The following is a 115,343-nucleotide window of genomic DNA, read 5'->3' on the forward strand; positions in this document are numbered from 1 at the left end:
GATCGGCGCCCCCGAGAACTACCACCAGAAGACCGCGCTGGCGCAGATCAGCGAGGCGGTGTTCAGCGACTTCAAGCCGGGCTTCTTCTTTGTCGCCGCCGTCACCGGGCTGATCCTGGTGCTGGCCGCCAACACCGCCTTCAACGGCTTCCCGGTGCTCGGCTCGATCCTCGCCCAGGACCGCTATCTGCCCCGCCAGTTGCACACCCGGGGCGACCGGCTGGCCTTCTCCAACGGCATCATCGTGCTGGCCGGCATCGCCATGGTCTTCATCGTCGCCTACGGCGCCGACCCCACCCGGCTGATCCAGCTCTATATCGTCGGCGTCTTCGTCTCCTTCAACATGAGCCAGAGCGGCATGATCCGGCACTGGACCAGACTGCTCAGAACCGAGACCGACCCCAAGAAGCGCTCCCATATGATCCGCAGCCGGGCGATCAACACCTTCGGGCTGGTGATGACCGCGCTGGTGCTGATCGTGGTGCTGGTCACCAAGTTCACCCACGCCTGGGTGGCGATCATGCTGATGGTGGTGCTCTTCGTGATGATGAAGGCCATCCGCCGCCACTACGACGGTGTCGCCGAGGAGCTGGTCTCCGCCGAGGAGCCGGGCGAGGACGCCGTACTGCCCTCCCGGGTGCACTCCATCGTGCTGGTCTCCAAGCTGCACAAGCCCACCCTGCGCGCCCTCGCCTATGCCCGGCTGGCCCGCTCCAGCGTCCTGGAGGCGGTCACCGTCAATGTCGACCCGCCGGACACCAAGGCCCTCCAGGCCGAGTGGCACGAGCGCGGCATCGAGGTGCCGCTCAAGGTGCTGGACTCCCCGTACCGGGAGATCACCCGGCCGATCCTGGAGTATGTGAAGAACCTCCGCCGCAGCAGCCCCCGCGATGTGGTCACCGTCTACATCCCGGAGTATGTGGTCGGCCACTGGTACGAGCAGCTGCTGCACAACCAGAGCGCGCTGCGGCTCAAGGGACGGCTGCTGTTCACCCCCGGGGTGATGGTGGTTTCCGTACCCTGGCAGCTGGAGTCCTCCGAGCGGCGCAAGCAGCAGCGCGAGTGGTCCGCGCCCGGATCGGTCCGGCGCGGCGAACCGCGGCGACAGCGCAAGCCGGAGGCCACCGTCACCGGCCCCGACAAGGGGGCCGGGACCAACGACGCCAAGGACAGCTCTTCGTGACCAGCACAGCCACCCCATCCGCCGACGCCCCTTCGCTCGTCGGCGAGCGCTACGAGGTCGAGGTCGGCCCGGTCGCCCACGGCGGCCACTGCGTCGCCCGACACGAGGGGCGGGTGCTCTTCGTCCGGCACGCGCTCCCCGGTGAGCGGGTGGTGGCCGAGGTGACCGAGGGCACCGACCGCTCCCGCTTCCTGCGCGCCGACGCCGTGGAGGTGCTCCAGTCCTCCAAGGACCGCGTCGACGCCCCCTGCCCGTTCGCCGGACCGGGCAGGTGCGGCGGCTGCGACTGGCAGCACGCCACCCCCGGCGCGCAGCGCAAGCTCAAGGTGCAGGTGCTCACCGAGCAGCTGGAACGGCTCGCCGGGCTCACCCCCGCCGAGGCCGGCTGGGACGGCTCCGTCGAGCCCGCCCCCGGTGACAAGGTCCCGGCCGGGCAGGTCCCCGCGTGGCGCACCCGGGTGCAGTTCGCCGTGGACCGCGCCAGCGGCCGGGTCGGGCTGCGCCGCCACCGCTCCCACGAGGTGCAGCCGGTCGACCGCTGCCTGATCGCCGCCCCCGGCATCGAGGAGCTCGGCATCGAGGCCCGGGAGTGGCCGCAGATCGCCACCGTCGAGGCGGTGGCGGCCACCGGCTCCTCCGACCGGCAGGTGATCCTCACCCCCGTGCCCGGCGGCCGGCTGCCGCTGGTGGAGCTGGACCGGCCGGTCTCGGTCGCCCGGATCGACGAGCGCGAGCTCTTCCACCGCGTGCACGGCCGCACCTTCGTCCGCGAGCGGGCGGCCGGCCGCACCTGGCGGGTCACCGGCGGCGGCTTCTGGCAGATCCACCCCGCCGCGGCCGACACCCTGGTCGACGCGGTCCTGGACGGCCTCGCCCCGCGCCCCGGCGAGAATGCGCTCGACCTCTACTGCGGTGTCGGCCTCTTCGCCGGAGCGCTGGCGGAGCGGCTGGGCGAGCAGGGCGCGGTGCTGGGCATCGAGTCCGACAAGCAGGCGGTGGCGGACGCCCGGCACAACCTGGCCGGACTGGAGAACATCCGGATCGAGTGCGACAGGGTCGAGCGGCTGCTGCCGCGCACCGGCATCACCTCCACCGACCTGATCGTGCTCGACCCGCCGCGCTCCGGCGCGGGCCGGGACACCGTGCGCCACCTGGCCGGACTGGGCGCCCGCCGGATCGCCTATGTCGCCTGCGACCCGGCCGCCCTCGCCCGCGACCTCTCCTTCTTCCGCGACTCCGGCTACCGGCCGGTGTCGCTGCGGGCCTTCGACCTCTTCCCGATGACCCACCACATGGAGTGCGTGGCGATCCTTGAGCCTGCTCAGAAGGGCTGACCCGCGTCAAATCCGTCAGGTGGTACCGGCTTCGACTTTTTCCGGATCACCATGGGGCTGATCTACGACATTGCCAAGCGAACAATGAGGCGTTTCCAACCCGCCTACGGGGTTGAGCAGTTGGAGTGACAGAGCGACGGAGCTCCTGGTAGATGGGTTGTCCCATAGCAACCTTCTCCGCCAGGAGCTTCGCGTGCTTGTCCACCGTCCGGCCCGGATCTGTCCACTTCAGCGCTCGAATTGCTGCGGCGAGAGCTCATCGCGGCGAGGCGGATCGGGAGGCGGTGGCGGAGGCTGACCGGCGGGCGGCAAGCCCTGCTCGTTCCGGCCCGCCTTCGCTTCGGCCGCACCTTGGCCTAGCCGGCAGCGGGGTTCGGCACCTGATTGGCCACTGCCCACCGCCACGTCAGCGAAGCCATCGAAGCCCTGGCCGCGCTCGCGCCCACCCTTGAGGAGGCGGTGGCTGTCTCCGCACCAAGACGGTCGTGATCCTGGACGGCACCCTGCTGCCGATCGACCCGATCGCCGCCGACCGGTCGTACTCGGCGCCCTGCACGACATCAAGGCGGCCCGCGCCCACGGCCTCCTCGACGCGCCCAACGCCGGCCACATACGGTGCTGGGCGGACAAGGCGTACCAGGCACCGGCCCAGCCGTCCGCGTTCCCTACTGCGGTCGCTGGAGCAAGCTCTCCGCAGGCCCGAAGGCCGTCAACCGCGCGCACCCAAAGGTCCGCACCATCAGCGAGCAGGCCATGGCCGCCCCACTCATATCCGAGGTGCGTGGTGGCCTTCTGATTGCGCCGTCTGCTCCCGTCGCGCGGGTGAAAGCGCACGGCGCGTGTTCGGCCGAGCTGCTGCCGACGGATCGCAAAGTGGCAAAGGCGCTGCCGGAATGCCATGCGTAGGCATAGTCTGCGGGACTACCGCGTGCCGGGCTTGGGCGTCCTGTGGTGCGGCGGAGGTGTCATGGGTGGAGACCCGTATGTATCAGCAGCAATCGGCGAACGTGGGGGGTCGGCAGCGCCATCAGCGCGTTGCGACGGGTCGGGGGTGCCTGACCCGTATGGCGACCGGGCCCTGTTGACCTCTGTCATGACCAGGGGCTACGACGCCGTACCCCACCAGGACCGGGAGCGGCTGCGGAGGTATCTCGAAGCAGTTGTCGCGGCCCGCCAGGCACCAGTGCACACCACCGTTGCCTTCAACACCGTGTACTTCGGTTACGACCTCGGCGGCGACGGCTATGGCGGCAGCCCGCTGCGCCTTGACGACTTTCCGGTGGTCACCTTCGGTGAGTACGCTCCCGTGCTCCCGGTTGGTGCCATGGTGTGCGTCGCTACCGGGTCGGACCCGCTCTACGCCGAGATTGTCTACAGGGAGGGTGCCCACTCAGAGGTGGGCTCCTTCGGTGATGTACCGGCGTGGGTGTCGGGGGCGCCTGCGGGTGCCGAGGGGCCGGGCAGACGGGGGAACAGCGCCGCTCCACTGCGCAGGGAACTCCTGGTCCCGGATCTCGATGCCTTCGGCCCGGCCCTGAGCCTGTCACCGGCCCAGCTCCACCGCCTACGCATGCGCCGACGCTGGATCAACGGGGATGGCCATGTCGTCGTCGACGTCTGCTACCCGTCCCGGGACGCGGCCCGGTGCGACGACCTGACCTCCTATGCGAACCATCTCCTGACGACCGCTCGGGCACAGCTCCTCAGCCCCTTTGTTCCAGTCTCGCTCGCCGAACTGGTGGGTGAAACCCACGACGAGGACCTGAGGGTAGGTCTGCTGGGTCTCCTCGACACGGTACGAGGTGTCCTCGACTCCAGTGATGCGCTGCGTACATGGGGTCACTACGCCATGACCCGGACCTACCTGGCGGCCTGCTGGCGCGACGCCGGACCGCTGGGTGGCGATGACCTCAGGTCCCTTGCGGCAGCGGTGGAACACGCGGCCATCCCGGTGAGGCGGCGCTACGGCCTGACCTCACCGGTCACCGTGTACACAGCGGTCGGACCGCGCCTTCGCGGCTTCCCTGGGGCAACGGAAGCGCTCAGGGGAGTGGACTACGCAGCAGCGGTGTGCCGGGCGAACGTGGCGCTGGCCGATGTCGTCCAGCGAGACAGCGATCAGGGCCTGTTCGAGAACGGTTCCCGGATCGCGCTCGACGATGCCTTCGAGGGGGGAGGCGTATGGCGGTCACATCATCCCGGTGACACGGAAATCCCCGGGGACCCTCTGATCCCAGTCGGACGCGGTTGGATGTCCACGACAACTGCGCCGCCGGAGCCGGAGCCGGCAGCGGAGTTGGATCCGGTCGACCTGCCCCTCGCCGACGATGCGGCCCTCGGCCCCAGCGAGCTGCTGCGGTCCGACGAGGACGGGATCGTCTGGCGGTCACCGCTGAGGCTGGCCCATCTCATCGGCGGCTGGTTCCCGCTGCACCCGTACGTCGCGCGGGAACTTCGCCGGTCTCACGGCCGATGCCCCACGACCTGCCTCGAACTCGCGCACTCCGGCGAGGTGTCGGACAGGAACGAGGTGGTTCAGAACGTCACCGCCGAACTTGGGGACGAGACCGGTCGGCTGACCGGAGTTGGCTGGCCTCACGACTTCTTCCCCGGCCTGATGCTTGAACTGCGCTGGCTCAGCGGCGGCACGGTGATCCATGTGGCCACGGCGCGGCTCGATGAACCGGTGCAGGTCGGCGACCGCGTGATCGGGCACTGCTTCGACCCCTCTGTTCTCACCAGAGAGGATGCTCCGGGCAGTGACCGCCATGGTGACACCGCAGCGGGGCTCGGTCCCCGGAAGCTGGTCATGCGCACGGTGCGCCGCTGCGGGTTGCTCACCCTGGACGGCCACGCCCTGCTGGACCGTTCGGGCCTGCCGCGTGCGGTCTACGGCCGGAGGCCAGTGCGGTCACAGGCCGCTGCCCTGGAGTCGGCAGTCGTGGAACTGCTCGCGGAACGGCTCCTGGAACCGGCCTTTGGCAGCCGCGATGCCTGGGGCCAGCCGCACTTTCCGGCACGTAGCGGGGAGACGACGATCCCCCTCATCGGTTACCGTCCCGCCCGACAGCGGGTGATACGCCCATGGGGCGGAACGGGACTGGACGACGGGAGGTTGCGCGGCGTCCAGTTCGTCCCCGGCCATCTACGCCGCCTGCTGCCCGGCTGCTCGCCAAGTGAAGTTCAGCGAGCGGCCTTCCGTGAGCATTGCCGCCGACTCGGCAAGGCGGACGGCTGGGAACTGCCCGACGGGTACACCTTTGTCACCGATTACACGCGCGGCTGCTGATCCGTTCACGGTCCTTCGCGCACTTCTCGACTTCGGCGTTTCTCCGCTTGTCGCCTTCTTTGACTCTCTCCTCAAGACTCCTCGGCGTCGAGTGGGCCGATCCCCCGGAACCAACCACAGAACAGCTACGGAAACGGAGCACGCACATATGCAGGACCGCTACTGCGTCGTCACGGGGCCACCGCTGTCCCCGCCGGGCGTGTCGGCCGAGGCCCTTGGAGGCATGGCCGCCGCTCTCAACGCCTTGGAACACCCGGCCGCCGCCCTGAACGACCTCACGGTCGGTATGGTGGAACTCGCCTTCAACTCCCTGCCGCCCAAGCACCGGCAGGAGCTGCTCGGCAGCCTGGGAATCCGCATGGCGGCGCCTCGACGGGCGGGCAGCGCCCTGTGCCGGGACATTCTCACCAGGCTGCGGCGCGAGTCACGGCAGCACATGTGCACCTGCGGAGTCAGGGAACTCACCCGCACTGTGATAGGTCAGGTGGGTAGGTTCGTCTTTGAGCAGGACGACGAGACAGTCACCGACCCCGTTTCCCGGTGGGGTGCGACGCTGGTCCGGGCCGCAATGTTCGCATGGTGCAACGCCTCTGTCGCCGATGCGTACGTCCTCGCCTGGGCGGCGGACCAGGACTGGTTCGCCTCGACGGCCGACGAGAAGGAGACCGCACGACTCGTCGCTGTCGGTGGCGCGGCGCGGTCCATCATGGCGGCGAACCCGGACTTCGCTCCCGGCGCACCGGAAGGCCAGGAGCCGCCACTCTCGGGCGACGGTAAGCGTGAGCGTGCTGCCATTCCCGACCGGCCGGGCACGGAGGCCTCCACACCGGACCCCGTCATCTCGAACGACCTGCCCACGACAGCGCCTGAAGGTGTCCGGGTCGGGAAGATGACAGATCCGGAAGAAGTCTGCCGGCAGCTGGAATCGGCTCTCTCGGACGCCCGGCAGGCCGCCGAGAGAGTGGCCGACGCGGTCGTGGACGGCCGTCCTCCGCAGGACGATGACCTGACTTCGCTGGCAGCACTGCACGGTGTCTTCGACGGAGCCGACGCGGTGTTCCGTGCGGCGGGCATCGGGGGGGTGCCCCATCGCCTGGAAGACATGGCCTGTGCCGCACGCTCGTACCGGGCGGCACACGACCGTGACCTCCAATCGCGGGAGACGTTGCGCGAACTGCTGGATGTCGAGTGCCGCCCGGACAGCCCGGCCGTCTTTGCCGCCGAGGCCGTGCGCAGCGCGGCCCGCCGCCTGCTGGACGCAACGGTGTGGGAGCAGACGCAACGCCAGGAGAGCGCCGCCCTCGCCGCCCTGGAACGTCTTATTCGGCTGGGGCGGCAGGCGGACGCCGCAACGGAGATCCTTGCTCTTCAGGAACAGGTCGTCCGGGTGCTGCCCGGATGTGCGATGGCGGCGGTCATGGCTCCTGAATTGACGTTGCCGCAAGCGGAGGACGCCTGCCGCGGGGCCGAGTCCGGCGGACCCGCCGGGCCGGAGACGGAGGCCGCCGAGCCCGCGAGCGCTACGGTGACCGATGAACGCCGTGCGGTTGGGCATACCCGGCATGGAGAGCCCGTCGAGGAAACGGCCGGGAACCCGGCAGGGGAGACTGCCGAGCACTTTGCCGAGGAGCCCGCGTCCGACTCCGCCTTGGACTCCGAAGCCGCCGCACCTGCCCGGACCACCCCCCCAGGGCCGCGCCACATTGACGACGCACCGACAGCGATACCCTCCGACCGTGACCCGGCACCGCCCCTGAACTCGGACCCCGACACCCCGGCACCGGCACCGGCACCGGCGCCCGCACCCGCGCTCGCTACCGCCGCACCGCGCGACGAGGACACACCGGCCGAGGAAACGGCCAGGGCTGCGCCCGAGGACCAGGACTCCGACGAGGCCGTGGCAGAGCGGGCCCTGGCACGGCTTGTCGTGGAGCGGCGCTTCGGACTCGCCCACCATGTGGCGAGCGCCACTGGCCGCCCCGAGCCGCAGGTGGCCGCGCTCCGCCTAGCCGGTGCCACTGCGCTTCTCACCTCCGGTGACAGCCAGGGCGCCCGACTGACCGCGGACCTGCTCCAGCAGTACGGTGGATACGCGGGCCGTGATTCCGAGGGCAGCGAACTCGTCCTGCTGCCAGCCCTGCTGCGTACGGCGCTGATAACCGGCGACCATCTGGCGGGTGCTCAGCTCAAAGCCCTGGTGCCTCGGCTGCCGGACCGGCTTGGAGAGGCGGCGACCGCCGTCGCCGACCGTGCCCTCAGCGGTGCCCTGATGACCGCTTCCCCGCTGGCAGTCATCGCCGACGTCTCCGAGACGGAGGCCCGACTGCGGGAGTTGCGCGAGCAGTGCCGCGCCCTGCTCGCACCGCAGAGGCTGCGGTTCGCGCGGGCGACTGAGATCGCCAAGCACTGGCTGGCTGCCGATGACGGGATGCTCGGATCGCTCCTCATGACCGTGGTCCGCGACAACCGCGACGCGATGCCACAGGTGCGGGAGCAGGCCGAACGCCTGTCGAAACTGACCGAGATCAACAACGAGATCGACCGCATGGACCGCAAGCACCGCTCGTCCAGCGGCAAACCGCTCCAGGGCTCCGGAAGGCACGACCTGGTGCAGGTCGTTGAGCGGGCAGCCGGCCTGACCAGGGAATGGTGCCTGGCGGTCGACGGCATCCGGCGCGGCGACCGGTCCGACGGCAACCGGGCGGTCAAGGAGATCTCCTCCCTGCGCCAGTCCTTGCTGGACGGCAAGGAGGCGGTGCTGGGGGAACTGGAGCAGTTGGCGCGTCGCTCGGGTACCGTCGCCGCCGCGACGGCGTGGGCGGCACGCACCTCCATGGAGGAGCTGTTCGCTCTCCTGGGTGGTGACACCGCGACCACGCATCCCGGTGGTTCGGTCGCCCCTGAACTCGTGCTGGACGTGGAACTGCTGAAAGTGTGCGACACCCGTGACGAGCGGCCGCCGCTCGACCGGCTTCTCATGGCGGTCGACCGGAGCTGGGACGACGCCCTCGCCGAGCGGCTCGCCCACGACGCCTTCGCCGCGGCCCGCACCATCGTCGAACTGGCCGGTCGTGCGGTGCTGCCCACCATGTCGGCCAGGGAGTTCACCCCTCCCACCGTCGCCGAGATCGCCGAGCGGGAAGCCGCCAGGCGCGCGAAACTGCGGCGGGCGCACGACGAACTCGTCGCCGAGCTGCACCGCGCGCAGGCCGACGGTGCCGTCACCGACGACCAGGACCTGCGCCTTCAGGAGTTGCTGGCCGGCGCCCGCATCCGACTCGACGACACCGACACGCACGACCTGATGGACGTACGTCGGGCGCTCGACACCGTGACGAGCGACCTGCCGACCTTCCGGCAGCAGGCGGCCGACCGGATCCGGGCCCGGCTCGACGCCTTGGACCTCGCCACGGAGGAACGGGCCCAGGTCCTGCGGCACCTGGACACCGGCGGCTTGGCCACCGCCGCCGACCTCGTCTACTTCCTGGAGATCGGCGAACCCGTCCCGGAGATCGAGACCGGAGAGTCCCACCTGATCGAGTTCTTTCCGGGCGTGCCCGACGGCCTGCGCAAGGGCATCGACCGCGAGCTCGTCGACCTCGTCCGCTCTGGCGGCAAGCACTCCACAGTCCCCCTTCTGGACTACGGCGCCCTCTCCACCGACGAGGCGGCACTGGCGGCCGATGCCCTCGACGATTGGCGAGAGCTGGGCGCCACCGAGCCGAAGGACCGGCTCGTAGTCTCCGCGCGGCGGCAACTGCTGCCCGCCCTCAAACTCCTCGGCTACGACGCCAAGAGCGCCAGGCCACTCGACGAGCGGTCCCCGCACCGGCGCGAGTATCGCCTCTTCGAGGTGACCGAGGTGGAGATCAACGGCAGGGCGAAGGCGCCCGCGTTCGGCTCGCAGATCAGAGAGCAGGGCGGCAGCCTGCGCGTGCTGATGGTCTGGGGCCGACCGCCCGCCAAGGTCGTCATGAGCCTGGCGGAGCGCGACACCAGCGGAGCGAGTCTCCTCGTCGTCTACTTTGGCACGCTGAGTCGCGAAGCCAGGGTCGAACTTGCCGTCGGCTCCGCCCGCTTGCAGCCGCTGATGGTCGTGGACGACGCCGCCCTCGCCTACCTTGCGGCCCGAGGCAACCGCCAGGTCAGCACCGCCACGCAGACACTGCTGCCGTTCTCCGGCGTCAACCCCTACATCAGGGAGAAGCGCGGCCGGATCGGCGGCGAAATGTTCTACGGCCGCGACGCCGAACGTAAGAGCATCCTCGACCCGCGCGGCACTCAGGTCATCTTTGGCGGCCGGGGCCTGGGCAAGTCGGCGCTGCTCAGCGACGCCGGCGAACGGTTCGCGGAGCAACGCCCCGGCTACCACCAGGCGGTGTACGTGAATCTCGACCAGGAGAACATCGGCAAGGGCAGCTCGCTGGGGCCGGAGGCGCTGTGGAGCGTCCTGGACCGGGAGCTGGCTGAGGCGCAGGTACTGGGTCGGCCTCAGGGCCGCAGGTCGCGTCAGGACATCTCCGAACGGGTGCGAGCCGCCATTCGGGCCTGGCTCGACGGGGACTCACGCCGCCGTCTGCTGATCCTGCTCGACGAGTGCGACCAGTTCTTCGAGGCGGACGCCCCCCGTTTCGACCAGACCAAGAAGCTCAAGGGCCTCGGTTCCGACACCAAGGACCGTGCCAAGGTCGTCTTCGCCGGGCTGCACTCCGTACAGCGGTTCTCCAAGCTGGCCAGCAACGGGCCGTTCGGCCACCTCGCGCAGACCCCGAAGGTGATCGGCCCGCTCGCCCCCCAGTTTGCCGCCGAACTGCTGGTCGAGCCGATGCGGGCGCTCGGGTTCGAGTTCCACGACATGGATCTCGTCAACCGGGTGCTCGGCTACTGCTCTTACCAGCCTTTCCTGCTCCAGATGTTCGGTCACCGGCTGGTCGAGCTGATGCACCGCAAGCGGGCGCGGCGCGGCGCGGAGGGACCCCCGTACGCGGTGGACGTCGCCGACATCGAGGTCGTGGAGTCGGACACCGGGCTCAGGGACGGCATCTCGGCGGCCTTCAAGGACACGCTCAGCCTGGACCACCGCTACGACGTGATCGCCAACGTGCTGGCGTACCAAGCCCGCCACCACGGCCTGGAGGTGCGGCTGAGCGACGCCGAACTGCGTGAGGAGTGCGAGACGTTCTGGCGCAAGGGCTTCGAACAACTCGACACCGAGGGCTTCCGCGCCTATCTCTCCGAAATGGTGGGCCTCGGCATCCTCGCTCCCAACCACGACGGCCAGGGCTGGCATCTGCGCGGCCCGAACGCCCTGCGCATGATCGGCACCTCCCACGAGGTGGACGCCCGCCTGCTGAGGGCCGAGCAGGACTGCGAACTCCAGGAGAGCATCGTGCAGGAGGGCCGTCCCGAGCTGCCCGACGGCCGGCCGGCCCCGCTCACCATCACCCAGCTGGACGATCTTCTCGGCGAGCGGTCCAACCAGACGAGGGTCGTCCTCGGAACCTCAGCCACCGGCATCGCCGACGTCGGCGACACCCTGCGCACAGTCGCCGGGCGCATCGCCGACTGGAAGCTGCCACCCGTCGGCAGGCCTAGCGTCTACAAGCAGGAGCTCACCGGCGGACTCCCGCGTGAACGGCGGGTCGTCATCAGCGACTTTCCCCACTACAAGGACCCGGTCCGGCCAGAGACCTGCCGGGAGGCCGTCGACCTGGCCGAGACGCTGCTGCCCGCCACACCGGGGGTGACCCGCGCGGTCGTCATCGTCACTGACCCCGACCAGCTGGGCCTGTGGCGCACGTTGCTGACCGGCGCCGAACCCACCTCGGCCGCCCCCGTGGTGCTGCGCCGCCACGACCGCCGCAGCCTGCGCGGCTGGGCCCAGCGCGTCGAGATGTTCCACACGGAGGACCGCCTGGACCGTCTCCACGAGTTGACCAGCGGCTGGCCGTGCCTGGTCGGCCGCGCACACCGCCTGCACAGCGGACTCGGCGACCCCGACGAGGCGTTGCGCCGCCTCGCTGGCCTGCGTACGGACCGCGCCGAGGTCCGCGACTTCGTCGAGAAGACCGGCGTGTACGCGGACCCGCTGCTCGCGACCGGATACCGGGCACTCGACGACGAGTTCAAGGAGGACTCGTTCGACCTGGAGAGCGCGGTGACCGCCGTGGCTGTCCAGATCGGGGACGAGGACGAGGCCCAGTGGATCGTCAGCTGTCTCGACGCCCTCCAGGTGTTCGACCGTGAGGACACCCAGTTGCGTCTGGAACCGCTGCTCCGCCAGTGCGTAGCGCTCGACACGTGACAATGCGTGACACTGGACCGGCCACCCGCATACCCGGGCGGCCGGCCTGGTTCACGGTCCGGATGCCGGTGGCCGGACACGACTGCGTGCCCAACGGTAGGCGCGGGCGGCGACGAGGAGGAGTGACGCGTTGCGAGGCGCTGCGTCGGTGACGGGGCGCGACGAGCTGGCCGGAGTACGCCTGTATGCGCGGGTGGTGGTGTGGTCCGCCCACTCGTTGTCGGGTAGTCCCCTCACTCGGGACTTACCCCTCGATGTCAGTGCCGCCCTCTACGGTGGAGATTCGGATGCCGCCGAGGCGGTGGGGGAGGAGGGCACCAGGCGTGCACAGGGTTCCACCGGAGATGTTCCGGTTCACGACCGTGGAGAGATCCGATCTGTACTGGGCGGTGTTGGACGCCTTCGGCGTGGCCGGCGAGCACCTGGAGACGGCGCTGGGGCTCGACGCGGTGCGCGCGCGGCTGCGCGGGGTGGGTCGAGAGCGTGGCCGTGCTGGCGCCGGTCGCGGGGTAGCGGCAGGCGGCGGCCGGGGCGGGGGCCGGGGGAGCCGTCCCCCGGCCGCCTCCGGCCTGCCGGTCGGGGGATGATGGCCCCATGACGACCCTTCCCTCCGCCCCGGCCCGCATCGCGCCGCTGCGTGTCTGCTTCGTCTGCACGGGCAACATCTGCCGCTCGCCGATGGCGGAGCAGGTGTTCCGCACCCGGGTGGCCGAGGCGGGGCTGGAGGGACTGGTCGAGACGGACAGCGCCGGCACCGACGGCTGGCACGAGGGGGACGGCGCCGACCACCGCACGGTGTCGGTGCTGGAGGCGGGCGGCTATCCGAGCGTCCACACCGCACGGCAGTTCCGGGCCGCCTGGTTCGCCTCCCGCGACCTGGTGATCGCGCTGGACGCGGGCCATCTTCGGCGGCTGCGCCGCCTCGCCCCCACGCCGCAGGACGCCGCCAAGGTCCGGCTGCTGCGCTCCTACGACCCGGCGCTGCCGACCGGCGCCGACCTCGATGTGCCCGACCCGTACTACGGCGGGCCGGAGGGGTTCGAGGAGTGCCTGGCGATGTGCGAGGCGGCCTGCGACGGGCTGCTGGACGCCGTACGGCAGGAACTCGCCGTACGCGGCTGACCCGGTCAGCCGTCCACGTCCGGTCAGCCGGTCAGCCGGTCAGTCGGTCAGTCGGTCAGTCGTTCTCGGAGCGGATCCAGACCATGATGCGCCCGGTCTCCGCCGGGGCGGCGATCACCTCGTCCCTGATCCGGTCCAGCCGGTAGCCGAGCCGGCGGGGAATGGCGGCGCTGGCGGTGTTGGCCTCGTCGCAGTGGATCTCCACCCGCGCGATGCCGGGCAGGGCCAGGGCGGCGGCGGTGAGGGACGAGACGGCGTGCCGGGCGTGGCCCCGGCCGGTGTGGGCGGCGTCCAGCCAGTAGCCGATCTCCAGCGCCCCCGGCCCGATCCGGCCGTGCAGGCCGAACGCCCCGATCACGCTGCCCGGCCGGGCGTCCAGCCCGAGCAGATAGCGGAAGTCCGTACCGGCCAGCCAGGACTCCTCGGCGGCGCGCGACTGCTCCTCGGTCTGCGCCGCTTCGGGTGCCTCTGCGGCCCAGGGCATCCAGGGCCGGAGGTGGTCGAGGTTGGCGAGGACGGCGGCGTTGAGGGCTGCGGAGTCCGCCAACGTACGGCGGCGCAGTGACACCCCGCCCGGCAGCGGGAGCACGGCGGGCGGGCGGCCGGAGGTGAGGGAGTTCTCGGCTGTCTGGCTCATGGCGGCATTGTTCCGGTTGCGGCACCTCCGCGCCGCCGCGTTATCAGGGACCAGTCAAACGCAGGAAAACCCGCAAACTCACCGTGCCCGGCCCGGCACTCACCCTCTCACCTGCGCATATGGGGTCGCTCAAACGGGCAGAACCGGGCAGATCCCGATGCGGCCCGGGGCCTGGCTCCGGCGCGTGGCAGGGGTATAAATCTCAGGCGGGCAGAAACGGGCAGCCGGTGCCCGAACGGTCCCTGAGCGGAGGTGCGCCCCATGCGCGGCGAGGAGCGCCAGCATCGAATCCTGGCCCTGGTGCGCCAGTCCGGGCAGATGGAGGTCACCGCGCTGGCGGCGGACTTCCAGGTGGCACCGGAGACCATCCGCCGCGACCTCAACGCACTGGAACGGCGCGGCCTGGTCCGCCGCACCCACGGAGGCGCCTACCCGGTGGAGAGCGCGGGGTTCGAGACCGACCTGGCCCGCCGCGAGACCCACCAGGTGGAGGGCAAGCGCCGGATCGCGGCGGCGACGGTCCGGCTGCTCGGCGAGGCGGAGACGGTCTTCGTCGACGAGGGCTACACCCAGCAGCTGCTGGCCGCGCTGCTGCCCAGCGACCGGCCGCTGACCGTGGTGACCGCCTCGCTGCCGACCGCCGCAGCGGTCGCCAAGTCCTCCGAGACCACCGTGCTGCTGCTGGGCGGCCGGGTCCGGGGCCGCACCCTGGCGACCGTCGGGGCGTGGGCGACCCGGATGCTGTCGTCCTTTGTCATCGACCTGGCGATCATGGGCGCCAATGGCATCTCCCGCGACTTCGGCCTCACCACACCCGACCCCGTGGTCGCCGACGTCAAGGCCCAGGCGGTGCGCTCCGCCCGGCGCCGCGTCCTGGTGGGCATCCACACCAAGTTCGGCGCCGCCAGCTTCTGCCGCTTCGCCGAGATCGGCGACTTCGAGACCATCGTCACCGACACCGGCCTGCCGGCCGCCGAGGCCCACCGCTACTCCCTGCTCGGACCCAACGTCATCCGCGTCTGACCGGCACCCCTACTCCCTCCCCCTGCGTGCGAGCCGCCGCAGGGCCATCCCGGCACGCCCCGCTGCGCAGTGCCGGCCCCACCCGCAGAAAGGCAACCCCTGATGAACCGTACCGAGCCGCACCGCACCGACAGCAGAGAGACCCGGCGCCGCCCCGCCGCCCCGCTGACCGCCCTCGCCGCCTGCACGGCCCTGCTGGCCGCCGGCTGCGCCGGGGCCGGCGGTTCCGGCAGCAGCGCGGACGGCGCCTCGGTGAACGTCCTGATGGTCAACAACCCGCAGATGGTGGACCTCCAGAAGCTGACCGCCGCCGACTTCACCAAGCGGACCGGCATCAAGGTCAACTTCACGGTGCTGCCGGAGAACGACGTCCGCGACAAGATCAGCCAGGAGTTCTCCAGCCAGGCGGGCACCTATGACGTCGCCTCCATCAGCAACTACGAGGCACCGATCTACGGGAAGAACGGCTGGCTGGCCCCGCTGGACGACACCGTCGCCAAGGACCCGGACTTCGACCAGGCCGACATCCTGCCGTCGATCCGCAAGAGCCTCACCGGGGCGGACGGCAAGCTCTACGCCGAGCCGTTCTACGGCGAGTCGTCCTTTCTGATGTACCGCAAGGACGTCTTCGAGGCCAAGGGCCTGACCATGCCCGACCGCCCCACCTGGCAGCAGGTCGCCGACCTGGCCGCCAAGGCGGACGGCGCGCAGCCCGGGATGAAGGGCATCTGCCTGCGCGGACTGCCCGGCTGGGGCGAGGTGATGGCGCCGCTCACCACCGTGGTCAACACCTTCGGCGGCACCTGGTTCACCAAGGACTGGCAGGCCCAGGTGAACGGCGAGGGGTTCAAGCAGGCGGCGACGTTCTATGTCGACCTGGTGCGGGCGCACGGCCAGCCGGGCGCGGCGCAGTCCGGGTACGCGGAGTGCCTCAACAGCCTCCAGCAGGGCAAGACCGCGATGTGGTACGACGCGACCGCCGCCGCCGGGTCGCTGGAGAGCAAGGAGTCGCCGGTGGCGGGCAAGATCGGCTATGTCGCGGCGCCGGTCGTCAGGACCAAGAGCTCCGGCTGGCTGTACACCTGGGCCTGGGGCATCCAGAAGGCCGGCAAGCACCAGAAGGAGGCCGCCGCCTTCATCGCCTGGGCATCGGGCAGGCAGTACGAGGAACTGGTCGGCAAGGAACTCGGCTGGACCAGGGTCCCGGCGGGCAAGCGCACCTCGACCTATCAGAACGCCGAGTACCGGAAGGTGGCGGGCGCCTTCTACCAGGCCACCCAGGAGGCCATCGCCGGCGCCGACCCGCTCGACCCCGGCGTGCAGCCCCGGCCGGTCGGCGGCATCCAGTTCGTCGACATCCCGGAGTTCCCGGACCTGGGCACCAAGGTCTCCCAGGAGATCGCCTCCGCCATCGCCGGCCGCAGCTCGGTCGACGCCGCCCTGGACAAGGGCCAGCAGCTCGCGGAGCAGGTCGCCGCGAAGTACCGGAACGGATGAGGCCCCGATGAGCACGACCTTCACCGACAGGATCCGCAGCCGGGCGCCGGTCGGCCCACCCGCCCCGGCCGCCCGCAGCTCCGCCCGGGCCGTGGCCTGGGCCAGGCGGGCGCCGCTGATGCCGGCGCTGGTCTTCATGGTGGTGGTCACCCAGCTGCCGTTCGTGGCCACGCTGGTGATCTCCTTCATGGACTGGAACGCCCTCTACCCGGACCAGCGGGCCTTCACCGGATTCGGCAACTACGCCCAGGTCTTCGGCGACGCCGATCTGCGCTCCTCGGTGGTGACCACCATCTGGCTCACCGCCGGTGTCGTACTGCTCAGCCTGCTGCTGGGGCTGGGCCTGGCGCTGCTGCTGGACCGGCGCTTCCGGGGGCGGGGGGTGGTACGCACCCTGCTGATCGCCCCGTTCCTGCTGGTGCCCGTCGCCTCGGCGCTGCTCTGGAAGCACGCGCTCTACAACCCCGAGTACGGGCTGCTCAACGGCACGCTGACGGCGGTGTGGCGGTTCTTCGGCAGCGACCACCCGCCGCAGCCGGACTGGATCACCTCCATGCCGCTGGGCGCGGTCGCGGCCTCGCTGATCTGGCAGTGGACGCCGTTCATGATGCTGATCCTGCTGGCCGGACTCCAGAGCCGCCCCACCGAGGCGGTCGAGGCCGCGCGGGTGGACGGCGCCGACGCCTGGCAGGTCTTCCGCTACCTCACCCTGCCGCACCTGCGCCGCTACCTGGAGCTGGCCGCCCTGCTGGGTTCGATCTATGTGGTGCAGAACTTCGACGCGGTCTTCACCCTCACCTCGGGCGGCCTGGGCACCGCCAATCTGCCGTACACCATCTACGAGAGCTTCTACCAGGCCCATGACTACGGGCGGGCCTCGGCAGCCGGCGTGGTGGTGGTCGCCGGGACCATCGTCGTGGCGACGCTGGCCCTGCGCCTGGTGTCCAGCCTGCTCAGGGAGGAGAGCTCATGAGCACCGCCGCCGTCAGCCCGCCCCGCCGACGCCGGGCCGGTCCGCTGTGGGGGCTGGTCGCCTGGGCCGCCGGACTGCTCTTTGTGCTGCCGATCGGCTGGATGGTCCTCACCTCGCTGCACAGCGAGCCGGACGCCGCCACCAATCCGCCCTCGCTCGGGGCCAGGCTCACCCTGGACGGCTACCGGGAGTTCTTCGGGGCCTCCACCGGCACCAGCCCCTGGCCCCCGCTGGTCAACTCCCTCACCGCCAGCGTCGCTTCCACCCTGCTGGTGCTGGCGCTGGCGATCCCCGCCGCATACGCGCTCTCGGTGAAGCCGGTGCGCAAGTGGTCGGATGTGCTCTTCTTCTTCCTCTCCACCAAGATGCTGCCCGCCGTCGCCGGTCTGCTGCCGATCTACCTGGTCGCCCAGAACCTGGGCCTGCTGGACAACATCTGGCTGATGGTCGTCCTCTACACCTCCATGAACCTGCCGATCGCGGTCTGGATGATGCGCTCCTTCCTGGCCGAGATCCCGGTGGCCATCCTGGAGGCCGCCGCGATCGACGGCGCCGGGCTGCCCACCGTCTTCCGCCGGATCGTCATCCCCATCTCCGCGCCGGGCATCGCCGCCACCTCGCTGATCTGCTTCATCTTCAGCTGGAACGAGATGCTCTTCGCCCGGGTGCTGACCGGCGTCCGCTCCGTGACCGCGCCGGTCTTCCTCACCAGCTTCGTCACCAGCCAGGGACTCTTCCTCGCCAAGGTCTGCGCCGCGGCCGTGGTGGTCTCCCTGCCCGTTCTCATCGCCGGATTCGCCGCCCAGGACCGACTCGTCCAGGGCCTCTCGCTGGGAGCCGTCAAATGAAGGCCGTCGTCATCACCGAGCCCGGCAGTGTCGAGCTCACCACCGTCGAGGACCCGACCCCCGGCCCCCGCGAGGTGGTGGTCGCCGTCGCGGCGTGCGGCCTCTGCGGCACCGATCTGCACATCCTCCAGGGCGAGTTCGCCCCGACGCTGCCGATCGTGCCGGGACACGAGTTCGCCGGGGAGGTGGTGGCCGTCGGCTCCGCCGTCACCGAGGTGGCCGTGGGCGCCCGGGTCGCCGTCGACCCCTCGCTGCACTGCGGGGAGTGCCACTACTGCCGGATGGGCCGGGGCAACCTCTGCGAGCGGTGGGCCGCCATCGGCGTCACCGAGCCGGGCGGCGCCGCCGAGTTCGCCGTCGCGCCGGTCGCCAACTGCGTGGTGCTGCCCGACCATGTGGCGACCGCCGACGCCGCCCTCATCGAACCGCTCTCCTGCGCGGTACGCGGCTATGACGTGCTGCGCAGCAAGCTGGCCGACCATGTGCTGATCTACGGCTCCGGCACCATGGGGCTGATGATGCTGGAACTCGCCAAGCGCACCGGCGCCGCGACCGTCGACATGGTCGACCTCAACCCGGACCGGCTCGCCACCGCCCGGCTGCTGGGATGCAGCAACGCCACCGCCTCGGCGGACGAGATCGCGCGGCCGCGCGGCTGGGATGTGGTGATCGACGCCACCGGCAACGCCGCCGCGATCCAGGACGGCCTGGGCAGGGTCGGCCGCGGTGGTACCTTCCTCCAGTTCGGCGTCGCGGACTACGCCACCCGGGCCGTCATCGAGCCCTACCGGATCTACAACCAGGAGATCACCATCACCGGCTCCATGGCCGTGCTGCACAGCTACGAGCGGGCCGCCGAACTCTTCGCGGCGGGCGTCCTGGACCCGGGTGTCTTCATCAGCGACCGGATGCCGCTCGCCGACTACGCCCACGCCCTGGAGCGCTTCCAGGCCGGAGTGGGACGCAAGATCCAGGTGGTGCCGTGACCCGGCCCGCCGTCCTGGTCGTGGGGGAGGCCCTGACCGATGTGGTCGCCGGACCGGACGGGCAGCGGCGGGCCCACCCCGGAGGCAGCCCCGCCAATGTCGCGCTCGGCCTGGCCCGCCTGGGCCACCCCGTCGAACTGGCCACCCGCATCGGCCGCGACCGGTACGGGCAGGTGCTGCGCGACCACCTGACCGGCGCCGGGGTCCGGCTCACCCCCGGCTCGATCGTCGACGCGCCCACCTCCACGGCCACCGCCGAACTCGACGGGCAGGGCAGCGCCAGCTACCGGTTCGACATCAGCTGGGACCTGCCGGACCTGGCCCTGCCCCCCTGCCACCACCTGCACACCGGGTCCATCGCCACCGCGCTGGAACCCGGAGCGACCCGGGTGGAACGGCTGCTGGCCGAGGCCCGGCCCGGCCGCACCATCTCGTACGACCCCAATCTGCGGCCCGCGCTGCTGGGGCCGCCGGCCGGTGAACGCCCCCGGGTGGAGCGGCTGGTTGCCGCCGCCGACCTGGTGAAGGCCAGCGAGGAGGACCTGGCCTGGCTGCACCCGGACGCCGACCCGGACGCGGTCGCCGCCCGCTGGGCCCGCTCCGGCCCGGCGCTGGTCGTGCTCACCCGGGGTGCGGGGGGCGCCTGCGCCTACTGGGGTGCGGCGGGCCGGCAGCCGCTCCCGGCCCAGCCGGTCACGGTCGCGGACACCATCGGGGCGGGGGACGCCTTTATGGCCGGGCTGCTGGCGGGCCTGCTCACGGCCGACCTGTTGGGCGGCGGCGGGGCCGCGCTGCGGGAGGCGGCGGGCGGTGGCACCCTCCACCCGGGTGTGGCGGCCGCGCTGCGGCTGGCTGGGCGTGCGGCTGCTGTGGCCTGCTCCCGGGCGGGTGCCGACCTGCCGACTCTGGCGGAGGTGGGGGGCTGACGGGTCGGCTGGGCGTGGCCGGGCTGCGGCTTGGTTTCGTCCAGCTGACTTGGCCGGGCCGGGTTCAGTCGGGTTCAGTCGGGGGTGTTGAGGGCGGCGGCGAGGGCGGCGGCCGGGTCGCGGTCGGGCGGTCCGGCGGGCCACCAGATGTTCCGCTCGCGGCGGTAGGGGTGCCAGCGGCCGTCCGGGTCGAGGCGGAGTTGGACGCCGAGGCCCGGCGCGGTCCAGTGGTTGCGCCGGTTGCGCAGCTCCGGGAGCGCTTCCCCGGTACGGGCGGGGGACAGCTCGTCGCGGGCGCGGGCCAGCGCCGCCGGAGCCGGGGTCCACGCCTCGTCCAGCACCGCCAGCCCGGCCGGGCCGCCGTACCGCCAGGCACTCACCGCGCGGGCCAGTGCGGCGGGCCCGGCGGGCGTGGCGTCGGCCGCGAGGCGGGCCAGGACGTGCGGCGGCGGTTCGGCGGCGGCCAGCCGAACGGTATCCTGGCGCACCGTCAACTCCACCGGGAGCGGACTCTCCGGGTGCCCCTCGGCCAGCGCGTCGGCGAGGAGCCGTGCCGCACGGGCGGCGGCGTCGGCGGCCAGGAACTCCAGCGCCGCCGGATCGATCCCCGCGCCCGGCTCGGCGGAGCCGCTCAGCACCGGCACCGGCCCCGGGCGGTCCACCGGAGGCGGTGGCGGCGGCAGCGGGGGCAGCCCGGACCGGGCGGCGGCGAACGCCGTACGGGCGGGCACCCCGGCCGGGGCGGCGGCGGGCACCGGCGGAGCCTCGGCCGCCTCCGCCGCCGCGTACTCCGCATTGCGCCGCTGGAGGTCGTCGACGATCTCCTGCTCGGTCCGGCCCCGGATCAGCAGCAGCACAAACGGGTCCTCGTCCAGCAGCCGGGCCACCTGGTAGAAGACCGCCGCCGCGTGCTTGCACGGATGGCCCCAGTCGGGGCAGCTACAGGATGGCTCCAGCTGCTCCCGGCGGGGGAAGAGCGGCACACCGGCCGCCAGGGCGTCCTCGGCCAGCTCCGGTGGCATCGCCCGGTCGAGCAGCGCCGCGATATGCCCGGAGTGCGCGGCGACGGCCTCCAGCAGCCGGTCCCAGTCGGCGTCGCCGAACTGCGGGAGGGCCACCGAGGTCCGGTACGGGGTCCGGCGGCTGCCCTGCACCCGCGCGTCGACCCGGCCCGTCGAGACCGTGATCTCGCCCACCGCCCCACCCCGGGCGTAGGTGCGCCCCCGGCTGAGCCGCCCCTCGGCGCCCTGGCCGCCCTCCAGCGCCGCCACCCACGCATTGCCCCACCAGGAGGCGGCGAACGGCCCACGGCTGCCCGGGCGCGGCGGCAGCGGCGGGAAGGTCCGCGACCGGGCGCCCCCGGCACTACCCGTACGACGGGCCGGGGTCACCGCCCGGCCTCCCTCAGCTCCACCAGGTCCGCCAGCTCGGCGTCGCTGAGCTCGGTCAGCGCCGCCTCACCGGCGCCCAGGACCGCGTCGGCCAGCTGCCGTTTGCGCCGCAGCAGCTCCGCGATGCGGTCCTCCACCGTGCCCTCGGTGACCAGCCGGTGCACCTGCACCGGCTGGGTCTGGCCGATCCGGTACGCCCGGTCGGTGGCCTGGTCCTCCACGGCCGGGTTCCACCAGCGGTCGTAGTGGACGACATGCTCGGCGCGGGTGAGGTTGAGGCCGGTGCCCGCCGCCTTGAGCGAGAGCAGGAAGACCGGCGCGGCGCCCTCCTGGAAGCGGCGGACCATCTCCTCGCGGCGCTTCACCGGCGTACCCCCGTGCAGGAACTGCGCCGGCACGCCGCGTGCGGCCAGATGCGCCTCGATCAGCCGGGCCATCCGCACGTACTGGGTGAAGACCAGCACGGCCGCGTCCTCGGCGAGCACGGTGTCCAGCAGTTCGTCGAGCAGTTCCAGCTTCCCGGACCGGTCGGCGATCCTGGGCCGCTGCTCCTTGAGGAACTGCGCCGGGTGGTTGCAGATCTGCTTGAGCGCGGTGAGCAGCTTGACCACCAGACCGCGCCGGGCGATGCCCTCGGCGGCCCGGATCTCGCCCATGGCCTCGCGCACCACCGCCTCGTACAGCGCCGCCTGTTCACGGGTGAGCGCCACCACGCGGTCGGTCTCGGTCTTCGGCGGGAGTTCCGGGGCGATGCCCGGGTCGGACTTGCGGCGCCGCAGCAGGAACGGCCGCACCAGCCGGGCCAGCCGGTCGGCGGTGGCCCGGTCCAACTCGCCCTCCACCGCGCGGGCGTAGCGCTCGCGGAAGGACTTCAGCGGTCCCAGCAGGCCGGGCGTCGTCCAGTCGAGCAGCGCCCACAGCTCGGAGAGGTTGTTCTCCACCGGGGTGCCGGTGAGCGCCACCCGGGCCCGGCCGCCGATGGTGCGCAGCGCCCGGGCGGTGGCCGAGCGCGGGTTCTTGACGTGTTGGGCCTCGTCGGCGACCACCATGCCCCAGGGCCCGGCGGCGGCCAGCCGTTCGGCGTCCAGCCGCATGGTGCCGTAGGTGGTGAGGACGAACTCGCCCTCGGCCAGCTCGTCCAGGTCGCGTCCGGCGCCGTGGAAGCGGCGTACCGGGGTGCCGGGGGCGAACCGCTCGATCTCGCGCTGCCAGTTGCCCAGCAGCGAGGTGGGGCAGACCACCAGGGTGGGCCCCGCTGCGGACGGCTCCTGCTGCCGGTGCAGATGGAGGGCGATCAGGGTGACGGTCTTGCCCAGGCCCATGTCGTCGGCGAGGCAGCAGCCCAGCCCCAGGGAGGTCATCCGGTGCAGCCAGGCCAGGCCGCGCAGCTGGTAGTCGCGCAGGGTGGCGGCGAGGGCGGCGGGCGGGCCGACCGGTTCGCGGCGGGCGGCGGCCTCCGGGTCGGCGATGCGGTCGCGCAGCTCGGCCAGCCAGCCCGAGGCGTCCACGGCGACGGTCTCCCCGCCGACCTCGGCGGTGCCGGTCAGGGCGGCGCCGAGCGCGTCCAGGGTGGTGAGCGGCCGGCGTTGCCGCTCACGGGCCCGCCGGACCAGCTCGGGGTCGACCAGCACCCACTGGTCGCGCAGCCGTACCACCGGGCGGTGTGCCTCGGCGAGCCGGTCCAGCTCCTCCTCGGTGAGTTCCCGGTCGCCGACGGCCAGCCGCCAGCGGAAGGTCAGCAGCTCCTCGGCGGAGAGGAATCCGGGCAGGTCGGAGGCGGCCTGCGGGGTCGGTTCCACGATGCCGTGGGCGGTGAGTTCGCGGGCCAGCTCCCGGGGCCAGTGGACCTCTACCCCGGCGGCGGCCAGCCGGGCGGCGGCCTCGCCCAGCAGTTCCTGTGCCTCGGCGTCGGACAGCTCCAGGCCGCCGGGCACCGCCGCGCCGAGCAGCCGGGTGAGCGGTTGCCAGGCCCGGGCGGCCCGGCGCAGCGTCAGCAGGGTGTCCACCCGGGTACGGGGGCCGAAGGCGTCCTCGACGGCGGGTGCGGCCCCGGCCCACAGGGCGGCCGCGTCCACCACCAGGGTGGGGTCGGCGAGACTGTGCAGCTGGACGACGGCGCGGAACGGGGCGTCGTCGTCACCCAAGTCCATTGCCGGACCTGCGCCTTGGGCTGCGGCTTCGGTCAGGCCGGGCAGCTCCAGCCGCAGCGACACTCGCACCCCGGCGTCCTGGCCGGCCGCGACCTCCGCCGCCCAGCCGCGCTGCTCGGGCAGCCGGACGGGTTCGGGTGCGGCGTAGGGGGCCGCCCCGGCGGCGATCCGGGCTGTGGGGCTGCGCGGCAGGCCGTCCGCGACGGCGTCCAGGAAGGACCGCAGCAGCGCCTCGGGCTCGGGGAGGTGAAGGGGCGTCAGCCCCGGCAGCGGTACGGCGTGCGCCTCCGGGGGCATCGCCGCCGCCAGCTCGCGCAGCCTCCGTACGTCGTCCGCCCCAAGCGGGCCGACCCGCCAGGCGTCGGCATCGGCGGCGGAGAGGCCGGGCAGCAGTCGGCCACGGGCGGCCAGTTGGAGTGCGAGCACCGCTCCCGCGCCCCAGAAGGCCGCCGAGGGCGTGGCCCCGGCGCGGGCCCGGGCCCGGCTCAGCACCGGCACCGCCTGCTGCACGGGCAGCACGGCCGCCCGTACCGTGTGCCGCCGCGCGCCGCCCGCGCCGTGCGGCCGTACGACGGTGACCTCCTCGGCCTCGCCGACCCCGTCGGGCGGCGCGGCGCCGTCGGGGTGCCAGAACGCCACCCGCCCGGCCCGGGGCGGATCGGCGGGCAGGAACACGGCGGCGCACCCGGCCAGTTCGGCGACGGTCTGCGCCCGGTGTCCGATGGCTGGTCCCACGATGCGGCGGTCCTCTCCGCGTTCACTGCCTCTGCTGTTGCCCCTGCTGTGGTGCTTGTCATGCTAGCGCATTGGCGCTAGCTTCGTGGGATGGGGAAGAAGCAGCTGAATGTGCGGGTGGACGAGTCCACGGCGGAGATGGCCCGGGAGCGGGCGGAGGCGCAGGGGATCAGCATGAACCAGTACATCGAGCGGCTGGTCCAGCAGGACATGGGCGAGACCGGCCGGGCCTTTGTCGACGCCGCCGCGCAGTTCATGAAGGAGTACGAGACGGCGTTTGTCGCCGAGTTCGGCGATGCGGACGAGGCGGCGAGGGGCGCGCGACGTTGAACGTACGGGTCGATCTGGCGTGGCTGCTGATGATGGCGGAGCAGTACACCCCCGGGGATCCGCAGGTCACCGACTACGGATCGCTGCTCGCCGCAGTGGCGCGGCACCAGGCGGAGGTGTTCGACATCCCCGTCTACCCGGAACCCCAGGACCGGGCCGCCGCACTGCTCCACCAGCTGATGCGCGCGCCCGCCCTGGAGCGCTCCAACGAGCTGTTCGCCACCGCCGCCGCCTATGCCTACCTGGTGGCCGGCGGCGCCACCGTGGCCACCACCACCCGGGAGGTCCGCAGCCTCGCCCGGGCCGTCCGCGAGGGGCGGATCGGCGTGGTGGGCATCGCCGAGCGGCTGGCCGCCTGGACCGTCGCCGACCCCGAGTCCGAATCCGACGACGACGAGGACGCGGATGAGGACGAGGACGACGATGAGGAGGGTGGTCCGGACGGCGACGGCGAGGGCTGAGCCCCCGGTCCGTTTCCCCGCCCACCGGAGACCCCCGTACCCTGGGCCGTCGGACTGGATGGCGAGGAACCGGAACGTTGCAGCACATCGCGGAGTACCTGGCCTGCCCCCACTGCGGGGCGGCCCTCGCGCCGGACGGGCGGACGCTGCGCTGCGCCGCCGGGCACTCCTTCGACATCGCCCGTCAGGGCTACGTCAGCCTGCTCCCCGGTGACGCCCACACCGGCACCGGCGACACCGCCGCGATGGTCGCCGCCCGGGACGCCTTTCTCAGCGCCGGCCACTACGCCCCCATCGCCGAGGCCCTGGCGGACGCCGCTGCGGACGCGCTCGCCGACGGCCCGGCCGGCGGCTGCGTCGCCGACCTGGGCGCCGGCACCGGGCACTATCTGGCGGCGGTGCTCGACCGGGTGCCGGACCGGCCCGGCGCCGCCCTGGACATCTCCAAGTACGCCGTGCGCCGGGCCGCCCGCGCCCACCCCGGGATCGGCGCCGTCGTCTGCGACGCCTGGCGGACGCTGCCGCTGCGGGACGGCTCGGCCGCCCTGGTGGTCAATGTCTTCGCGCCGCGCAACGGCCCCGAGATCCGGCGGGTGCTGCGGCCCGGCGGCACCCTGCTGGTGGTCTCCCCGACCGCCCGCCACCTGCGGGAGCTGGTCGGCCCGCTGGGGCTGCTCTCGGTGGACGAGGAGAAGGAGCGTCGGATCGCCGAGAAGCTCGGTCCGTATCTGGTGCCGGGGGAGCGGCGCGAGGTGCGGTGGACGCTGGCCCTCGCACGGGCCGGGGTCGAGGCGGTGGTGGCGATGGGTCCCAGTGCCTGGCACACCGATCCCGAGCGGCTGGCGGCGCGGCTGGCGGAGCTGCCCGACCCGGTCGAGGTGACGGCGGCGGTGACGGTGGCGGCGTACCACAGGCCGTGACGCGGGCCGTGACGCGGGTGGTGGCGCGGGCCGTGACGCGGGCCGTGACGGCGGTGCCGCCCCTCACCCGGTGCGGTGGAGTCCGCGACACGCGGGGATGAAGTCGCAGCGGCGGGACGTTTCGCCGGGCGGCGGCCTCGCTACGGTCCTCGGATGAGCAGCGACGTCGTCCGCCCGTTCCTCGCGGAGCTGCGGCTCGGCGCCTTCAAGTCCTACCGTCGCGCCGCACTGCCGCTCGGCCCGCTCACCGTGCTGCACGGCCCCTCGGGCGCCGGGAAGTCCAATGCGCTGGACGCGCTGGCGGTGCTCTCCCGGCTGGCGGTCGGCGAGCCGATCGGCCCGGCGCTGGACGGCGGCGGCCCCGGCCCGCTCGCCGAGCCGGTGCGCGGCGGGGCGGCGGGCTGCGTCCCGTACGGGGAGCGCGGGTTCGTCCTCGGCTGCACGGTGCGGACCGGTGGCGGACCGGTGCGGCTGGACGTGGCGGTGGACCTCGGCGACGGCGGGCCGCGCATCGTCCGGGAACGGCTGCTGGCGGGCGCGGAGCCGCTGCTGGAGACCGGGGAGCAGAGCGCGGCGCGCGGCCGGATCAATGTCACCTGGCACAACGACGGCAGGCAGGGCGACATCCGGGCGCCCTTTGCCAGCGACACGCTGATCACCGCTCAGGTGCCGCTGCGGGTCGCCGGGTCGTCGGCGGGCGAGCGCCGGGTGCTGGCCGCCGCCGAGCAGTTGCTGACCGCGCTGCGGGAGGTGTTCACGGCCGATCCGGTGCCCCGGCTGATGCGGGGGTGGGCCGTCGCCGATCCGCGCGCCCGGCTGGTCGGGTCGGCGGCCAACATCTCGGCGGTGCTGGCCCGGATGCAGGGCGAGTGCCGCCACCGCTACGGCCGGCTGGTCAGGGCGGTCCGGGCGGCGGCTCCGCATCCGCTCTCCGGGATCGGCGTGGAGTGGCGTGGCGTGCGCGGCGGGAGTGGCGGGCGCGGTCGGATTCCCGAGGTGCTGGCGGCGTTCGAGGAGGGGGAGTCGGGACGGACCACCGCCGACCTGGCGGCGGACGGGATGCTGCGCTACCTCGCCTTCGCCACGGTGTTGCTGACCGGTGCGGATGTGCTGGATGTCGACCCGGCGGAGGAGGTGCCGTGGGAGCGGCGGCTGCTCACCGTCGCGGTCGAGGACATGGCGGCGGGGCTGGCACACGACCAGGCGGCCCGGCTGCTGCGGCTGGCCCGGGAGACGGCCGACGCGGGCCACGCCCGGGTGATCGCCGTGCTCCAGGACGCCACGTGCGCCCGGAAGGAGGCAGGGGCGGAGCTGGTGGCCTGCGGCCGTGATCCACGGACCGGCCGCACTCTGCTGCGGCCGGAGGCCGCCGGCCGGGTACCCGTGCAGCTGCCGCGCGGCGGGGATGCGGTAGACCTGGTGCGATGAACGAGAGCGTGAACGAGAGCGTGAACCGCAGTGTCGAGGAACTTCAGCGCCGCCTGGTGGAGTTCGCGGCAGCGCGCCGCTGGCAGCCGTACCACACGCCCAAGAACCTGGCGGCGGCGCTGAGCGTGGAGGCGGGGGAGCTGCTGGAGATCTTCCAGTGGCTGACCCCGGAGCAGGCGGCCCGGGTGATGGACGACCCGGAGGGGGCGCACCGGGTGCGGGACGAGGTGGCCGATGTGCTGGCCTATCTGCTCCAGTTCTGCGCGGTGCTCGGGGTGGATCCGCTGGAGGCGCTGGCGGCCAAGATCGACCGCAATGAGCTGCGCTTCCCGGTGCCGGATGGGCCCGTCGGGCCGCCTGCCCGGAGTCGCTGATACGTCGTACGCGTGTTCGATATCGCCCGGATGGGACGTTCTGCGTCACCCGTCCGGGCGATGCGGTTATCCACACCCCGGGGTCTGTCCACAGGCTCCGGCGCCCCCGCTGCGCGGTCCCGCCGGGACGGGCACCGTAGCGCCCGACGGATCGTCCGATCGCGGAGGGAGCGGCGGGGATGGAAGCGCTGCGGTTGATCAGGTCCACCAGGCATGCGCTCACCCAGGCGCGGAGTGTGCCGGAGGTGCTGGTGGAGGCATGGCAGGCGTGTGCGCTCACCGAGGCGGTGGGCGGGCATCTGGCCCTGCACGGGGAGGAGGCGCTGCGGGCGGGGGCGCAGTTGCTGGCCGAGGCCGGCGGCCATGCCGGGGGCTGTCTGGACCGGCCGCCGGACGACTGGACGGGGTTCGGCAGGGCGGCCCGGCTCACCGAGCTGGCCGAGCCGGGCGCCGTACTGCGTGAGCTGCGGGGGCTGATCCACGAGGTGGCCGAGGCGCTGATCATCGTGGCCTGCGGCGCCGACACCGAGGCCCTGTACTGGCAGTGCATCGATGCGGTCGACGCGGCGGCGGAGTGCAAGGACGCCGTCACCGAGCTGCTGCGCACCCTCCACGAGGAACCCGACCGCGACCGCGACCCCGACCCCGACCTCGTGCCGGACCCCGACCCCGACCCTGCCGAGCCACCGGAGCGGGCCGCCCCGGTCACGGTCACCCTTCAACCGCCCTGCCCCGGCTGACGGGGGCTGCTCAGACGGCGGGCTTGCGTCCGGCGCCTGCCGCGATGAGGTTGCTCGGGCCGTCCGTGGCCTGGGGGAGAGGCCCGTCGGGGCGCCACCTCGGCAGCTCGACCACACCGGGCTCCACCATCTCCAGCCCCTCGAACAGCGCCTCGATCTCCGTCTGAGTCCGGAACCGGCCGCTGCCCAGCATGGAGAGGAAGACCTGTTCCAGCGCGTCGGTGGTGGGCGGCTGCGACCGGAAGTGGGTGAGGAAGAGGAAGCTGCCGGGCGCGGCGGCGTCGAGGTACTGCTTCACCACGCCGGCCGGGTCCTCCGTGTCGGCGAGGTGGTGCACCACGCCGACCAGCAGCAGCCCGAGTGGCCGGTCGAGGTCGATCAGCTCCCGCACCTCGGGGCGGGAGAGCACGTCGGCCGGGTCGCGCAGGTCGGCGGTGACCACCTTGGTCCGGGCGTCCCCGGCCAGCAGCGCGCGGCCGTGCGTGAGGACGATGGGGTCGTTGTCGACGTAGACCACGCGCGCCTTGGGGTTGGCGGCCTGTGCGACCTGGTGGGTGTTCTGCACGGTGGGCAGCCCCGACCCCAGGTCCAGGAACTGGTCGATGCCCTGCGAGGTCAGGTACCGCACGCCGCGCGCCAGCACCTCGCGGTGCTCCCAGGCGCTCTCCTTGCTGATCGGCAGGACGCCCCGGACCTTCTCGGCGACCGCTCGGTCCACCGCGAAGTTGTCCTTGCCACCGAGCATTGCGTCATAGACCCGGGCGATGCTCGGCACGGAGGTGTCGATCCCGGTCGGCGCCCAGCCCTCCGTCGCACTATGACCAGCCATATGTGCTCCCCCATGCTCATGTGATTGTCAGTCAGGAGGGAGCGTACCTGCCGCCCAGCGACTCGGGAGGCGTCTCTGTCGGATGTTGCCCCGTGGGCGTTGCAGGATAGGGGGTATGGATCTTCGTATTTTCACCGAACCCCAGCAGGGCGCCTCCTACGACACCCTGCTGCGGATCGCCAAGGCTGCGGAGGAGCTGGGCTACGACGCCTTCTTCCGCTCCGACCACTACCTCAAGATGGGCGACGTGGACGGCCTGCCCGGCCCCACCGACGCCTGGATCACCCTCGCCGGGCTCGCCCGGGAGACCAGCCGCATCAGACTGGGCACGCTGATGACGGCGGCGACGTTCCGGCTGCCCGGTGTCCTCGCCATCCAGGTGGCTCAGGTGGACGCGATGAGCGGCGGACGCGTCGAGCTGGGCCTGGGCGCGGGTTGGTACGAGGCGGAGCACACCGCCTACGGCATTCCGTTCCCCAAGGCGAAGTTCGGGCGGCTGGAGGAGCAACTGGCCATCGTCACCGGGCTCTGGCAGACCAAGGTCGGCGAGACCTTCGACTTCGAGGGCACCTACTACCAGCTGAAGGACTCCCCAGCGCTGCCCAAGCCCGTCCAGGAGCGGGTGCCGGTACTGATCGGCGGCACCGGAGCCAAGCGGACCCCGGCGCTGGCGGCTCGCTACGCCGACGAGTTCAACCTGCCGTTCGCCTCGGTCGAGGACACCCGGGCGCAGTTCGGCCGGGTGCGGGAGGCTGCCCGCGAGTACGGGCGGAACCCCGATGAGCTGGTGTACTCCAGCGCCCTGGTGGCCTGCGTCGGCACCAACGACGCCGAGGTGGCCCGCCGAGCCGCCGCCATCGGCCGCGAGCCCGCCGAACTCCGGGAGAACGGCCTGGCCGGTACCCCGGACGAGGTCGTCGACAAGATCGGCCGCTACGCCGAGGCAGGCACCCAGCGGTTCTACTTCCAGATCCTCGACCTGGACGACCTGGACCACCTGGAGCTGATCGCCTCCCGCGTGGCATCCCAACTGGGCTGACCGCCGGCCACCCGGCCCCCGGCCCTTGGGCCCGCCTCACTCGGCGGGCCCGAGGACCGGAGGCGGGGCCCAGCACCCACATCCGCGACCGGCTCACCGCGACCATCGCTTGCCGGTGGCGAACCGGGCGAGCACGGTCTTGCCCCCGCTCTCCCGGGGCTGCCACCACACGTCGTCCGCCAGCTCCCGCACAATGCCCAGGCCCCGCCTGCGGGTGGCGAGCAGCGCCTCCGGGTCGTCCTCCACGTCCGGGGTGGGCAGTACCGGCGGACGCGGGTCGTCGTCCGACACTTCCAGCACCAGCCACGCGGGCCACGCCCGCAACGCCACCCCCACCTGCCAGCGGCCATACAGCCGCGCGTGCTTGACGCAGTTGCCCAGTAGCTCCGACGCACACAGCTGCACCGAGTCCAGCAGCCCGCCCAGCCCCCACCCCGCCAGCGTCAGCGCCGCAAACGTCCGCACCCTTCGCCCCGCATCCGGATCGTCCACCGACAGCCCCAACCACCGCAGATGCATCGTCGGACGCCGCAGGATCAACTCCGCCATGAACGGGGGCGCCGAGGGCATCGCCGTTCGGTGTGGGCTCAGCTCATCGCCAACGCTCGCACCGATCTGGTGTTCGCGGGATACACGAACTACTTCCTATGGCTGGAGCAGCCGGCGTTCCACGCAACCGTTCGCAGCAAGGCCGAGGCGGGGTGTCGTATCCGGTTCCTTCTGGGCGAGCCTGACGGGGACGTCACCCAGCAGCGCGAGCGGATCGAGGATGTGGCCCTCACCGTTTCCACCCGCATCAGGATCACCCTGGAGAACGTGGCCAAACTCAAAGGGGTACCTGGCGTCGAGGCCCGTTTCTGCTCCCCCGAGGACGCCGTGAACTTCGTCTCCCTGTCGGTCTTCAGGTTCGACAACGACGCCCTGGTGACTCCTCACCTTTCCCGGGGAGCCGGACATGACTCGCCGCTGATGCACCTCCGCAGGAACCAGGCAGGCGGACTCTTCGACCGCTTCTCCACTCATGCCGAGGAACTGTGGGAGAGCGCGCGCCCCATCGAAGGTGATTGAGGCCGACGAGGCAGAGTGCGGCAGCCCTGAAGTGGCCCTGGGGAGGAGAGCGCTGCGGAGAGCGCTCGGCCCCCGGGCCCGCGTGGGGGCGGCCGGGGGCCGGGGTGGGGTGGGGGTCAGTTGTGGGCGTGGAGTTCGGCGTTGAGGCCGCCCCAGGAGCCGGAGCGGGCGATGACCTCGACCGTGCCGGTCTGGGAGTTGCGGCGGAAGAGCAGGTTGCTCTGGCCGGAGAGCTCCAGGGCCTTGGCGACCTTGCCGTCGGGCAGGGTGACCCGGGTGCCTGCGGTGACGTAGAGGCCGGCCTCGACCACGCAGTCGTCGCCGAGCGAGATCCCGATCCCGGCGTTGGCGCCCAGCAGGCAGCGCTCGCCCACCGAGACGATCTGCTTGCCGCCGCCGGAGAGGGTGCCCATGATCGAGGAGCCGCCGCCGATGTCGCTGTGGTCGCCGACGACCACGCCCGCGCTGATCCGGCCCTCGACCATGGAGGTGCCCAGCGTGCCGGCGTTGAAGTTGACGAACCCCTCGTGCATCACGGTGGTACCCACCGCCAGGTGGGCGCCGAGCCGCACCCGGTCGGCGTGTGCGATGCGCACCCCGGTGGGGGTGACGAAGTCGGTCATCCGGGGGAACTTGTCGATCCCGTACACCGCCAGCTGGCCGCCCTCGGCGCGGACCGCCAGGCGGGCCTGCTCGACCCGCTCCACCTGGACCGCGCCGATGCTGGTCCAGGCGATGTTGGGCAGCAGGCCGAAGATGCCGTCCAGGTTCTGGCCGTGCGGCCTGACCAGGCGGTGGCTCAGCAGGTGCAGTCGCAGATAGGCGTCGTGCGCGTCCAGCGGCTTGTCGTCCAGCGAGGAGATGGCGGTACGCACCGCGACCACCTCGACACCGCGCCGCGAGTCCTTCCGCAGCGCCTGCGCGGCGCCCTCGCCCAGCTCGGCGACGGCCTCCTCGGCGGACAGCCGTACGGTGCCGGCCGGACCGGGCTCGTCGGCCAGTCGCGGCGCGGGGAACCAGGTGTCCAGCACGGTGCCGTCGTCGGCGATGGTGGCGAGACCGGCGGCGACAGCGCCGCCCCGGGGGGATGCAGATTCAGTCGTCACACCGTGCACGCTAACCAATCCCGCCCCCCGATGCCGAACCGGACCACCGGCTGGACTGCGGTGACGCGCGTGAAATACCGGTGCGCTCGGCCGATCCCGACGGGAATACTCGTACAGGTGTTCCTGACGATCGGTACCACCGGCACCGCGGAGCGACCCGCCACCGACCTGGGCTATCTGCTGCACAAGCACCCCGGCCGGGCGCAGTGCTTCGCCACCTCCTACGGCGACGCCCATGTCTTCTACCCCGAGGCGAGCGACGCGGCTTGCACGGCGGCGCTGCTGCTGGACGTGGACCCCATCGCGCTGGTCCGGCGCGGCAAGGGCAAGGGCCGTGGCGGCTCGCCCGACTTCGCGCTCGCCCAGTACGTCAACGACCGCCCGTATGCGGCATCCTCGCTGCTGGCGGTCGCGCTGCGGACGGCCTTCGCCAGCGCCCTCAGGGGCCGCTGCGAGGCCCGCCCCGAGCTGGCGGCGACCCCGCTGCCGCTGCGGATCGCCGTCCCCGCGCTGCCCGCCAAGGCGGGTGGCGAGCGGAGCGGCCCGGAGCTGGTGCACGCCCTCTTCGCACCGCTCGGCTGGCAGGTCGAGGCCGAGCCGCTGCCGCTGGACACGTCCTTCCCGGAGTGGGGGGACTCCCGCTATGTACGGGCCGAGCTGACCGGCACCGTGCGGCTCGCCGACGCGCTTCAGCAGCTCTATGTCCTGCTGCCGGTGCTGGACGACGCCAAGCACTACTGGGTGGCGCCGGACGAGGTCGACAAGCTGCTGCGGGCCGGGGAGGGGTGGCTCGCGGACCACCCCGAGCGGGTCCTGATCACCCGCCGCTACCTCTCCCGCCGCTGGTCGCTGGCGCGTGATGCCATGGAGCGGCTGGAGCTGGCCCGGTTGGCCGAGGCCGACGACCGTGAGGCCGAGGAGATCGACAACGCGGTGGCGGACGAGGAGCCGCAGCCGCAGACCGACGCCGCAACGCCGCCAGAGACGGAGACCGAGCCCGAGGCCCCCGAGGGCAGCCCGCTGCGGCTGGCCGTGCAGCGCCGCGACGCCATCCTCCAGGCGCTCCGGGAGCGCGGCGCCGCCCGGGTGCTGGACCTCGGCTGCGGGCAGGGCCAGCTGGTCGCGGCGCTGCTCAAGGACGCCCGGGTCACCGAGGTGGTGGGCCTGGACGTCTCCGCCCGCGCCCTCACGATCGCCGCCCGCCGACTGCGCCTGGACCGGATGTCCGAGCGGCAGGCCGCCCGGGTGAGGCTGGTCCAGGGCGCGCTCACCTACACCGACGCCCGGCTGACCGGCTATGACGCCGCCGTGCTCTGCGAGGTGGTCGAGCATGTCGACCCGGACCGGCTGCCCGCCCTGGAGTACGCGGTCTTCGGCGCGGCCCGCCCCGGCGCCGTCGTGGTCACCACGCCCAATGCGGAGTACAACGTCCGCTGGGAGTCGCTGCCCGCCGGGCAGGTCCGCCACGCCGACCACCGCTTCGAGTGGGACCGGGTGCAGTTCCGGGCCTGGGCCGGGCGGGTCGCCGACCGCCATGGCTATGCGGTGGAGTTCCGTCCGGTCGGCCCGGACGACCCCGAGGTCGGCCCGCCGACCCAGCTGGCGCTCTTCACCCTCACCGAGACCACGCTCACCGAGACCACGCTCACCGAGACCACCGCCGCAGCAACCACCATCGCCACCGACGTCTCGGAAGGGGGCGACCGCCGATGACCACCGCCGCCCGCCGCATCGCCGTGCCCGACCTCTCCCTGGTGGTCCTGGTCGGGTCCACCGGCGCGGGCAAGTCCAGCTTCGCCCGCAAGCACTTCCTGCCCACCCAGGTGGTCTCCTCCGACGCCTGCCGGGGCCTGGTCTCCGACGACGAGAATGACCAGTCGGCCACCCCGGACGCCTTCGACCTGCTGCACTACATCGCGGGCAAGCGCCTCGCCGCCGGCCGGCTCACCGTCGTGGACGCCACCAACGTCCAGCCGGAGTCCCGCCGGCAGCTGGTCCGACTGGCCCGCGAGCACGATGTGCTGCCGGTCGCGATCGTGCTGGATGTGCCGCAGCACCTCTGCGCCGAGCGCAACGCCGCCCGCCCCGACCGCCGCGACCTGGGCGCCCATGTGATCCCCCGGCAGCAGCGCGAGCTGCGCCGCTCGCTCAAGTCGCTGGAGCGGGAGGGGTTCCGCAAGGTCCACATCCTGCGCGGACCGGACGAGATCGAGGCCGCCGAGATCGTCTACGAGAAGCGCTACAACGACCTGCGCCACCTCACCGGCCCCTTCGACGTGGTCGGCGACATCCATGGCTGCCGGGCCGAGCTGGAGACCCTGCTCACCCGCCTCGGCTACGTCCTGGAGTGGGACGCCGAGGGCCGCCCGGTCGACGCCGCCCACCCGCAGGGCCGCACCGCCGTCTTCGTCGGCGACCTGGTCGACCGGGGTCCGGACACCCCCGGGGTGCTGCGCCTGGTCATGGGGATGGTCGGTGCGGGCACCGCCCTCTGCGTCCCCGGCAACCACGAGAACAAGCTCGGCCGCGCCCTGGACGGCAAGCAGGTCAAGGTCGCGCACGGCCTCCAGGAGTCGCTGGACCAGCTGGCCGCCGAGCCGGAGGAGTTCCGCACCCGGGTGCGGGCCTTCATCCGCGACCTGGTCAGCCACTACCTGCTGGACGGCGGAAAGCTGGTGGTCTGCCACGCCGGGCTGCCCGAGAAGTACCACGGCCGCACCTCCGGCCGGGTCCGCTCCTTCGCGCTGTACGGCGACACCACCGGCGAGACCGACGAGTACGGCCTGCCGGTCCGCTACCCGTGGGCGGAGGAGTACCGGGGCCGCGCCCTGGTGGTCTACGGCCACACGCCCGTCCCCACCGCGTCCTTTGTCAACAACACCGTCTGCCTGGACACCGGCTGCGTCTTCGGCGGCACCCTCACCGCGCTGCGCTACCCGGAGCGGGAGCTGGTCTCGGTCGACGCCGAGCAGCAGTGGTACGCGCCCGTCCGCCCGTCGGTCGCCGACACCGGCGTCCCCGGCGCGCGCGAGGGCCGCCCGCTGGACCTCGCCGACGTGGCCGGCCGCCGGGTGGTGGAGACCGCCCACCACGGCCGGCTCGCGGTCCGGGAGGAGAACGCCGCCGCCGCACTGGAGGTGATGAGCCGCTTCGCGATCGACCCGAGGCTGCTGGCGTACCTCCCGCCCACCATGGCGCCGACCCCGGCCTCCCACCGCGACGGCTATCTGGAGCGCCCGGAGGAGGCTTTCGCCGGCTACCTCGCCGACGGGGTGCGCCAGGTGGTCTGCGAGGAGAAGCACATGGGCTCCCGCGCCGTGGTGCTGCTCTGCCGGGACGCGGGAGCCGCCGAGAAGCGGTTCGGCGTCGCCGACGCGGCTGCCGGTGCGATCTGGACCCGTACCGGCCGCGCCTTCCTCGACGACCCGGAGGTCACCGGCCGCATCCTGGACCGGCTGCGCCACGCCGCCGAGGAGAGCGGCCTCTTCACCGAGCTGGACAGCGACTGGCTGCTGCTGGACGCCGAGTTGATGCCCTGGTCGCTCAAGGCGTCGGGGCTGCTGCGCCGCCAGTACGCGGCGGTGGGCGCCGCCGCCGGTGCCGCGCTGCCCGCCGCGCTGGCCGCGCTGGAGCAGGCGACCGCCCGGGGGGTGGCCGACCTCGGCGGGCTGACCGCCCACCAGCGGGCCAGGGCCGCCGACGCCACCGCCTTCACCGAGGCGTACCGCCGCTACTGCTGGGCCACCGACGGCCTGGACGGCATCCGGCTGGCGCCCTTCCAGCTGCTGGCCGCGGAGGGCGCCAACCTCGCGGTGCGTCCGCACGACCGGCACCTGGAGTGGATCGACCGGCTGGTCACCGCCGACGCCGCCCGCCCCGGCACCCCGCTGCTGCATCCCACCGGCCGGCTGCTGGTGGACACCGCCGACGAGGCGTCGGTCGCGGCCGGCGCCGCCTGGTGGGAGGAGCTGACCGGGGCCGGTGGCGAGGGCATGGTGGTCAAGCCGCTGGCGTCGCTGGTGCGCGGCGAGGGCGGCCGACTGGTGCAGCCGGGCATCAAGGTCCGGGGCCGCGAGTATCTGCGGATCATCTACGGCCCCGACTACACCCGCCCCGAGCACCTGGAGCGGCTGCGTGGCCGCGCCCTGGGCCACAAGCGCTCGCTGGCCCTGCGCGAGTATGCGCTCGGCCTGGAGGCGCTGGACCGGCTCGCCGCCGGGGAGCCGCTGTGGCGGGTGCACGAGGCGGTCTTCGCGGTGCTGGCCCTGGAGTCGGAGCCGGTCGACCCCCGGCTGTGACGGTCCGGCTGCGACGGTCAGGCCGCAACGGTCAGGCCGCGACGGTCAGGCCGCGACGGTAAGGCCGCGACGGTAAGGCCGCCATGCACGGCTGCGATGCCCGGATGTGGCCCCTGGCCGCGACGGCCCGGCATCCATGATCACCGCCATGGGTACAGGTGGGGTGCGGCCATCGCCGCACCCCGCCCCTCCCCGGGAGGACCCATGCGCTACCACGTCGCCTCCGAGGCCGGCCGGCTCCGGCAGGTCATCCTGCACCGGCCCGACCTGGAGCTGAAGCGGCTCACCCCGACCAACAAGGACGAGCTGCTCTTCGATGACGTCCTCTGGGTGCGCCGCGCCCAGGAGGAGCACGATGGATTCGCCGCGGTGCTGCGCCGGCGCGGTGTGCGGGTGCACCTCTTCGGCGACCTGCTGCGCGACACCCTGGCGGTGCCGGAGGCCAAGCGGCTGGTGCTGGACCGGGTCTTCGACGAGAAGGAGTACGGCCCGCTCGCCACCGGGCACCTGCGGGAGTTCTTCGAGGAGCTGCCCGCCGCCGAGCTGACCTCGCTGCTGATCGGCGGGGTGACCAAGCGGGAGTTCCTGGACCGGGCGAAGGAGCCCACCTCGGTCCGGTTCCACGTCATGGACCTGGACGACTTCCTGCTGGCGCCGCTGCCCAACCACCTCTTCACCCGCGACACCTCCTGCTGGGTCTACGACGGGGTCTCCATCAACGCCATGCGCAAGCGCGCCCGGCACCGCGAGACCGTCCACTTCGAGGCGATCTACCGCTACCACCCGGCCTTCGCCCCGGGCTATGACACCCCCGGCGGCTTCCGGGTCTGGTCGCATGGCGAGGGCGACTACCCCTCCACCATCGAGGGCGGCGACGTACTGGTCCTCGGCAACGGAGCGGTGCTGATCGGGATGAGCGAGCGCACCACCCCGCAGGCCGTGGAACTCCTCGCCCATGAACTCTTCCGGGCCGGTTCGGCCCGCCGCATCGTGGCGCTGGACATGCCCAAGACCCGGGCCTTCATGCACCTCGACACCGTGATGACCATGGTGGACGGCGACACCTTCACCAAGTACGCGGGCCTGGGCATGCTGCGCTCGTACACCATCGAGCCCGGCGACAGCCCGGAGGACCTGCGGGTCACCGACCATGCGCCCGAGCAGATGCACACCGCCATCGCCGCAGCCCTGGACCTGGACTCGATCCGGGTGCTCAGCGCCGTCCAGGATGTGCACGCCGCCGAACGGGAGCAGTGGGACGACGGCTGCAATGTGCTGGCCGTCGAACCCGGCGTGGTGATCGCCTATGAGCGCAACGCCACCACCAACACCCATCTGCGCCGCAACGGCCTGGAGGTGATCACCATCCGGGGCAGCGAACTGGGACGCGGCCGGGGCGGTCCGCGCTGCATGAGCTGCCCGGTGGAGCGCGACGCCGTGGCATGAGTGCGGTTTCCTGCATAGTCATGCCGACATTCGTATAGACTTCCTGGCTTACCGCCCCCCTCACCCAGGAGCACCCGGCATGGCCTTCAACCTCAGAAACCGGCACTTCCTCAAGGAGCTGGACTTCACCCCCCAGGAGTTCCGCTTTCTGATCGACCTGTCGGCGCAGCTGAAGGCCGCCAAGTACGCCGGGACCGAGCAGCCCCGGCTGCGCGGCCGGAACATCGCCCTGATCTTCGAGAAGACCTCCACCCGCACCCGCTGCGCCTTCGAGGTCGCCGCCCACGACCAGGGCGCCACCACCACCTACCTGGACCCGTCCGGCTCCCAGATCGGCCACAAGGAGTCGATCAAGGACACCGCGCGGGTGCTCGGCCGGATGTTCGACGGCATCGAGTACCGGGGCTACGGCCAGGAGATCGTCGAGGAGCTCGCCGCCCATGCCGGGGTGCCGGTCTGGAACGGCCTCACCGACGAGTGGCACCCCACCCAGATGCTCGCCGACATGCTCACCGTCCGGGAGCACTCCGGCAAGCCGCTGGAGCGGACGGCCCTCGCCTACCTCGGCGACGCCCGCAGCAACATGGGCAACTCGCTGCTGGTCACCGGCGCCCTGCTGGGGCTGGACATCCGCATTGTGGCGCCCCGGCAGGTGTGGCCGTCGGAGGAGGTGCAGGCCGAGGCCCGGAAGCTGGCCGACCGCTCCGGCGCCCGGATCACCCTCACCGAGGACGTCGCCGAGGGGGTGCGCGGTGCCGACTTCCTCTACACCGACGTCTGGGTCTCGATGGGCGAGCCCAAGGAGGTCTGGGCGGAGCGGATCGCGCTGCTCCGGCCGTACCAGGTCTCCATGGAGACCATCCGCGCCACCGGCAACCCCGGGGTGAGGTTCCTGCACTGCCTGCCGGCCTTCCACGACCTGGAGACCGAGGTCGCCCGGCAACTGCACGCCACCACCGGCATGGCGGAGCTGGAGGTCACCGACGAGGTCTTCGAGTCGGAGTACTCCGTCGTCTTCGACCAGGCCGAGAACCGGCTGCACACCATCAAGGCGGTGCTGGTCGCCACCCTGGGCGGCTGACCGCGCGCCCGGTCAGACCGCGCGCCCGGTCAGGCGGGTTCCAGCAGGCACCACACCGCCTTGCCGTGCGAGGTGGTGCGGATGCCCGCCCGGTCGGCGACCGAGCGGATGATCAGCAGGCCCCGGCCGTCCTCCGCGGGCTCGCTGGGTTCGCCGGGTTCGCCGGGCTCGCCGACGAGGGCGGCGGGTTCGGCGGAGTCGGCGGAGTCGCCGGGTCCGCCATGCAGCCGGTCCGCCAGGTCCAGCTCCAGCGGCTCCTCGTCGCAGACCTCGATCCGGAAGCCCTGCGGCGGCTCCCAGTCCAGCACCAGCTCCACCTCGCCGTCGCCCGGCGTGTGCTCCAGGGCGTTGGCCACCAGCTCGGTCGCGGCCAGCGACGCGGCGAAGGAGTCCACCGGATCGCCGAGCCCGTGCAGCACCTGCTGCACAATGGCCCGCGCCAGCGGCACCGAGTCCGCCTTGTGGGGGAGCGGCAGCGTCCAGGACCGCTCGTGCGGTGTCCCGATGTGCGATGTCCCGAGGTCCGGTGCTTCCTCCGCGCTGCTCGACTGGTCGGTCATGGCGGTGGACCACCTCTCCGCTACCGCGGACCTCTCACTACCTAGCGCGTACCCGCCGGGCACCGGGGTCACGCCCGCCGTGGCGCCCTGCCGATGCGGCGGCGGGGCACTTATCCGTCGGCGACCGGCACCGCGCCGATGCCGTGGATGGGGCAGCGCGGGCCGGTCGCCCGCATCAGCCGCAGATCGGCGGTGACCAGGGGGGCGTCCAGCAGCTCGGCGACGGCCACATAGGCGGCGTCGTCCGGGGTGAGGTTGTCCTTCAGCTGCCAGATGCGGTCCAGCAGCGGCTCCACCGCGACCTTGCGCACCGCCAGTCCGCCCAGCCGCCCGGCGACCTCCGCCACCTCCGCCGAGGTCAGCCGTCCGGCGAGGTGGAGTCCGCGCAGCGACTGCATCACCTCCACCGTGAGGTGCTCGGGCGCCGCCCACTCGGGGTCGGCGGCCAGCTCCGCGCGGGCCTCGTCGCCCCGCGCCCCCGGGTCGGCCAGCGCGAGTACCAGCGCCGATGCGTCCACAACGATCACGGGGGCGGCCTCCTGGACCCGGTGCTTCGGTTGACAGCCGTGCAACCCTGCTGCCCCGATTATCGCGGGGCGGGCGGCCTGTCCGCCGAGGCGGTCCGCGTCCGGGCATGCCTCTCGTCGCCCTCGGCGCGGTCATGCACTATGGTTTATCTCGACATCGAGATATCCGCCGAGAGGCGCACTCCGGCCCGGATCTGGCGCGGGTGCCTGACTTAGGTACACCTTACCAACAGGTCGGTCGGCCGGGTCGGTCAGGATTGCGTGGCCCCACGCACCAAGAAGGAGACAGTCGTGTCCGCGAACAGCTTCGACGCCCGCAGCTCGCTGCGAGTCGGTGACGAGTCGTATGAGATCTTCAAGCTGTCCGCCGTCGAGGGTTCCGAGCGGCTTCCGTACAGCCTGAAGATCCTGCTGGAGAACCTGCTCCGCACGGAGGACGGCGCGAACATCACCGCCGACCACATCCGCGCCCTCGGCGGCTGGGACGCCGAGGCCGAGCCGAGCCAGGAGATCCAGTTCACGCCCGCCCGCGTGATCATGCAGGACTTCACCGGCGTGCCGTGCGTCGTCGACCTCGCCACCATGCGCGAGGCCGTCAAGGAGCTCGGCGGCGACCCCTCCCGGATCAACCCCCTGGCGCCGGCCGAGCTGGTCATCGACCACTCGGTGATCGCGGACAAGTTCGGCACCCGGGACGCCTTCACCCAGAACGTCGAGATCGAGTACGGCCGCAACCGCGAGCGCTACCAGTTCCTGCGCTGGGGCCAGACCGCCTTCGACGAGTTCAAGGTCGTCCCGCCCGGCACCGGCATCGTCCACCAGGTGAACATCGAGCACCTGGCCCGCACCGTGATGGTCCGGAACGGCCAGGCGTACCCCGACACCTGCGTCGGCACCGACTCGCACACCACCATGGTCAACGGCCTGGGCGTGCTCGGCTGGGGCGTCGGCGGCATCGAGGCCGAGGCCGCCATGCTCGGCCAGCCGGTCTCCATGCTGATCCCGCGCGTGGTCGGCTTCAAGCTCAACGGCCAGCTCCCGGCCGGCGCCACCGCCACCGACCTGGTGCTCACCATCACCGAGATGCTGCGCAAGCACGGTGTGGTCGGCAAGTTCGTGGAGTTCTACGGCGAGGGCGTCACCGCCGTGCCGCTGGCCAACCGCGCCACCATCGGCAACATGTCGCCGGAGTTCGGCTCCACCTGTGCGATCTTCCCGATCGACCAGGAGACCGTCGCCTACCTGCGGCTGACCGGCCGTTCCGAGCAGCAGCTGGCGCTGGTCGAGGCGTACGCCAAGGAGCAGGGCCTCTGGCACGACCCCGCCGCCGAGCCGGTCTACTCCGAGTACATCGAGCTGGACCTGGCCACCGTGGTGCCCTCCATCGCCGGTCCCAAGCGCCCGCAGGACCGCGTGGTGCTGGCCGAGGCCGCCGAGAAGTTCCGCACCGCCGTGCGCGACTACATCAACACCGACGACGAGGCCGGCAAGGAGTCCTTCCCCGCCTCCGACTCCCCGGCCGCCGCCAACGGCATCTCCAAGCCGGCCCAGGTGACCGCCCCCGACGGCACGGTCTACGAGATCGACAACGGCGCCGTGGTGATCGCCTCGATCACCTCCTGCACCAACACCTCCAACCCGTCGGTGATGCTGGGCGCCGCCCTCCTGGCCAAGAAGGCCGTGGAGAAGGGCCTGCACGCCAAGCCGTGGGTCAAGACCACCCTCGCCCCCGGGTCGAAGGTCGTCATGGACTACTACGAGAAGGCCGGGCTGCTCCCCTACATGGAGAAGCTGGGCTTCAACCTGGTCGGCTACGGCTGTGTCACCTGCATCGGCAACTCCGGCCCGCTGCCGGAGGAGGTCTCCCAGGCGGTCAACGAGCACGACCTGGCGGTCGTCTCGGTGCTCTCCGGCAACCGCAACTTCGAGGGCCGGATCAACCCCGACGTCAAGATGAACTACCTGGCGTCCCCGCCGCTGGTGGTCGCCTACGCCATCGCCGGTTCGATGAACGTCGACATCACCCGGGACGCGCTGGGCACCGACGCCGACGGCAACCCGGTCTACCTGGCGGACATCTGGCCGACCGACCAGGAGATCACCGAGGCCATCGCCGCCTCCATCGACCAGGACATGTTCGCCAAGGACTACGCGGACGTCTTCGCCGGCGACCACCGCTGGCAGTCGCTGCCGGTCCCCACCGGTGACACCTTCGAGTGGGACGCCGAGTCCACCTATGTCCGCAAGCCCCCGTACTTCGAGGGCATGGCCATGGAGACCACCCCGGTCACCGACATCTCCGGCGCCCGGGTGCTGGCCAAGCTGGGCGACTCGGTCACCACCGACCACATCTCCCCGGCCGGCAACATCAAGCCGGGCACCCCGGCCGCGCAGTACCTCACCGAGCACGGCGTGGAGAAGCGCGACTTCAACTCGTACGGCTCCCGCCGTGGCAACCACGAGGTGATGATCCGCGGCACCTTCGCCAACATCCGGCTGCGCAACCAGATCGCGCCGGGCACCGAGGGCGGCTACACCCGGGACTTCACCCAGCCGGACGCGCCGGTCTCCTTCATCTACGACGCCGCGCAGAACTACCAGGCCGCCGGCGTCCCGCTGGTGATCCTGGCGGGCAAGGAGTACGGCTCCGGTTCGTCCCGCGACTGGGCGGCCAAGGGCACCGCGCTGCTGGGCGTCAAGGCCGTCATCGCCGAGTCGTACGAGCGCATCCACCGCTCCAACCTGATCGGCATGGGCGTGCTGCCGCTCCAGTTCCCGGCCGGCGCCTCGGCGCTGTCGCTCGGCCTGACCGGCGAGGAGACCTTCGAGATCACCGGCGTCACCGTGCTCAACGACGGCGGCATCCCGGAGACGGTGCACGTCAAGGCGGGTGACGTCGAGTTCGACGCCAAGGTGCGCATCGACACCCCCGGCGAGGCGGACTACTACCGCAACGGCGGCATCCTCCAGTACGTGCTGCGCTCGCTGATCCGCAAGTAGGCGAGTAGGCGCTGCGCGCATCGGCAGCAGCCGCGGAACGGCCGGGCCGCAACCCCAACGGGGTTGCGGCCCGGCCGCGTTCGCGCCCCGGACCCTTGTGCGGGCGGCGCCCGGTGGACTATACCTGTGCCTCACTTGGTCCAGACCAATCGTCGTCCTCGCAGAAGGTCGCAGGTCCCGTATGCGCCGTCCCACCCCCGTGCCCGGAGCCCGCCGCGCCGCCGCGCTGCTCGCCGCCCTCGCCGTCGCCTCGGGCACCCTGCTCGCCGCCGGTCCCGCCGCCCAGGCCCACGGCCTCCCGCAGCCCAAGCTCACCGGCGAGCGGGTCGGCTATGTCACCCAGTGGGGCGTCTACAGCGGCTTCTCCGCCAAGAGCATCGACACCTCCGGCCAGGCCGGGAAGCTCACCGTCCTCAACTACGCCTTCGGCAATGTCTCCGCCGACGGCACCTGCTTCGAGGCCAATGAGGCCGGCGTCGGCGACGCCTGGGCCGACTACCAGCGCCCGGTCGACGCCGGGGAGGCCGTGGACGGCGTCGCCGACACCGCCGGGCAGCCCCTCAAGGGCAGCTTCAACCAGCTGCGCAAGCTCAAGGCCAAGCACCCGCAGCTGCGGACGGTGATCTCGCTCGGCGGCTGGACCTGGTCGAAGTACTTCTCCGACGCGGCCCTGACCGACGCCTCCCGCAGGAAGCTGGTCTCCTCCTGCATCGACCTCTACCTCAAGGGCAACCTGCCGCAGCTGGGCTCCACCGAGGGCGGCAAGGGGGCCGGTGCCGGGGTCTTCGACGGCATCGACATCGACTGGGAGTACCCGGGCGGCGGCGGCGACGACGGCAATGTGGTGCGCCCCCAGGACGGCCGCAACTACACCCTGCTGATGCAGGAGTTCCGCCGCCAGCTGGACGACCTCGGCGCCCGCAACCGCACCCACTACCTGCTCACCGCCGCCGTCCCGGCCGGCAAGCCCAAGGCCGACCAGCTGGAGCTGAAGCAGGTCTCCCGGTCCGTGGACTGGCTCAACCTGATGACCTACGACTTCCACGGCCCCTGGGAGGCGCAGGGCCCCACCAACCACCTCGCCAACCTCTACACCGACCGCGCCGACCCCTCCCCGGCCGGGCAGGGCTACAGCGCCGACCAGGTGGTCCGCTACTACCGCTCCCGGGGCGTGCCCGCCGACCGCCTGGTGCTGGGCGTGCCCTTCTACGGCTACGGCTGGACCGGTGTGCCCGCCGGCCGCCGCCACGGCCTGTACCAGCCGGCCACCGGGTTGGCGGCGGGCGGCACCGCGCCGTACAAGCAGATCAAGGACCTGCCCGGCACCGTGTACAGCGACCCGGCGAGCGGCACCACCTGGAAGTACGACGGCACCGACTTCTGGACCTTCGACACGCCCGAGGTGCTGACCAGCAAGGCCCGGTACACCCGGACCCAGGGGCTGCGCGGCGTGATGGCCTGGTCCCTGGACAACGACGACGCCCGGGGCACCCTGGTCTCCGCGCTCGACGCCGGACTGGGCTGCCGCCTCCGCTGACGGCTCATCAACCCTGATCCCCGCACGCCCCCGCCGCCGCCCGTGAACCCGGTTCACCCGTCCGGTGGACACCTGGTCCCGGGTCGGCGAGCGGCGGGCCGGACCGGCCCCCTCCCGCAGTAGCATCCACCACCGCCGGCCAGGACGTCCGCACCGGCTCCGGGACAGCGGGAGGAAGGGCCAGGTCGCCAGATGGGGTCGGCAGCGGGATGCAACCGGCGGGGGCTGCTCAAGCGGGCGGCGGCCCTTGGCCTGGCCGCCGTACCGGCCGCCCCCCTGCTCTCCGCCTGCGCGCTGGGCGGCGCCCCGGCGGCCGGCCCCGCCCGCAGGGCGCCGGTCACCCCGGACAACCCGCTGGGCGTCGACCGCGCCGCCCCGCTGGAGGTGGTCCTCTTCGACGGCGGCTTCGGCGACGGGTACGCCAGGGACGCCGAGGCGCTCTACCGGACGGCCAACCCCGGCGCGGCCGTCCGGCACACCGCCACCCAGGACATCCAGCCGCAGCTCCAGCCGCGCTTCGTCGGCGGCAACCCGCCGGACCTGATCGACAACTCCGGCGCCCGGCAGCTGGACCTCGCCACCCTCGCGGCCCAGGGCCAACTGCTGGACCTCACCCCGCTGCTGGACGCGCCGTCGCTGGACGACCCGGCGGTCCGGGTCCGCGACACCCTGGTCGCCGGGACCGCCGAGAAGGGGCGGCTGGGCGGCAGCGCGCTGTACGCCCTCAACTACGCCTTCACCGTCTACGGCGTCTACCACTCGCGGACGGTGCTGCACCGCCACGGCTGGCAGTACCCGGCGACCTGGGACGGGATGCTGCGGATCTGCGCGGCGGCGAGGCGCAAGGGACTGGCCGGCTGGACCTACCCCGGCAAGCACCCCCACTACCTCACCTTCACCCTCTACCCCCTGATCGCCGGGATCGGCGGCCCGCAGGTGCTCAGGGCGATGGACAACCTGGAGCCCAACGCCTTCCGCCACCCCGCCGTCAGAGCCGCCGTGGAGGCGTACCACGAGCTGGCCGCCAAGGGGTACGTCCTCCGGGGCAGCCCGGGCCTGGACCACATCCAGGCGCAGACCGCCTGGACCGAGGGCAGGGCGCTCTTCCTGCCCGTCGGCTCCTGGGTGGAGAACGAGGCCAGGGCCACCACCCCGGCGGACTTCGCGATGGCCGTCGCCCCCAACCCCGGCTCCCGGACCGTCTGGGCCGAGGCCGGAGAGCCCTTTGTCGTCCCCGCCCGGGGGCGCAACACCGCAGGCGCCCTGGAACTGCTGCGGATCATGCTCGGCAGGCGGTCGGCGCGGAACTTCACCCGGCAGGTCTCCTCGCTCAGCTGCGTCAGGGGCGCCGCCGACGGCATGCGGCTGCCCCCCGGGCTGCGGTCGGCCGCCGACCTGCTCGCCGCGGCCGGACCGGCGGTGGTCGCCCCCATGCTGCCGGTCTGGTACCGGACCCTGCACCGGGAGCAGATCGGCGGCACCCTGGGGGAGCTGATGGCCGGTCGGATCGGGCCGGACGAGTGCCTGACCCGGTTCCAGCGGTACGCCGACGAGACGGCCAGGGACTCCTCGCTGCGCCACCCCAGGCACGCATGAACCCCCGGCGCCGCCGTGCCTGGCTCGGATACCGCTTCGCGTCGGGCTTCCTGGCCCTGCCGCTGGGCGTGTACGCGGTCTTCGCGGTCTCCCCGTTCGTCCAGACCTTCGCCCTCGCCTTCACCGACTGGAGCGGCCTCACCCCCGGGATGCACTTCACCGGCACGGCCAATCTGCGGCGGCTGGTCCACGACGAGCTGTTCTGGACCGCGCTGGGGCACAGCACGGTGCTGCTGCTGGTGCTGCCGCTGGTGACCCTGGCGCTGGGGCTCTTCTTCGCCTTCATGGTCAACGCGGGCGGGCGGCGGGGCGCGGCGGTCGCCGGGGTGCGCGGCTCGGGCCTCTACAAGGTCGTCTACTTCTTCCCGCAGATGCTCTCGATCAGCATCGTCGCGGTGCTCTGGCAGTCCGTCTACAACCCCGTGGGCGGGGCGCTCAACGCCGGGCTGGGCGCCGTCGGCCTGGGGGCGCTGCAACAGACCTGGCTGGGCGACCCCGGGCTGGCCCTGGGCTGTGTGACGGCGGTGATGGTGTGGAGCAACGTCGGCTTCCATGTGGTGCTCTTCTCGGCCGCCATGGCGTCCATCCCGGCGGAGATCCACGAGGCGGCGCTGCTGGACGGGGCCGGCCGGGCGGCGACCTTCTTCCGGATCACCCTGCCGCTGCTCCGGGACACCGTCCGGACCGGCTGGGTCTACCTCGGCATCATCGCGCTGGACGCCTTCGCGGTGGTGCAGATCATGACGGTGGGGCCCGGCGGTCCGGACTACTCCACCGAGGTGCTGGGCCGCTATCTGTACAAGAAGGCGTTCGACGAGGGGCAGGCGGGCTATGCCGGGACCCTGGGCCTGGCCCTGCTCCTGGTGACCATGGTCTTCGCGGCGGCGGTGCTCGGGCTGGGCCGCCGCCGTGAGCGCATCGAGTACTGACGACGGACACGGCCATCAAGCCACGGACGCGGGGAGCCCCCACCGATGACCACGCCTGGCCCGGCCCGCTCCGGTCGGGTCCTGAACGCCTGCTGCCACACCTTCCTGCTGGCCTGGGCGGTGCTGGTGACCCTGCCGCTGCTCTGGGCGGTGATGACCTCCCTGAAGACCGACGGCGAGATCTTCACCCGCCCCTGGGCGCTGCCGTCCTCGCTCCACTTCGAGAACTGGAGCCGCGCCTGGAGCCAGGCGCACATCGGCCGCTACTTCCTCAACTCGCTGATGGTGGTGGGCGGTTCGCTGACCGCGACGATGCTGCTGGGCTCCATGGCGGCGTATGTGCTGGCCCGCTTCGCCTTTCCGGGCAACCGGCTGCTGTACGGCCTCTTCGTCGCCGGGATGGGCTTCCCGGCGATCCTCACCCTGGTGCCGCTCTTCTTCGTCCTGCGCAACCTGGGGCTGCTGGCCACCTATCCGGGGCTGGTCCTCACCTACACCGCCTACTCGCTGCCCTTCACGGTCTTCTTCCTCACCGCGTTCTTCCGCGCCCTGCCCGGCAGCGTCGCCGAGGCGGCCGAGATCGACGGTGCCTCGCACTCCCGGATCTTCTTCCAGGTGATGCTGCCGATGGCCCGGCCGGGGCTGGTCAGCGTGGGGATCTTCGACTTCCTGGGGCAGTGGAACCAGTATCTGCTGCCGCTGGTGCTCAACAACCAGGACGAGAGCCGCTCCCTGCTGCCCCAGGGGCTGGCCCGGCTGGCGGTGAGCCAGGGCTACAAGGGGGACTGGTCCGGGCTCTTCGCCGGGCTGGTGCTGGCGATGGTGCCGGTGCTGGCGGTGTACGCGGTCTTCCAGCGGCAGCTGCGGGCGGGGCTCACGACCGGCGCCCTCAAGTGAAGATCAACAGTGCATTTTCGGCCAATGTCATCGCATAATCGAACCCATGTACGAAGCAGCGTTGCCCCCGGGCTGGCCCAAGGAGGTCAGGCCGCCCGGCGCCCCCGGGTGGGAGCGCTCGGCGGTCGCCTGGCTGTACGACCTCTGCCCAGGTGAGTACCGGCGCTATCCGCTGCTCTCCCGGTACCCGGTGCTGCTCGCCCGGCTCGCCCGGCAGGAGGCGGAGTCCTCGCTGCATGCCGCCCGCCGGGGCTGGTCCACCGCCCGGGTGGACCTCCAGGGGCAGGTGGAACCGCAGGTCGTGGAGGCGCTGCTGGGGGTGTACGCCCAGGAGGGGCCCCGGCTGGCCGCCCTCACCCGCAGCGTCCAACTGGTCGCGGATGCGCTGGCCGGTGTCCGCTGGCGGCCGCGCCTCTGAAGGGCGCCGCGTGGCCGCTCCCTCCTGGGTTCAGCCCTGAAGGCAGCACTGTGGCCGGAGATCGCAGGGGGTTTGCCCGGCTCTGGCCGGATATGCCGTAGCCTCGGCCGCAGCCACCGCCGAGTGGCGAAGGTTTGACAACGATCCGCATTCACCCTTGACGTGACATCACCGGATTGGCTCGACTTAGATTTCACAAGTTGTAACCGAGCTCCGCCGCAAGGGCGCGGAAGGGGTCGTGGGCGGTCGGGCCCCCGGCACCCTGGGAGGGTTGAACCATGTCCCTGGACACTCCGGGATCGCAGTCCTCGCTTCACCGGGCGAACCTGGAGCGGGTGCTGCGCGCGGTCCGCATGGCGGGGTCGCTGACCCAGGCGGAGATCGCCCGCTCCACCGGGCTCTCCGCCGCGACGGTGTCCAACATCGTCCGCGAGCTCAAGGAGAGCGGCACGGTGGTGGTGACCCCCACCTCCTCCGGCGGCCGGCGGGCCCGCAGCGTCTCGCTCAGCGCCGACGCCGGCATCGTGGTCGGCGTCGACTTCGGCCACACCCATCTGCGGGTGGCGGTCGGCAACCTCGCCCACCGGGTGCTCGCCGAGGAGAGCGAGCCGATCGATGTGGACGCCTCCGCGGCGCAGGGCTTCGACCGGGCCGAGACCCTGGTGGAGCGGCTGCTGGCGCAGACCGGCTTCCGCTCGGACAAGGTGATCGGGGTGGGCCTGGGCGTCCCCGGTCCGATCGATGTGGAGACCGGCGCGATCGGCTCCACCGCCATCCTGCCGGGGTGGACCGGGGTGGAGCCCGGCCGGGAGCTCTCCTCCCGGCTCGGCATGCCGGTCTACGTCGACAACGACGCCAACCTGGGCGCGCTGGGCGAGCTGGTCTGGGGCGCCGGCAGGGGGCTGTCGGACCTGGCGTACATCAAGGTCGCCAGCGGCGTCGGGGCCGGTCTGGTGATCAGCGGGCAGATCTACCGGGGGCCCGGCGGCACTGCGGGCGAGATCGGGCACATCACCCTGGACGAGTCCGGTCCGGTCTGCCGCTGCGGCAACCGAGGCTGCCTGGAGACCTTTGTCGGCTCCCGCTACCTGCTCAATCTTCTGAACGCCAGCCATGGCCCCGGGCTCAGCGTGCCCCGCGTGGTACAGCTGGCGCAGCGCGGCGATCTGGGCTGCCGCCGGGTGATCGCGGACGTCGGCCGGCAGATCGGCACCGGCGTCGCCAACCTGTGCAACCTGCTCAACCCGCGTCGGGTGATCCTCGGCGGAGACCTCGCCGAGGCCGGTGAGCTGGTACTTTCCCCGATCCGGGAGTCGGTGGCGCGCTATGCGATCCCCAGCGCCGCCCGCCAGCTCTCGGTGGTCCCGGGCACCCTGGGGGGCCGCGCCGAGGTGCTGGGCGCGCTGGCACTGGTGATGAGCGAGATGGGCGATTCAGGAGCTTTGCCCCAGTCTGAGGGGTCGGCCCAACAGCGGTCGGTTACGGCTGTGTCTTCAGGAAGATAACAAAAGGGTTCGGATTCGGCGTCGTAAGAATTTACTTCTTGACGCTAACGTGACAGGAGGGATTGACTCCCTCCAACCTCGGCCGCAGTGTTGCGGCCCTGTCAGGGAGGCAACCCCCCATGAACGCAATGATGCGTCGCGCCGTGATCGGCACCGCTGCTGTCTCGATGGCCCTCAGCATGGCTGCCTGTGGTTCGGCCGGTGGTGACAAGAAGGCGGACAAGCCCACTGCCGGCAGCACCACCAGCAAGAACATCGGCCTGCTGCTCCCGGAGAACTCCTCCTCCATCCGGTACGAGTCCTTCGACAAGCCGCTCTTCACCGCCAAGGTGTCGGCGCTCTGCTCGGACTGCAAGGTCCTGTACAACAACGCGCAGGGCAACACCGCCACGCAGAAGCAGCAGTTCGACGCGCTGATCTCGCAGGGCGTGAAGGTCATCGTGCTGGACCCGCAGGACGCCAACGCGACCAAGTCGTGGGTCGAGGAGGCCGCGAAGAAGGGCGTCAAGGTCGTCGCCTACGACCGCTTCGCCGCCGGCCCGGTCGCCGCCTATGTCTCCTTCGACAACGAGAAGGTCGGCGAGCTCCAGGGCCAGGCGCTGGTCGACGCGCTGGGCGACAAGGCCAAGGACGCCAACGTTGTCATGATCAACGGCGCCGAGACCGACCCCAACGCCGGGCTGTTCAAGAAGGGCGCCCACTCGGTGCTCGACAGCAAGGTCAAGAAGGTCGTCTACGAGCAGTCCGGTGAGTGGGACCCGAAGACCGCCGGCCAGAAGATGGGTGCCGCCATCACCCAGCTCGGCAAGAAGGGCTTCCAGGCGGTCTACTCCGCCAACGACGGCATGGCCGCCGCCATCATCACCGCGCTCAAGGGCGCCGGCATCAAGGACGTCCCGGTGGGCGGCCAGGACGCCGCCTCCGACGCCATCCAGCGGATCCTCTCCGGCGACCAGGCGTACACCATCTACAAGGCGTACAAGCCGGAGGCCGAGGCAGCCGCCGAGATCGCCGTCAACCTGCTCCAGGGCAAGGACGTCAAGTCCGTCGCCACGGACACCGCCGACAGCGACACCGCCAAGGGCGTTCCGTCCATGCTGCTCCCGGCCAAGGTCGTGACCAAGGACAACGTCAAGGACACGGTCATCGCCGACGGCCTCTACAAGGTCTCGGACATCTGCACCGCCGCCTACGCCAAGGCGTGCGCGGACGCCGGCATCAGCTAGGACCACATGGCGACCGGCGACCACCGGTAGCGATCGGTAGAACGGCCGGACGGCCCCCCGGACAGACGGCTCCCCGGACAGACGGTGCTCCCCGCCTCAGGCGGGGAGCACCGGTCCCGTCCGCGTGCGCGCTTCGCGGCGTGCCCCCGCATGTGTTGTATGTGTTGCACAACCCTCCGCGCCGGGGACGGCGCGGCATCCCGCTCCATCGGTCCGTACCCCCGGACGAGCGGAAGAAGGAGATGGTTCACGTGACAGGCGCACCCGTACTGGCGTTGCGCGGGGTCTCCAAGCGGTTCGGTGCCGTCCAGGCGCTCACCGACGTCCATCTGGAGGTCCACGCCGGAGAGGTGGTCGCCCTGGTCGGCGACAACGGCGCCGGCAAGTCCACCCTGGTCAAGACGATCGCAGGCGTGCACCCCATCGACGAGGGCGTCATCGAGTGGGACGGCAGGCCGGTCCAGATCGGCCGCCCGCAGGACGCCCAGAGCCTCGGTGTGGCCACCGTCTACCAGGACCTGGCGCTCTGCGACAACCTCGATGTGGTCGCCAACCTCTTCCTCGGCCGCGAGATCCTGCGCGGCGGCCTGCTGGACGAGGTCGCCATGGAGAAGCGCGCCCAGGAGCTGCTCGACACCCTGTCGATCCGCATCCCCAGCGTGCGCATCCCGGTCGCCTCCCTCTCCGGCGGCCAGCGCCAGGTGGTCGCCATCGCCCGCGCCCTGGTCGGCGACCCCAGGGTCGTGATCCTGGACGAGCCCACCGCGGCCCTCGGCGTCGAGCAGACCGCCCAGGTCCTGGACCTGGTGGAGCGGCTGCGTGAGCGCGGCCTCGGCGTGATCCTGATCAGCCACAACATGGCCGACGTCAAGGCGGTCGCCGACACCGTCACCGTGCTGCGGCTGGGCCGCAACAACGGTGTCTTCGACGTGAAGACCACCAGCCATGAGGAGATCATCTCCGCCATCACCGGCGCCACGGAGAATGCCGTGACCCGGCGTCAGGCCCGCATCGCGGAGGGACAGCAGTGAGCAGCAACCCGACCGACGTCTCCAAGGGAGGCGGCGAGGGCCCGATCGAGCCCACCGCCACCGACACCCCCGCCGCCGACACCGCCACGGCAGCCGACACCCCCACGGCCGACACCGCCACGGCCGTCGCGACCCCCGCCCCGGTGCGCGCCGTCGACCCCCGGCTGCTGGTCCGCGAGGAGGGCTTCAAGGGCTACGTCGACGAGTTCCAGCGGAAGCTGCGCAGCGGTGACCTCGGGTCCATCCCGGTCATCCTCGGCCTCATCCTGATCTGGGGCATCTTCCAGGGCGTCACCGGGACCTTCCTCAACTCGGACAACCTCTCCAACATCACGCTCTACATCGCCGGCCCCGGCCTGATGGCCGTCGGCATCGTCTTCGTCCTGCTGCTCGGCGAGATCGACCTCTCGGTGGGCTCGGTGGCGGGCACCACCGCCGCGATCTCCCTGGTGCTCTCCACCCAGCACGGCGTCAACGAGTGGCTGGCCGTGCTCATCGCCATCGCCGCCGCCGTCGTCATCGGCGCCATCCACGGCTTCTTCTTCGCCAAGGTCGGCGTCCCCGCGTTTGTGGTCACCCTGGCGGGTCTGCTCGGCTGGAGCGGTCTCCAGCAGTGGGTGCTCGGCCAGACCGGCACCATCAACAACCCGCCGGACGGCCTCATCGTCCACCTGGACAACTACTTCTTCAGCGATGTGGCCGCCGCCTACGGCCTGGCCCTGGTCGGCGTGCTGATCTACCTCGGCGGCGCGCTGCTGGACGCCAAGCGCCGCCGGGACGCCGCGCTGCCCTCCCGCCCGGTGAGCGAGATCGCCGTACGCACCGCGGTGCTGGCCGTGATCGCCTTCGCCGCCGCGTACACCCTCAACCAGGACCGGGGCCTGCCGCTCGCCCTGGTGGTCTTCCTCGGCCTCGTGGTGATCACCGACTGGGTGCTGCGCCGCACCTCCTACGGCCGCCAGATCTTCGCGGTCGGCGGCAGCGTCGAGGCGGCCCGCCGCGCCGGTATCAACGTGGCCTGGATCCGGATCTCGGTCTTTATGATCTCGGCCGGCATGGCGGCGCTGGGCGGCCTCTTCATCGCCTCCCAGTCCGGCGCCGCCGACAAGGCGCTGGGCAGCGGCAATGTGCTGATGAACGCCATCGCCGCAGCCGTGATCGGCGGCACCAGCCTCTTCGGCGGCCGGGGCAAGACCTGGTCGGCGCTGCTGGGCATCCTGGTCATCCAGTCGATCGTCCAGGGCCTCAACCTCAAGGGCATCGACACCTCCATCCAGTACATGATCACCGGCGCGGTGCTGCTCGGCGCGGTCGTCCTGGACTCGGTCTCCCGGCGCACCCAGAAGGCGTCCGGCCGAGGCTGACCCGCCCCCGCTTCCATCGGCCAGCCGGTCCGGGGGGCATGTCTGAGGGGGACGTGCGCCACGGACGGCCGGTGGACCGCCTCGCACGCCGGAGGGCACGCGAGAGCGGCAGGCCCGGCACCCAAGCCGCTCGGGTGCCGGGCCTTCGCCATGCCCGAGCAGGCCCGGACCCGGACGCGCCCGCGCCTCCGGACGCACGGGGCGTCCCCCGCCCGGAGGGCGGACATTAGACTCAACGGGCCGGGACGACCCGGTGCCGCCGGCGCCTCACCCGGCGGGGGGAAGCCGCACACGCTGCGGACAAGCCCGCAGACCTGCGAAGAAGGAGGAACGGGTGGCCCTGCTGACCCGCATTCGGGGACCGCGTGATCTGGACCGGCTCACCCCCGCACAGCTCGCGGATCTGGCCGAGGAGATCCGGGAGTTCCTGGTCGACGCGGTCTCGCGGACGGGCGGTCACCTCGGGCCCAACCTCGGTGTGGTGGAGCTCACCATCGCCCTGCACCGGGTCTTCGACTCGCCGCGCGACCGCATCCTCTTCGACACCGGCCACCAGTCCTACGTCCACAAGCTGCTCACCGGCCGTCAGGACTTCTCCCGGCTGCGGGTCAAGGGCGGGCTGTCCGGCTACCCCTCGCGGGCCGAGTCCGAGCACGATGTGATCGAGAACTCGCACGCCTCCACCGTGCTCGGCTACGCCGACGGCCTCGCCAAGGCCAACCAGCTCAAGGGCCACCGCGACCGCCCGGTGGTCGCCGTCATCGGCGACGGCGCGCTGACCGGCGGCATGGCCTGGGAGGCGCTCAACAACATCGCCGAGGCCCACGACCGCCCGCTGGTCATCGTGGTCAACGACAATGAGCGCTCCTACTCGCCCACCATCGGCGGCCTCGCCAACCACCTGGCCACCCTGCGCACCACCCAGGGGTACGAGCGCTTCCTCGCCTGGGGCAAGGACGCCCTTCAGCGCACCCCGGTGGTCGGCCAGCAGCTCTTCGAGACCCTGCACGGCGCCAAGAAGGGCCTCAAGGACTTCATCGCCCCGCAGGGCATGTTCGAGGACCTGGGCCTGAAGTACATCGGCCCCATCGACGGGCATGACATCACCGCGCTGGAGTCCGCGCTGGGCCGCGCCCGGGGCTTCGGCGGCCCGGTCATCGTGCACTGCCTCACCGAGAAGGGCCGGGGCTACCGCCCCGCCGAGCAGAACGACGAGGACCGCTTCCACGCGGTCAACGTCATCCACCCCGACACCGGGCTGCCGGTGAAGACCGCCGGCAAGGACTGGACCTCCGTCTTCGGCGAGGAGATGGTCGCCCTCGGCCGCGAGCGCCGGGACCTGGTGGCGATCACCGCCGCCATGCTCCACCCGGTCGGCCTGGCCCCCTTCGCCAAGCAGTTCCCGGACCGGGTCTTCGACGTGGGCATCGCCGAGCAGCATGCCGCGGTCTCCGCCGCCGGTCTGGCCACCGGCGGGCTGCACCCGGTGGTCGCGGTCTACGCCACCTTCCTCAACCGGGCGTTCGACCAGGTCCTGATGGATGTGGCGCTGCACCGGCTGGGCGTCACCTTCGTGCTGGACCGGGCCGGCGTCACCGGCACCGACGGCGCCAGCCACAACGGCATGTGGGACATGTCCATCCTCCAGGTCGTCCCCGGGCTGCGGCTCGCCGCCCCGCGCGACGCCGACCAACTGCGTGCCCAGCTCCGCGAGGCCGTCGCCGTCGACGACGCGCCCACCGTGGTCCGCTACTCCAAGGGCACCGTCGGCCCCGCCGTCCCCTCGCTGGGCCGGATCGGCGGGATGGACGTCCTGCGCGGCAACCCCGCGCCGGTGGTCGACCCGGTGCCGTCCGACGAGGGCTCCGGCGGCATCGTCCGCGCCGACGTACTGCTGGTCTCGGTCGGCGCCATGGCCGGCACCTGCCTGGAGGCCGCCGACCTGCTCGCCGCCCAGGGCATCACCTCCACCGTGGTCGACCCCCGCTGGGTCAAGCCGGTCGACCCCCAGCTGCCCGGCCTCGCCGCCGAGCACCGTGTGGTGGTCACGGTGGAGGACAACGGCCGCGTCGGCGGCGTGGGTGCCGCCGTCTCCCAGGCGCTGCGCGACGCCGCTGTGGATGTGCCGCTGCGCGACTTCGGCATCCCGCAGCGCTTCCTCGACCACGCCAAGCGCGAGGAGATCCTGGCCGAGATCGGCCTCACCGGGCCGGACATCGCCCGTCAGGTGACCGCGCTGGTGGCCAGGCTGGACGCGGAGCCGGTCGACGCCTGACCGCCGGGACCGCCCAGAGCGGGAGTCGCCAGCGGGGGCCGGGAGCAGATCGCTCCCGGCCCCCGCTGTGCGCCGGGGTGAAGCGGTAAGGGCCCGGCCATGGAATCACCCGGTCCGGGTATCCGCCTGGGGCGGACTTTCCTCGGGAGGCGTTCCATGGCCACAGCGTCCAGTCCCACCGGCGACGGCAGCAGCCGGAACACCCCGCCGCGCGGACTGCTGCGCACCAAGCCGGTCGAGCAGTCCATCGCCGACACCGAGGAGCCCGAACACGCGCTCCGCAAGTCGCTCTCCGCCCTGGACCTGGTGGTCTTCGGCGTCGGTGTGGTCATCGGCACCGGCATCTTCGTCCTCACCGGCACCGCCGCCAAGGACTACGCGGGACCGGCAGTGGCGCTCTCCTTCGCCGCAGCGGGCATCGTCTGCGCGCTGGCCGCCCTCTGCTACGCGGAGTTCGCCTCCACCGTCCCGGTGGCCGGCTCCGCCTACACCTTCTCGTACGCCTCCATCGGTGAACTCCCGGCCTGGATCATCGGCTGGGACCTCATCCTGGAACTCGCGCTGGGCGCCGCAGTGGTCTCCGTCGGCTGGTCCGGCTATGTGCAGTCGCTGCTGAACAGCGCCGGAGTCACGCTGCCCGCCGCCATCGGCGGCGGGGGCTCCGACGGGTCCTGGGGCTTCAACCTGCCCGCCGCCCTGCTGGTGCTGGTGCTCACCGGGGTTCTGATGGCGGGGATGAAGCTCTCGGCCCGGGTCACCTCGATCATCGTGGGCATCAAGGTGGCCGTGGTGCTGCTGGTCATCGTGGCCGGTGCCTTCTTCATCAACGGCGCCAACTACCACCCCTTCATCCCGCCGTCCCAGCACACCCCCGGGAAGTCCGGCGGGACCACCCCGCTGGTGCAGGCGCTCTTCGGCTTCACCCCCTCCACCTTCGGCGTGATGGGCATCTTCACCGCCGCCGCCGTGGTCTTCTTCGCCTTCATCGGCTTCGACATCGTGGCCACCGCCGCCGAGGAGACCCGCAACCCGCAGCGCGACCTGCCGCGCGGCATCCTGGGCTCGCTGGCCATCTGCACCGTGCTCTACATGCTGGTCTCGGTGGTGGTCACCGGCATGCAGCACTACACCAGCCTCTCCACCGACGCCCCGCTCGCGGACGCCTTCAAGGCGGTGGGCCAACCCGTCTTCGCCGATCTGATCAGCGTCGGCGCGGTGGCCGGCCTCACCTCGGTCACCATGATCCTGCTGCTCGGCCAGAGCCGGGTCTTCTTCGCCATGAGCCGCGACGGGCTGCTGCCCCGCACCTTCGCCGACATCCACCCGCGCTTCGGCACCCCGTGGAAGACCACCCTGCTGCTGGGCGCCGTGGTCGCCGCCGTGGCCGGGGTCATCCCGCTGCGGGAACTCTCCGAGCTGGTGAACATCGGCACCCTCTTCGCCTTTGTGGTCGTCTCGGTCGGCGTGGTGGTCCTCCGCCGCACCCGCCCCGACCTGCCCCGCTCCTTCCGTACCCCGGCGGTGCCGCTGGTGCCGGTCCTCTCGGTGCTCGCCTGCGTCTGGCTGATGATCAACCTGCCGCTCGCCACCTGGTGGCGGTTCGGCATCTGGATGGTCCTCGGCATCGTCCTCTACGCCGGCTACGGCCGCTCCCACAGCCGCCTCGGCCGGACCACCGACGCACTCGGGCCCCGGTCCGGCCGGGAGTGACCGACGCCGCTTTTCCCGCCTGTGGACAGGCCCACGCAGGGCCGCTCGTCCCCGGTAGGTTGTCCCTCGTGCCCCTGGACCGGACCCGCCACCGCATCGCAGTGCTCGCCGCGCGGCTGCCGTCGCGTCTGCGCACCGGCTACTGGACCAGGCTGGTCCCCGCCCTGGCGGTGCTGGCCACCCTCACCCACCTGCCCTCCTTCGTCCGCCCGGTGTGGAGCCCCGACGAGGGCTACCTCGCCACCCAGGCCCGGATGCTGGCCGACGGCGGCGTGCTCTACGACACCGTCGTGGACCGCAAGCCGCCGCTGCTGCCCTGGCTCTACGAGGCCGCCTTCGCCGTCTTCGGCTCGCTCTCGCTCTGGCCGCTGCGGGTGCTGGCCATCGTGGCGCACCTGGCCACCGCCCTGCTGCTGGTCTCCATCGCGCGCGGCCGCTGGGGCAACCGGGCCGGGGCCGCCGCCGGGGCGCTCTATCTGCTGGTCTCCATCGGGCTCTCCCCGGAGGACACCCAGGCGGCGACCTTCGAGGTCTTCATGCTGCCCAGCATGGTGGCGGCCTTCCGCTACGCCGAGCGGCGCCGCTGGATGGCGGCCGGTGTCGCCACCGCGATCTGCGCGCTCACCAAGCAGACCGGCGGCGCGGTACTGCTGCCGGTGCTCTGGATGCTGCTCCAGGACGCCCGCCACCGGGGGGTGCGCTGGCCGGGAGCGCTGGGCAAGGCGCTCTTCGGCTTCGCCATCCCGATAGGGCTGGTGGCCGCGATCCTCACCAAGCCCAAGGGGTTCCTCTTCTGGGTGGTCACCGGCAGCGGCGACTACGCCTCGCTGGACGGGGCGCTGCTGCTGATGATCGGCCGGGCGCTGGGCAATGCCGCCATCCTCGCCGCCGCCGCCCTCGGTCTGGTGGTCCCCCTGGTGCGGCGGCTGCGGGCCCGCCGGCGGGCGGTCGCCGCCGGGGCGGCGCCGCCGCTGCCCGGGCCGCTGGTCGCCCATGGCTCCACCACCGACCTGTGGGTCTGGCTGGGCTCCGCCGCGATCGGGGTCTCCACCGGGTTCCACTTCTTCGGCCACTACTACCTCCAGCTGATGCCGCCGCTGGTGCTGCTCGGCGCCGGGGCGGTGACCGCCTCGGCGCTGCGCTGGCGCCCGGTGCTGCTCTACAGCGTGGTCGCCTCCACCGTCTTCTGGTGCCTGGCGCTGGCCTGGCCGGGGCAGCGGCTGGACCGGTCCGCCAAGGTCGCCACGGCGGTGGCGGAGCAGACCGGGCCCACGGACACCATGCTGGTCTGGGGCATGCACCCGGAGCTGTACTGGCTTGCCGACCGCCGCCCGGCCTCCCGCTTTCTGACGGCCGGCTTCCTCACCAACTACAGCGGCGGCAAGGGCGACCGGAAGGTCGGCGAGGCGTACAGCGTGGAGGACGCCTGGAAGACCTTCGACCAGGAGCTGAGCCGCAATCTGCCGGAGATCGTGGTGGACGACTCGGGCAAGGCGCCGTACTCGCCGATCCGCATCCCCAGGATCGAGCGGCTGCTGGACGCGCACTACCAGATGGTCGGGCTGACCGGCGACACGGTGATCTACCGGCTGGTGCGGCGCTGACCGGAGCGCCGTTGTCAGACCCTCGTGTCAGACTCCCCGCCATGGCAACCTGGCAGGATTTTACGGACGAGGCCCCCGAGCTGGCGGCGGCGGTGCGGGCCCGGATCGAGGCCCACCGGCACCATGTGCTCGCCACACTGCGCAAGGACGGCTCCCCCCGGGTCAGCGGCACCGAGGCCCGCCTGCACGGCCCGGATCTCACGGTGGGTTCCATGTGGCAGGCGGTCAAGGCCCGCGACCTCCAGCGGGACGGCCGCTATGCGCTGCACGCCAATCCGGGGGACGGTTCGATGGAGGGCGGTGACGCCAAGGTGGCGGGCCGCGCGGTGGAGGTCACCGACGAGCGGGAGCTGGCGGCCTACCAGGCGGCGACCCAGCCGCCGCCCGGCCCCTTCCACGCCTTCCGGCTGGAGCTGGACGAGGTGGTGCTGACCGAAGTCGTGGGCGGTGACCGGCTGCTGATCCGCACCTGGCGGCCGGGGCAGGGGGTCACCGCGGTGGAGCGGCGCTGAGCATCCGAGCCGAGGGCGGCGGTCGCCGGGGTGGAGCGACCGCCGCCGGGTGCGGCGGCCGCCCCGGGGGGAGGGGACGGGCCGCCGCCGTCGGATGGTCGGCAGGATCAGGAGCAGGCGCCCCCGTTGAGCGTGAACGCGGTCGGTGCGGTGTTGCTGCCGCTGACGGTGCCCTGGATACCGAAGGAGACCGTGCCGCCCGCCGGGATGGTGCCGTTGTAGTCCGCGTTGGCCGCGGTCACGGTCTTCCCGGACTGGGTGAGCGTGGTGTTCCAGGAGTTGGTCACCACCTGGTCCTGGGCGAAGGTCCACACCAGCTTCCAGGAGCTGATCGGCGTGGTGCCGGTGTTCTTGATGGTGATGTCGCTCTGGAAGTGGCCCGCCCAGCCGCTACCCGCGCTCCAGGTGACCTGGCAGGACGCCTTCGCGGGCGGGGTGGTCGGCGGCGTGGTGGGGGGAGTGGTCGGCGGGGTCGTCGGAGGAGTGGTCGGCGGGGTGGTGGGCGGCGTGGTGGGCGGGTTGGTCGGGTTGTTGCCCACCGGGATCAGGTACGGCTGGATGAAGCCCTGCTTGAAGGTGTCGACCGTGGTCCAGTCGTCCTTGAGGATGCCGCCGGTGTCACCCGAGTTGGGGTTGAGCGACCAGTAGGTGAAGTCGAAGCCGTTGGAGCCCTTGCCCATGTACGACATCAGCTTGGTCAGCCACTGCTGGTCCACGGTCGCGGTCAGGGTGGAGCCGAACTCGCCGACCAGCACCGGCGCGGTGTTGTTCTTCTTGAGGTAGCCCCAGTTCTTGTCCCAGATCGCCGGGAGGTTGTTGGGGAAGGACGGGTCGTCGAACCAGGTCTGGCGGAAGACCGAGGTGGCGTACTCGTGCGCCGAGTAGACCAGCTTGTTCGGCTTGTTGAGGCGGACCGGCGCGGTCGCCGCGCCCTGGAGGTTGCCGCCCCACCAGGTGCAGCTGGTGCCGGAGGCGTACTTGTCGCTGGTGCCGCCCGGGCCGTAGCACTCATTGCCCTCGACGATGATCAGCCAGTCCGGGTTGGCCGCGAGGATGGCGTTGCCGCCCTTCTCGGCCGCCAGCCGCCAGTCGGTCGCCGCGTCGCCGCTGCCCCAGGTGGCCGCGCCGTTCGGCTCGTTGTGCAGGTCGGCGCCGACCACCGTGCTGTTGCCCTTGTAGTGGTTGGCCAGCATCACCCAGTCGCTGACCCAGCGCGACTCCGGGTACGCCGAGGTGTACCAGAGCGGCGACTGCCCGCCCGAGTCGGGGCGGTGCTGGTCCAGGAAGACCTTGAGGCCGATCTTCCCCGAGTAGTCGATGATCTTGTCCATGATCCCGAGACCGTTCAGGCCCTGGAGATCGGGGTTCTTGGCGTAGTCGATGCTGTTGGGCTTGGAGGCGGAGTCGAAGACCTGGTTGGCGTACGGCAGCCGCAGAGTGTTGTAGCCCAGCGACTTGATCTGGTCCAGCATGTCCTTGTAGTTGCGGGTCCACAGCCCGTGCGGAGCGTAGTTGGACGTCTCCAGGCCGAACCAGTTGATGCCGGTCATCCGCACCGGGTTGCCGGCGGCGTCCACGATCTGGCCGCCGGAGGTGTGCCAGGGGCCGTCCCCGACGGCGGCCTGGGCGCTGCCCGGGGCGAGGACCGCTGCGCCTGCGGCCACGGCGGCTGCGGCGAACAGGGCGATCGGTGTGTGGACACCACGCTTCCGGCGCTTCGCGGAAAGACGGGTGATGGCCATGGGTGCTCCTCGTACGGCTCTCGGAGTGGACTCCGACTCGCGGGTGGGGGAAAGGCTGCCGAGAACAGCAGCCCGGGGCGAGAGGGGAACACCACGGGGGCCGGAGCGAGAGTGGGAGCGCTCCCAATGACGTGGTGGCTCTAATCCGTGCACCCGCATGCTGGCGCCCCTGAAGCGGTCGCGTCAACCTTTTGAACATGACTGGTTGCTGAGCGGGGCGATGTGTGCAGTTTCTGAACGTTCGCCGCCGACGCCCGCCCGTGCCCGACCATGCCCGCCGGTGCCCGTTTGCCGCCTATGGCACGGCAGGGCGGCGGCAGGTGAGCAGCAGCGCGACGTCGTCCAGCCGGTCGGGCGCGTACCGGGCCTCCCGGACCAGCCGCTCCGCAGTGTCCGCCAGCGAGTCCGTCCAGGTGTGGGCGAGCGCCGAGCGCAGCCGGTCGATGCCCTGCCCGATGTCCGCGCCGGGCTGCTCCACCAACCCGTCCGTGTACAGGGCCAGTACCGAGCCGGGCGGCAGCCGCAGCTCCGTCACCGGGTAGCGGATCTCCCGGTCCACCCCCAGCAGCACCCCGCCGGCCAGGTCCAGCACCTCGGTACGCCCGTCCGGCAGCCGCAGCAGCGGCGGCGGATGCCCCGCCCGCACCGCCCACGCCCTGCCGTTCGCCGGGTCCAGCTGGACACAGCAGCAGGTGGCGAAGAGACCCGAGTCCAGATCGGCGAGCAGCCGGTTGGTGCAGGCCATCACCTCGTCGGGCGACTGGCCGCCGGTGGCGAAGGCCCGCACGGCGCTGCGCAGCTGCCCCATGATCGCCGCCGCCGCCACGCTGTGCCCCTCCACGTCCCCGATGACCAGCACCACCCCCCGGGAGGTCTCCATCACGTCGTACCAGTCGCCGCCGATGTCCATGCCCTGGGTGCCGGGGAGGTAGCGCCCGGCGGTCTCCACCCCCGCGATGCACGGCAGCCGGTGCGGCAGCAGCGCCTCCTGGAGGCCCCGGGCCACGGCCGACTCCGAGTCGTACAGCCGGGCCCGCTCCAGAGCCTGGGCGATCAGCCCGCCGAGCGCGGTGAGCACCGTGCGCTCCTCGCTGGTGAAGGTGCGCGGGCGGTCGAAGCCGACGATGCACGAGCCGACCGGCCGCCCCGAGGCGATCAGCGGCAGGAACGCCCAGGAGCGCATCCCGTCCAGCGGGATGCCGGGATACGCCGAGCAGAGCTGCCGCTCCGACTCGAAGAAGATCGGACTGCCGGAGGTGAGCGCCTCCACGCCGGGCAGCCGGGCGTGCAGGGTGACCCCCTCGAACGGGTCGAGGAACCCCTCCGGGTAGCCGCTCTGCCAGGCCAGATGGAGGTGCCGCTCGCGCACCGTGTAGATGGCCACCTCCTGGCCCGCGAAGGTCGGCAGCAGCTGGTCGGCGACCACCTCGCACACCTGCCGCACGGTCACCGCCTCGGTGAGCGCACTGGCCATCTGGAGCACCCGGTAGAGCGCCCCGGGCCGCGCGGGGGCGGCCGACGGGGACTGCGGGACCGGCGCGGCGTCGACCGGGGCCCGGCCCTCGATCTCCTCGGCCGGCGGCTCCACCGGCACCACCCGGCCGGTCAGGCCGTGCACATCCGGGTACAGGGTGAAGGTCAGCCAGTGGCCCGCCGTGCGCCGGACCAGGAACGAGGACGGCTCCTGGGAGAGCATCGCCGACCGGTAGCGGTCCTCGTACGCCGGGTCGGCGAGCCAGGGCAGCACATCCCATGGGTGGCTGCCGACCAGTTCGGTGCGGTCGGCGCCCAGCAGCGCCTCGGCCCGGCCGTTGGCGTAGGTCAGCCGCCCGTCCTGGTCGAGCGCGAAGAGGCCGTCCGGCAGCCGCTCGGCCGCCTCGGCCGCGGTGATGCCGGTGCCCGGGTCCACCAGCGCGCCGGTCAGATGGCGGTCGGGACCCAGGCCGACCTCCCGTGCCCACAGCTCCACCAGGCACGGCTTGTCGTCCAACCCCAGCACCCGCAGCCGCCGGGCCGACACCTTCCCGGTCTCGACCGCCTCCCGGGCCGCCGCCTGGAGCTCATATGCGTCCTCCGGCACCGTCCGGGCGGTCAGCGCCGTCACGGTCCCGCCGAAGGAGGCCCGGTCCCGGCCGAGCATGGCGCAGCAGACGTCGTCGGCGGCGAAGACCCCGGTCGAGACGTACCAGTCGAACTGGCCGACCCGCACCGGGGTCAGCGAGGTCGCAGGCAGCCGGGCGGTGATCGGCTCGGCGTCCCACTGGATCGGGAGCCCGTGCGCGCTCAGTGCCGCCAGTGAGGCGCCCAGCCGGTTGGCCGCCGCGCGCAGCCGCCGCCGCGAGGGGCTGGTGAGCACCCGGTCAGGGGCGGCTGTCCGCAGCACCACCAGCACGCCGACGGTCTCGTTGCCGTCGGTGACGGGTGTGTACACGGAGGCGAACGGGTAGGGCAGGGCGATGGCCAGCTGGGGGAAGCGGCGCATCGTCTCGTCCGCGTCGTCCAGGTGGATGGAGCGGCCCGAGCGGTACACCTCCGCCACCGGGAGCGGCCCGGCCACCGGTACCCGCCAGGTGGCCCGCAGCAGGCCCCGCGACACCCCGGCGACGGCGGCCAGCACCAGCGACTGCTCATTGCCCGACCGCAGGTAGACGCCCCCGCCGTAGCCGTCGGCGGCCCGGACGGCCTTCACCACGCCCTCGGCCATCACCCGCTCGAACTCGCCGAGGCGCAGCGCCGTACTCATCGCGCCGCCCGCACCCCCCGGTCGTGTCGGTGGACGCCATCGGCCGCCCGTTCGGCGGGCGCCTACCGATCCGGCCCCGCCGACGGCCCTGCCCTCCCTGCCGTCCGCGTCCACCGCGTCACCGCCCGGGTTCGGCGCCTGCACGTACCACCGCCAGCACCTCCAACCTACGGCGCCCACCGACGCCCGGCACCCCGAAGCCCCCGCCTCCGCCGCTCGCCGCCACCCCGGGAGCGGTGTGGTGCTGCCCTGTTCTCGGCTGGCTCGGTTGCTGCCGGGTCGTTCCGGCACCCTGGAGCGGGTCGTCTGGCTCCGGCGCTGTCGGCTGTCGGGGTCGTTCGGCGCGGGGGGTCGATCACGACCGGACCGCTCGCCGCCACCCCGGGAGCGGACGTGGTGCTGCCCTGTTCTCGGCTGGCTCGGTTGCTGCCGGGTCGTTCCGGCACCCTGGAGCGGGTCGTCTGGCTCTGGCGCCGCCGGCTGTCGGGGTCGTTCGGCGCGGGGGTCGATCACGACCGCATCGAGCGCCGTCACCCTGGGAGCGGTGTGGTGCTGCCCTGTTCTCGGCTGGCTCGGTTGCTGCCGGGTCGTTCCGGCACCCTGGAGCGGGTCGTCTGGCTCCGGCGCTGTCGGCTGTCGGGGTCGTTCGGCGCGGGGGTCGATCACGACCGCATCGAGCGCCGCCACCCCGGGAGCGGGCGTGGTGCTGCCCTGTTCTCGGCCTGCTCGGTGGCCGCCGGGCCGTTCCCGCAGCCCGCCACCCGAAGCCGGGGACCGAGCGCCGTCACCCCGGGAGCGGTGTGGGGCGGTCTCGTTCTCGGCCCGCTCGGCTGCCGCCAGGTCGTTCCCGCAGCCCGGGGCGGGCCGCCCGGCTCCGGCGGCGCCGGTTAGCGGGGGCGGACGGCGCGGGGGCCGGTGACCTCGGCGCCGAGGGTGGTCACGCGGGCGCGGAGTTCACGGTCGGCGGTCACCACCAGGCAGCGGCGTGGGGCGGTCCCGTTCTCGGCCCGCTCGGTCGCGGTCAGCCGCACCACCAGGTCATCCCCGCTGCCCGTCGCCGAGGCCACCCGTACGCCGGGCACCTCGGCCACCCCGCGCGCCGCCCCCTCCACCACCAGCAGCACCTCCAGCGGCCCGCCGCACGCCCACTCCGGTGCGCCGCTACCCTCCGGCAGCCCGTCCGCCGCCACCGCCACCAGGGCGTCCCGCAGCCGCTCCGCCGCGCCCCGCCGGTCCCGCCACCAGCCGTCGGGCACCGAGCCCACCACATTGGCGCCGTCGACGATCAGCAGCGGACGCGGCTCCTGCGCCGCCCCGTGCGGCGGCCGCCCCGGACTCTCCATCCCGCTCATCTCCTCCTCCGCCTCACTCCATGAGCCCCAGCCGCTCCGCCGCCCGGACCGCCAGCCACACCTCGGCGAAGGCCCCGGTCGAGGCCAGGTCGCGCCCGGTCAGCGCCGAGAAGCGGCGCAGTCGGTACGCCAGCGTGTTGGGGTGCACATGGAGCGCCTCCGCCGCCGCCTCGGTGCGCCGGTCCCGTTCCATCCAGGTGCGTACCGAGGCCAGCAGCGCGGAGCCGTGCGCCCGGTCGTACCGCAGCACCTCGCCGAGGACATGCTCGACCAGCGTGGCCAGCACCGCCGGGTCGTCCGGCAGCCATCTGCCGGTGGTGTCGGTGCCGTACGCCACCAGCGGGCGCCCCGACTCGGCGGCCTTGGACACCGCCCACAGCGCCTCCCGCTCCGCCACCCGCAGCGACTCGCCGGACGGGAACGGCCTGCTCATCCCGGCGGCGACGGCCGGCAGCGCGGCGACCGCAGCGCCCAGGTCCGGCGGGCCCAGCAGATAGCGGTCCTCGCCCCGGCTGAGCAGCAGATGCGGATGCTCGTCCAGGCTCTGCGTCAGTACGTCGTCCCGGACGCCCCGGACCACCAGCAGCACGGCTTCGCCCTCGATCGAGAAGCGGTGCAGCCGGCGCCGCGCCACTGCCGGGTCCAGGACGCCCTGGAGCAGCTCCGCCAGGATCTCCGCGCCCTCGCGGCGCACCGTCTCGCGCTGGTGGCGGACCATGGCCACCTGGAGTGCGGCGACCGTGGCGATGTGCTGGACCACGGCCAGCCCGGCGGGCCGGGCGCCCTGCCGCTCGAAGGCGACCAGGAAGCCGGCCGTCCCGCCGGGGGTCAGCACCGGGACCGCGAACCCGCCGGGGATGGTCGGGGCCGCGTCGACCGAGGAGGGCAGCACCCCGGGGTCGGGTGGTGCCGGGACGCCCGGGAGCAGCGGTCGCCCCTGCGGGGTGCAGAGATAGACCTCGTACCCGGAGAGCCGCTCCAGGCGGCGGAAGAGCATGGTGGTGTCCAGGTCCTCCGAGGCCAGCCAGCGCAGCGCCCCGAAGACCTGGAGCTGCGCGCCCAGCCGCTGCCGGGCGTCCTCCTGCACGGCTGCGGCGACCTCCTGGGCGACCGCGATGAACGGCACCGCCAGCGGCACCTCCAGCAGCGGCATCCCGCGTTCGTCCGCCGCCCGCAGCAGCGCGTCGTGCAGCGGCGGCACATGCAGCTGCGCCGAGACGGCCAGCGCGGACACCCCGGCGTCGTCCAGCCGCTCCAGGTAGGCCCGCTGCCCGGCCGCCGACCGGGGGACCGCGATCCCGGCCGTCATGATCACCTCGGCGCCCAGCAACCACGGTGTGGGGTCGGTGAGTTCGCTCACATGGGCCCAGGACACCGAGCGGCGCAGCCCGCGCTCGCCCGCCAGCACCCGCAGCTGGAGTGCGGGGAAGGAGAGCAGATCCTCCACCGTGAGTTTGTCCGTTGCCACAAGAGACACCCTAGTGCTTCGTGGCAGGGCCAATTGCCGTCCCCTCCGGGACCACGCAGACTGGCGGGCACATCAGCGGCCCCGGCCGGAATGGAGGAACCGTGACGACCTCGATCACCGAAGTCGAGCAGCACGGCGTCGGACGGATTCCCGATCAGGACCGCACGGCACGCCCGATCGACCTCTTCCGCCTCGCCTTCGGCGGGGCCAACACCTTTGCCACCTGCGTGCTGGGCACCTTCCCGATCCTCTTCGGCCTTTCCTTCTGGCAGGGGCTGGGGGCGACGGTGCTCGGCCTGCTGGTCGGCGCGCTGATCCTGGCGCCGCTGGCCATCTTCGGCCCGGTCAACGGCACCAACAACGCCGTCTCCTCCTCGGCGCACCTGGGCGTGCACGGCCGGGTGGTGGGGTCCTTCCTCGCCCTGCTGACCGCCATCGCCTTCTTCTCCATCTCCGTCTGGTCGTCCGGCGACGCCCTGGTCGGCGGCGCCAACCGGCTCGTCGGACTGCCCGACTCGGATGTCTCGCACGCCGTCGCCTACGGCGTCTTCGCGGCGCTGGTGCTCACCGTCTGCATCTACGGCTTCCGCTTCATGCTGCTGGTCAACAAGATCGCGGTGGCCGCCGCCTCGCTGCTCTTCGTGCTGGGCGCCTTCGCCTTCGCCGGGGACTTCGACCCCTCGTACGCCGGCACCTTCGCCTCGACCGCCGACCCGCTCTTCTGGCCGTCGTTCATCGGCGCCGCGCTGATCGTGCTCTCCAACCCGATCTCCTTCGGCGCCTTCCTCGGCGACTGGTCCCGCTACATCCCCGCCGCCACCCCGCGCCGCCGGGTGATGGGCGCCGCCTTCCTGGCGCAGGTCGCCACGATCCTGCCGTTCCTCTTCGGCCTCTGCACCGCCTCGATCATCGCCGAGAAGGCCGCCAAGTACGTCGACCCGGCCGCGCCCAACTACGTCGGCGGGCTGCTGGCGATCTCGCCCGGCTGGTACTTCCTGCCGGTCTGCCTGATCGCCCTGATCGGCGGCATGTCCACCGGCACCACCGCGCTCTACGGCACCGGCCTGGACTTCTCCAGCGTCTTCCCCCGCTTCAACCGGGTGCAGGCGACGCTCTTCATCGGGGTGCTGTCGACCGGCTTCATCTTCCTCGGCCGGTTCGCGCTCAACCTGACCCAGTCCATCTCCACCTTCGCCACCCTGATCATCACCTGCACTGCCCCCTGGATGGTGATCATGATGCTCGGCTATGCCACCCGGCGCGGCTGGTACGACCCCGAGGCGCTCCAGGTCTTCAACCAGCGCCGGCGCGGCGGCCGCTACTGGTTCACCCACGGCTGGAACTGGCGCGGCCTCTCCGCCTGGCTCGCCTCCGCCGCCGTGGCGCTGCTCTTCACCAACATCCCCGGCCAGTTCGTCGGCCCGCTGGGCGGCCTCGCCGACGGCGTGGACATCTCGCTGCCGCTCGGCCTCGCCGTCGCGGCCGTCCTCTACCTCTCGCTGCTGTGGGCCTTCCCCGAGCCGCGCGGTGTGTACGGCCCGGACGGCCCCCGGCTGGTCCGCGCCGCCGACACCGCGATCCCGCCGATCACCGGCGGGGACGGCCCCGCTCCCGTCGCAGACCTCGCCGCCACCAGCTGACCCACCCCCACCGGAGCCCTCGCCATGACCTCCCGGACCACCACCGAGTCGACCACCGAGACCACCCCCGAGACCACCCCCGAGACGACCGCCGAAGCCGCAGTCCGCCAGGCTGCCGACGCCCTGGTCGCCGCCTTCGCCGCCAACCGCGTGGACGACTACTTCGCCGCCTTCGCCCCCGACGCCACCTTCGTCTTCCACACCACCGCCCGGCGCCTGGCCTCCACGGCCGAGTACCGCGCACTCTGGCAGACCTGGGTGGAGCAGGACGACTTCCGCGTCCTCGCCTGCGCCTCCACCTCCCCGCTGGTCCAACTCCTCGGCGACACCGCCGTCTTCAGCCACCAGGTGGAGACCCGGATCGGCACCCGGGCGGGCGAGGAGACCGTGCACGAGCGGGAGACCATCGTCTTCCACCGCACCGCCGACAACCGCTGGCTCGCCGTCCACGAGCACCTCTCCCCGGCGCCCCCGCAGGACTGACCGACCTTCGGCGGCCCGCGAAAACCGGATGCGCCAAGGCCGTTCCTCTGGAAGCGTGGCCTGCCGTGACTACCGACGATCCGATCCTCCGCCGCGCGGTCGACGCCGATGCGCTCGACGCCGCCGATGTGTGGCTGCGCTCCTTCCGCGCGGCTCTGCCGACGGTCCGCCGCCCCCGTACCGACCAGGAGGTCCGGGACTACTTCCGCGAGGTGGTCGTACCGAAGCGGGAGACCTGGGTCGCGGTGGCTGAGCGGGCCGTGGTCGGGGTGATGGTGCTGGACGAGGCCCTGCTCAGCCAGCTCTACCTGGAACCGCGCTGGCGGGGCCGGGGGATCGGCGACCGGCTGGTCGCGCTGGCCAAGGAGCGCCGCCCGGACGGGCTGGAGCTGTGGACGTTCCAGGTCAACGGGCCGGCCCAGCGGTTCTACCAGCGGCACGGCTTCACCGAGGCCGAGCGGACCGATGGGACCGCCAACGAGGAGCGCGAACCGGACGTCCGCTATGTCTGGCGCCCGGCCGCCTGAGACGGCGACGCGCCGACGCCCGGCACACCGCAGGGTGTGCCGGGCGTCATGCACTTGCCGGGTGACGGATCGTCAGGCGGGTACGGAGGCCACGCCCGGGGCGAGGAACGGCTTGCCGTTGACCCGCTGGGAGACCCCCTCGCGGTCCAGGTACGGGGTGATACCGCCCAGGTGGAAGGGCCAGCCCGCGCCGGTGATCAGGCAGAGGTCGACGTCCTGCGCCTCGGCGACGACGCCCTCCTCCAGCATCAGGTGGATCTCCTCGGCGATGGCGTCCAGCGCCCTGTCGCGGACCTGCTCCTCGGTGAGGACCGTGGAGCCGACCTGGAACAGCGCGGCCACCTCGGGGTCGACCTGCTGGCTGCCGGACGCCCAGGTGTAGAGGGAGCGCTTGCCCGCCTCGACCACGCGGCCCAGGTTCTCGGAGACGCCGAAGCGGTCCGGGAAGGCGGTGTGCAGGGTGGACGCCACATGGTGGGCAACGGCCGGGCCGACCAGCTCCAGCAGCACGATCGGGGACATCGGCAGGCCCAGCGGCTCCAGGGCCCGGTCGGCGACCTCGATCGGGGTGCCCTCGTCGATGGTGCCGAGCACGGTGCCGAGGAAGCGGGTGAGCACCCGGTTGACCACGAACGCCGGGGCGTCCTTGACCAGCACGGCGGTCTTCTTCAGCTTCCTGGCCGTGGCGAAGGCCGTGGCCAGCGAGGCGTCGTCGGTCTTCTCGCCACGGACGATCTCCAGCAGCGGGAGCACGGCGACCGGGTTGAAGAAGTGGAACCCGACGACCCGCTCGGGGTGCTGGAGCTTGGACGCCATCTCGGTCACCGAGAGCGAGGAGGTGTTGGTGGCCAGCACGGCCTCGGGGGAGACCACCGCCTCCAGCTCGGCGAAGACGTTCTGCTTGACGCCCATCTCCTCGAACACGGCCTCGATCACAAAGTCCGCGTCGCCGAAGGCGGCACCCTTGTCCAGCGAGCCGGTGACCAGCGCCTTGAGGCGGTTGGCCTTGTCGCCGCCGATCCGGCCCTTGTCCAGCAGCTTGTCGATCTCGCCGTGGACATAGCCGACGCCCTTGTCGATGCGCTCCTGGTCGATGTCGGTGAGGACCACCGGCACCTCCAGCCGGCGGGCGAAGAGCAGCGCCAGCTGGGAGGCCATCAGCCCGGCACCGACCACGCCGACCTTGGTGACCGGGCGGGCCAGCGACTTGTCGGGGGCGCCGACCGGCCGCTTGGCGCGCTTCTGCACCAGGTTGAAGGCGTACAGGCCGGACCGCAGCTCGCCGCTCATGATCAGGTCGGCGAGCGCCTCGTCCTCGGCGTCGAAGCCCTTCTGGAGGTCGCCGTCCTTGGCCCCGGCGATGATGTCCAGCGCCCGGTACGGGGCGGGGGCGGCGCCGTGCACCTTGGAGTCGGCGATCAGGCGGCCGTGGGCGACGGCCTGGTCCCAGGACTCGCCCCGGTCGATCTCCGGGCGCTCCACCACGGTCTCGCCGGTGAGCACCGAGGCGGCCCAGCGCAGCGACTGCGCCAGGAAGTCGGCCGGCTCGAAGAGGGCGTCGGCGATGCCCAGCTCATACACCTGCGTGCCCTTGAGCTGCCGGTTCTGGCTGAGCGAGTTCTCGATGACGACCTGGATGGCCTTCTGCGGGCCGATCAGGTTCGGCAGCAGGGTGCAGCCGCCCCAGCCCGGCACCAGCCCGAGGAAGCACTCCGGCAGCGAGAACGCCGGGACGCCCGAGGAGACGGTCCGGTAGGTGCAGTGCAGGCCGATCTCCACACCGCCGCCCATGGCGGCGCCGTTGTAGAAGGCGAAGGTCGGCACCGGCAGCGCGGCCAGCCGCTTGAAGACCTCGTGGCCGCTCCGCCCGATGGCCACCGCGTCGCCGCGCTCCTTGAGCACCTCGACGCCCTTGAGGTCGGCGCCCACCGCGAAGATGAACGGCTTGCCGGTGACCCCGACGCCGACGATCCCGCCGGCCGCCGCCTCCCGCTCGACCTGGTCCAGCGCCTCGGAGAGCCTGGCGAGCGAGGCGGGGCCGAAGGTGGACGGCTTGGTGTGGTCCAGCCCGTTGTCCAGGGTGATCAGGGCGAACCGCCCCGCCTGCCCCGGCAGGTCGAGGTGGCGGACGTGGGCCGAGGTGACGACCTCGTCCGGGAAGAGCTCGGCGGCGCGCTGGAGCAGCTCGGTGGTGGTCACTTCGCCCCCTCCTCGAAGTTCGGGTTCTCCCAGATGACGGTCCCGCCCATGCCGAAGCCGATGCACATGGTGGTCAGGCCGTAGCGGACGTCCGGACGCTCCTCGAAGCGGCGGGCCAGCTGGTTCATCAGCCGGACGCCGGAGGAGGCCAGCGGGTGGCCGAAGGCGATGGCGCCGCCGTACGGGTTGACGCGCTCGTCGTCGTCGGCGATGCCGTAGTGGTCGAGGAAGGCCAGCACCTGGACGGCGAAGGCTTCATTGATCTCGAAGGCGCCGAGGTCGGAGATCGACAGCCCGGCCTTGGCCAGCGCCTTCTCCGTCGCCGGGACCGGGCCGACGCCCATCACCTCGGGCTCCACGCCCGCGAAGGCATAGGAGACCAGACGCATCCGCACCGGCAGGCCCAACTCGACCGCGACGTCCTCGGCGGCCAGCAGCGAGGCGGTGGCGCCGTCGTTGAGGCCGGCCGAGTTGCCGGCGGTGATCCGGCCGTGCGGGCGGAAGGGGGTCTTCAGGGCCGCCAGGTTCTCCAGCGTGGTGCCGGGCCGCATCGGCTCGTCGGCGGTGGCCAGGCCCCAGCCGGTCTCGCCGGCCTCCGGGCTGGTGCGGCGGACGGCGACCGGCACCAGGTCGGGCTGGATCCTCCCGTTGGCGTACGCCTTGGCGGCCTTCTCCTGGGAGGCCACCGCATAGGCGTCGCAGCGCTCCTTGGTGAGGTGCGGGAACCGGTCGTGCAGGTTCTCCGCGGTCATACCCATGAAGAGCGCCGACTCGTCGACCAGCTTCTCCGAGACGAAGCGCGGGTTGGGGTCCACGCCCTCGCCCATCGGGTGGCGGCCCATGTGCTCCACGCCGCCCGCGACCACCACGTCATACGCGCCGAAGGCGATGCCGCCCGCCGTGGTGGTGACGGCGGTCAGCGCGCCGGCGCACATCCGGTCGATCGCATAGCCGGGCACCGACGCGGGCAGCCCCGAGAGCAGTGCCGCAGTGCGGCCGATGGTGAGGCCCTGGTCGCCGATCTGGGTGGTGGCCGCGACGGCGACCTCGTCGATGCGCTCGGCGGGCAGGCCGGGGTTGCGGCGCAGCAGCTCCCGGATGCAGGCGACGACCATGTCGTCGGCGCGGGTCTCGTGGTAGATGCCCTTCGGGCCCGCCTTGCCGAACGGGGTGCGGACGCCGTCGACGAAGACGACGTCCCTCACGGTACGAGGCACGGTGGCTCTCCTCCCAGGTCCCAGAATGCAGGAGCCGAACACGTCATGGGGCGCGCGCCCGCGCAGACAGCACTGCGGCGCTCCCCGTCATGCTACTCGCTGGTAACTAGGATGGACAGACCGACCGCCCCCGGCGCGGCGCGTGTGGCGCGCGCCACTGCCCCGCCCCCTGCCGCGCCGGGCAAAGGCAACGGCCCGCCGCCCCGGAAAGCGGGGCGGCGGGCCGTATGGAGCCGTCGGGCGAGCGGATCAGACCGCCGTCTCGGCGGCGGCGAACGCGGCGGCCAGCACCGGGGCCACCAGCTCCACCTGCCAGCGGCGGGCGCCCCTGCCGCGCAGCGCGGCGGCGACCGCCTCGGCGGTGGCCTCGGCCGGCGGCTCCCAGCTGACCCGGCGCACCAGGTCGGGGGTGATCAGGTTCTCCGCAGGCAGGCCGTGGGTCTCGGCCAGCGCGGTGACCGCGGCCCTGGCCCCGGCCAGCCGGGCGGCGGCCACCGGGTCCTTGTCCGCCCAGGCGCGCGGCGGCGGCGGGCCGTCGTGCGGCGCGGTGGCCGGCGGCAGCTGCGCCTCCGGGACGGCCCGCGCCCGGTCGAGGGCGCCCAGCCACTGCTCCAGCTGGCGCCGGTGCACCCGGGGGCCGAAGCCCTGGAGGGCCTGGAGCGCCTGGGCGTTGGCGGGCATCGCCAGGGCGGCGCCCACGATGGCGAGGTCGGAGAGCACCCGGCCGGGGGAGACATCGCGTTCGCGGGCCATCCGGTCGCGCAGCAGCCACAGCTCCCGTACGGCGGCCAGCTGCCGGCGGCGGCGGACCTTGTGCAGGCCGGAGGTGCGGCGCCAGGGGTCCACCCGGGGCGCGGGCGGCGGGGCGGCGGCGATGGCCGCGAACTCCTCCAGCGCCCACTCCAGCTTGCCCTGGCTGTCCAGCTCCTGTTCGAGTGCGTCACGCAGCTCGACCAGCACCTCGACATCCAGGGCCGCGTAGCGCAGCCAGGGCTCGGGCAGCGGGCGGGTGGACCAGTCCACCGCGGAGTGCTCCTTGGCCAGTGAGTAGCCGAGCACATTCTCGGTCATCGGGCCGAGGCCGACCCGGGGGAAGCCGGCGATGCGGCCGGCCAGCTCGGTGTCGAAGAGCCGGGTGGGGCGCATGCCCACCTCGGCCAGGCAGGGGAGGTCCTGGGTGGCGGCATGCACCACCCACTCGGTATCGGCGAGCGCATCCCCCAACCCGGTGAGGTCGGGGCACGCGATCGGGTCGATCAAGGCGGTCCCGGCCCCGGCGCGGCGCAGCTGGATCAGATAGGCACGCTGCCCGTACCGGTAGCCGGAGGCGCGTTCGGCGTCCACCGCAACCGGTCCGTCGCCCGCGGCGAAGGCGGCCACCGTCTCGGTGAGCGCTCCGGCATCGGTCACGACCGGCGGGATGCCCTCCCGCGGCTCCAGCAGGGGGACCGGCTCCGGGGTCACGTCTACGGCGGTGGCTTCTCGGGCGTCGGTCACCCCCCAAGGGTACGCCGGGGCGCGCGGGGGAGGACGGACAAGCAGGTGAGGGGCCGAACGGACAGGTGGGAGGCGGGAGGCGGGCCCGCCCGCGACCCCTGGCCGGGACGCGGGCGGGCGGATGCTGCAAACGGGGAGGGAAACGTTCCTCCGGTCGGGTGGTGGGCGGCGTGTCAGTGGATGATGCCGGTGCGCAGGGCGACGGCGACCATGCCGGCCCGGTCACCGGTGCCCAGCTTGCGGGCGATCCGGGCGAGGTGGCTCTTCACGGTCAGCGCGGAGAGGCCCATGGCCACCCCGATCGCCTTGTTGGACTGGCCCTCCGCCACCAGCCGGAGCACCTCGACCTCGCGGCCGGAGAGCTCCCGGTAGGTGGTGGGGTGGGCGCCGGGGGTGCCGGGCGCCGCCGGTGCGCCCGGGGTGCCCGGCATGCCGGGGCGGCGCATCCGGCCGGCCATCCCGGCGGCGCCGAGCGGCAGACCGGGACGGCCCGGCATGCCGATCGAGCCACGGGTCCCGGTGACGACGTAGCCCTTGACTCCTCCGGCGAGGGCGCTGCGCACGGCGCCGATGTCGTCGGCGGCCGAGAGCGCCAGGCCGTTGGGCCAGCCTGCGGCCCTGGTCTCGGCGAGGATGGTCAGCCCGGAGCCGTCCGGGAGGTGCACGTCGGCCACGCAGATGTCACGGGGGGTGGAGACCCGCGGCCTGGCCTCCGCGATGGAGGACGCCTCGATGACGTCGCGCACGCCCAGCGCCCACAGATGCCGGGTGACGGTGTTGCGGACCCGCGGGTCCGCCACGACCACCATGGCAGTGGGCTTCGTCGGGCGGTAGGCGACCAGGTTTGCGGGGTGATCGAGAAGGACCGACACCAGGCCTCCTGATAGGGAGTGGCGGACGGAACCCCGGTGGGGGCGGGAAGGGATTCCGCTTGCGGAAAGGGTCACTGACAGCTTCGGCACCAACCGCGCGCGGCTTTAGCGAATGATCACGATTTAGTGAGTAGCAATACGGACAAATCGTGCACTAGATCGGTCGGGTCTGACCATTGGGCGCGCAAGTTCGATCGCGAGTGGTCAGCTTGTCGATACTTACGGTCACGAAAGGCCGCAGGAGGGGGCGCTCAGCGGGAGCGCGGGCGCCGCCGAGCCGGCATCGGAACCACTCCGCCGAGCGACGGCGCATCCGGGACCGGGCCGTGCGCCGGGGCGGCCGGCGGCAGACCGGCGCAGGTGCAGAGCAGATCGCACCAGGCCCCGAGGTGCCGTTCGAAGCGCCCGTCGACCGGCGTCCAGGACGCCCGCAGCTCGATCTCGGTGCTCGGGGGGCGCTCCGCCAGGGCACCGAAGTACTGCGAGGCGCAGCGGGTGACGGTGCCGCCGGCCTCGGTGCAGCGGGCGGCGTGCGCCTGGAGCGCGTCCATCAGCCAGGCCCAGCCCACCTCGGAGAGCATGGGGTCGCCGGCCATCTCCGGCTCCAGCTCCGCGCGGGAGAGGGTCACCACCCGGAAGTCGCCCTGCCAGGCCTCGTGCCCGGCCGGGTCGTGCAGCAGGACCAGCCGGCCGTCGGCCAGCTCCTCCCCGTCCACCTCCACGGTGGCGGTCAGCGCATACGCGTACGGCGCCAGGCGGCGCGGCGCGGGAGCGGTGCCGATCCGCACCTCCGGCCGCAGCCGGGCCGAGGTCAGCGCCTCGACGGCGTCGCGGAACGCCGAGGGCAGGGCGTCCCCGCCCGTGCCGCCGCCATGTGCGGGGTTTCCGCTGACCGCTGCCATGGGCGGAAGCGTAGGGCGGCAGGCGCGCGGAACGGTGGAACGCGCTCGGCGCGGCGCGGCGGAGCACGGCCGCAGATCACCGGGCATGACCGGGCATGACCGGGCAAGGCCGGGCATGGAGGGGCCGCCGGGCAGGGCGGACCACCGGGCACGGCCGCCGCCGGTGCATGCGAGGATTTGCCCCGTGAGCGATACAAGCGCAGCGACCCCCGTACCGACGCCCGGCGTGCCCACCGGCCGGCAGCCCACCGCGGCGCCCGGCGCCGCGCACGACTCGGCGTTCCTGCGCGCCTGCCGGCGCGAACCGGTGCCGCACACACCCGTGTGGTTCATGCGGCAGGCGGGGCGTTCGCTGCCGGAGTACCTCAAGGTGCGCGAGGGCATCCCGATGCTGGAGTCCTGCATGCGGCCGGACCTGGTGAAGGAGATCACCCTCCAGCCGGTGCGGCGGCACCGGGTGGACGCCGCCATCTACTTCAGCGACATCGTGGTCCCGCTCCGGGCGATCGGCCTGGACCTGGACATCAAGCCCGGCGTGGGCCCCGTGGTCGCCGACCCGATCCGCAGCCGCGCCGACCTGGAGCGGCTGCGCCCGCTGGAGCCCGGCGACGTCGGCTATGTCACCGAGGCGATCGGCCTGCTGGTGGACGAGCTCGGCGCCACCCCGCTGATCGGCTTCGCCGGGGCGCCGTTCACCCTCGCCAGCTACCTGGTGGAGGGCGGCCCGTCCCGGAACCACGAGCGCACCAAGGCCATGATGTACGGCGACCCGGAGCTCTGGGCCGACCTGCTGGACCGCCTGGCCGACATCACCGCCGCCTTCCTCACCGTGCAGATCGAGGCCGGTGCCTCCGCCGTGCAGCTCTTCGACTCCTGGGTGGGCGCGCTGGCGCCCGCCGACTACCGCCGCTCGGTCCTCCCGGCCAGCCGCAAGGTCTTCCAGGCCGTCGCAGGGCACGGCGTGCCCCGGATCCACTTCGGGGTGGGCACCGGCGAACTGCTCGGCCTGATGGGCGAGGCCGGCGCGGACGTGGTGGGCGTCGACTGGCGGGTCCCGCTGGACGAGGCCCACCGCCGGGTCGGCCCCGGCAAGGCGCTCCAGGGCAACCTCGACCCGGCGGTGCTCTTCGCCCCCGAGGCGGCGGTGCGCGCCAAGACCGCCGAGGTGCTGGCGGCGGCCGAGGCGCTCGGCGGCACCGGCCACATCTTCAACCTCGGCCACGGGGTGCTGCCCACCACCGACCCGGACGCGCTGACCCGGCTGGTCGCCCACGTCCACGAGGCGACCGCGCGCTGACCCGCCGTCCCGCCCCGCCGTCCCGCCCCGCCGCGCCCCCGGAAACCGGGCGCGGCGGGGCGGTCGCGCACCGTCAGCCGTTATCGGCCCGCTCGGGGTGCGCGGGGTACTCGGGCCGCTCGGCCGGTTCGACGGCTGCGGCCGGTTCGGCCAGGGCCGGTGCGGCCGTACCGTGGCGGCGCCGCAGCCGTACCGCCAGCCACCCGGCGGGCACCAGCACCAGCGCGAACGGGGCGACGGCGGCGAGCACCACCAGCACCCCCCGCACCGTCGCGTACAGCGCATGCCACCCGGCCGCCAGCGCATGCCCCACCGAACCCCAGAAGCCCCGGTTCTCCTTGGCGGCGGGCGCCGACGCGGGCGGGGCGACCGAGGAGAGGCCGACCGTGATGGTGGAGAGCGAGGTCTTGGAGGCCAGCTCCTGCTGCTGCCGCTCCAGCGACTCCAGATCCGCCTCCCGGCGGCTCAGCTCGCTCTCCAGCGCCACCACCTCGGTGATCGTCGTGGCCTCGCCCATCAGCGCCCGGACCCGCTGCACGCTGGCCCGCTGGGTCTTCAACCGGCTCTCGACGTCGACCACCTGGTCGGTGACATCCGCCGCCTCGCGGTGCCGCTGGAGCACCTTCCCCAGCCCACCGAAGGTGTCCAGGGTTCGGTCGAAGGCCGCCGAGGGGACCTTCACCACCACCTCGGAGGCGCCCTCCACCCAGGAGCTCTCCTGGTCGGCGGCGGCCTCCTCGAAGCTGCCCCGGTCGAGGTTCTCGCTGCTGACATATCCGCCCGCCGCCGAGGTCATGCTGCGCAGCCGCTCCAGCGCCGCCGGCACATCCTTGACCTCCAGCCGCAGCTCGGCGGTGTAGGCGATCGAGCGCCCGGCCGTCGCGGCGGCGCTCGGACCGCCGGCGAGCGCGGCGGGCCCGCTCGGCGCCACCTTGGCCGCGGGGCGGTCCGCCTTCCCGACCGCCGATCTGGCTGAGGCTTCGTCCTTCGCCGAGGAGTCGGCGCTGCACCCGCTGCCGAGCAGTGCCAATGCCGCCAGCAGCACGCCCCCCGCCGCCGCCCCTGCTCTGCCGCCCATTCGGTACCCCCTCGTCCGGTGCCACCCCCGCCACTCGGCGGTGGCCTGCCCCCTTGGACCGCCCGCCACCGGGGCGGGTTCCGGGCGACGCATCGCGAAAGGGTCACGTTTGCGGCCCCGGCGGGCCCGTTTGGGGGCCGGGCGTCTGCTCGGTATCCCTTTGTCCGGTGTCGCCTCCGCTCGGGCGTCGCGTCGCGAACGGGTTGGCGTCCTGGTGGGTCCGGTCGGCCTCCGTGCTCGGGGCGACGGGGCCTTTCGGGGGCGGCCCGGGTGTCTGCTCGGTACCCCTCGTCAGGGTTGCCGTCCTGGTGGGTCCGGTCGGCCCTTTGGGGGCGGGACGACGGGGCCTTTCGGGGGCGGGCCGGGCGTCTGCGAGAGTGGGAGGCATGGACCGAAGCGCAGTCGCCGACCGAAGCAGTGACCCCGGGCCGTGGTCGGAGAACGGGCCGCCGCCGCAGGTGGTCGTGGTCGGCGGCGGTATCGCCGGGCTGGCCGCCGCCGCGTTCCTCAGCGGCGCCGCCGGGGGGCTGGGCCGCCGTGCCCGGGTGACCGTGCTGGAGGAGTCCGGACGGTTCGGCGGCAAGCTCCGCACCGGAGAGGTCGGCGGGGTCGCGGTCGACCTCGGCGCCGAGTCCATGCTGGCCCGGCGGCCCGAGGCGGTGGCGCTGGCCCGCGAGGTCGGCCTGGCCGACCAGCTGGAGCCGCCCGCCACCGCCAAGGCCACCCTCTGGACCCGGGGCGCGCTCCGCCCCATGCCCACCGGCCATGTGATGGGTGTCCCCGGAGACCTGGCGGCGCTGGAGCGGACCGGAGTGCTCTCGCCCGAGGGCCTGGCCCGCGCCCGGCAGGACCTCGACCTGCCGCCCACCGAGGTCGGCGACGATGTCCCGCTCGGCGCCTGGGTCGCCGCCCGGGTCGGCCGCGAGGTGGTGGACCGGCTGGTGGAACCGCTGCTCGGCGGCGTCTACGCCGGCCACGCCGACCGGATCTCGCTGCGCGCCGCCGTCCCGCAACTGCTGCCCGTCGCCCAGCGCGGAGGCTCCCTGGTCGCGGGCGTACAGGAACTCCAGCAGCGGGCCGCAGCCACGGCCCCCGCTGAGCCGCAGCCGGTCTTCCAGGGCATCGCCGGCGGCATCGGCCGCCTGCCGCTCGCGGTCGCCGACGCGGCCCGCGCCGCCGGTGCCGAGCTGCGCACCGGCACCGCCGTGCAGTCGCTGCGCCGCACCCCCGAGGGGTGGCGGCTGGTGGTCCGCGACAGCGCGGGCGAGCGCGAGGTCACCGCCGACGCGGTGGTGCTGGCCGTACCCGCCCCCGTCGCCGCCCGGCTGCTCGCCGCCGAGGCGCCCGGCGCGGCGGCCGAGCTGGCGGCGGTGGAGTACGCCGGGATGGCGCTGGTGACCATGGCCTTCCACCGCTCCGAGCTGCCCGGGACACCGCCCGGCAGCGGCTTCCTGGTGCCGCCGGTGGACGGGCGCACCATCAAGGCGTCCACCTTCTCCAGCAACAAGTGGGGCTGGCTGGACCGGGCCGCCCCGGACCGCTTCCTGCTGCGCACCTCGGTGGGTCGGCATGGCGAGACGGCCGACGTGGCGCTGCCGGACGCGGAGCTGGTGGCCCGCTCGCTGGCCGACCTGCGCGAGGCGATCGGGCTGCGGGCCACCCCGTACGCGACCGAGGTGACCCGCTGGGAACGCGGGCTGCCGCAGTACCCGGTCGGGCACCTGGACCGGGTGCGGCGGATCCGCGAGCAGGCGGTCGGCCACGGCACGCTGGCGCTCTGCGGCGCCGCCTACGACGGGGTCGGCATCCCCGCCTGCGTCGCCAGTGCCCGGCGGGCCGCCGAGGAGGTCTCCGCCGCGCTCGCCGTGGCCGGGGGCCCGGTGAACGAGCGTCGGTGACGGAAGGGAGAATGAAGGGCATGAGCGAGAGCACCCAGCCTGAGAAGAAGAAGGCCCGCGACCTCAACCAGGTCGTCCGCTACACCATGTGGTCGGTCTTCCGGCTCAAGGAGGCGCTGCCGGACGACCGCTCCGGGTACGCCGCCGAGGTGGACGAACTCTTCGCGCAGCTGCGTGAGAAGGACGTGGTGGTGCGCGGCACCTACGACGTCTCCGGGCTGCGCGCCGACGCCGACCTGATGGTCTGGTGGCACGCCGAGACCTCCGACGCGCTCCAGGACGCCTACAACCGGTTCCGCCGCACCGCCCTGGGCCGCCACCTGGAGCCGGTCTGGTCCAACATGGCGCTGCACCGCCCTGCGGAGTTCAACAAGTCGCACATCCCCGCGTTCCTCGCCGACGAGGAGCCGCGCGGCTATGTCTGCGTGTACCCGTTCATCCGCTCGTACGACTGGTATCTGATCCCGGACGAGGAGCGCCGCCAGATGCTCGCCGAGCACGGCAAGATGGCGCGCGGCTACCCCGATGTGCGGGCCAACACCGTCGCCTCCTTCGCGCTGGGCGACTACGAGTGGGTGCTCGCCTTCGAGGCCGACGAGCTGCACCGCATCGTGGACCTGATGCGCCACCTGCGCGGCTCCCGCGCCCGGCTGCACGTCCGCGAGGAGGTCCCCTTCTACACCGGCCGCCGCAAGCCGGTCGCCGAGCTGCTGGCCGGACTGGTCTGACGGTGCCGCAGCGCCCCGCGCCGGTCGGGTCGGCGGCGCGGGGCGGCGGCTCTGTCAGGTACTGCTGCCGCAGCTGGACGACGACCCGCAGCTCGACGCCGAGCCGCAACCGGACGTCGCCGAGCCGCAGCTCGAAGACGTCCCGCAGCTCGAAGACGAGCCGCATGCCGAGGGCGACCCGCCGTCCTGACCGCCGGTCGCCGACCCGCACCACACCGCCGCAGCCGCGCCCCCGGTGAACCCGCCGCCGCCGGAGCCGGCCGGGCCGCTCGACACCGGCGGCGCCAGCACCTCCCGCAGCGCGGGGTCGGTGAGCAGCATCGTCCCGCCCAGCGCCACCGCCCCCAGCAGCAGCGGATCGGGGGCGGCCAGGGCGTCATGCGGGCGCCACGGCCGGTCACCGGCCCGCATCAGCTGCAACTGGCGGCGCCCCGCAGGGCTGATCTGCCCGCGCCCCGGCCCGGTGAGGGCCAGCACCAGCAGCCCGTACGCGAACATCCCCGCAAAGGCGAAGAACGGCGGGAAGCCCGGCTCGCCGTCCCCGGTGAGCCCGAAGTGGTCCTCCATCCACCGGAAGGTGGCCACCGCGCCCAGCACCATCGTCAGCAGCATCGCCACCCCCAGCAGCCGCCGGGCGATCCGGGCCCGCCGGTGCGCGGTGGCCCGCCGCGCCAGCCCCCGGTCGGCCAGCCGCTCCCCGATCGACTGCACGGCGGGGCTGCGCATCACCTCGCGCCGCAGCCCCGGAAGGGACCGCTGCCGACCGGGCCCGGCGGCGGCGATCAGTGCCGCCTCCACCTCGTTCCACGGCTGCGGGTCGGTCACCGTGACCAGCCCGGACCGGGAGACCACCACCCGCCCCTGCTGATGCATCCACACCAGCGCCACTTCGGCCACCCGGGCCGGTCCACCGGCCAGGAACGCGGTGTCCAGCAGCGGCAGGCCCCGACCGGGCAGGCCCTGCGGTGCCGGTACCCGGCGCAGTCGGCTGTTCGCCCAACCGGCGTTCATCGACGCGGCCAGCATCGCCGTACACGCCAGCGTGAACTCCAGGTGCATCAGTGCCCCCCTCCCGACCGCCGTGCCCGGCGGCCGATCGACTCCAGCGGCGCGCGCAGCCGCGCCAGGACCGCCCCGCGCGGCGCGGTCCCCGTGCGGTCGGCGTGCCAGCGGGCCAGGCCCCGGCGCTGACCGGCCGTCAGCCCCTCCTCGTGGCAGAGCACCCAGGCGGCGAACGCCACCGCGTCGGCGCGATGGCCGCCGGTCGGCGGGGTCGCCGCCGTATAGCGCCGGAACGCCGGGCCGAACCGTCCGCCCAGCAGGACGGGCAGTTCTGGCGCCACCCTGGCCACCGACTCCCGCCGCTTGGCCGCCAGACCCCCGGCCTGTACCCGGACCTGCCCCGCGTCAAAGCCGGGCGGTAGCGGGCCGCCCGCCACCAGGGCCGACAGCAGCTCGGCCTGACGGCGCGCCAGCCGCGCCCGGGCCGGTGCCGTGCCGGGCTCACCGGCGTCCTCGCTCAGGCGCGGCACCAGGTACTCGTACTCCTCAGACACCCGCCGCCACCTCCGCCGCCCGCCTCCGTGCCGCCCGCAGCACCCCGCCGACGGTCGCCAGCTCCGCCGCCAGCTCGGCCGGCGGCGGGAAGTCGTCGTCCCGCTCCAGCAGGACACCCGGTGGGACGGTGCGCGAGCAGAGCTCGGCCAGCACCTCCAGCACCGGTTCGGTCACCGGGTGGGCGTGGGTGTCGTGCCACACGCCGTCGGCCTGCACCCCACCGCCGACGTGTACATAGGCGACGGCCTCCAGCGGCAGCCGGGACAGCTCCGCCGCCGGGTCCAGGCCCAGGTTGACCCGGTTGGTGTGCAGATTGGCCACGTCGACCAGCAGCCCGACCCCGGTGCGCTCCACCAGCTCGGCCAGGAACTCCCCCTCGGAGAGCTCGGCGTCCGGCCAGGCCAGCTGCGCCGCGACGTTCTCCAGCGCCAGCGGGACCGGCAGCTCCCGCTGGGCGATCCGCACATTCTCGGCGACCACCGCGAGGGCGTCCCGGGTGCGCGGTACGGGCAGCAGATGACCGGCCTCCAGCCGGGGCAGCCCGGTCCGGCCGCCGCCCGCCCGGACGAACGCCAGATGCTCGGTCACCAGCGGCGCGTCCAGCGCCTCCGCCCTGGCGGCCAGACCGTCCAGCCGGGCGGGATCGGGCAGGTCAGCGCCGCCGAGGCCCAGCGAGACGCCGTGCGGCACCACGACCGTGCCGCGCTCGCGCAGCAGCCGCAGCGACTCCGGCAGGCGGTCGGCGCGGATGTTCTCCGCGACCACCTCCACCCAGTCGACGCCGGGCAGCCGCTCCACCACCGTGTCGATCTCCGCCCGCCAGCCGATGCCGACCCCCAGCAGGGGAGGTGGCGTGCTGCGTTCCATGGGCGCCCCCTTCGTGATCCGCGCGACCGGCGGCCGGGCTCCGTCGCCCGTACCCGCTGCCGCGCCGAGATGTCAGGCCGCCCCCTCGCGGACGGCACCGGGCCGAGACCCCCGTGCCCGGCCCGGTGCCGTGGATGTATCCCGGCGGTGGACCCGCCAATCGGCGGGGGCGATTCTCAGAGCTTGATTTGAGCTTCGGCCGCCCCGGAGCGGACCCGGAGCGGCCCCGGAGCGCGGCGCTCCGCGCACGGCCTCCGCGCGGGTCCGGGCCGTCCGGCGGGGCCATCGGCCCTTCCGCGCGGCCTCCGGTGGGAGCAGCGTGGAGGGAGGGGGCGAAGGAGAGGAGTGCCCGGTGGACGGCTCGATGGGGCTCGGCCGCGTCTTCGGCATACCGCTGAAGGTGCACTGGAGTGTTCCGCTGCTGCTGGTGGTGCTCGGCTACGACCTGGGCCGGGAGGTGCTGCCGCCCTGGGTGCCCGGCCGGTCCGGGGCCGTGTACGCGGTTGCGGGGCTGGTCGGGGCCGTGGTGCTGCTGGCCAGCCTGGTGCTGCACGAGGGGGCGCACGCGGTGGTCGCGCGCCGGGGCGGGGTCAAGGTCGAGGACATGACGCTCTGGGCGCTGGGCGGGGTCACCAGGATGGGCCCGCCGCAGACCCCCAGGGCCATGCTGGCCGTCGCCGGGAGCGGGCCGCTGACCAGCCTGGTGGTGGGCGGCGTCCTGCTGGGCGCGGGCGTCGGCCTGCATGCCGCGCTGGGGTGGGGCGTGGTCCCGGCGCTGCTGGTCTGGCTGGGCGCGGCCAATCTGCTGCTGGGCGTCTTCAATCTGCTGCCCGCCGCCCCGCTGGACGGCGGCCGGGTGCTCCAGGCGCTGCTGTGGATGCGCTCCGGCGACCGGCTGCGCGCCGAGCAGGTGGCGGACCAGAGCGGCCAGGTGGTGGGCTATCTGCTGATCGCGCTGGGCGTGGTCTCGGTGCTCGGCGGGTCCGCCGGAGGGTTCTGGCTGGCCCTGATCGGCTTCTTTGTGGCGGTCACGGCGGGTGCGGAGCGGCGGCGCGCGATGCTGGGCAGCGCCCTGCGCGGGCTGCGGGTCGCGGACGCCATGTCGGCGCCGGTGGAGACCGGCCCGGACTGGCAGACGGTGGCCCGCTTCGTGGACGACGCCGTGGCGCGCAGCCACCACTCCGCGCTGCCCCTGGTGGACTTCGAGGGCCGCCCCAGCGGCCTGGTCACCCTCCGACGACTGGCCGCCGTACCGCCCGCGCAGCGCGAGCAGGTCCGGGTACGGGATGTGGCGCAGCCGCTGGCCCGCTGCGCCACCGCCGAACCCGGCGAGGCGCTGGCCGAAGCCCTCCAGCGGGCCGCCCAGCACGGCGGCTCCCGGCTGCTGGTGGTGGACGGCGGTCGGCTGGTGGGCATCGTCACCGGCCATGACGTCGCCCGCCTGATGCACCGGCACGCCCTGGTCGACCACCCGGGCCACGCCGCCTGACCCGCGGCTGCTGCCGCGCCCGCCGCCCTGGCACGCACATCTGCCGCGTTGGCGAGGGCGGCCCGCCGCCTTGCAGCTGCACGCACCGGGACGCCTCGCTACCGGGCAGACGTCGGCGGGCGAGGCGCCGGCGGGCGAGGCACCGGCTCTAGCCCTCGGCGGGGCGCAGCCGCAGCGAGATGCTGTTGATGCAGTACCGCTGGTCGGTGGGGGTCGGATAGCCCTCGCCCTCGAAGACATGGCCGAGGTGGGAGCCGCAGTGCGCGCAGCGGACCTCCACCCGGCGCATGCCGAGGGTGGAGTCCTCGATGTACTCCACCCGGTCCTCGGCCAGCGGCGAGTAGAAGGACGGCCAGCCGCAGTGGCTCTCGAACTTGGTACCGGAGGTGAACAGCTCCGCGCCGCAGGCCCGGCAGGAGTAGACGCCCACGGTGGTGGTGTCGGTGTACTCGCCGGTGTGCGGGCGCTCGGTGCCCGCCTCGCGGAGCACGTGGTACTCCGCCGGGGACAGCTCCGCGCGCCACTCGGCGTCGCTCTTCTCGATCCGGTACTTGCCGGTCTCCTGGGCCACGGTGGGCTCCCTTCGGTGCGGCCGAACGCGACTGCGGTCAGACACCAGCCTCAACGCCGGCGAGGCGGGCCAGGATTTCCGGGCCGAGTCCGGTGACGTCGCCCGCGCCCATGGTGAGCACCAGATCGCCCGCCTTGGCGAGCGCCGCGACGGCCTCCGGCACCTCGGCCATGGTGTGCACCGGGACCGTCTCCAGACCGTGGCCGCGTGCGGCGTCGATGATGACCTCGCTGGTCACGCCGGGGATCGGGTCCTCCCGGGCGGGGTAGATGTCCAGCACCAGGGCGGCGTCGGCCAGCGCCAGCGCCTGCCCCATCTCGGTGCCCAACTGCTGGGTGCGGCTGAAGAGATGCGGCTGGAAGACCACCAGCACCCGGCCGCCCCCGGCGCTCTGCCGGATCGCCTCCAGATCGGCGGCGATCTCGGTGGGGTGGTGCGCATAGGAGTCGATCACCTGGACGCCCCCGGCCTCGCCCTTGAGCTGGAGGCGGCGGCGCACCCCCCGGTAGCTGCCCAGGGCGGTGGCCAGCTCCTCGGCGGGCACGCCCAGCGCGATCCCGGCGGCGAGCGCGGAGACGGCGTTGTGGGCGTAGTGGCGGCCGGGCACCGAGACGGTGAAGGTGAGCGGCGCCCCGTCGGTACCGGCCGGTTCCACGGTGACCTCGCTGGACATCCCGCGCGGCACCACCGAGAGGATCCGCAGCGAGGCGTCGGCCGACTCGCCGACGGTGACGATCCGCAGGTCGGGGCGGTCCGAGACCCGGGAGGTCAGCTCGCGGGCGCCGGAGTGGTCGGCGGAGACGACCAGGGTGCCGCCCGGCTCGATGCGGCCCACAAAGGTCTCGAAGGACTCGTGGATCTCCTCGATGGAGGCGTAGTTGGCGTGGTGGTCCAGCTCCACATTGAGCACGATCGCCACCTCGGGCGCGTACTTGTGGAAGGAGCGGTCGCTCTCGTCCGCCTCGGCGACGAAGATCTCGCCGCTGCCGTGGTGGGCGTTGCTGCCCGGCTCGTCCAGGTCGCCGCCGATGGCGTACGAGGGGTCCAGGCCCAGGGCGGCCAGGCTGACCGCGAGCATGCTGGTGGTGGTGGTCTTGCCGTGGGTACCGGCCACCGCCAGCGCCCGCCGCCCGTGCATCAGCGCGGCCAGCGCATCGGCCCGGTGGATCACTGGCAGGCCCCGCTCGCGGGCCGCGACCAGCTCCGGGTTGTCCTCCCGGATCGCGCTGGAGACCACGACGCAGCTCGCCGTCTCCGGCACCTGCCCGGCGGCGTGCCCGATGGCGACCTCGGCCCCGGCCGCCCGCAGCGCCGCCGTGGTGGCCGACTCCCTGGCGTCACTGCCGGAGACCTCCGCCCCGCGCAGGGCCAGGATCTTCGCCAGGCCGGACATGCCCGCGCCGCCGATACCGATGAAGTGCGGGGCGTGCAGGTCGCTCGGGGCGTCGCTCACGGGGGTACTCCCGGGGTGGTGGGCTGCTGCTCTGTGGTGCGTCGTACGGCGCGGGGAGGCCGCAGCCGCAAGGACGATTCTGCACCACGGGGAGGCGGCCCCCGCCACGACCCACGCCCGGGGCGGGGCGGGTGTCAGACGTCGTGCGCGAAGAGCTTGAGGACCGGCACGCCCACCCGGTGGCGGGCCCGCGACGCCCAGTCGCGGTGGAAGAACTCCTCGACGAAGTGCGGGGAGGTGAGCACGATGACCTCGTCGGCCCCGGTGTCCTCCACCACGGTGCGCAGCATGCCCAGCGGGTTGTCGGACACCACATGGCCGACGGCGTCCGAACCGGCGGCGTGCAGCCGGTCCAGGGTGTGCGCCAGCGCCTGGTCGGCAGGGGTGGCGGTGTCGTCCTCGTCCCGCTCGTGCACCGCCTCCTCCAGGCGGCCGAGCGCCACGTCGTCCAGGGCGCGCAGCAGTTCGTCCTGCCGGCCGCGCGGCTGCATCAGGACGACAAAGGAGGTCTTCTCCTCGCCGTGCAGCGTGGTGACCAGCTCGATGTCGGCCTCGGAGAGCGCCTTCTCGATCATCAGTACGGTCGTGAACACGTGAGTCCCTTCTTCTCCCCGTGGCCCCCGGTCCCTGCCTGCTCCCATACTGCCCTCCCGCCCCGGGGGCCACGCAGGGAACGGGGTGTGCCGCAGCGTTGCGGTGGTCACACCGGGCGGGCGTAGCGGGCGAAGAGGAAACCATCCTCCTCCAGCAGTGAGCAGAGCCGGAACCGCTCTGCCGCCGCCGGTTCCGGACCGTGCAGGATGCGCGGCGCGTCGCCCACCGCGAGCAGCGGCGCCAGCGTCAGGCAGAGCTCGTCCAGCAGCCCCGCCGAGGCCAGCTGACCCAGCAGCCGGGGACCGCCCTCGGTGAGCAGCCTGGTCCAGCCCCGGTCGGCGAGCGCGCGCACCGCCGCCGCCATGTCCACCCGCTCCTCCCCGGCCACCACCAGGTCGGCGACCTCGGCGGCGGCCCGCCGGGCCGCGGCCGGGGCGCTCTCGGCGGTGATCACCACCGTGGGCAGCAGCGGCTCGGTGAAGAGCGGGGTCGAGAGGTCCAGGTCCAGACTGCGGCTGACCACGGCGATGGCCGGCGCGGGCGCCTGGCCGCGCGCCGCCCGGTCCGCCGCGAACGCCTCCCGGGCCCGCGCCGGGCGGTACCCCTCGCTGCGCACCGTCTCCGCGCCCACCAGCACCACGTCCGACAGCCCCCGCAGCACCCCGAAGACGCGCTTGTCGGCGGCGCCCGACAGACCCTCGGAGTGGCCGTCGACGCGGGCCGCGCCGTCCAGCGATGCCACCATGTTGGCGCGCAGCCAGGGGCGGCCCCGGTCGGCCTCGGCGGGGTAGGCGTAGACGGCGGCCAGGCCCTCCAGGGTGTCCGGCCCCGGGGTGGTGGCGTGGGCGGCGGGGTCGGCGGGGTCGGCAGGGTCGGCGGGGAGAAGACGGCGCATGCCGGGCAGTCTTCCACGCGCCGTAGGCTGTAGGACTGTGCCTGCCCTACCGAACACCCGTGCCGCCGGCCTCTCCGAGCGCCACCCCGTCGTGCCCGCCGACCGCCTGGTGGGCGAGATGGTCCCGCCGCCGAGGTTCGGCGGCGTCAGCTTCGCCTCCTACCTGCTCGACCCCGGCCAACCCAGCCAGGCGGAGGCGGTGCGGGTCCTGGAGGAGTTCGCGGGCAGCCTCGGCGGCGCCTCGGCCTCGGGCAGCGGCCGCCGCCGCTGGTTCCGCCGCGCCGAACCGGCCCGGTCCGGCCCGGCGGGCGTCTACCTCGACGGCGGCTACGGCGTCGGCAAGACCCATCTGCTGGCCTCGCTCTGGCACGCGGCCCCCGGCCCCAAGGCGTTCGGCACCTTCGTGGAGCTGACCAACCTGGTCGGCGCACTCGGCTTCCAGCAGGCCGTGCAGGCCCTCTCCGGCCACCGGCTGCTCTGCATCGACGAGTTCGAGCTGGACGACCCCGGCGACACCGTGCTGGTCTCCACCCTGCTCGGCCGGCTGGTGGAGAGCGGCGTCAAGCTCGCCGCCACCTCCAACACCCTGCCCGACCGGCTCGGCGAGGGCCGCTTCGCCGCCACCGACTTCATGCGCGAGATCCAGGGCCTGGCGGCGCACTTCCGCCCGCTGCGGATCGACGGCGAGGACTACCGCCACCGGGGCCTGCCCGCCGCGCCGCCGCCGTACGCCGACGACACCGTCACCGAGGCCGCCGCCCGCACCCCCGGCGCCGTCCTGGACGACTTCGGCGACCTGCTGGCCCACCTCGCCACCGTCCACCCCAGCCGCTACGGCGCGCTGCTCGACGGCGTGCAGGCGGTCTTCCTGCGCGGGGTACGGCCCGTCCCCGACCAGGCCACCGCGCTGCGTCTGGTGGTGCTCGCCGACCGGATGTACGACCGCGAGCTGCCGGTGGTGGCCTCCGGCACCCCCTTCGACGAGATCTTCGGCGAGGAGATGCTGCGCGGCGGCTACCGCAAGAAGTACCTGCGGGCCGTCTCCCGGCTGGTCGCCCTGGCCCGGGACAGCGCCAGGGTCGCCCCCGGGGCCTGACCCGGCCCGGTTGTCAGTGGCCCGGCCCGGTTGTCAGTGGTGGGTCGTACGGTGGGTGTCGTGCGACCCATCACCGACATCAAGCGCAAAGTGGCGCCCTTCGAGGTCGTCAGCCCCTACCAGCCCAACGGCGACCAGCCGGCGGCCATCGCCGAGCTGGAGCGCCGCGTCCGCGCGGGCGAGAAGGACGTCGTGCTGCTCGGCGCGACCGGCACCGGCAAGTCCGCCACCACCGCCTGGATGATCGAGCGCCTCCAGCGCCCGACCCTGGTGATGGCGCCCAACAAGACCCTCGCCGCCCAGCTGGCCAACGAGTTCCGCGAACTGCTGCCCAACAACGCCGTCGAGTACTTCGTCTCGTACTACGACTACTACCAGCCCGAGGCATACGTCCCGCAGACGGACACCTATATCGAGAAGGACTCCTCGATCAACGAGGAGGTCGAGCGCCTGCGCCACTCCGCGACCAACTCGCTGCTCACCCGCCGCGACGTGGTCGTGGTCGCCTCGGTCTCCTGCATCTACGGCCTGGGCACCCCGCAGGAGTACGTGGACCGGATGGTCCCGCTGAAGATCGGCGAGGAGATCGACCGCGACGCCCTGCTGCGCCGCTTTGTGGACATCCAGTACACCCGCAACGACCTGGCCTTCACCCGCGGTACCTTCCGGGTGCGGGGCGACACCATCGAGATCTTCCCGGTCTACGAGGAGCTGGCCGTCCGGATCGAGATGTTCGGCGACGAGATCGAGGCGCTCTACACCCTGCATCCGCTCACCGGCGAGATCGTCTCCGAGGACCAGGAGCTCTACGTCTTCCCCGCCTCCCACTATGTGGCCGGCCCGGAGCGCATGGAGCGCGCCATCTCCGAGATCGAGCAGGAGCTGGAGCAGACCCTGGCCCGGATGGAGAAGCAGGGCAAGCTGCTGGAGGCCCAGCGGCTGCGGATGCGCACCACCTACGACATCGAGATGATGCGCCAGATCGGCACCTGCTCCGGCATCGAGAACTACTCCCGGTTCATCGACGGCCGCGACCCGGGGACGGCCCCCAACACCCTGCTCGACTACTTCCCGGAGGACTTCCTCCTGGTCATCGACGAGTCGCATGTCACCGTGCCGCAGATCGGCGCGATGTACGAGGGCGACGCCTCCCGCAAGCGCACCCTGGTGGAGCACGGCTTCCGGCTGCCGTCGGCGATGGACAACCGGCCGCTGAAGTGGGAGGAGTTCCTGGAGCGGACCGACCAGACCGTCTACCTCTCCGCCACCCCCGGCCCATACGAGCTCTCCCGGGGCGACGGCCAGGTCGAGCAGATCATCCGCCCCACCGGACTGGTCGACCCCGAGGTCATCGTCAAGCCCACCCAGGGCCAGATCGACGACCTGGTGCACGAGGTCCGCCTGCGCACCGAGAAGGACGAGCGCGTCCTGATCACCACGCTCACCAAGAAGATGTCCGAGGACCTCACCGACTACATGCTGGAGCTGGGCATCCGGGTGCGGTACCTGCACAGCGACATCGACACCCTGCGCCGGGTCGAGCTGCTGCGCGAGCTGCGGGCCGGCGAGTACGACGTGCTGGTCGGCATCAACCTGCTGCGTGAGGGCCTGGACCTGCCCGAGGTCTCCCTGGTCGCCATCCTGGACGCCGACAAGGAGGGCTTCCTGCGCTCCGGCACCTCGCTGATCCAGACCATCGGCCGTGCCGCGCGCAATGTCTCCGGCCAGGTCCACATGTACGCCGACCGGATCACCCCGGCGATGGAGAAGGCCATCGACGAGACCAACCGGCGGCGCGAGAAGCAGATCGCGTACAACCGGGAGCGCGGCATCGACCCGCAGCCGCTGCGGAAGAAGATCGGCGACATCCTGGACACCATCGCCCGGGAGGACGTCGACACCACGGAGCTGCTCTCCACCGGCTACCGGGGCGTGGGCAAGACCAAGGCGCCGGTCCCGGCGCTGGGCCGGGGCGGCACCGACGGGCGCGACGCCAAGACCCTGCCCGCCGCCGAGCTGGCCGAGCTGATCCAGAGCCTCACCGACCAGATGCACACCGCCGCCGCCGAGTTGCAGTTCGAGGTCGCCGCGCGGCTGCGCGACGAGGTCGGGGAACTCAAAAAGGAGCTGCGCCAGATGCGCGAAGCAGGCATGGTCTGAGCTGCCGCCCCGGCGGACCCGCCACCCGTGGGGGTGGTCCGCCGGGGCAGAATGTCTTTGAGCAGCGCCACACAGGGGTAGTCCCTGCGTGGCGCCGGACGTGGTCGCCATAGGGTGGGGGCAATGGGGGGCGGATCAGCCCTCGGGCGCGCTCCCGCACTCGCGGCACCGCGCCGGAACACCGCAGAGGGGGGCCTCGGCCGGTCATCACCGGGGCCGATCCGGAAGAGAGGACGGCACCGTGTCGGTGAACCTGGCGAAGGGCCAGAGCGTCAGTCTTCAGAAGTCCAGTGGCGAGTCGCTGGCAGTCGTGCGGATGGGCCTCGGTTGGAAGGCCGCCCCACGCCGTGGACTGTTCGGCACCCGCACCCGAGAGATCGACCTGGATGCCTCGGCGGTGCTCTACGCCGACAAGACCCCGTCGGACGTGGTCTTCTTCCAGCACCTGGTCAGCAATGACGGTTCCATCCGCCACACCGGCGACAACCTGGTCGGCGGCGTCGGCGCGGGCGGTGACGACGAGTCGATCCTGGTGGACCTGCCCCGGGTGCCGGTGCACATCACCCAGATCGTCTTCACCGTCAGCTCCTACACCGGGCAGAACTTCCAGCAGGTGGAGAACGCCCACTGCCGACTGGTGGACGAGACCAGCGGCCAGGAGCTGGCCCGCTATGAGCTGACCGGCGGCGGTGCGCACACCGGCCAGATCATGGCCAAGGTGTACCGCGACGGCTCCGGCGGCTGGCAGATGGCCGCCATCGGCGCCCCGGCGCAGGCCCGGACCTTCCAGGACATGCTCCCCGCCATTGCGCCGTTCCTGTAGCCCCCGGGCGGAGTCCACCCTCCGATCTTTTACCTTCGTAGGACCTTCCTTTACCTTCCCTTGGGGGTTCCTGGTAGGGTTCTCTGTATCGGAGGGGAGTATTCCCCCGCAGCGTCCCCGTCATCACGGCAGCGCCCGGCAGAGCCGGCGGTGCCCGGGGCGCCGGTCCGCAGAGGTGTGGACGGAAGAGACCTCCGGCAGCCGACGAGTGTTCGCCGAATCTGCCGGAGGTGCAGGATGGACGTTTCCCTGGCCATGTGGGCCACCACCATCGTGGCGCTGTGCGCCCTGATCGCTGTCGACTTCTTCATCGGCGGCCGAAAGCCGCATGAGGTCTCCCTCAGGGAGGCCGGTACCTGGACCGCCGTCTGGGTCGTGCTGGCCGCCGTCTTCGGCGGGGTCCTGTGGTGGCAGGCCGGGTCGCAGCCCGCCGGTGAGTTCTTCGCCGGCTACATCACCGAGAAGTCGCTCAGCGTCGACAACCTCTTCGTCTTCATCCTGATCATGGCGAGGTTCGCGGTGCCCGCCGTCTTCCAGCAGCGGGTGCTGATGGTCGGCGTGCTTGTCGCCCTGGTGCTCCGAGCCGGCTTCATCGCGGCCGGCGCCGCCGTCCTCTCCACCTTCTCCTGGGTCTTCTTCCTCTTCGGCGCCTTTCTGATCTGGACCGCCTGGAAGCTCATCCAGGACGCCCGGTCCGATGAGCAGGACGAGGAGTTCAAGGAGAACCGCCTGCTCAAGGCCGTACAGAAGCGCTTCCCCGCCACCGACGGCTACCACGGCACCAAGCTGTTCGTCCGGGAGAACGGCCGTCGCCTGATGACCCCGATGCTGATCGTCATGCTGGCGATCGGCACCACGGACGTCCTCTTCGCGCTGGACTCCATCCCGGCGATCTTCGGCCTGACCCAGGACCCGTACATCGTCTTCACCGCCAACGCCTTTGCGCTGATGGGTCTGCGCCAGCTGTACTTCCTCATCGGCGGCCTGCTGGCGAAGCTGGTCCACCTCTCCTACGGCCTGTCGATCATCCTGGGCTTCATCGGCGTCAAGCTGGTGCTGCATGCGCTGCATGAGTCCGGGGTGCACGTCCCCCAGATCGGTATCCCGGTCTCGCTGGGCGTCATCTGCACCGTGCTCGTGGTCACCACGGCGACCAGCCTGCTGGCCTCCCGCCGCAAGGCCGAGGCGGAGCGGGCGGAGCAGCGCCACTCGATCGACGCCTGAGCCGCCCGTGGCCGTGCGGCCCGGCTGTGCGGCCCGGTCGTGCGGCCCGGTCGTGCGGGTCGTCCCCCTCAGGGGTGAACCCCGCCCGCGCCGCACGGTTCGTCGCCCTTCGCGCCGCCCCGCGCCGCCTCCGGCCCACCGCCGCAGGCGGCGCGCAGGCGTTCGGGAAGGCCACCCGGCACCGCTCTGACCAGCGGGTATTCCGGCCGACCGGCCGGTGTTCGGGCCCCGGACGCGGCGCGGGCACCCGGCGCACGCCGGGGCGGCGGACCGCCGACCCCGCACCATGATCACCTCTTCGGGGGAAGTCGTGGCCGAGCTACCCCGGGCCGCCCGCGATGCCTCGTACGGTCATCCCATCGGCGCAGCCGCACCCAGGCCGCGCACCGAACCAGGGGACATCAATGCACGCACGTCGCATCGCCTCCATGCTCCTCGCCGCCACCGCAGCGGCCGCCGTTCTCGGCACCGGTACGGCCCAGGCGGCCGGCCACCCCCACCACCGGATCGACCGCCACCGCGCGATCGTCGAGCTGGGCCCGGTCCACCGGGACGGCAACGCGAGCCGGGAGTGGATCACCCTCACCAACACCTCCGGCCGCCCCGTGGACCTGCGCGGCTGGACCCTGTCGGACCGTGACCGGCACTCGTTCCGCCTCCGCCATGTGAGCCTGCGCGGACACCAGTCCGTGCGGGTCCACACCGGCCACGGCCGTGACACCTTCCGCGACGTCTACCAGGAGCAGCGCCGCTCCGTGTGGGACCGCGTGGACACGGCCACCCTGCGGGACGACCGGGGTCGCGTCGTGGACCAGGCGAGCTGGGGCGGCCGCATCGACCACCACCCGGGCCACCGCCGCTGACCTGCGGTGAGAGAGAGGTCCGGCCGCGTCCTCGACGCGGCCGGACCTCTGGTCCAGCGGGGACGGGATCGTCGGTGAGCCAGGGCCGGTCGGCGGCTGAGTGCTCCGGACCCCGAGAAGGCCGATGGCCGCCCACCGGAGGGGGCGGCCATCGGCCGGGCTGCTACCCGGGCCTCAGGCGAGGATGCCCGAGGTCATGATCTGGCGAATGATCAGGCACTGCGTCGGCGACGGAACACCAGCAGGGCCGCGCCGCCGGCGACAAGCGCGGCGCTGCCCAGCGCCAGGGGCAGGGTGCTGCTGCCGGCGCCCGTGTGGGCGAGCTCGTCGCCGCCGCTGGAGGAGGCGGGCGTCACAGGGGCGGCAGCCGGCGCGGGCGAGGTGCTCTGCGCGGGACTCGGAGCGCTGCTGGGGGTGGCGCTCCGAGTCGGGGTGGTGCTCTGGGTCGGCGTCGCGCTCTGGCTCGGCGCGGCGCTCTGCGTCGGGGTCGCGCTCTGGCTCGGCGAGGCGCCGGCAGACGGGCCGGCCGCGATGGTCACGGTCGCACTCCTGGAGCAGAGCGTCGTGCCCCGGAAGTTCTCGCGGCCCTCGTTGACGAAGACACACGGGCTGATGGTGGCCTTGCCCGGCTTCGCGCTGCTCGGGTAGCTGAGCCGCACCCGGACGGTGTGGGTGGTGCCGGCCTTGGCCGAGGAGCTTTCCCCGTCCAGGTAGAAGCCCTGGCGGTCGCGGCCCTGGATCGGCCCCAGGGTGGTCCAGGCACCGTTCCCGGTACGGACCTGCACCTTCGCCGGGGCGTCGATGAAGAGCACATTGCCGAGGCGCACATAGTCCGAGGGCGTCGGGTTGGAGAGCGTCGCGTCGAACTCGATCGGCGCGCCGCCCGCGACCACCGTGGCGGGGACGTGGGACACCGAGGAGGAGATGGAGGTCACGCCGATCGTGTGGGTGTCCTCGGCCAGCGGGTTCCACTCGTCGGCCGCGTCGGCCACCGCAGAGTGCAGCTTGATCGACTGCGTCCCACCATTGCTGGCCCCGTTGAACGGGGTGCCCATCGGCAGACCGATCCGCAGCTTCAGGGTCCGCTGGCCGACGGCCAGGTGGAAGTTCTCCGATCGGCCCTCGAAGCGGCCCTGGCCGACGTCGTACGTCAGCGCCAGGTCCTTCCACGTGCTCCCCTCCAGGAACTGCATCACCAGCCCGTTCTCCGGCACCCCCGGGCCGGTCGTGGCGTCCAGCTCAAGGGCGACCGGGCGGGGCGTGCCCGTGTTGTCGATCGTCTCGGTGAACTCGACCGGCTGACCGGCGAAACCGACCGACGCCGGGGTGTTCGCGGAGAGGGTGATCCCCGCGGACGGTGCCGACTCGGCGAACGCGGAGGGTGCCGCTGTGAGCACCGCGCCGGAGCCGAGGATGCACGCGAGCAGTGCCGCCGCAGACGCGGAGCGGCGGGCGGTGCGGGCGGTGCGCGGCATGGCGGTGCCTTCGGTCTTCATGCTGATCCCCCAGTGTCAACAGGCGGCGCTGCCTGATGGGCCGCGTCCGCTCCGGCACTCTGTTGCGGTGCCTCGCATGTAGAGACGCTTCTTTTCACCAACGGTTGCAGCCGGGTGCAGAGTTTTTTGGAGCAACTTCGGAGGCAGCCGTGCCGAGTGTGAACGCGGACCGTGCCAATCCGGTCAAGGGTGGACGAAGCCCTGTCCCGGCCCCGTGCGACCGGATCACCAGCCCCGGTCGCGCCACTCCGGGATCCGAGGGCGCTCGACTCCGAGCGTGGTGTCGTTGCCATGGCCCGGGTAGATCCAGGTCTCGTCCGGGAGGACGCCGAAGACCTTCTCCTCCAGTCCGTCCATGAGCGAGGCGAAGTCTCCCGGATTCGCGGTCCTGCCGGGGCCGCCGGGGAAGAGGCAGTCCCCGGTGAAGAGGTGCGGGTGGCCCTGGGGGTCGTCGTAGACCAGGACGATCGCGCCGGGGGTGTGGCCGATCAGGTGGCGGACGGTGAGCCGGACATCGCCGACCCGGACGGTGTCGCCGTCGTCCAGCGGGAGGTCGGTGGGGACGGCGATGCCCTCGGTGTCATGGCGTCCGGCGGCGGTGCGGGCCCCGGTGGCGGCGACCACGTCGGCCAGCGCGGACCAGTGGTCGCGGTGGCGGTGGGTGGTGACCACGGTGGCCAGGCGGTCGCCGACCGTCTCCAGCAGGGTCGGTGCGTCGGCCGCCGCGTCGATCAGGAGTTGTTCGTCGGTGGCGCGGCAGCGCAGCAGATAGGCGTTGTTGTCCATCGGGCCGACCGCCACCTTGGTGATCATCAGATGGGCCAGTTCACGCACGTCCGGCGGCCCGCCGACCTTCACCGCTCCGTGGTAGGACATGGGCTCGCGCTCCTCTTTCTCGTACGGAGTGGACTCTTGTCCATGATCACGCACCGGGTGCCTGGCGTCATCCCATCGGGGGCAGCTTCGGGAGCGCGGTGCGCGGGTCGGTGAGCTGGACGCCGTCGCGGTGGACCTGGAGGCCGTCGCCGTCGGAGCGGCCGGAGAGCCAGGCGGCCAGGGCGCGGACCGGGCCCTCCACGGTGAGTTCGGGCCGGTCGGCCGGGGGGCCGATGCGCAGCTCCCGCTCTGCGGCCTCCACCAGGAGCCGTACCGGCTCCGCCTCCGGGGCGGCGCGGAACTTGGCGGCCAGCCGCTCCAGCTCGTGGTCGGCGAAGGCGGCCGACCAGTGGGCGGGGGTGTAGCCGGAGTCCAGGTCGACATGGTGGTACTCGAGCTCCACCAGCCGCTTCCCGGGGATCTCGGAGGCGGGGAAGGTGTAGCCGTGGCGGTGGCGCAGCAGGGTGGACCAGGCGTCGGCGGGCATCGCGGCGGCCGCCTCGGCGAACCGCTCATGGGAGGCGCGCAGGTCCGCCAGCTGCTCCCCGAGGGGGCGCCCGGCGCCGTCCTGGATGCCCCGGTCCCGGGCGTCCTCGCCGGCGTACTGCGGGATGTCCTGCCCGGTGCGGGCGCCGGTCAGCAGGTTGACCAGCGAGTCGGCGTGGCGGGCGAGGTGGGCGAGGACATGGCCCCGGGTCCAGCCCGGCAGCAGGGAGGGCTCGGCCAGGGCGGCGGGCTCCAGTCCAGCGACGGTGCGCAGCAGCCGCTCGGTGGCCTCGGCGACCTCGGCCAGGTCGTCGCGGACGAGGGCCGGGGCGGCGTCCGGTGCGGCGGGGGCGGGAGTCGCGGGGTCGGTCGCTTCGGGCATCGGGCGGGTCCTCCTGGGGTCGGTGGCGTTTCCCGGGCCCTCCCCGGTCGTTGGTCCGGCGGGGGCGCACTATCGGACGCTACCCGTGGTCTCCGTTGCCGGCAGCGGTTTTGCGTCGGCGCGGGGGCGGGTGGGGCGGCGCGGGCCGTCACTCGTTCGGGTGCTTCTGGCTGGACAGACTCGATATTCGAACGCGTGAGCTATACGCTGGTCCTCCGATCCTGCCGAACCTGGAAGAAACGCCCGAGCCGTCTGGTTACGATCGACCGTGGGCCTATGACGCCGCCGCCGGTATGGCGCCGCGTCCGCCCGTCCATGGGCCGAGCGCCGGACCGAGCCGGGCCGCCCCCATAACGGCGTCGATCGCCCCAGACCGCCAGCCTCATACCTCCAGCCCCAGACCCTCTCCGGAGAAAGGCGCAGAAGCGTGGCAGACCGCCTCATCGTCCGCGGTGCTCGCGAGCACAACCTGAAGAACGTCTCGCTCGACCTGCCCCGCGACGCGCTCATCGTCTTCACGGGGCTGTCCGGGTCGGGCAAGTCGTCGCTGGCCTTCGACACCATCTTCGCCGAGGGCCAGCGGCGCTACGTGGAGTCGCTCTCCTCGTACGCACGGCAGTTCCTGGGGCAGATGGACAAGCCCGACGTCGACTTCATCGAGGGCCTCTCCCCGGCGGTCTCCATCGACCAGAAGTCGACCTCCCGCAACCCCCGCTCCACCGTCGGCACCATCACCGAGGTCTACGACTACCTGCGGCTGCTCTTCGCCCGCATCGGCAAGCCGCACTGCCCGCACTGCGGCCGGCCGATCGCCCGGCAGACTCCGCAGGCGATCGTCGACCGGGTGCTGGAGCTGGCGGAGGGCACCCGCTTCCAGGTGCTCAGCCCGCTGGTGCGGGCGCGCAAGGGGGAGTACGCCGACCTCTTCTCCGACCTCCAGGCCAAGGGCTACGCCCGCGCCCGGGTGGACGGCGCCACCGTGCAGCTCACCGAGCCGCCCAAGCTGAAGAAGCAGGAGAAGCACACCATCGAGGTGGTGGTGGACCGCCTCACCGTGAAGGAGTCCGCCAAGCGCCGCCTCACCGACTCGGTGGAGACCGCGCTGGGGCTCTCCGGCGGCATGGTGGTGCTGGACTTCGTGGACCTCCCGGAGGACGACCCGCAGCGCGAGCGGATGTTCTCCGAGCATCTGTACTGCCCGTACGACGACGTCTCCTTCGAGGAGATGGAGCCCCGGTCCTTCTCCTTCAACTCGCCGTTCGGCGCCTGCCCGGAGTGCACCGGCATCGGCACCCGGATGGAGGTCGACGCCGAGCTGGTGGTGCCCGACGAGGAGAAGTCGCTCGACGAGGGCGCCATCCACCCCTGGGCGCTCGGCCACACCAAGGAGTACTTCCAGCGGCTGGTCGGCGCGCTCGCCACCGAGCTGGGCTTCCGCACCGACATCCCGTTCGCCGGGCTGCCGGCCCGGGCGCGCAAGGCGCTGCTGTACGGCCACAAGACCCAGATCGCGGTCCACTACCGCAACCGCTATGGGCGCGAGCGCTCCTACACCACCTCCTTCGAGGGCGCGGTGCCGTTTGTGCAGCGGCGCCACTCGGAGGCGGAGAGCGACTCCAGCCGCGAGCGCTTCGAGGGCTATATGCGGGAGGTGCCCTGCCCCGGCTGCCAGGGCACCCGGCTCAAGCCGGTGGTGCTGGCCGTCACCGTCCAGGAGAAGTCCATCGCCGAGGTCGCGGCCATGTCGATCAGCGACTGCGCGGACTTCCTGCTGGGGCTGACCCTGAGCGCCCGCGAGAAGACCATCGCCGAGCGGGTGCTCAAGGAGGTCAACGAGCGGCTGCGGTTCCTGGTCGACGTCGGTCTGGACTACCTCTCGCTCAACCGCGCCGCAGGCACCCTCTCCGGCGGCGAAGCGCAGCGCATCCGGCTGGCCACCCAGATCGGCTCCGGCCTGGTCGGTGTGCTGTATGTGCTGGACGAGCCGTCGATCGGTCTGCACCAGCGGGACAACCACCGGCTGATCGAGACCCTGGTGCGGCTGCGCGACCTGGGCAACACCCTGATCGTGGTGGAGCACGACGAGGACACCATCCGCACCTCCGACTGGGTGGTGGACATCGGCCCCGGTGCGGGCGAGCACGGCGGCAAGGTGGTCCACTCCGGGCCGCTGGCCGAGATGCTGGCCAACGAGGAGTCGATGACCGGGCAGTACCTGGTCGGCAAGCGGTCCATCGCCACCCCAGAGGAGCGGCGGCCGCGCGACCGGAAGCGGCAGCTGGTCGTCCACGGCGCCCGTGAGCACAACCTCAAGGACGTCACCGTCGGCTTCCCGCTGGGCACCCTCACCGCCGTCACCGGCGTCTCCGGCTCCGGCAAGTCCACCCTGGTCAACGACATCCTCTACACCCACCTGGCCCGGGAGCTCAACGGCGCCCGCTCGGTGCCCGGGCGGCACACCCGGATCACCGGCACCGACCTGGTGGACAAGGTGGTCCATGTCGACCAGTCGCCGATCGGCCGCACCCCCCGGTCCAACCCGGCGACCTACACCGGCGTCTTCGACCACATCCGCCGCCTCTTCGCGGAGACCACGGAGGCCAAGGTGCGCGGCTATCTGCCGGGCCGGTTCTCCTTCAACGTCAAGGGCGGCCGCTGCGAGAACTGCTCCGGCGACGGCACCATCAAGATCGAGATGAACTTCCTGCCGGATGTCTACGTCCCCTGCGAGGTCTGCCACGGCGCCCGCTACAACCGGGAGACGCTGGACGTCCACTACAAGGGGAAGTCCATCGCCGAGGTGCTGGACATGCCGATCGAGGAGGCCCTGGGCTTCTTCGAGGCGGTACCGTCCATCGCCCGCCATCTGCGCACCCTCAACGAGGTCGGCCTCGGCTACGTCCGGCTCGGCCAGTCCGCACCGACCCTCTCCGGCGGCGAGGCACAGCGGGTCAAGCTCTCCTCGGAGCTCCAGAAGCGCTCCACCGGCCGCACCGTCTACGTCCTGGACGAGCCGACCACCGGGCTGCACTTCGAGGACATCAGCAAGCTGATCAAGGTGCTCTCCGGCCTGGTGGAGAAGGGCAACACGGTCATCGTCATCGAGCACAACCTCGATGTGATCAAGACCGCCGACTGGGTCGTGGACATGGGCCCCGAGGGCGGCCACGGCGGTGGCGGCGTGGTGGCCGAGGGCACCCCGGAGGAGATCGCGGCCGTGGGCGAGAGCCACACCGGCAAGTTCCTCCGCGACATCCTCGGCGACCGGGTCAGCGACGCGGTGCCCGCCCAGCGGACCCGCCGCAAGCGCACCACCGCTTAGGCAGGCCCGCCGCCCGCCGCCCGCCGCCCGCCGCCCGCCGACCGTGTGGTTCCCGCCGCTCGGCGGAGCGCCGGGCGGCGGGCGGCGGGGGAGCGGTGCCCACCATGGGCGGTATGTCCGCACCGACCGCCGCCGAGGCCCCCGACCCGCTGGTCCACATCGGGCCGCCGCCGATGCGGTCCGCCCCGCCGCAGACCCCGCCGGCGGTCGGGGGCGGCCGTACGGGGGCACGCCGGGCCATCGCCGTGCCGCTGCTGGTGGCCCTGGTGTTCGCCGCCCTCCAGGTGGTCGCCCACCCCAACTGGACGCTCGCCAACGACTCCTACCGCTACGCCCGGCAGAGCCTGGAGATCCTCGGCGCCTCCCCGGCCGAGGCCCGGCAGCAGGCGGTCCGGGCGTACTGCGCCGACCGGGCGGCGCAGCGCAAACGGAGCCGCGCCCTCGACCCGGTCCCGGCCGGGAGCCACGCCGGCCGCAACACCGGGCTGCGGACCTGCCTGCGGACCAATGCGGGCGGGCTTGCCCCGACCGACCCCCGCTATGAGCGGATCTTCGAGACCAGGCCCGGCTACCCCCTGCTGATCTCTCCCGCAGTGGCTCTGATCGGCGTCGCCCGGGGCATGTGGCTGACCGGCCTGCTCCTCGCCATCGGGGCGTCGCTGCTGGTCGTCGCAGTGCTGCGGCAGGTCGGCGGGTCACCGACGGCCGCCGTGGCCGGGCAGCTCCTCTTCCTCTCCAGCCGCCTGGGCTGGTGGACCGCCCAGCCGCTGGCCGAGGGCGCCGTGACCGTCGGGGTGCTGGCGGCCCTGCTGGGCGCCTGGTGGCTGCTGCACGGCCGCCGCCCGGCCGGAGCGGGGCTGCTGCTCGCCGCGCTCGGGGCCACCGCTCTGGTGAAGTACTCGGCGGCGCTGACGCTGGCCTGCGCCCTCGCCCTGGCAGCGGCCTGCCTGCTGTTCGCCCGGCCCGGCCGACCCCCGGCCGCCGCCCGCACCGGGGCCGTCCCGCTGGCCGCGCTGGCCGGCGCCTCGGCGGCGCTGATCGCGGTCGGCGCCTCCGCCCTGCGGCTGCCGGACGCGGCGGAGAGCCTCCAGGACACCTTCAGCCGCAACTTCCACCGGGCCCTGGTCACCGACCCCTGGCAGCGGCTGCTCGGACTGGACGTCCACTACTGGGCGCAGTGGCTGCGCGACCAGGCCGCCCAGCCGCTGCTGCCGGTCCTGCTCTGCCTGGCCGGCTGGGCGCTGCTGCGCCGCTGCCGCGTCCTCGGCGTGCTGGCCGCCGCCGCGGCGGCGGTCGGCGTGGCCACCGCCGCCGCCCACCCGCTGGTCAGCCAGCAGGACCGGCTCTGGGCACTGCTCTGGGTACCGGTGGTGCTCGGTGTGCCGCTCGCCGTCGACCTGCTGCGTTCCGGCCGGGTCGTACCCGAGCCCGCCGCACCGACCGCCGTATCCGGAGCCGCGCTGCCCCGGAGGTAGAGTCGCGACGACCCCGGCGGCGCCGGACACGCCCTGGACCGCCTCACGTAGCCGCACCGACGGAGCGCCGAGCATGCACCACCCCCAGAGCGGACACCCCGAGACCGCCCCCGAGACCGCCCCCGCCCGTGACACCGCCTGTGACACCGCCCGTGACACCGCCCCTGGCAGCGCCGCCGACAGCGCCCCCTGTCCCGCCCGGCGTACGGTGCTGCGCGGCGCCGCAGTGGCGGGCGTGGCCGGTGCGGCGGCGCTCGGCCTGGCGGCCTGCGGCTCCGCGCGCCCTCGTACGTCGGTCCCCAGGGGCCCGATCGACCTGGGCTCGCCCACCGAGGTGCCGGTCGGCGGCGGCGTCGTCCACCGGGAGGACAGACTTGTGGTCACCCAGCCGACCAAGGGCGAGTTCAGGGCGTTCAGCGCGGTCTGCCCCCACGCCGGCTGCGTGGTGGACCAGGTGGCCGACGGGCTCATCCAGTGCCCCTGCCACGGCAGCCACTTCCGGGTCGCCGACGGCTCGGTGGTGGAGGGCCCAGCCCCCACCGCGCTGGCCGAGGTCCCGGTGCGGGTCGAGGACGGCAAGCTCATCGCCGGAAGCTGATCGCCGCGCAGCCGGTCGCCGCGCAGTCTCCGGCCGGGATGTCGGCGCCAGTCGGTACGGTGGTGACCATGGCAGACCCGTCGACATACCGTCCTGCGCCCGGGCAGATCCCGGACTCGCCCGGTGTCTACAAGTTCCGAGACGCCCATGGGCGGGTGATCTATGTCGGCAAGGCCAAGAGCCTGCGCTCGCGGCTCTCCTCCTACTTCCAGGACCTGGCCAACCTCCACCCGCGCACCGCCACCATGGTCACCACGGCCGCCTCCGTGGAGTGGACGGTGGTCGGCACCGAGGTCGAGGCGCTTCAGCTGGAGTACACCTGGATCAAGGAGTTCGACCCCCGCTTCAACGTCAAGTACCGCGACGACAAGAGCTACCCGTCCCTCGCGGTGACGATGAACGAGGAGTTCCCCCGGGTCCAGGTGATGCGCGGCCCGCACCGCAAGGGCGTGCGCTACTTCGGCCCCTACGGGCACGCCTGGGCCATCCGGGAGACCGTCGACCTGCTGCTCCGGGTCTTCCCCGTGCGCACCTGCTCCGCAGGCGTCTTCAAGCGGGCGAACCAGGTGGGCCGCCCCTGCCTGCTGGGCTATATCGGCAAGTGCTCCGCCCCCTGCGTCGGCCGGGTCTCCGCCCAGGAGCACCGCGACCTCGCCGAGGACTTCTGCGACTTCATGGCCGGCCGCACCGGCACCTACCTGCGGCGCCTGGAGGAGCAGATGCGGGAGGCCGCCGCCGCGATGGAGTACGAGCGCGCCGCCCGGCTGCGGGATGACATCGGCGCCCTCAGACGCGCCATGGAGAAGCAGGCCGTGGTACTGGCCGACGGCACCGACGCCGACCTGCTGGCCATCGCCGAGGACGAGCTGGAGGCGGCCGTCCAGATCTTCCATGTGCGGGGCGGCCGGGTGCGCGGCCAGCGCGGCTGGGTGACCGACAAGGTCGAGGACGTGGACACCGCCGCCCTGGTCGAGCACGCCCTTCAGCAGCTGTACGGCGGCGGCGACGACATCGTCCCCAAGGAGGTACTGGTCCCCGCGCTGCCCGACCCGCTGGAGCCGGTCGCCGACTGGCTCTGCACCCTGCGCGGGGCCCGGGTCGACCTGCGCGTCCCGCAGCGCGGCGACAAGAAGGACCTGATGGCCACGGTGCAGCGCAATGCGCAGCAGACCCTGGCCCTGCACAAGACCAAGCGCGCCTCCGACCTCACCACCCGCAGCGTCGCCCTCCAGGAGATCGCCGACGCGCTGGGGCTGGAGACCGCCCCGCTGCGCATCGAGTGCTTCGACATCTCGCACCTCCAGGGCGAGGACGTGGTCGCCTCCATGGTGGTCTTCGAGGACGGCCTGGCCCGCAAGAGCGAGTACCGCCGGTTTGCGATCAAGGGCTTTGCGGGCCAGGACGATGTGCGGTCCATGCACGAGGTGGTGACCCGCCGCTTCCGGCGCTACCTCCAGGAGCGGCAGGCGACCGGCGAGTGGGACATCCCCGAGTCCGGCGAGGCGCCCGCCCCCGGCGAGGAGCCGGTCTCCGGCCCGATCGACCCGGAGACCGGCCGCCCCCGCCGCTTCGCCTACCCCCCGCAGCTGGTGGTGGTCGACGGCGGGCAGCCGCAGGTCGCCGCAGCCCGCCGGGCGCTGGACGAGCTGGGCATCGAGGAGGTGGCCCTGTGCGGCCTGGCCAAGCGGCTGGAGGAGGTCTGGCTGCCGGGCGAGGACGACCCGGTGGTGCTGCCCCGCAGCAGCGAGGGGCTCTATCTGCTCCAGCGGGTCCGCGACGAGGCGCACCGGTTCGCCATCTCCTACCAGCGCTCCAAGCGCTCCAAGCGGCTCACCGCCAGCGGGCTGGACACCGTCCCGGGCCTCGGCGAGAGCCGCCGCCAGGCACTGCTCAAGCACTTCGGTTCGCTGAAGAAGCTGCGCGCCGCCACCGTGGAGGAGATCTGCGCCGTGCCGGGCGTCGGGCGGCGGACTGCGGAGGCTGTTGCCGCCGCGTTGGCCTCCCGTACACCGGCTGCTCCAGCGGTGAACACCTCCACAGGAGAGATCATTGAAGAGCAGGAGGCACGATGACGGCCGACGCATCCGGTCCGATCCGGATCCGCCCGGTGGCGGTAGTCGTCACCCTCCCGGGTGACACAGGGAAGCCCCGGGGCGTCCGGCGCGTTCTCCGTAGCAGAACCACCGAAAGCGGGGAAGAACAGTGACTGTGTCCGGTACGGGAGAGAACGTCCCCGAGCTGGTGATCATCTCGGGCATGTCCGGGGCGGGCCGCAGCACCGCGGCCAAGTGCCTTGAGGACCTGGGCTGGTTCGTCGTGGACAACCTCCCGCCCTCCTTGATACCGACCATGGTCGACCTCGGGGCCCGCTCGCAGGGTGCGGTGGCCCGTATAGGCGTGGTGGTCGATGTCCGGGGCCGCCGCTTCTTCGACGACCTGCTGACCTCCCTGGAGGAGCTGGAGCGGCGCGGGGTGCGGCTGCGGGTGGTCTTCCTGGAGGCATCCGACGACGCCCTGGTCCGCCGCTTCGAGAGCGTCCGCCGCCCGCACCCGCTCCAGGGCGACGGCCGGATCGTCGACGGAATAGCGCGTGAGCGCGACTTGCTGCGCGAGCTGCGCGGCGAGGCCGACCTGGTGATCGACACCTCCAGCCTCAATGTGCACGAGCTGCGCGCCAAGCTGGATGCGCAGTTCTCCGGCGAGGGCGAGCCGGAGCTGCGCGCCACCGTGATGTCCTTCGGCTTCAAGTACGGCCTGCCCGTCGACGCCGACCTGGTGGTGGACTGCCGCTTCCTGCCCAATCCGCACTGGGTGCCCGAGCTGCGGCCCCGCACCGGCACCGACGACGAGGTCGCCCGCTATGTCTTCGACCAGCCCGGCGCCAAGGAGTTCCTGGACGGGTACTCCGAACTGCTCCGTATCGTGACCGCCGGCTTCCGCCGCGAGGGCAAGCGCTACATGACGCTTGCCGTAGGCTGCACCGGGGGGAAGCACCGGAGTGTCGCCATGTCGGAGCGGCTGGCCAAGCGGCTGATCGCGGACGGAGTGGAGACGGTCCTGGTGCACCGCGACATGGGACGGGAGTGACCGCAGCGACCCTTCCGCCCCGGGCCGAGTCGGCCCGGGGCGCGGGGCCGGCGGTCGGCAGAGGAACGTGGGGCACGGGTGACGGGACACACTCCGGGGCGGCAGATCCACCGCAGGGCTGCCGACCGGGGGCACGGAAATGCCCACCGGGCCGCCGCCCCCAAGATCGTGGCGCTGGGCGGCGGCCAGGGACTCTCCGCGTCGCTGTCGGCGCTGCGCCGGCTCACCGCCGACCTGACCGCCGTGGTCACCGTCGCGGACGACGGCGGCTCCAGCGGTCGGCTGCGCGAGGAGCTGGGCGTGCTGCCCCCCGGGGACCTGCGCAAAGCGCTGGCCGCGCTCTGCGGCGACGACGAGTGGGGCCGTACCTGGTCCGAGGTCATCCAGCACCGCTTCACCAGCGACGGCGAGCTGCACGGCCATGCCGTCGGCAATCTGCTGATCGTCGCCCTCTGGGAGAAGTTGGGCGACCATGTCGCCGCCCTGGAGTGGGTCGGACGGCTGCTGGGCGCCCACGGCCGGGTACTGCCGATGTCCGCCGTACCGCTGGACATCGAGGCCACCGTGCGCGGCCATGACCCGGACCGCCCCGGCGAGATCGGGACCGTGCGCGGGCAGGCCGACGTCGCGGTCACGCCCGGCACCGTGCAGTCCATCCGGCTGCTGCCGGAGAACCCGCCGGCCGTCCCGGAGGCGGTCGCCGCCGTGCGGGACGCCGACTGGGTGGTGCTCGGCCCCGGCTCGTGGTTCACCAGCGTGCTGCCGCACCTGATGGTCCCCGAGCTGGCCGAGGCGCTCTTCGCCACCAAGGCGCGGCGGCTGCTCACCCTCAACCTGGCCCCGCAGCCCGGCGAGACCGAGGGCTTCACCCCGCAGCGCCACCTGGAGGTCCTTGCCCACCACGCCCCGCAGCTCATGGTGGACGCCATCCTGGTGGACGAGGGCGCGGTGACCGGCGGCGCCTTCGGCGACGCCGACCTGCCCGGCCTGGAGAAGGCCGCCGGGCGGATGGGCGGCGAACTGGTGCTCGACCGGGTGGCGGCGGCGGACGGTACGCCGCGACACGACCCAGAGCTCTTGGCCGCCGCGTACGACCGGATTTTCCGGACACATGGAAGGATCGGCGCATGGCGATGACTCCAGCTGTGAAGGACGAGATCAGCCGGCTTCCTGTCACCCGGACCTGCTGCCGCAAGGCGGAGGTGTCGGCGGTGCTGCGGTTCGCGGGTGGTCTGCACCTGGTGAGCGGACGCATCGTGATCGAGGCGGAGCTGGACACCACCTTCGCGGCACGGCGGCTGCGCAAGGACCTGCTGGAGATCTTCGGCCACTCCTCGGAGCTGGTGGTGATGGCCCCCGGCGGCCTGCGGCGCGGCAGCCGGTACGTGGTGCGGGTGATCAAGGACGGCGACCTGCTGGCCCGGCAGACCGGACTGGTGGACGGGCGGGGACGGCCCATCCGGGGCCTGCCCCCGGCGGTGGTCTCCGGCGCCACCTGCGATGCGGAGGCCGCCTGGCGCGGCGCCTTCCTGGCGCATGGCTCGCTGACCGAGCCCGGTAGGTCCTCCTCGCTGGAGATCACCTGCCCCGGCTCCGAGGCAGCGCTCGCCCTGGTCGGCGCGGCCCGCCGGCTCGGTATCGCGGCCAAGGCCCGCGAGGTGCGCGGCGTGGACCGGGTGGTGGTCCGCGACGGCGACGCCATCGGCGCGCTGCTGACCCGGCTGGGCGCCCATGAGTCGGTGCTCGCCTGGGAGGAGCGCCGGATGCGCCGCGAGGTGCGGGCCACCGCCAACCGGCTCGCCAACTTCGACGACGCCAACCTCCGCCGCTCCGCCCGTGCCGCAGTCGCGGCCGGCGCCCGGGTCCAGCGGGCCCTGGAGATCCTCGGCGAGGAGGTGCCGGAGCATCTGGCCGCCGCCGGCCGGCTGCGGATGGAGCACAAGCAGGCTTCCCTGGAGGAGCTGGGCTCGCTCGCCGACCCGCCGCTGACCAAGGACGCCGTCGCGGGGCGCATCCGCCGCCTGCTGGCGATGGCCGACAAGCGCGCCCTGGAGCTGGGACTGCCCAGCACCGAGGCCAATCTGACGGAGGAGATGGTCGCCGGCTGACCTCGGCCGGTACCGACCGCAGCGCCCCGCAGCCGCCCCCCCGGGCGGGCTGCGGGGCGTTCCGCGTTTCCGGAGTCCGGTGGAGCCGGATCCCTTGACACCAAAGTGGTCTAGTCCAATCATGGTCGATGGCCCGCACACCGGCAGCCCCTCCCCGACCCGGTGCGACCGGACCTCCCCTTCCGCAGTGGCGACATCGGGCACCGCCCGCGGAGGCGGATGCACTCATCCCCTTCGCCGTCTCACTCCGTGGGAGCACCCTGATGAGAGCCAAGCGCACCATCCGCGCGGCGCTGACCGCCCTGCTCACCGCCGCCGCCTTCGCCGGGCCGACCGCCGTCGGGGGCGGAGCCGCACAGGCGGCGACGCCGCTGCCGAACCGCGTCTTCGCCCCCTACTTCGAGGCATGGACCGGAGACAGCCCGGCCGCCCTCGCCGCCCAGTCCGGTGCCAAGCACCTGACCATGGCCTTCCTCCAGACCGCCAGTAAGGGCTCCTGCACGCCCTACTGGAACGGTGACAGCAGCATGCCGGTCTCCGCCGCCACCTTCGGCAGCGACATATCCACGATCAAGGCCAACGGCGGCGACGTCATCCCGTCCTTCGGCGGCTACACCGCCGACAACACCGGCACCGAACTCGCCGACAGCTGCACCGACGTCAACTCCATCGCCACCGCCTTCGAAAAGGTCATCACCACCTACGACATCAGCCGGATCGACCTCGACATCGAGGACAACTCGCTCAACAACTCGGCCGGCATCGACCGCCGCAACAAGGCCGTCAAGCTGGTCGAGGACTGGGCCGCCGCCAATGGGCGCACCGTGCAGTTCTCGTACACCCTGCCCACCACCACCAGCGGCCTCGCCTCCAGCGGACTCGCCGTGCTGCGCAACGCGGTCACCAACAACGCCCGGATCGACGTCGTCAACCTGATGACGTTCGACTACTACGACGGCGCCTCCCACAACATGGCGACCGACACCCAGACCGCCGCCACCGGCCTGCGCAACCAGCTGGCGCAGCTCTACCCGTCGAAGACCGACGCCCAGCTGTGGGGCATGGTCGGCGTCACCGAGATGCCGGGCATCGACGACTACGGCCCCGCCGAGACCTTCACCACCGCCAATGCCGCCACCGTCTACAACTGGGCCGTCTCCAAGGGCATCAACACCCTGTCCTTCTGGGCCCTGCAACGCGACAACGGCGGCTGCCCCGGCACCGGCGGCGCGGACAACTGCTCCGGCATCGCCCAGGACACCTGGGCGTTCACCCGCACCTTCGCCCCTTTCACCGGCGGCTCCACAACCCCGGTGGGCAACGACTTCTCGGTCGGGCTCTCCACGGCGTCCGGCTCGGTGGCACCCGGCGGCTCCACCACCGCCACCGTGCAGACCGCGGTGACCTCCGGCCAGGCCCAGACGGTCGCCCTGACCACCAGCGGAGCCCCCGCCGGGGTCACCGTCGGCATCAGCCCGTCCTCGGTGAACGCCGGCGGCTCCGCCACCCTCACCGCCACCGCGTCCGCCACGGCAGCGCCCGGCACCTACCCCATCACCGTCAAGGGCACCGCCACGTCCGGCAGCCACACGGCGACGTACACCCTGACCGTCACCGGCTCCGGCGGCAACCCCGGCGGCACCCTCGGCAATGCCGGACTGGAGAGCGGCAGCCTCAGCCCCTGGACCTGCCAGCCCGGCGGGGCCGTGGTGGGCAGCCCCGCGCACTCCGGCAGCCATGCCCTCAAGGCCGCCGCGACCGCGAGCCAGACCGGTGAGTGCGGCCAGACCGTCACCCTCGCCCCCAACACCTCCTACACGCTGACCGCCTGGGTGCAGGGCGGCTACGCCTTCGTGGGCGTCAGCGGCGGTGCCACGGCCAGCTCCTGGACCTCCTCCACCAGCTGGTCCAAGCTCACGGTGCCCTTCACCACCGGCTCCTCCGGCACGGTGACGGTGTATCTGCACGGCTGGTACGGCCAGGGCGACGTCTACGGCGACGACTTCGCCATCAGCTAGCGCCTCGCCCGCCCGGGCCCTCCGGGCAGCCCTGCCGCCGGGGTCGGACCGCGCGTCGCGGACCGGCCCCGGCGACGGCCGTGCGAAGGTGGACGCCGGTCGGCAGTCGGGTCGGAGCGGGCGGTGGCAGCCATGGAGGAGCGCCGGAACGACCGGCCGCTGCTGGTGGTGCTGGTGGCGCTGACCACGGTCACCGGGTGCCTGGACGCGGTCTGCTATCTGGGCCTGGGGCGGGTCTTCACGGCGAATATGACCGGCAATGTGGTCATCCTCGGCTTCTCGGCCGCCGGTGCCCCCGGCTTCTCGATCGTCCGGCCGCTGATCGCGCTGGCCGGGTTCGCCCTCGGCACGCTGTCCGGGGGGCGCCTGGCGCTGGTGATGGCCGGGCGGCCCCGGGCGCAGTGGGTGAGCGGCGCGCTGACCGCCGAGTCCCTGCTGATCGCGGTGGCCGCGCTGGTGGTGGCCGTCACGGACGGGTCCGGCGGCCACCAGGGCGCCATCGCCGTACTGGCGACGGCCATGGGCATCCGCAACGCCACCGTGCGTCGGCTGGCCGTACCCGATATGAGCACCACGGTCCTCACCACCATCCTCACCGGCCTGATCGCGGAGTCCTCGCCGGCCGGAGGCACCAACCCCCGGGCCGGGCGGCGGATCGGCGCCGTCGTCGCGCTGGCGGGCGGCGCCGCCGGGGGCGGCTGGCTGGTCCTGCACCGCGGCCTGGTGCTGCCCCTGCTGGTCGCCGCCTGCACCGTCGCGGCCATCGCGCTGGCCCATGCGCTGTGGGTCTTCCTCCGTCGCGTACAGCACAGCTGACGCTCGCTCAAGCAGTGCGGTGGCCCGGCCTGCACCCTGCCAGGCCGGGCCACCAGGGGGGAGGGTCAGCTACAGGTCTTGCCGTTGAGCGTGAAGGGGGACGGGTTCGCGGCGGGGGCGCCCGAAGCCTGGAAGCCGAAGGCGGCCGAGGCACCGGGGGCGAGGGTGCCGTTGTAGGCGGCGCTGGCAGCGGTGACGGCGGCCCCGGACTGGGACACGGTCGCGTTCCAGGCGCTGGTGATCTTCTCGGAGCCCTTGAAGGAGAAGCCCAGCGACCAGCTGCTGAGGGTGGTGGTGCCGGTGTTCTTCACCGTGACGTCGGCTGTGAAGCCGGTGCCCCAGCTGTTCACCGTGTAGGTCACCGCGCAGGCCCCGGGGGAACTGGTCGGGGTGGGCGTCGGCGTCGGGGTGGGGGTCGGCGTCGGCGTCGGCGTCGGCGTCGGGGTGGGCGTGCGCGTCGGGGTCGGGGTCGGAGTGGGGGTCGGCGTGGGCGTCGGGGTCGGCGTCGGCGTGGAGCCGGAGCCGTCCGGAGTGGCGCCCCACTGCGGTGCCGTGCCCTCCAGCAGCACGATGTTGGCCGCGTCGACCGGGGTGGCGCCCGGCGTGGTGGCGATGCCCCGGTACGACCAGTCATTGGCCGGGTCCCAGGCGCCCGAGGAGGCGATCCGGAACTGGACCTCCTTGCGGTAGGCCGACTGGCCCGCCGGGGCGATGGAGGTGTTGGAGCAGTCCACGGTCACGTAGTAGACGCTGTCCTTGAACTGGGTCGGCCCGGTGACCTGCCCGCACTGGTTGTAGTTGGTGGTGAGCGTGATCTGGCTCGGGCTGACGCCGGGCTCCAGCGTGAAGTAGTAGCGCAGCGAGGCGTGGGTGAGCGCCCGGGCCGGCCACGCCGACTTGTTGATCAGGTACGCCTTGATCTCGGTGAAGTTGCTGCCGGTGGCGTTCACCGACGCCTGGACCGACATCTCCGGCCCGTCCGGGGTCTCCTTGGGCGGGAAGTTCGCCACCGGGCTGCCGCCGTACTCCGCGTACAGGCGGGCCAGCGCGCCGGTGAAGGCGGCGTTGTAGTCGGTGGCGACCTCGTTGTCGGTGTAGTTGCTGCGGTCGTCGGTGTACTTGTCGTCCGGCGACGCGGGGCCGCCGACCAGGGCGCCGTAGAGGGTGTGGCGGGTCTGCACCGGGTTGGTCATCTGGTCGGTCCAGGAGCCGTGCGCGGTGCGGTGGTGCGGGTTCTGCGGCGGGTTGGCGCCGAAGCCGATCATGTAGCTGGCCTTGCGGGGGTTGTCGCCCAGCGCATAGCCGATCTGCCGCACCGCGAAGTCGTGGTAGCGGGCCTTGCGGGTGGCGTCGCCGGTCAGCCCGTCCGAGTAGACCAGCGCGACAAAGGCGGTGTTGGCGGCGTAGCGCAGCGAACCCCAGGAGTCCAGCACGGCCTCGCCGCCGGGGGAGTAGTTGACCTTGCTGCCGTTGACGCCGACGGTCCACCAGTCGAGCCAGCGGTTGGCGTCGTCGGTGTACTGCTGCTTGCCGGTGAGCTGGGCCAGCAGCACATAGCAGCCATAGGACTTGTCGTCCCAGGCCAGGGTCCACTTGTAGGAGCGGGTGGTGGTCTGCGGCTCGGTGGAGAGGTTGGCGTAGTACGACTCGGCCTTGGCCAGGTAGGAGGCGTCACCGGTGGCCTTGTAGAGCCAGATGGCGCCCCAGACCAGCTCGTCGTTGTAGCCGCTCCAGGAGTTGTAGTAGTCCTTGGCGTCGGTGATGCAGTCGCTGTACTTGCCCCGGTAGGCGTCGGCGAAGGAGTACAGCTGCTTGGCGTGGGTGAGCAGCTTGTCCGCGTACGCCGGGTCGCTGTCGGCGAAGACCATGGAGGAGGAGGCCATCGCGGCGGCGGTCTCGCCGGCCAGGTCGGAGCCGGGGCAGGAGGCGTCGATCTTGTACGCCGGGCGGTCCATCGGCAGCACCTCGGCCGGACCCCACCAGGCGTGGTCCTTGGTGCCGTTGCCGACCTGCCCGTAGAGCACATTGGCCGAGGGGTGGGCCTTGATGAAGTAGTCGTTGACGTAGCGCAGGCTGTTCTTGAGGTACTGCATCTGGCCGGAGTCGGTGTACGCCTTCTTCTCGGCGATGCCGCCCCAGGCGAGCAGGGTGGTGGAGGAGGCCATCGGCAGGCCGAACTTCACATGGTCGCCGGCGTCGTACCAGCCGCCGGTGAGGTCCAGACCGACGTCCTTGCCGTCGTTGAGCGCGGAGTCGCCGCGCCAGGAGACGCGGTTGGTGGCGGGCAGCTTGCCGGACTGCTGGGCCTCGTAGAAGAGCAGCGACTTCTGGAGCGCCTCGCCGTAGTTGAACGTGGTGGCGGCTGCGGCGGGGGCGGCGAAGTGCATCGGCAGCAGGGCGCCGGCGGCGAGTGCGCCGGCCAGCGCGAGCCCGGCGAGGCGGCGGCGGGCGGGTGGCGGGGGAGCGGCGGTGGAACGGCGGGGCGGGTGTCCGTCAGAGCGCGGCATGGCGTCCTTCCCGTACGGCGCGCGGGGGCCCGGCGGGGGCGGCGCCGGGGGTGGGGGGACTGGGCACGGGGCGGGCAGCGGATGCCACTGTCCGGGCCGCGAAAGCTGGGGGCAGGGGGGTGCAGACATGGGGTGGGAGCGCTCCCACTGCGGCGTGGTCGATGATGACGTCGCCTCAGGGGCATGTCAATGGATCGAGCGGATCGAGCGGTATGGGCTGTGACCGGCTCCGAGGCGGAGGACTCCACCGCCCCAGTCCGGGTAGCGGACCGCTATGAGGACAAACCGGCTGATTCTGCTCTGGGCCGTGCTCCTCGCGGCGCTGGCCGCCGTGCTCGGCCCGGTACCCGCGGCCCGGGCGGCCACCGGCATCGGGCAGGTGGCCGCCGCCCTGCGGCAGAACCCCGTCTATGTCGACCCGGCGGCGTCCGCCAAGCTCTCCCCGGCGGACGCCTCGGCGCTCGCCGGACGGATCAGGGCGAGCGGCGTCCCCGTCTATGTGGCGGTGCTGCCGGCCGACCCCGGCTACGGCGGCAATGCGGTCTTCGACCGGCTGCGGGCGGCGGTGGGACGCCCCGGCGTCTACGCGGTCGCCCTGGGTTCGCGGTTCGGCGCCGCCTCCGACTCCTCGGTACTGCCCGGCGCGACCGCGCGGCAGCTGGCCGACCGCAATGTGCGGGACCACCCCGGCGACCCCGCCGCGATCCTGGACGGCTTTGTCGCGGATG

85 protein-coding genes and 3 pseudogenes (2 of these 88 running past the window's edge) are annotated in these 115,343 nt (G+C 72.6%); 60 read left to right on the top strand and 28 right to left on the bottom strand.

What is annotated here, in order from left to right; translation table 11 throughout:
* The 6 genes and pseudogenes from C7M71_RS23005 to C7M71_RS23035 form a co-directional block, all read left to right on the top strand.
* Positions 1 to 1,183 carry the 3' portion of an APC family permease gene (locus tag C7M71_RS23005; RefSeq protein WP_111491264.1) on the top strand. 893 nt of this gene lie to the left of the window's left edge, so only the last 1,183 of its 2,076 coding nucleotides appear in the window; its start codon lies beyond the left edge, outside the window; its stop codon occupies positions 1,181 to 1,183.
* The gene (locus C7M71_RS23010; protein ID WP_111491263.1) at positions 1,180 to 2,517 is read left to right on the top strand and encodes a class I SAM-dependent RNA methyltransferase; all 1,338 of its coding nucleotides are present in this window, start codon (positions 1,180 to 1,182) and stop codon (positions 2,515 to 2,517) included. Before C7M71_RS23005 ends, C7M71_RS23010 begins: the two co-directional genes overlap by 4 nt.
* A gap of 219 nt (positions 2,518 to 2,736) precedes the next feature.
* Positions 2,737 to 3,276, top strand: a pseudogene (locus C7M71_RS32060) (transposase family protein); the annotation flags it as partial.
* Between the two features lie 334 nt (positions 3,277 to 3,610).
* Positions 3,611 to 5,806: a hypothetical protein gene (locus tag C7M71_RS23020; RefSeq protein WP_229758865.1), complete on the top strand. Its 2,196-nt coding sequence runs from the start codon at positions 3,611 to 3,613 to the stop codon at positions 5,804 to 5,806.
* A gap of 148 nt (positions 5,807 to 5,954) precedes the next feature.
* Positions 5,955 to 12,110: a hypothetical protein gene (locus tag C7M71_RS23025; RefSeq protein ID WP_111491262.1), complete on the top strand. Its 6,156-nt coding sequence runs from the start codon at positions 5,955 to 5,957 to the stop codon at positions 12,108 to 12,110.
* A 594-nt stretch (positions 12,111 to 12,704) separates the two neighbouring features.
* The gene (locus tag C7M71_RS23035; RefSeq protein WP_111493711.1) at positions 12,705 to 13,232 is read left to right on the top strand and encodes a low molecular weight protein-tyrosine-phosphatase; all 528 of its coding nucleotides are present in this window, start codon (positions 12,705 to 12,707) and stop codon (positions 13,230 to 13,232) included.
* A gap of 55 nt (positions 13,233 to 13,287) precedes the next feature.
* Here C7M71_RS23035 and C7M71_RS23040 read toward each other — a convergent pair whose 3' ends face one another.
* On the bottom strand, positions 13,288 to 13,869 hold the full coding sequence (locus C7M71_RS23040) for a GNAT family N-acetyltransferase (RefSeq protein WP_111493709.1): 582 nt from the start codon (positions 13,867 to 13,869) through the stop codon (positions 13,288 to 13,290).
* Positions 13,870 to 14,130: 261 nt separating this feature from the next.
* On the opposite strand from C7M71_RS23040, the gene C7M71_RS23045 reads away from it, so the two are divergent.
* From C7M71_RS23045 to C7M71_RS23070, 6 genes are all read left to right on the top strand, one after another.
* Entirely contained in the window at positions 14,131 to 14,892 is a 762-nt protein-coding gene (locus tag C7M71_RS23045) for a DeoR/GlpR family DNA-binding transcription regulator (protein ID WP_111493707.1), read from the top strand.
* A gap of 102 nt (positions 14,893 to 14,994) precedes the next feature.
* Positions 14,995 to 16,389 carry an ABC transporter substrate-binding protein gene (locus C7M71_RS23050; RefSeq protein WP_111493705.1) on the top strand — a complete coding sequence of 465 codons (1,395 nt, stop codon included), beginning with the start codon at positions 14,995 to 14,997 and terminating at the stop codon, positions 16,387 to 16,389.
* A 7-nt stretch (positions 16,390 to 16,396) separates the two neighbouring features.
* The gene (locus tag C7M71_RS23055) at positions 16,397 to 17,362 is read left to right on the top strand and encodes a carbohydrate ABC transporter permease (protein WP_111493703.1); all 966 of its coding nucleotides are present in this window, start codon (positions 16,397 to 16,399) and stop codon (positions 17,360 to 17,362) included.
* Positions 17,359 to 18,210 (top strand): carbohydrate ABC transporter permease, encoded by an 852-nt coding sequence (locus C7M71_RS23060; RefSeq protein ID WP_111493701.1) that lies wholly within the window; start codon positions 17,359 to 17,361, stop codon positions 18,208 to 18,210. The genes C7M71_RS23055 and C7M71_RS23060 overlap by 4 nt, the downstream gene beginning before the upstream one ends.
* Complete coding sequence (locus tag C7M71_RS23065) at positions 18,207 to 19,196, top strand: zinc-dependent alcohol dehydrogenase family protein (protein WP_111493699.1); 990 nt, start codon at positions 18,207 to 18,209, stop codon at positions 19,194 to 19,196. Before C7M71_RS23060 ends, C7M71_RS23065 begins: the two co-directional genes overlap by 4 nt.
* Complete coding sequence (locus C7M71_RS23070) at positions 19,193 to 20,122, top strand: carbohydrate kinase family protein (RefSeq protein ID WP_111493697.1); 930 nt, start codon at positions 19,193 to 19,195, stop codon at positions 20,120 to 20,122. Before C7M71_RS23065 ends, C7M71_RS23070 begins: the two co-directional genes overlap by 4 nt.
* A 74-nt stretch (positions 20,123 to 20,196) precedes the next feature.
* Here the strand turns inward: C7M71_RS23070 and C7M71_RS23075 are convergent, their stop codons facing one another.
* Both C7M71_RS23075 and C7M71_RS23080 read right to left on the bottom strand, forming a co-directional pair.
* Positions 20,197 to 21,513 (bottom strand): SWIM zinc finger family protein, encoded by a 1,317-nt coding sequence (locus tag C7M71_RS23075; RefSeq protein ID WP_114914516.1) that lies wholly within the window; start codon positions 21,511 to 21,513, stop codon positions 20,197 to 20,199.
* Entirely contained in the window at positions 21,510 to 24,398 is a 2,889-nt protein-coding gene (locus C7M71_RS23080; RefSeq protein ID WP_229758867.1) for a DEAD/DEAH box helicase, read from the bottom strand. Before C7M71_RS23080 ends, C7M71_RS23075 begins: the two co-directional genes overlap by 4 nt.
* Before the next feature lie 90 nt (positions 24,399 to 24,488).
* Here C7M71_RS23080 and C7M71_RS23085 point away from each other — a divergent pair, with 90 nt between their 5' ends.
* The 6 genes and pseudogenes from C7M71_RS23085 (at position 24,489) to C7M71_RS23110 (ending at position 28,651) form a co-directional block, all read left to right on the top strand.
* Positions 24,489 to 24,728: a toxin-antitoxin system HicB family antitoxin gene (locus tag C7M71_RS23085; protein WP_111495475.1), complete on the top strand. Its 240-nt coding sequence runs from the start codon at positions 24,489 to 24,491 to the stop codon at positions 24,726 to 24,728.
* Positions 24,725 to 25,093: pseudogene (locus C7M71_RS23090) on the top strand (fic family toxin-antitoxin system, toxin component); the annotation flags it as partial. The gene C7M71_RS23085 and the pseudogene C7M71_RS23090, both read left to right, overlap by 4 nt.
* 173 nt (positions 25,094 to 25,266) lie before the next feature.
* On the top strand, positions 25,267 to 26,109 hold the full coding sequence (locus C7M71_RS23095; RefSeq protein ID WP_111495472.1) for a putative RNA methyltransferase: 843 nt from the start codon (positions 25,267 to 25,269) through the stop codon (positions 26,107 to 26,109).
* A 153-nt stretch (positions 26,110 to 26,262) separates the two neighbouring features.
* Complete coding sequence (locus C7M71_RS23100; protein WP_114914517.1) at positions 26,263 to 27,537, top strand: AAA family ATPase; 1,275 nt, start codon at positions 26,263 to 26,265, stop codon at positions 27,535 to 27,537.
* Positions 27,534 to 27,911: a nucleotide pyrophosphohydrolase gene (locus C7M71_RS23105; RefSeq protein ID WP_111493099.1), complete on the top strand. Its 378-nt coding sequence runs from the start codon at positions 27,534 to 27,536 to the stop codon at positions 27,909 to 27,911. The genes C7M71_RS23100 and C7M71_RS23105 overlap by 4 nt, the downstream gene beginning before the upstream one ends.
* 179 nt (positions 27,912 to 28,090) lie before the next feature.
* Positions 28,091 to 28,651 (top strand): DUF6099 family protein, encoded by a 561-nt coding sequence (locus tag C7M71_RS23110; protein WP_175607726.1) that lies wholly within the window; start codon positions 28,091 to 28,093, stop codon positions 28,649 to 28,651.
* A 10-nt stretch (positions 28,652 to 28,661) separates the two neighbouring features.
* On the opposite strand, the gene C7M71_RS23115 is transcribed toward C7M71_RS23110, so the two are convergent.
* Complete coding sequence (locus tag C7M71_RS23115) at positions 28,662 to 29,480, bottom strand: SAM-dependent methyltransferase (RefSeq protein ID WP_111493100.1); 819 nt, start codon at positions 29,478 to 29,480, stop codon at positions 28,662 to 28,664.
* A 115-nt stretch (positions 29,481 to 29,595) separates the two neighbouring features.
* On the opposite strand from C7M71_RS23115, the gene C7M71_RS23120 reads away from it, so the two are divergent.
* Entirely contained in the window at positions 29,596 to 30,519 is a 924-nt protein-coding gene (locus C7M71_RS23120) for an LLM class F420-dependent oxidoreductase (protein ID WP_111493101.1), read from the top strand.
* A 93-nt stretch (positions 30,520 to 30,612) separates the two neighbouring features.
* Here the strand turns inward: C7M71_RS23120 and C7M71_RS23125 are convergent, their stop codons facing one another.
* Entirely contained in the window at positions 30,613 to 31,089 is a 477-nt protein-coding gene (locus C7M71_RS23125) for an ATP-binding protein (RefSeq protein ID WP_111493102.1), read from the bottom strand.
* A 9-nt stretch (positions 31,090 to 31,098) separates the two neighbouring features.
* Here C7M71_RS23125 and C7M71_RS23130 point away from each other — a divergent pair, with 9 nt between their 5' ends.
* Complete coding sequence (locus C7M71_RS23130; RefSeq protein WP_175607727.1) at positions 31,099 to 31,587, top strand: XRE family transcriptional regulator; 489 nt, start codon at positions 31,099 to 31,101, stop codon at positions 31,585 to 31,587.
* 116 nt (positions 31,588 to 31,703) lie between these two features.
* On the opposite strand, the gene dapD is transcribed toward C7M71_RS23130, so the two are convergent.
* Positions 31,704 to 32,693: a 2,3,4,5-tetrahydropyridine-2,6-dicarboxylate N-succinyltransferase gene (gene dapD, locus C7M71_RS23135; RefSeq protein WP_111493105.1), complete on the bottom strand. Its 990-nt coding sequence runs from the start codon at positions 32,691 to 32,693 to the stop codon at positions 31,704 to 31,706.
* A 117-nt stretch (positions 32,694 to 32,810) separates the two neighbouring features.
* Between dapD and C7M71_RS23140 the strand changes: the two genes are divergently transcribed.
* The 4 genes from C7M71_RS23140 (at position 32,811) to argF (ending at position 39,518) form a co-directional block, all read left to right on the top strand.
* Positions 32,811 to 34,406, top strand: a complete 1,596-nt coding sequence (locus C7M71_RS23140) for a 3' terminal RNA ribose 2'-O-methyltransferase Hen1 (RefSeq protein WP_111493103.1) — start codon at positions 32,811 to 32,813, stop codon at positions 34,404 to 34,406.
* Entirely contained in the window at positions 34,403 to 36,991 is a 2,589-nt protein-coding gene (locus C7M71_RS23145; RefSeq protein WP_114914518.1) for a polynucleotide kinase-phosphatase, read from the top strand. Before C7M71_RS23140 ends, C7M71_RS23145 begins: the two co-directional genes overlap by 4 nt.
* A gap of 204 nt (positions 36,992 to 37,195) precedes the next feature.
* On the top strand, positions 37,196 to 38,437 hold the full coding sequence (locus tag C7M71_RS23150) for an arginine deiminase (RefSeq protein ID WP_111490047.1): 1,242 nt from the start codon (positions 37,196 to 37,198) through the stop codon (positions 38,435 to 38,437).
* A 79-nt stretch (positions 38,438 to 38,516) separates the two neighbouring features.
* Positions 38,517 to 39,518 carry an ornithine carbamoyltransferase gene (gene argF, locus C7M71_RS23155; protein ID WP_111490048.1) on the top strand — a complete coding sequence of 334 codons (1,002 nt, stop codon included), beginning with the start codon at positions 38,517 to 38,519 and terminating at the stop codon, positions 39,516 to 39,518.
* 29 nt (positions 39,519 to 39,547) lie between these two features.
* Here the strand turns inward: argF and C7M71_RS23160 are convergent, their stop codons facing one another.
* Complete coding sequence (locus C7M71_RS23160; protein ID WP_111490049.1) at positions 39,548 to 40,078, bottom strand: ATP-binding protein; 531 nt, start codon at positions 40,076 to 40,078, stop codon at positions 39,548 to 39,550.
* A 110-nt stretch (positions 40,079 to 40,188) separates the two neighbouring features.
* Complete coding sequence (locus C7M71_RS23165) at positions 40,189 to 40,605, bottom strand: type II toxin-antitoxin system VapC family toxin (protein WP_111490050.1); 417 nt, start codon at positions 40,603 to 40,605, stop codon at positions 40,189 to 40,191.
* Between the two features lie 291 nt (positions 40,606 to 40,896).
* Here C7M71_RS23165 and acnA point away from each other — a divergent pair, with 291 nt between their 5' ends.
* The 14 genes from acnA to C7M71_RS23235 all read left to right on the top strand — a co-directional run bounded on the left by acnA (position 40,897) and on the right by C7M71_RS23235 (position 60,209).
* Positions 40,897 to 43,605: an aconitate hydratase AcnA gene (gene acnA, locus C7M71_RS23170; RefSeq protein WP_111490051.1), complete on the top strand. Its 2,709-nt coding sequence runs from the start codon at positions 40,897 to 40,899 to the stop codon at positions 43,603 to 43,605.
* Positions 43,606 to 43,786: 181 nt separating this feature from the next.
* Positions 43,787 to 45,142 (top strand): glycoside hydrolase family 18 protein, encoded by a 1,356-nt coding sequence (locus C7M71_RS23175; RefSeq protein WP_111490052.1) that lies wholly within the window; start codon positions 43,787 to 43,789, stop codon positions 45,140 to 45,142.
* A 192-nt stretch (positions 45,143 to 45,334) separates the two neighbouring features.
* Positions 45,335 to 46,738 (top strand): N-acetylglucosamine/diacetylchitobiose ABC transporter substrate-binding protein, encoded by a 1,404-nt coding sequence (gene ngcE / locus C7M71_RS23180; RefSeq protein ID WP_111490053.1) that lies wholly within the window; start codon positions 45,335 to 45,337, stop codon positions 46,736 to 46,738.
* Entirely contained in the window at positions 46,735 to 47,667 is a 933-nt protein-coding gene (locus C7M71_RS23185) for a carbohydrate ABC transporter permease (RefSeq protein WP_111490054.1), read from the top strand. Before ngcE ends, C7M71_RS23185 begins: the two co-directional genes overlap by 4 nt.
* Positions 47,668 to 47,712: 45 nt before the next feature.
* The gene (locus C7M71_RS23190) at positions 47,713 to 48,564 is read left to right on the top strand and encodes a carbohydrate ABC transporter permease (protein WP_111490055.1); all 852 of its coding nucleotides are present in this window, start codon (positions 47,713 to 47,715) and stop codon (positions 48,562 to 48,564) included.
* Between the two features lie 46 nt (positions 48,565 to 48,610).
* Positions 48,611 to 48,982, top strand: coding sequence for a hypothetical protein (locus C7M71_RS23195; RefSeq protein ID WP_162824334.1), 372 nt, complete (start codon positions 48,611 to 48,613; stop codon positions 48,980 to 48,982).
* Positions 48,983 to 49,266: 284 nt separating this feature from the next.
* Complete coding sequence (locus tag C7M71_RS23200) at positions 49,267 to 50,487, top strand: ROK family transcriptional regulator (RefSeq protein WP_229759208.1); 1,221 nt, start codon at positions 49,267 to 49,269, stop codon at positions 50,485 to 50,487.
* A gap of 119 nt (positions 50,488 to 50,606) precedes the next feature.
* On the top strand, positions 50,607 to 51,713 hold the full coding sequence (locus C7M71_RS23205; RefSeq protein WP_111490058.1) for a sugar ABC transporter substrate-binding protein: 1,107 nt from the start codon (positions 50,607 to 50,609) through the stop codon (positions 51,711 to 51,713).
* Positions 51,714 to 51,955: 242 nt separating this feature from the next.
* The gene (locus C7M71_RS23210) at positions 51,956 to 52,744 is read left to right on the top strand and encodes an ATP-binding cassette domain-containing protein (protein WP_111490059.1); all 789 of its coding nucleotides are present in this window, start codon (positions 51,956 to 51,958) and stop codon (positions 52,742 to 52,744) included.
* A 44-nt stretch (positions 52,745 to 52,788) separates the two neighbouring features.
* Positions 52,789 to 54,108, top strand: a complete 1,320-nt coding sequence (locus C7M71_RS23215; protein WP_111490072.1) for a sugar ABC transporter permease — start codon at positions 52,789 to 52,791, stop codon at positions 54,106 to 54,108.
* Positions 54,109 to 54,442: 334 nt separating this feature from the next.
* A complete protein-coding gene (gene dxs, locus C7M71_RS23220; RefSeq protein WP_111490060.1) occupies positions 54,443 to 56,383 on the top strand; it encodes a 1-deoxy-D-xylulose-5-phosphate synthase in 1,941 nt (646 codons plus the stop codon).
* Positions 56,384 to 56,539: 156 nt separating this feature from the next.
* Positions 56,540 to 58,093: an amino acid permease gene (locus tag C7M71_RS23225; protein ID WP_111490061.1), complete on the top strand. Its 1,554-nt coding sequence runs from the start codon at positions 56,540 to 56,542 to the stop codon at positions 58,091 to 58,093.
* Between the two features lie 68 nt (positions 58,094 to 58,161).
* Complete coding sequence (locus tag C7M71_RS23230; RefSeq protein ID WP_229758868.1) at positions 58,162 to 59,697, top strand: ArnT family glycosyltransferase; 1,536 nt, start codon at positions 58,162 to 58,164, stop codon at positions 59,695 to 59,697.
* A gap of 41 nt (positions 59,698 to 59,738) precedes the next feature.
* Positions 59,739 to 60,209, top strand: coding sequence for a pyridoxamine 5'-phosphate oxidase family protein (locus C7M71_RS23235; RefSeq protein ID WP_111490062.1), 471 nt, complete (start codon positions 59,739 to 59,741; stop codon positions 60,207 to 60,209).
* A gap of 107 nt (positions 60,210 to 60,316) precedes the next feature.
* Here C7M71_RS23235 and C7M71_RS32080 read toward each other — a convergent pair whose 3' ends face one another.
* The 4 genes from C7M71_RS32080 to C7M71_RS23255 all read right to left on the bottom strand — a co-directional run bounded on the left by C7M71_RS32080 (position 60,317) and on the right by C7M71_RS23255 (position 67,514).
* Positions 60,317 to 61,951, bottom strand: coding sequence for a cellulase family glycosylhydrolase (locus C7M71_RS32080; protein WP_111490063.1), 1,635 nt, complete (start codon positions 61,949 to 61,951; stop codon positions 60,317 to 60,319).
* A gap of 295 nt (positions 61,952 to 62,246) precedes the next feature.
* Entirely contained in the window at positions 62,247 to 64,694 is a 2,448-nt protein-coding gene (locus C7M71_RS23245; protein WP_111490064.1) for a SpoIIE family protein phosphatase, read from the bottom strand.
* A gap of 887 nt (positions 64,695 to 65,581) precedes the next feature.
* A complete protein-coding gene (locus C7M71_RS23250) occupies positions 65,582 to 66,037 on the bottom strand; it encodes a PIN domain-containing protein (protein WP_111490065.1) in 456 nt (151 codons plus the stop codon).
* Positions 66,038 to 66,059: 22 nt separating this feature from the next.
* Positions 66,060 to 67,514, bottom strand: coding sequence for a PucR family transcriptional regulator (locus C7M71_RS23255; RefSeq protein WP_229758869.1), 1,455 nt, complete (start codon positions 67,512 to 67,514; stop codon positions 66,060 to 66,062).
* A gap of 101 nt (positions 67,515 to 67,615) precedes the next feature.
* Between C7M71_RS23255 and C7M71_RS23260 the strand changes: the two genes are divergently transcribed.
* The 3 genes from C7M71_RS23260 to C7M71_RS23270 all read left to right on the top strand — a co-directional run bounded on the left by C7M71_RS23260 (position 67,616) and on the right by C7M71_RS23270 (position 70,164).
* Entirely contained in the window at positions 67,616 to 69,154 is a 1,539-nt protein-coding gene (locus C7M71_RS23260) for a purine-cytosine permease family protein (protein WP_111490067.1), read from the top strand.
* A 24-nt stretch (positions 69,155 to 69,178) separates the two neighbouring features.
* On the top strand, positions 69,179 to 69,637 hold the full coding sequence (locus tag C7M71_RS23265; RefSeq protein ID WP_111490068.1) for a YybH family protein: 459 nt from the start codon (positions 69,179 to 69,181) through the stop codon (positions 69,635 to 69,637).
* A gap of 65 nt (positions 69,638 to 69,702) precedes the next feature.
* A complete protein-coding gene (locus C7M71_RS23270; RefSeq protein ID WP_111490069.1) occupies positions 69,703 to 70,164 on the top strand; it encodes a GNAT family N-acetyltransferase in 462 nt (153 codons plus the stop codon).
* Positions 70,165 to 70,236: 72 nt separating this feature from the next.
* Here the strand turns inward: C7M71_RS23270 and C7M71_RS23275 are convergent, their stop codons facing one another.
* The 5 genes from C7M71_RS23275 to C7M71_RS23295 all read right to left on the bottom strand — a co-directional run bounded on the left by C7M71_RS23275 (position 70,237) and on the right by C7M71_RS23295 (position 76,851).
* A complete protein-coding gene (locus C7M71_RS23275; RefSeq protein WP_111490070.1) occupies positions 70,237 to 72,363 on the bottom strand; it encodes a 3-hydroxyacyl-CoA dehydrogenase NAD-binding domain-containing protein in 2,127 nt (708 codons plus the stop codon).
* A complete protein-coding gene (locus C7M71_RS23280) occupies positions 72,360 to 73,580 on the bottom strand; it encodes a thiolase family protein (RefSeq protein WP_111490071.1) in 1,221 nt (406 codons plus the stop codon). Before C7M71_RS23280 ends, C7M71_RS23275 begins: the two co-directional genes overlap by 4 nt.
* 249 nt (positions 73,581 to 73,829) lie before the next feature.
* Complete coding sequence (locus C7M71_RS23285) at positions 73,830 to 75,077, bottom strand: HRDC domain-containing protein (protein ID WP_175607729.1); 1,248 nt, start codon at positions 75,075 to 75,077, stop codon at positions 73,830 to 73,832.
* Positions 75,078 to 75,250: 173 nt separating this feature from the next.
* Complete coding sequence (locus C7M71_RS23290; RefSeq protein WP_111494986.1) at positions 75,251 to 75,949, bottom strand: response regulator transcription factor; 699 nt, start codon at positions 75,947 to 75,949, stop codon at positions 75,251 to 75,253.
* 251 nt (positions 75,950 to 76,200) lie between these two features.
* The gene (locus C7M71_RS23295; protein WP_111494984.1) at positions 76,201 to 76,851 is read right to left on the bottom strand and encodes a DUF3000 domain-containing protein; all 651 of its coding nucleotides are present in this window, start codon (positions 76,849 to 76,851) and stop codon (positions 76,201 to 76,203) included.
* 226 nt (positions 76,852 to 77,077) lie between these two features.
* Between C7M71_RS23295 and hemE the strand changes: the two genes are divergently transcribed.
* Complete coding sequence (gene hemE / locus C7M71_RS23300; protein WP_229759211.1) at positions 77,078 to 78,148, top strand: uroporphyrinogen decarboxylase; 1,071 nt, start codon at positions 77,078 to 77,080, stop codon at positions 78,146 to 78,148.
* Between the two features lie 73 nt (positions 78,149 to 78,221).
* Here hemE and C7M71_RS23305 read toward each other — a convergent pair whose 3' ends face one another.
* Positions 78,222 to 79,226, bottom strand: a complete 1,005-nt coding sequence (locus tag C7M71_RS23305; protein ID WP_162824335.1) for a DUF4349 domain-containing protein — start codon at positions 79,224 to 79,226, stop codon at positions 78,222 to 78,224.
* A gap of 386 nt (positions 79,227 to 79,612) precedes the next feature.
* Here C7M71_RS23305 and hemG point away from each other — a divergent pair, with 386 nt between their 5' ends.
* Positions 79,613 to 81,124 carry a protoporphyrinogen oxidase gene (hemG, locus tag C7M71_RS23310; protein ID WP_114914519.1) on the top strand — a complete coding sequence of 504 codons (1,512 nt, stop codon included), beginning with the start codon at positions 79,613 to 79,615 and terminating at the stop codon, positions 81,122 to 81,124.
* A 20-nt stretch (positions 81,125 to 81,144) separates the two neighbouring features.
* Positions 81,145 to 81,852, top strand: coding sequence for a hydrogen peroxide-dependent heme synthase (gene hemQ / locus C7M71_RS23315; protein ID WP_111493527.1), 708 nt, complete (start codon positions 81,145 to 81,147; stop codon positions 81,850 to 81,852).
* 54 nt (positions 81,853 to 81,906) lie between these two features.
* Here hemQ and C7M71_RS23320 read toward each other — a convergent pair whose 3' ends face one another.
* Positions 81,907 to 82,911 (bottom strand): TIGR04222 domain-containing membrane protein, encoded by a 1,005-nt coding sequence (locus C7M71_RS23320; RefSeq protein WP_111493521.1) that lies wholly within the window; start codon positions 82,909 to 82,911, stop codon positions 81,907 to 81,909.
* Positions 82,911 to 84,276 (bottom strand): annotated as a pseudogene (locus tag C7M71_RS32090) (DUF692 domain-containing protein). Before C7M71_RS32090 ends, C7M71_RS23320 begins: the two are co-directional and overlap by 1 nt.
* A 352-nt stretch (positions 84,277 to 84,628) precedes the next feature.
* Here C7M71_RS32090 and C7M71_RS23330 point away from each other — a divergent pair.
* A complete protein-coding gene (locus C7M71_RS23330) occupies positions 84,629 to 85,765 on the top strand; it encodes a site-2 protease family protein (RefSeq protein WP_111493519.1) in 1,137 nt (378 codons plus the stop codon).
* Positions 85,766 to 85,913: 148 nt separating this feature from the next.
* Here the strand turns inward: C7M71_RS23330 and msrB are convergent, their stop codons facing one another.
* The 4 genes from msrB to C7M71_RS23350 all read right to left on the bottom strand — a co-directional run bounded on the left by msrB (position 85,914) and on the right by C7M71_RS23350 (position 89,278).
* Positions 85,914 to 86,336, bottom strand: a complete 423-nt coding sequence (gene msrB / locus C7M71_RS23335) for a peptide-methionine (R)-S-oxide reductase MsrB (RefSeq protein ID WP_111493517.1) — start codon at positions 86,334 to 86,336, stop codon at positions 85,914 to 85,916.
* Positions 86,337 to 86,373: 37 nt separating this feature from the next.
* Positions 86,374 to 87,789, bottom strand: coding sequence for a UDP-N-acetylmuramate--L-alanine ligase (gene murC, locus C7M71_RS23340; RefSeq protein WP_265737673.1), 1,416 nt, complete (start codon positions 87,787 to 87,789; stop codon positions 86,374 to 86,376).
* A gap of 134 nt (positions 87,790 to 87,923) precedes the next feature.
* Positions 87,924 to 88,382, bottom strand: a complete 459-nt coding sequence (locus tag C7M71_RS23345; protein WP_229758870.1) for an indole-3-glycerol phosphate synthase — start codon at positions 88,380 to 88,382, stop codon at positions 87,924 to 87,926.
* A gap of 107 nt (positions 88,383 to 88,489) precedes the next feature.
* A complete protein-coding gene (locus C7M71_RS23350) occupies positions 88,490 to 89,278 on the bottom strand; it encodes a pyrimidine reductase family protein (RefSeq protein ID WP_114914520.1) in 789 nt (262 codons plus the stop codon).
* Between C7M71_RS23350 and zapE the strand changes: the two genes are divergently transcribed.
* From zapE to C7M71_RS23375, 5 genes are all read left to right on the top strand, one after another.
* A complete protein-coding gene (zapE, locus tag C7M71_RS23355) occupies positions 89,277 to 90,374 on the top strand; it encodes a cell division protein ZapE (protein WP_111492473.1) in 1,098 nt (365 codons plus the stop codon). The genes C7M71_RS23350 and zapE overlap by 2 nt on opposite strands.
* A 60-nt stretch (positions 90,375 to 90,434) precedes the next feature.
* Positions 90,435 to 92,534, top strand: coding sequence for an excinuclease ABC subunit UvrB (gene uvrB / locus C7M71_RS23360; RefSeq protein ID WP_111492475.1), 2,100 nt, complete (start codon positions 90,435 to 90,437; stop codon positions 92,532 to 92,534).
* A 241-nt stretch (positions 92,535 to 92,775) separates the two neighbouring features.
* The gene (locus tag C7M71_RS23365; RefSeq protein ID WP_111492472.1) at positions 92,776 to 93,357 is read left to right on the top strand and encodes a TerD family protein; all 582 of its coding nucleotides are present in this window, start codon (positions 92,776 to 92,778) and stop codon (positions 93,355 to 93,357) included.
* A 237-nt stretch (positions 93,358 to 93,594) separates the two neighbouring features.
* A complete protein-coding gene (locus C7M71_RS23370) occupies positions 93,595 to 94,581 on the top strand; it encodes a TerC family protein (protein WP_111492471.1) in 987 nt (328 codons plus the stop codon).
* Positions 94,582 to 94,985: 404 nt separating this feature from the next.
* Complete coding sequence (locus tag C7M71_RS23375) at positions 94,986 to 95,444, top strand: lamin tail domain-containing protein (RefSeq protein WP_175607732.1); 459 nt, start codon at positions 94,986 to 94,988, stop codon at positions 95,442 to 95,444.
* Positions 95,445 to 95,656: 212 nt separating this feature from the next.
* Here C7M71_RS23375 and C7M71_RS23380 read toward each other — a convergent pair whose 3' ends face one another.
* The 3 genes from C7M71_RS23380 to C7M71_RS23390 form a co-directional block, all read right to left on the bottom strand.
* Positions 95,657 to 96,940, bottom strand: a complete 1,284-nt coding sequence (locus C7M71_RS23380; RefSeq protein WP_111492469.1) for an LPXTG cell wall anchor domain-containing protein — start codon at positions 96,938 to 96,940, stop codon at positions 95,657 to 95,659.
* Positions 96,941 to 97,165: 225 nt separating this feature from the next.
* Positions 97,166 to 97,816 carry an MBL fold metallo-hydrolase gene (locus C7M71_RS23385; protein ID WP_162824336.1) on the bottom strand — a complete coding sequence of 217 codons (651 nt, stop codon included), beginning with the start codon at positions 97,814 to 97,816 and terminating at the stop codon, positions 97,166 to 97,168.
* A 67-nt stretch (positions 97,817 to 97,883) separates the two neighbouring features.
* Positions 97,884 to 98,684, bottom strand: a complete 801-nt coding sequence (locus tag C7M71_RS23390) for a maleylpyruvate isomerase family mycothiol-dependent enzyme (RefSeq protein WP_111492468.1) — start codon at positions 98,682 to 98,684, stop codon at positions 97,884 to 97,886.
* Between the two features lie 427 nt (positions 98,685 to 99,111).
* On the opposite strand from C7M71_RS23390, the gene uvrA reads away from it, so the two are divergent.
* The 9 genes from uvrA (at position 99,112) to C7M71_RS23435 (ending at position 112,108) form a co-directional block, all read left to right on the top strand.
* Positions 99,112 to 102,006, top strand: a complete 2,895-nt coding sequence (gene uvrA / locus C7M71_RS23395; RefSeq protein WP_114914521.1) for an excinuclease ABC subunit UvrA — start codon at positions 99,112 to 99,114, stop codon at positions 102,004 to 102,006.
* Positions 102,007 to 102,119: 113 nt separating this feature from the next.
* On the top strand, positions 102,120 to 103,481 hold the full coding sequence (locus C7M71_RS23400; protein WP_162824337.1) for a hypothetical protein: 1,362 nt from the start codon (positions 102,120 to 102,122) through the stop codon (positions 103,479 to 103,481).
* A 73-nt stretch (positions 103,482 to 103,554) separates the two neighbouring features.
* A complete protein-coding gene (locus tag C7M71_RS23405; protein WP_111492748.1) occupies positions 103,555 to 104,079 on the top strand; it encodes a Rieske (2Fe-2S) protein in 525 nt (174 codons plus the stop codon).
* 68 nt (positions 104,080 to 104,147) lie between these two features.
* A complete protein-coding gene (gene uvrC / locus C7M71_RS23410; RefSeq protein ID WP_111492749.1) occupies positions 104,148 to 106,151 on the top strand; it encodes an excinuclease ABC subunit UvrC in 2,004 nt (667 codons plus the stop codon).
* A gap of 130 nt (positions 106,152 to 106,281) precedes the next feature.
* Positions 106,282 to 107,166 (top strand): RNase adapter RapZ, encoded by an 885-nt coding sequence (gene rapZ, locus C7M71_RS23415; RefSeq protein WP_055589537.1) that lies wholly within the window; start codon positions 106,282 to 106,284, stop codon positions 107,164 to 107,166.
* A 105-nt stretch (positions 107,167 to 107,271) separates the two neighbouring features.
* A complete protein-coding gene (locus C7M71_RS23420; RefSeq protein WP_229759215.1) occupies positions 107,272 to 108,303 on the top strand; it encodes a gluconeogenesis factor YvcK family protein in 1,032 nt (343 codons plus the stop codon).
* Entirely contained in the window at positions 108,294 to 109,274 is a 981-nt protein-coding gene (gene whiA / locus C7M71_RS23425; RefSeq protein ID WP_111492751.1) for a DNA-binding protein WhiA, read from the top strand. Before C7M71_RS23420 ends, whiA begins: the two co-directional genes overlap by 10 nt.
* A gap of 263 nt (positions 109,275 to 109,537) precedes the next feature.
* Positions 109,538 to 111,292 carry a glycosyl hydrolase family 18 protein gene (locus tag C7M71_RS23430; protein WP_111492752.1) on the top strand — a complete coding sequence of 585 codons (1,755 nt, stop codon included), beginning with the start codon at positions 109,538 to 109,540 and terminating at the stop codon, positions 111,290 to 111,292.
* A 132-nt stretch (positions 111,293 to 111,424) separates the two neighbouring features.
* The gene (locus C7M71_RS23435; RefSeq protein ID WP_111492753.1) at positions 111,425 to 112,108 is read left to right on the top strand and encodes a YoaK family protein; all 684 of its coding nucleotides are present in this window, start codon (positions 111,425 to 111,427) and stop codon (positions 112,106 to 112,108) included.
* Between the two features lie 65 nt (positions 112,109 to 112,173).
* Here C7M71_RS23435 and C7M71_RS23440 read toward each other — a convergent pair whose 3' ends face one another.
* Positions 112,174 to 114,615 carry a glycoside hydrolase family 9 protein gene (locus tag C7M71_RS23440; protein ID WP_111492754.1) on the bottom strand — a complete coding sequence of 814 codons (2,442 nt, stop codon included), beginning with the start codon at positions 114,613 to 114,615 and terminating at the stop codon, positions 112,174 to 112,176.
* Between the two features lie 274 nt (positions 114,616 to 114,889).
* Here C7M71_RS23440 and C7M71_RS30795 point away from each other — a divergent pair, with 274 nt between their 5' ends.
* Positions 114,890 to 115,343: the beginning of a hypothetical protein gene (locus C7M71_RS30795; protein ID WP_162824338.1), read on the top strand. Its footprint extends 932 nt past the window's final position; the window shows 454 of its 1,386 coding nt (coding positions 1-454); its start codon is at positions 114,890 to 114,892; the stop codon falls past the right edge of the window.

The organism is Peterkaempfera bronchialis, assembly GCF_003258605.2.
Classification (GTDB): domain Bacteria; phylum Actinomycetota; class Actinomycetes; order Streptomycetales; family Streptomycetaceae; genus Peterkaempfera; species Peterkaempfera bronchialis.

Bases quoted from the DNA above. Each gene is read 5' to 3' on its own strand.
- C7M71_RS23020 (WP_229758865.1), top strand. From the start codon at position 3,611: ATGACCAGGGGCTACGACGCCGTACCCCACCAGGACCGGGAGCGGCTG.
- C7M71_RS23025 (WP_111491262.1), top strand. From the start codon at position 5,955: ATGCAGGACCGCTACTGCGTCGTCACGGGGCCACCGCTGTCCCCGCCG.
- C7M71_RS23035 (WP_111493711.1), top strand. From the start codon at position 12,705: ATGACGACCCTTCCCTCCGCCCCGGCCCGCATCGCGCCGCTGCGTGTC.
- C7M71_RS23040 (WP_111493709.1), bottom strand. From the start codon at position 13,869: ATGAGCCAGACAGCCGAGAACTCCCTCACCTCCGGCCGCCCGCCCGCC.
- C7M71_RS23045 (WP_111493707.1), top strand. From the start codon at position 14,131: ATGCGCGGCGAGGAGCGCCAGCATCGAATCCTGGCCCTGGTGCGCCAG.
- C7M71_RS23050 (WP_111493705.1), top strand. From the start codon at position 14,995: ATGAACCGTACCGAGCCGCACCGCACCGACAGCAGAGAGACCCGGCGC.
- C7M71_RS23055 (WP_111493703.1), top strand. From the start codon at position 16,397: ATGAGCACGACCTTCACCGACAGGATCCGCAGCCGGGCGCCGGTCGGC.
- C7M71_RS23060 (WP_111493701.1), top strand. From the start codon at position 17,359: ATGAGCACCGCCGCCGTCAGCCCGCCCCGCCGACGCCGGGCCGGTCCG.
- C7M71_RS23065 (WP_111493699.1), top strand. From the start codon at position 18,207: ATGAAGGCCGTCGTCATCACCGAGCCCGGCAGTGTCGAGCTCACCACC.
- C7M71_RS23085 (WP_111495475.1), top strand. From the start codon at position 24,489: ATGGGGAAGAAGCAGCTGAATGTGCGGGTGGACGAGTCCACGGCGGAG.
- C7M71_RS23100 (WP_114914517.1), top strand. From the start codon at position 26,263: ATGAGCAGCGACGTCGTCCGCCCGTTCCTCGCGGAGCTGCGGCTCGGC.
- C7M71_RS23105 (WP_111493099.1), top strand. From the start codon at position 27,534: ATGAACGAGAGCGTGAACGAGAGCGTGAACCGCAGTGTCGAGGAACTT.
- C7M71_RS23110 (WP_175607726.1), top strand. From the start codon at position 28,091: ATGGAAGCGCTGCGGTTGATCAGGTCCACCAGGCATGCGCTCACCCAG.
- C7M71_RS23115 (WP_111493100.1), bottom strand. From the start codon at position 29,480: ATGGCTGGTCATAGTGCGACGGAGGGCTGGGCGCCGACCGGGATCGAC.
- C7M71_RS23120 (WP_111493101.1), top strand. From the start codon at position 29,596: ATGGATCTTCGTATTTTCACCGAACCCCAGCAGGGCGCCTCCTACGAC.
- C7M71_RS23125 (WP_111493102.1), bottom strand. From the start codon at position 31,089: ATGCCCTCGGCGCCCCCGTTCATGGCGGAGTTGATCCTGCGGCGTCCG.
- C7M71_RS23145 (WP_114914518.1), top strand. From the start codon at position 34,403: ATGACCACCGCCGCCCGCCGCATCGCCGTGCCCGACCTCTCCCTGGTG.
- C7M71_RS23150 (WP_111490047.1), top strand. From the start codon at position 37,196: ATGCGCTACCACGTCGCCTCCGAGGCCGGCCGGCTCCGGCAGGTCATC.
- argF (WP_111490048.1), top strand. From the start codon at position 38,517: ATGGCCTTCAACCTCAGAAACCGGCACTTCCTCAAGGAGCTGGACTTC.
- C7M71_RS23160 (WP_111490049.1), bottom strand. From the start codon at position 40,078: ATGACCGACCAGTCGAGCAGCGCGGAGGAAGCACCGGACCTCGGGACA.
- C7M71_RS23175 (WP_111490052.1), top strand. From the start codon at position 43,787: ATGCGCCGTCCCACCCCCGTGCCCGGAGCCCGCCGCGCCGCCGCGCTG.
- ngcE (WP_111490053.1), top strand. From the start codon at position 45,335: ATGGGGTCGGCAGCGGGATGCAACCGGCGGGGGCTGCTCAAGCGGGCG.
- C7M71_RS23185 (WP_111490054.1), top strand. From the start codon at position 46,735: ATGAACCCCCGGCGCCGCCGTGCCTGGCTCGGATACCGCTTCGCGTCG.
- C7M71_RS23190 (WP_111490055.1), top strand. From the start codon at position 47,713: ATGACCACGCCTGGCCCGGCCCGCTCCGGTCGGGTCCTGAACGCCTGC.
- C7M71_RS23195 (WP_162824334.1), top strand. From the start codon at position 48,611: ATGTACGAAGCAGCGTTGCCCCCGGGCTGGCCCAAGGAGGTCAGGCCG.
- C7M71_RS23205 (WP_111490058.1), top strand. From the start codon at position 50,607: ATGAACGCAATGATGCGTCGCGCCGTGATCGGCACCGCTGCTGTCTCG.
- C7M71_RS23210 (WP_111490059.1), top strand. From the start codon at position 51,956: ATGGTTCACGTGACAGGCGCACCCGTACTGGCGTTGCGCGGGGTCTCC.
- C7M71_RS23225 (WP_111490061.1), top strand. From the start codon at position 56,540: ATGGCCACAGCGTCCAGTCCCACCGGCGACGGCAGCAGCCGGAACACC.
- C7M71_RS23235 (WP_111490062.1), top strand. From the start codon at position 59,739: ATGGCAACCTGGCAGGATTTTACGGACGAGGCCCCCGAGCTGGCGGCG.
- C7M71_RS32080 (WP_111490063.1), bottom strand. From the start codon at position 61,951: ATGGCCATCACCCGTCTTTCCGCGAAGCGCCGGAAGCGTGGTGTCCAC.
- C7M71_RS23245 (WP_111490064.1), bottom strand. From the start codon at position 64,694: ATGAGTACGGCGCTGCGCCTCGGCGAGTTCGAGCGGGTGATGGCCGAG.
- C7M71_RS23250 (WP_111490065.1), bottom strand. From the start codon at position 66,037: ATGGAGAGTCCGGGGCGGCCGCCGCACGGGGCGGCGCAGGAGCCGCGT.
- C7M71_RS23265 (WP_111490068.1), top strand. From the start codon at position 69,179: ATGACCTCCCGGACCACCACCGAGTCGACCACCGAGACCACCCCCGAG.
- C7M71_RS23295 (WP_111494984.1), bottom strand. From the start codon at position 76,851: ATGGCAGCGGTCAGCGGAAACCCCGCACATGGCGGCGGCACGGGCGGG.
- C7M71_RS23305 (WP_162824335.1), bottom strand. From the start codon at position 79,226: ATGGGCGGCAGAGCAGGGGCGGCGGCGGGGGGCGTGCTGCTGGCGGCA.
- hemG (WP_114914519.1), top strand. From the start codon at position 79,613: ATGGACCGAAGCGCAGTCGCCGACCGAAGCAGTGACCCCGGGCCGTGG.
- hemQ (WP_111493527.1), top strand. From the start codon at position 81,145: ATGAGCGAGAGCACCCAGCCTGAGAAGAAGAAGGCCCGCGACCTCAAC.
- C7M71_RS23320 (WP_111493521.1), bottom strand. From the start codon at position 82,911: ATGCACCTGGAGTTCACGCTGGCGTGTACGGCGATGCTGGCCGCGTCG.
- zapE (WP_111492473.1), top strand. From the start codon at position 89,277: ATGCCGGGCAGTCTTCCACGCGCCGTAGGCTGTAGGACTGTGCCTGCC.
- C7M71_RS23350 (WP_114914520.1), bottom strand. From the start codon at position 89,278: ATGCGCCGTCTTCTCCCCGCCGACCCTGCCGACCCCGCCGACCCCGCC.
- C7M71_RS23370 (WP_111492471.1), top strand. From the start codon at position 93,595: ATGGACGTTTCCCTGGCCATGTGGGCCACCACCATCGTGGCGCTGTGC.
- C7M71_RS23375 (WP_175607732.1), top strand. From the start codon at position 94,986: ATGCACGCACGTCGCATCGCCTCCATGCTCCTCGCCGCCACCGCAGCG.
- C7M71_RS23380 (WP_111492469.1), bottom strand. From the start codon at position 96,940: ATGAAGACCGAAGGCACCGCCATGCCGCGCACCGCCCGCACCGCCCGC.
- C7M71_RS23385 (WP_162824336.1), bottom strand. From the start codon at position 97,816: ATGTCCTACCACGGAGCGGTGAAGGTCGGCGGGCCGCCGGACGTGCGT.
- C7M71_RS23390 (WP_111492468.1), bottom strand. From the start codon at position 98,684: ATGCCCGAAGCGACCGACCCCGCGACTCCCGCCCCCGCCGCACCGGAC.
- C7M71_RS23400 (WP_162824337.1), top strand. From the start codon at position 102,120: ATGTCCGCACCGACCGCCGCCGAGGCCCCCGACCCGCTGGTCCACATC.
- C7M71_RS23405 (WP_111492748.1), top strand. From the start codon at position 103,555: ATGCACCACCCCCAGAGCGGACACCCCGAGACCGCCCCCGAGACCGCC.
- uvrC (WP_111492749.1), top strand. From the start codon at position 104,148: ATGGCAGACCCGTCGACATACCGTCCTGCGCCCGGGCAGATCCCGGAC.
- whiA (WP_111492751.1), top strand. From the start codon at position 108,294: ATGGCGATGACTCCAGCTGTGAAGGACGAGATCAGCCGGCTTCCTGTC.
- C7M71_RS23430 (WP_111492752.1), top strand. From the start codon at position 109,538: ATGAGAGCCAAGCGCACCATCCGCGCGGCGCTGACCGCCCTGCTCACC.
- C7M71_RS23435 (WP_111492753.1), top strand. From the start codon at position 111,425: ATGGAGGAGCGCCGGAACGACCGGCCGCTGCTGGTGGTGCTGGTGGCG.
- C7M71_RS23440 (WP_111492754.1), bottom strand. From the start codon at position 114,615: ATGCCGCGCTCTGACGGACACCCGCCCCGCCGTTCCACCGCCGCTCCC.